A 114,179-nucleotide genomic window follows, 5' to 3' on the forward strand; every position below is an offset into this window, starting at 1 on the left:
AGGACGAGGCGGTCGGTATCGAGGGCCTCGACGGCGGCGTCGATCTGCTCGAGCGTGGACATGCCGGTCGACAGGATGACGGGCTTGCCGGTCGCGGCGACGGCGGCGAGCATGCCGAGGTCGGTGACGGACGCCGAGGCGATCTTGTAGGCGACGACGTTGAGGTCCTCGAGGAAGTCGACGGACGGCTCGTCCCACGGCGACGCGAACCAGTCGAGGCCGCGGAGGGTCGCGTGGTCACCGATCTCGATGTACTGGTCGCGGTCGAACTCGACGCGGTAGCGGTACTCCAGGTAGGTCATGTCGCCCCACGGGGTGCTGCGCGGGGTGTTCTTCATGTGCTCCGGCGTGGAGATCGCGGGGGTGCGCTTCTGGAACTTCACGGCCTGCAGGCCCGCGTCGGCGGCGACGTCGATGAGCTGCTTCGCGATGTCGACGTCGCCGTTGTGGTTGAGGCCGATCTCGCCGATGAGGTACGCGGGGTGGCCCGCGCCGATCGTGGACGTACCGATGGTGACGGTCATGGTGCTCCGTTCGGTGCGGGCGTGGCCCGCGTCGGGGATGGGTCTCGGGTCGTCGTGGGTGCTGGTGCCGGGGCGCCGACGCGTGCGTCGGTCGGCGCGCCGGGCGCTTCGCCGGGCGCTTCGCCGGGCGCTTCGCCGGGCGCTTCGCCGGGCGCTTCGGCGAGGGCTTCGGCGAGGGCCAGGTCTGCCTCGTCGTCGATGTCGATCGCGCCGGCACCGTCGACGACGGCCAACTCGACGCGGCCGTGGAACCGGTGTCGGTTCTCGAGGAACCCCGCCGTCCGCATCACGTAGAAGGCGCCGGTCTCGCGGTACTCGGGCTCGCGGTCCTGCCGACGGGGCCTGGTCGCCGCGTCGTGGTTCACCGCGACCGCCGTGCCGTCCGGGGCGGTCCGCCACAGGAACGCGTGTGACGGAGCGGCCGCGAACACCGCGTCGGCGTGCCCGTCGACCACGCGCGCGACGGCGGCGTCGAGGTCGGCCGGGTCGATGAACGGCGAGGTCGCCTGCAGGAAGACGAGGACCTCGGGCAGCGGGGTGCTCATCGCGTCGAGGACGTGCAGCAGGGCGGACTCCGATGACGCCTCGTCGCCGGCGAGCTCGGGCGGACGGCGGACCACGGCGGCACCGGCAGCGACCGCCTCGGCGGCGATGGCGTCGCCGTCGGTCGTGACGACCACCTGGTCGATGCGCGTGGCACGTCGTGCCGACTCGACCGCCCGACGGACCAGCGAACGACCCGCGACCGTGCGGAGGTTCTTGCCGGGGATCCCCTTCGACCCGGCACGTGCGGGCACGACGGCGAGGACGGAACCGGTGGTGCGCATGCTCCGGACGCTACGAAGCGCGGGTGTCCCGGAGGAGAACGGACGGCAGACGGCGGCCGACCGTTGAGCGACCGCCGAGCCCCGTCACCGCGACGCGGCGGGGCGTGCATCGAGCGTCCGATGGCCGCTCGCCGCTACAATCGACGCTGCTCGCCTCCGTAGCTCAGTGGATAGAGCAGGTGGTTTCTACCCACCGTGCCGCGGGTTCGATTCCTGCCGGGGGCGCCGAAGACGAACGGGGCCGCCATCCTCTCCGGATGGCGGCCCCGTTCTCGTCGTGGGGTGGTTACTCGTCGTCGTCCGCGGCGCGGCGTCGGAGTTCGGCGGCGCTGATCGGCTGCGTGTACGGCGCCTCGGAGGTCTCGTTCGCGTCGGCCGGCTCGGCGGGGGCCTGGTTGAGCCGCGTCGGGACGGACGTGGTGGTCGTCGCGCCGGGGGAGTCGACCCGCGGTGCCGATGCGGGCGGGACGTCGTTCGCGGGCGCCCGGTTGACGTGCGCGTCGGCTGCGGTGGGCGTCGCGACGGGGCGATCGGACGAGGACGGACGGTCGGTCCGCGGTCCGCGGTCGGTGTCACCGAAGGCGCGGGTGGCGCCGGCGTCGCCGGACGCGCGAGTGGCGCTCGCGTCGCCGAAGGCCCGCGTGGCGCTGTCGTCGCCCACGACCTCGGTGTCGTCCGTGCCGCGGCCCTGGACGGAGCGGGCGGGCGAGGTCGGGGTGCCGAGCGCCGGACGGACCGGGGGTGCAGCCTCGTCGTCGCCGTAGACGCGGGTGGTGTTGTCACCGAAGGAGCGCGTGGCGTTCGGGTCGGCGCTGCCGCGGTTCGGGTTCGTGCCCGCGCCACGGTTCACGGAGAACGACGGGGTCGTCCCGCCGGCAGCACCGGCTGACGCAGCACCGGGTGCAGCAGCGGCCGGCGCCGGAGGAGTCGAGGGTGCGGACGCGGGGCGCTGGGCCGGACGCAGCGAGGTCGTCGTCGGGGTGGGACGCTCGGCGGGAGCAGCCGGCGCCGGTGTCGGCGTCTTTGCCTGCGCCTGCGCACGAGTGGGTTCGGCCTGGTCGGCGTTCCAGTCCTGCTGACGCTTGATCAGGTCGGCGTCGGGATCCGGGGACTCGAACTTCCAGCGCTCGAGGTCGGCCTTGAAGAGCTTGCGCGCACGGCTCGGTCGTGCCTGCCAGTCGAGCAGGCGGTCACGGAACTCGGCGAGGGACTGGTCTGCCTGGAAGCTGAACGTCGACGAGTTCTTCTTGATGTCGGCGATCTCGTGCTGGGCCCAGTTGGCGGCCAGCGGCGAACCCTGCACGGGGAGCAGGCGCAGCCGGATGTCGGCATCCTCGGCGAGGTGGTCCGCGTAGGCCCGCTCGTCGTGCCCGAGCGATCCCCACGCCGCTGCCTTGCGCGCAGCCGTCAGGATCGCGGCAACCGCCGCGTTCTTCGATTCCCGCTCCTGCAGCGCCACGACCCGCTTGGTCGCGCTGCGCCCGATGAGCGCTGCGATGACACCCGCCACGACGATGGCGACGAAGGGGATCACAGCGCCCGAGAGCACCCGCCACCCCGTGTCGGACGAAGTCCAGTCGGTCAGGTCGTTCCACCAGTCCATGCGCGCACCATACCCACGGAACGGTCAGGCGTCGGGGAGGCCGGGCGGCGTTCCGTGCATCCCGGTGCAGATGATTGCAATGTGGAACATCAAGACCAGCGCAGGGTGTCCACGGCGTCGTCGGCGGACCACACGCTCGGCAGCTCGACGAACCGGCGCTCGGTCGCGACGTACCGGCGGGCACGGTAGGCGGTGTCACCGGCGACGTCGATGCGGTCGACGTACCCGACGATCTCGCCGTTGGCCCGGGTGACCCTGCTCAGGTCGTCGCGGACGTCGAGGATGCGGTAGTCGCCCCGGGCGCGGGCCAGCGGGACGGTGCGGATCCGCAGGGCGGGTTCGGTCGTGGTCTGCATCGCTGGCCTCCTGGTCGGTGTGGTTCCGACGCTACGGGGGACCACCGACACGCCGAGGGGCGCCGTCCGACCTGGGGAACAGGGTCTCCGCGCACACTGTTGTGGAGGAACGAGGGGCTGCACCAGCGGCCCGCAGGGAGGTTGTGGCCATGACCACGTTCGTGCTCGCAGGTGGATGTTTCTGGTGTCTCGACGCCGTGTACCGCACACTCCAGGGTGTGCAGGACGTGGTGTCCGGCTACGTCGGCGGACAGGTCGAGGACCCCTCCTACGAACTGGTGTGCACCGGGACGACCGGGCACGCCGAGGCAGTCGCGGTGACGTTCGACGAGTCGGTGATCCCGGCCGACGTGATCCTGGACGTCTTCTTCACGCTGCACGACCCCCGGCAGCTGAACCGCCAGGGGGCCGACGTCGGCACGCAGTACCGCTCGGCGATGTTCCCGGCCGACGACGCGCAACGCGAGCTGTTCGAGCGCGCCATCGAGCGGGCGTCGGAGATCTGGGACGGCGGCATCGTCACCACGATCGAGCCGCTCTCGACGTTCTACACGGCCGAGGAGTACCACCAGGACTTCTTCGCGAAGAACCCCGGGCAGGGCTACTGCCTCGCAGTCGCGCTGCCCAAGGTGAACAAGGTCCGGAAGGCCTACAGTCAGTACATCCTGGCGTCCTGACCCCGGGGCGGCAGGGCCACGAGGAGGTGGTTCGAACATGACGGACAACACGGGAACCTGGGTCGCGATCGGTCCGGCCGGGGCGGTGGGCAGCATCCACCGCGCGGCGGACGGGTTCCAGGTCGAGCTCTACGGACGACGACGGGCGGGCGGGCCGTACCCGTCCCTCGAATCGGCGAAGGGCGCGGTCCACGCGGCGCTCGGACCGTTGGCCGCCCGGCCCGAGTTCCGAGCGCACTGACCGGGTCCGGACAGGAGGCCCGGGGGACTCCTCCTCCACAGGTCGCCTGATCGGGTCCACCCGCCACAGATCGAGCCCGGGGCCGCTGACGTGGCCCCGGGCTCCGTGACGATCGACGCATGAACGACATCATCACCGTCTGCGGAATCGTCGCCACTGAGCCCCGGCACCTCGTCACCGAGACCGGCATCGCCATCACGAGTCTCCGACTCGCGTCACCCTCACGCCGCTGGGACCGGGCCAGCGCCGCCTGGGTCAACGGCGCGACCAACTGGTACACCGTCACGGCGTTCCGGTCGCTCGCGTCGAACGTGTACAAGTCCCTGAAGAAGGGCGACCGGATCGTCGTCGCCGGCCGGGTCCGCATCCGCACGTGGGAACGGGACGGTCGCGGCGGGACCTCGGTCGAGATCGACGCCGACGGCATCGGCCACGACCTGGCGTGGGGGATCAGCAACTGGCTGCGGGTGCCGCGGCAGGTCGGTGACGGTGCCTCGGGGCAGGGTGGCCTGCGCGGTGTGGACCCCCGCACCGGCGAGGTCCGCGATCCGGCGGGGCACGGCGCCGGGCACGGGTCCGACCACGGCGCGGTGCCGGACGGTTCGCACGACCACGCACCGGCGACCGAGCACGGTCCGGACGGCGTCGGCGTCGGCGTCGGCGACGGCGACGTCGACGGGCTGCACGGCGCGCCGGCCCTCGGTGACGGCGAGGAGCCGGCGGGGCCGTCCGAGCACGTCCTCGAACAGGACGCCGCCCCCTGGGACCCTTCGCCGCCCCTCGAGGACCACGCACCCGACGCCGAAGCGGCCTGATCCGCACGCCGACCGGAGTCGGGGTGCGGGTCAGGCCGCAGGGTGTGCAGACGGTTCACCGCGTCGCGTCGGTCACCACTTCTGGGCGATCATCGCGATGCCGGAGACCTGGGTGGTGTCCCAGTTGCCGCCGCGGGGCAGACCGGTCACACGGCCGTCGATCTTGAAGCTGGCGCCCTGCACCCGCGGGCTGTTCGTCTGCTTCGCCTTCAGCCCGTGGAACGAGAAACTCGTGTCCCACTTGCCGTTCAGGCCGGTGTTCGACTTGCGGTCGCCCACCGTGATGCGGGTGTTCTGCACCGTGGAGTGCACGACGTCACCGTTCAGGCGTGCGTTGGCCTCGGCGTTGAAGAACAGGCGGCCGTCGAGGTTGAGCTTGAGGGTGCCGATCGTCTTGTGGTTCACGATCATCGTCGCGACGTCGTTCTTGTACCAGCGCATGCCGATGGGCGTGAGCTTGTTGGTGGCCGGACCGAGGTAGCCGTAGGTGAACTTGCCGTTCTGCACGCGCTCCCAGATGTAGCGCGGCTTGCCCTTGCTCTCGGGGGAGCCCTTGTCCGACTGGATCCCGAAGGCGTACGCGTTGTTGTGGGCGTCGTGCACGTTGATGTACGACGAGTAGCCGGTCCCCGTGCCGTTGGCGCTGATGCTCGCCGTGTACAGCAGGTACGGGTTGCCCTTCGGCACGGCACCGGCGGCGGACGCCGGCGACACCGGGGCGATGAGTGCGACGGTGAGTGCGATCGCTCCGACGAAGGGGAGCGCGAGGCGGCGGAGCCGCGACGGGGTCGTGGTCGTGTGCGTGGTCATGGTCCTCGTCCTGTCCGTGGTCCTGATCCTGGTCCTCGTCGTGGTGGGCGACGGGCCCGAGGTAGCGGGATGAGCCAAAGCTACGTCGTCGTTGCCGCGAACAACAGGCCTGTTCGTACAGGTGCGGGAAGCGGCGATCCGGCGTCGGGCGAGCGGTGCTCCGGTGGTGTCACTACACTTGGGCGCGATATGGCTGAGTACATCTACCAGATGGTCCGCGCCCGCAAGGCGGTCGGCGACAAGCTGATCCTCGACGACGTCACGATGTCGTTCCTCCCCGGTGCCAAGATCGGCGTCGTCGGACCGAACGGTGCTGGTAAGTCGACGATCCTGAAGATCATGGCGGGTCTCGACCAGCCGTCCAACGGCGAGGCGAAGCTCACGCCGGGCTTCAGCGTCGGCATCCTCATGCAGGAGCCGGAGCTCGACGAGAGCAAGACCGTGCTCGAGAACGTGCAGGAAGGCGTGGGCGAGATCCACGGCAAGCTCGCACGCTTCAACGAGATCTCGGCGCTCATGGCCGAGCCGGACGCCGACTTCGACGCGCTCCTGGCCGAGATGGGCACGCTGCAGGAGGACATCGACGCCGCCGACGCGTGGGACCTCGACTCCCAGCTCGAGCAGGCCATGGCCGCGCTGCAGTGCCCCCCGGGGGACGAACTCGTCACCCACCTGTCCGGAGGTGAGAAGCGCCGCGTCGCGCTCTGCAAGCTGCTGCTCCAGAAGCCCGACCTGCTCCTCCTCGACGAGCCCACCAACCACCTCGACGCCGAGAGCGTGCTCTGGCTCGAGCAGCACCTGCAGCAGTACCACGGTGCTGTCCTCGCCGTGACCCACGACCGGTACTTCCTGGACCACGTCGCCCAGTGGATCGCCGAGGTCGACCGTGGCCGCCTGTACCCGTACGAGGGCAACTACTCGACCTACCTCGAGAAGAAGCGTGCTCGCCTCGAGGTCCAGGGCAAGAAGGACGCCAAGCTGGCGAAGCGCCTGTCCTCGGAGCTCGACTGGGTCCGGAGCAACACCAAGGGCCGTCAGGCGAAGTCGAAGGCCCGTCTCGCCCGGTACGAGGAGATGGTCACCGAGGCCGAGCGCACGCGCAAGCTCGACTTCGAGGAGATCGTGATCCCGGTCGGCCCGCGTCTGGGCTCGCAGGTCATCGACGCGGAGCACCTGCGCAAGCAGTTCGGTGAGCGCGTCATCATCGGCGACCTGTCGTTCACGCTGCCCCGCAACGGCATCGTCGGTGTCATCGGCCCGAACGGTGTCGGCAAGACCACGCTCTTCAAGACGATCGTCGGCCTCGAGCCCCTCGACGGCGGCACGCTGAAGATCGGCGACACCGTCCAGATCTCCTACGTCGACCAGACCCGTGGCGGCATCGACCCGAACAAGAACCTGTGGGAGGTCGTGTCCGACGGGCTCGACTACATCCAGGTCGGCAAGACCGAGATCCCGTCTCGCGCCTACGTGTCGCAGTTCGGCTTCAAGGGCCCGGACCAGCAGAAGCGCGCCGGCATCCTGTCCGGTGGTGAGCGCAACCGTCTGAACCTGGCGCTGACGCTCAAGCAGGGCGGCAACCTGCTGCTCCTCGACGAGCCGACCAACGACCTGGACGTCGAGACGCTCGGCAGCCTCGAGAACGCCCTGCTCGAGTACCCCGGTTGCGCCGTGGTCATCACCCACGACCGGTGGTTCCTCGACCGCATCGCCACGCACATCCTGGCGTGGGAGGGCCTCAACGAGGACGGCACGCCGAACTGGTACTGGTTCGAGGGCAACTTCGAGGCGTACGAGGAGAACAAGATCGAGCGCCTCGGCGCCGACGCCGCGAAGCCGGGGCGCGCGACGTACCGCAAGCTCACCCGCGACTGACCCGCGTGGCGAGACTGCACGCTCCCATCCGCATGCGGTGGAGCGACATCGACGCCTACGGTCACGTCAACAACTCCGCGATGCTGCGCCTCCTCGAGGAGGCGCGCATCGTGGGGTTCTGGGGTGCCGACCCTGGCGAGGACCCCGACGGCGACCTGCCCGAGCCGATCATCGACGGTCGGCCCGGTTCCGGCACCATGACGGTGATCGCCGGCCAGCGCCTCGAGTACCTGGAATCGATCCCGTACCTCCGTCAGCCGCTGGACATCCAGATGTGGATCGGGCGGCTCGGGGGTGCGAGCATCGACGTCTCGTACGAGGTCTGGTCGCCGGTGGGACAGCACCCCGCCGTGCTGTACACCCGGGCGACGACGGCACTCGTGATGGTCGACGCGGCGACGAACCGTCCTCGTCGGCTGACCGACACCGAGCGTGCCGCGTGCGAGCGCTACCTCGAGGAACCGGTGCAGTTCAGCCGGCCGTAGGCACCCGCATCATGCCCTCCTGGGCGACGGTGGCCAGCAGCGTGCCGTCACGGGAGAACATCCGCCCGAACGCGAGTCCCCGTCCGCCCTGTGCGCTCGGGGACTCCTGCGTGTACAGGATCCACTCGTCCGCGCGACCGTCGCGGTGCCACCACATGGCGTGGTCGAGGCTCGCGCTCTTGACCCCCGGGGTGCCCCAGGCGACGCCGTGCCGCCGCATGATCGGCTCGAGGATCGACAGGTCGCTCGCGTACCCGAGCACGGCTCGGTGGAGCGCCGGGTCCTCGGGCAGGTCGCCCTGCACCCGGAACCAGACCGCCTGGTGCGGCACGTGTTCGCCCTGCACGTCGACGAACACCGGGCCCTCGACGTGTCGCAGGTCGACGGACCGCGCGGCCCAGGCACGTGCGACCGGGTGGTCGATCGCGGACAGGATCGACGCGGCCGACGGCAGGGACTCGGGGTCCGGGGTGTCCACCGGGTACGGGTCCTGGTGCTCGATGCCGGTGTCCGGCACCTGGAACGACGCGATCATCGAGAAGATCGGGACACCGCGCTGGTACGCCTGCACGCGACGGGCCGCGAACGACCGGCCGTCGTGGATGCGCTCCACGCCGAAGGTGATCGGCACGTCGATGTCGCCGGGCCGCAGGAAGTAGCCGTGCATCGAGTGGACGTCGCGTCCCTCGATCGTGCGCTGCGCGGCGACGATGCACTGCGCCAACACCTGGCCGCCGAACACCCGTCCACCGGGTGACCAGTGGCTGGCGCCCGTCAGGATCGTCTCGCCCGTGCTCGCGCCGGTGTCCTCGAGTCGCAGGGTCCGCAGGAAGTCGGGTTCGCCGTTCACGCTGTGCAGTCTACGAACGGCTGCCCGCCGCCGTCGCAGGTCGCCGCGCCCAGGCTGAGCGGTCCCGATGGCCGGTAGGATCGGGCACGACATGGGCAACTCGTTCACGCTTCCCGACGCCGCCTCACTCGGTGACCTCCGCACGTACCTCGGACGTGCCGCTCGGATCGAGGACGGCTCGGTCCGGCTCATCGCCGATTCCGGCGTCCTGGCCGTCTACACGGCGATCCTCTACCCGCTCGGGCTGCTCGACGAACTGCCGACGGTGCTCGGGCTGCGCACGTTCTCGCTCACCGAGCCCGCGTCGATCGACACCGTGGTCCCGCTGCAGTCGCTCCTCGAGCGCCTCCGCCTGCTGGCCGAGGCACAGGACGCCGAACACGCCGAGGGCGCCGACCCGACGCGGGCCACCCCGATCGAGGTCGAGCTGCCGCACGAGGTGCACACCGTGACGTGGGCGGCCATCTCCCCGCCCCGCGGCGGCTGGGTCCCGCTGCCGGACGTCTCACCGGAACTCCTCCGCCGGGCCACCCGTGACGGCATCGCCGAGGTCGCCGACGCCGTGCCGTCCAACGCGGGCGAGGCCATCGTCCGGCGGATCCGTGCCGAGGTCTGGGGCCGACCGGTCCCCGGCGTCGAGCACCTGCCCGCAGGTGCGGGTTTCGCGGGCGAGAGTCTCGGGTTCCTCGGGCACGACCCGGTCCGCCTGTTCGAGACGGGCCCGTGGAGCCGACTCACGACCTCGCGCGGCCACGTGCTCGTGAAGCGCCGCGCCTGGACCCTGAGCTCGTAGCGACGACGACGACGACGGCTGCTGCGACGACGACGGCGACCGCGACGCCGCCCGGTCGCCGTGGTTGGCTGGCGGCATGCACGTCTTCCTCACCGGTGCGTCCGGCTACATCGGCTCCTCCGTCCTCCGCTCCCTCGTGGCCCACGGCGACGAGGTCACCGCGCTCGTCCGCTCCGACGAGAAGGCCAAGCAGGTCCGTGACGCCGGTGGCCGGGCCCTGGTCGGCGACGTCACCGACACCGACGTCGTCGAACGCCTGCTGCACGAGAGCGACGGCGTGGTCCACACGGCATCGGCGCCCGGCGTCGACCCGGACTTCATCCGCACCGCGATCGGTGCCCTGGCCGGCACACCGAAGCCGTTCGTGCACACCGGCGGGATCTTCACCTTCGGCGACTCGACGGACATCTCCGAGCAGTCGCCGATCGACCCGCCGGCCTTGACCGCCTGGCGCGGGCCGAACGAGGCCCTGCTGCGGGGGAGCGACGTGCGGAGCACCATCGTCGCCCCTGGCATCGTCTACGGGCGCGGCGCCGGCATCCCGGCGATGTTCGTCAGCGACGGCGAGCAGCCGGTGCGGCTGGTGGGCGACGGCTCGCAGCGGTGGACGACGGTGCACGTCGACGACCTCGGCGAGCTCTACGTCCTCGCGCTGCACCGCGGCGAGCCCGACGGGTACATCGTCGCCGCGACCGGCGACAACCCGACCGTCCGCCAGATCGCCGAGGCCGGGGCCCACGGTGCACCGGTCGTCGCCGAGAGCGTCGACGCGAGCCGCGAACGGCTCGGGCGGGACTTCGCCGACGCCCTGCTGCTGCACCAGGAGGCGTCCGGTGCACACGCCCGGTCAGCCTTCGGCTGGCGGCCGTCGCGGCCGTCCCTGCTCGAGGACCTCGCCTCCGGCTCGTCCGTGCGCTGACCGCGCTGCCCGAAGACGCGGCGTCCCGCGGGCACGAGAACGCGGACAGGGGGACGGGAGGCCCGTGGCGGCGCCGCCACGGGCCTCCCGTCCGCCGCTCGTGACGATCACTGCACGCCGGCGTCGCGCCGGGCGCGCGTCAGTCGAAGGTGTTCGTCATCGCGTGGGCAGCGCGGTCGAGGTAGCCCCAGAGCTCGGCTTCGTCGAGGGGCGCGAGCTCGAGCGACCCGACCGCCTCGTGCATGTGGTGGAGCCAGCGTTCCCGGGCCTCGGACGTGATGCGGAACGGGTTGTGCCGCATCCGCAGGCGAGGGTGTCCGCGCTGCTCGCTGTAGGTGCCGGGGCCGCCCCAGTACTGCTGCAGGAAGGCGGAGAGGCGCCAGATCGCACCCTCGAGGTCGTCCGCCGGGTACATCGGCCAGATGACCTCGTCCAGCTGCACGCCCTCGTAGAAGCGCCGGACGAGCCGGTCGAAGGTGGGGGCGCCGCCGATCCGCTCGTACAGCGACCCGGTGGCCGAGGCGCCGTGCTCCCCGACGCGCAGGGTGATCGGCTGCGCCGGGACGCCGACCGAGCCGGGCATGCCGGGGGCGCCGGGCATGCCGAGCGAGCCGCGTGCTCCGGGCCCGCCCGTGCCGCTCGGGGGTGTGGGGTCGGTCATCGGGGGTCCTTCCCGCTGTCGGGGTCGTCCGTGCGGATCGGCTGCCCGAGGATGTTGCGCTTGGTGCGCCGGGGCTTCGTGGGTGCCGGCGTCGGCTGGGTCCGGACGGTGCGCAGGCCGTTGATCGAGGTGGCGTTCTCCCAGCCCTCGGGCATGATCATCGCCATCGCCGGCAGGGTGATGCCGAGTTCGTCGACCGCGTGCTTCAGGCGGGTGCGGAGTTCCCGACCGACCACGTCGAGCTCCGACGCGCGGGTCTTCACCACCAGGCGGAAGACCATGCCGGCGTCGGTGATCGACTGCAGGCCCCAGATCTCCGGCTTCTCGACGATCCGCTGCCGCCAGCGGGACTCCTGCGACATCGTGACGGCCGCCGTGAGCAGAGCGTCCTGCACGGCGTCGATGTCGGTGTCGTAGGGGACGGTGATGTCGACGAGCACGCGCGACCAGCCCTGCGACAGGTTGCCGACGCGCAGGATCTGGCCGTTCGGCACGAACCACAGGATCCCGTTCACGTCGCGGATCTGCATGACGCGCAGCCCGACGTTCTCGACGACACCGGTGGCCTGCCCGGTGTCGACGACGTCACCGACGCCGGCCTGGTCCTCGAGGATCATGAAGACGCCGGACAGCAGGTCCTTCACGATGGACTGGGCGCCGACGGCGAGACCGGCGGCGACGAGGGACGCACCGCCGACGATGCCGACCGCGGCACCCTTCCACACGGCAGTGGCGATGATGACGAGAGCGATCGCGACGACGACGACCGTGGCGAGGTTCTCGAGCACGCTGCCGAGCGTCCGGGTGCGCTGGACGACCCGAGCCGTCTGCACCGGCGACGCGATGAGGGCCTGTGTGTCAGCGGCACCCTGGCGCTTCTTGACGCCGTTGACGATCCGGTCGACGACCTGCTTGATCATCCGGCGCAAGATCAACCGGAGGATGATCGCCGCGATGATCGTGATGACGATCGTGATCGGCGCCTGCCAGGTCTCGACGAAGTCCGTGAACGCGTTCGAGAGCAGTTTGGACGTGTCTTCGGTGGTAGCAGCCAAGTTCATATCCGGTCGATGCTAAGCGGCGGGGCCTCGGCGTCCCTGGAGGAACACCAAGACCCCGCCGGATCAGAGCAGGGGTCAGGCGTCGGCGGCCTGGACCCGGAGCGCGCGCTCGGTGCCCGCGAGGCTCTCGGACACGATGCGGCGCAGCGCCGGCGTCTCCGGGTGCTCCTCGAGCCACGCGGCGGCGGCGTCACGGAGCTCGGCCGACGCGAGCGGCGCCGGGTAGAGGCCCGAGACGATGGTGTCCGCCATGTGGTAGCTGCGCTCGGCCCAGATGCGCGTGAGCACCTCGAAGTACTTCGGCACGAGGCCTTCCAGCAGCACCGGGCTGTTCACGTGCTGGAACCCGACCGTGGTCTGGCGCACGATGGCGTTCGGCAGCTCGGACGAGTCGACCAGCGACGAGAACGCTGCCAGCTTGCCCTCGGCCGTGGGGATCGTCGCCCGTGCGCGGGCTGCGGCCTGCTCACCCGACGCGGTCTTGTCCGCGGCGAGCTCGGCGTCGATCTCGGCGTTGTCCGCAGCGCCCGTGAGCACGAGGCCCTCGAGCAGCTCCCAGCGCAGGTCGGTGTCGATCTCGAGGCCCTGCAGCGTGACCGATCCGTCGCGGAGACCCTGCAGGGTCGCGACGTGCTCGGGCGTGGAGGGGATCTGCGCGAAGAACTTCACGAACTGGAACTGCGCGTCGGAACCGGCCTCGGCCGAGGACGCGAGCTGCCAGAGCGTGTCGCCGACGGTGCGGACCGTGGCCTCGACCGAGCCCGGTGCCACGTAGTTGCGTGCGGTGAGCAGCAGCTGCGAGAGCGTCGTGCGGATGGTCGTCGACTCGGTCTCGGTGGCGATGTTGCCGAGCACGAGGCGCACGTAGTCGCTGGCCGGGGACTCGGCGTCGCGCGTGGCGTCCCACACGGAACCCCAGACGATCGAGCGGGCGAGCGGGTTCGCGATCGACGCGAGGTGCTCGATCGCGGTGCGCCGGGAGTGCTCGTCGAGACGGATCTTGGCGTAGGCCAGGTCGTCGTCGTTCAGCAGCACGAGGTCGCCGCGATGGACGCCGACGAGCTCGGGTACCTCGGTGCGGGCGCCGTCGACGTCGATCTCGACGCGGTGGACCCGCTCGAGCTTGCCGCCGGCGGAGGCCGTGTCAGCGCCGAACGGCGCGGACTCGTCGTTCCGGAAGGCGTACACACCGATCGCCAGACGGTGCGGGCGCAGCGTCGGGTGGTCGGCGGGGGCTTCCTGCAGGACGGTGAACGACGTGATGACGCCGGACTCGTCGGTCTCGATCTCGGGCCGCAGGGTGTTGACGCCCGCGGTCTCGAGCCAGAGCTTCGACCACTCGGTCAGCTCACGGCCGCTCGTCGCCTCGAGCTCGACGAGCAGGTCGCGGAGCTCGGTGTTCGAGTGGTGGTGCTTCTTGAAGTAGGCGGAGACACCGGCGAAGAACGCGTCGATGCCCACCCATGCGACGAGCTGCTTGAGGACCGAGCCGCCCTTCGCGTAGGTGATGCCGTCGAAGTTGACCTGGACGTCCTCGAGGTCGTTGATCGTCGCGACGATCGGGTGCGTCGAGGGGAGCTGGTCCTGGCGGTAGGCCCAGGACTTCTCCATCGCCTGGAACGTGGTCCAGGCCTCGGTCCACTCGGTGGCCTCGGCCGTGGCGATCGTGGAGGCCCACTCGGCGAAGGACTCGTTGAGCCACAGGTCGTTCCACCACTTCATGGTGACCAGGTCGCCGAACCACATGTGGGCGAGCTCGTGCAGGATCGTGACGACCCGGCGCTCCTTGATGGCGTCGGTGACCTTCGACCGGAACACGTAGGTCTCGGTGAAGGTGACCGCGCCGGCGTTCTCCATCGCACCGGCGTTGAACTCCGGCACGAACAGCTGGTCGTACTTGTCGAAGGGGTAGGCGACGTCGAACTTCTCCTCGAAGTACGCGAAGCCCTTCTTCGTGATGTCGAACACGTACTCGGGGTCGAGGTAGGAGGCGAGCGACTTGCGCGCGAACACGCCGAGCGGGATCGTCCGGCCGTCGCGGCTGGTCAGCTCGTCGCGCACGACCTCGTACGGGCCGGCGACGAGCGCGGTGATGTAGCTCGAGATGCGCGCGGTGGGCGGGAAGGCCCAGGTCGCGACGTTGCCGTCGACGTGCGGCTCCGGCGTGGGGGAGTTCGAGACGACCTGCCACCGCGACGGCGCCGTCACGGTGAAGGAGAACTCGGCCTTCAGGTCGGGCTGCTCGAACACCGCGAACATCCGGCGGGAGTCCGGGACCTCGAACTGGGAGTACAGGTACACCTCGTCGTCCACCGGGTCGACGAAGCGGTGCAGGCCTTCACCGGTGTTCGTGTACAGCGCGTCACTGACGACCACGAGCTCGTTCTGCTCCTGCAGGTCGTCGAGCCGGATGCGCACGCCGTCGTTCACCGCGGCGACGTCGAGCGGCGTGCCGTTCAGCGTGATCGAGTGCACGGTCTTCGTGATTGCGTCGATGAAGGTCGATGCGCCGGCGGTGGCGGTGAAGCGCACCCGCGTGGTGCTGCCGAAGCTGTCGGCGCCGCGGGTCAGGTCGAGCTCGACGTCGTACGTCTGCACGGCGACGACGGCCGCGCGCTCCTGGGCTTCGATTCGGGTGAGGTTCTCTCCGGGCACGCAACGCTCCATCTTCGCTGGGGACGCGGACGATCGGTGTCCGCGTGCGGGGCCCCGGACGGCGTCGTGCGCCGGCGGGACGATGGGTTCCAGCCTAGCGACGCCGCGTACCCTCGGATCGTGACCGAGACGACTGTGGACAACCCGACCGACCCCACCACCGAGCGCACCGCCGTGGAGTTCTGGTTCGACCCGAACTGCCCCTGGGCCTGGATGACGAGCCGCTGGGTGGGTGAGGTCGCCGAGCACCGCGACCTCGACGTGACCTGGAACGTGATGAGCCTGTTCGTCCTCAACGAGGACCAGGACGTGCCGGAGAGCTACAAGGAGCGCCTGCACGCCGGTCAGGTCTACCCGCGCATCGTCACGGCGGCGCGGCTCCGGCTCGGGCAGGACGTCGTGAAGCCGCTCTACGACGCGCTCGGCGAGCACATCCACCACCGCCAGGAGTCCGACCCGGAGCAGGTCGTCCCCGCCGTGCTCGCGGAGCTCGGCCTCGACGCCGACCTGCTCGAGGACGCCTGGACGGACGAGGTCGACGCCGCCGTGCGCGCCAGCCACCAGGACGGCATCGACCGCGTCGGACAGGACGTCGGGACGCCGGTCATCGCCGTCGAGGGCACCGCGTTCTTCGGACCGGTCATCTCCCCGGCGCCCAAGGGCCAGGAGGCGCTCGACCTGTGGGACGGCGTCGTCGCCGTCGCGAAGTACCCAGGTTTCTTCGAGCTCAAGCGCTCGCGCACCGTCGGCCCGGTCTTCGACACCACCGACTGACGCTCCGGAACCGGGTTCCGTTCGTCGACGGGCGGCCGGGAGGCCCGTGGTGCGCCCGCCCCGCCCGTCGCGTCAGACGAGCGGCAGGCGCATGAGCGTCAGGTCGAGCCAGCGGTCGAACTTGCGTCCGACCTCGGGCACGACCGCGACCGTGGTGAACCCCAGGCGCTCGTGCAGGGCGATCGACCCCGTGTTGGTGCTGCAGATCCCGGCCATCATGACGTGTCGCCCCTCGGCGGTGGCGCGCGCGACCAACTCGGCCATCAGAGTGGTCGCGATGCCCCGGCCGCGGAACGCCTCGACCACGTAGACGCTGTGCTCGACGGTCAGCCGGTACCCCTGGTGCGGCCGCCACTGGGAGTACGTGGCGTAGCCGGCCACGACGCCGTCGACCTCGGCCACGACCACCGGGTACCCGCCGCCCTGCCGCTCGGCGAGCCACCCGTCGAAGTACGCACGCGGGTGCGGGGTGTCCTGCCAGATGGCGGTGGAGTGCAGCACGGCATCGACGTGCAGGGCGTGCACGACGTCGAGGTCGCTCGGGGAGCAGTCGCGGATCACGACCCCGTTCGTCGCATATGCTGTCGTCATGTCTCACATCGTAGACGACGAGCGCACCGATCCCGCAACCGGCGCCGACGACACCTCGGTCGCCGAGCAGCGGGCGCTCGGTGAACGCCTCCAGCGCCTCCGCACCGAGCGCAGGTGGAGCCTCACCGAGCTCGCCGAGGAGTCCGGCGTCTCCCGCGCGATGATCAACCGCGTCGAACGCGGGGTCTCCAGCCCCACCGCGACGATCCTCGGTCGCCTGTCCGGTGCCTTCGGCCTGACGATCTCGCAGCTCCTCGACGATGCCCTGGAGCACGAGGTGCCCAGGGTGACGGACCCCGACGAGGCGCGCGGGGTCCAGCGCGGCGCGACCGCCGATTCCTGGACCGATCCCGACACCGGGTACCGCCGCCGTCCGGTCTCGAGCGCGGCGTTCCCCGCTGACGTCACCGAGGTGCGCCTCCCGGCCGGCCGCGAAGTGGCCTACCCGGCGTCCGCCTACGCGTTCCTGCGGCACTGCATCTGGGTCGTCGACGGCGTGCTCGAGGTCGCCGTCGGCGGCGAGCCGACGCGTCTGGCGGCGGGGGACCGGATCGAGCTCGGCGACCCCGCCGACGTCGTCTACCGCAACCCGGGCGAGGCCCCCACCCGGTACCTCGTCGTGGTGGTCCGAGCGCCGTAGTCCGTGGTGGTCCGGGCCCCGGAGCCGCGGGAATAGGATCGGTTCCATGCGCATCCACCTCGGAACGGACCACGCCGGCCTCGAGTTCAACAAGACCCTCGCAACCCACCTGACCGAAGCCGGGCACGAGGTGGTGGACCACGGTCCGACCGAGTACGACGCGCTCGACGACTACCCCTCGTTCTGCATCAACGCCGCGCACGCCGTGGTGCGGGACCAGCGCGCCGGTGTCCAGGCCCTCGGTGTCGTCTTCGGCGGTTCCGGCAACGGCGAGCAGATCGCCGCCAACAAGGTCGAGGGCATCCGTGCCGCGCTCGTCTGGAACGAGTCGACCGCGCTGCTCGCCCGGCAGCACAACGACGCCAACGTCATCTCCATCGGCGCGCGCCAGCACACCGAGGACGAGGCGATCCGGTTCGTCGACCTGTTCATCGCCGAGCCGTTCTCCGGCGAGGAGCGCCACGCCCGCCGCATCGCGCAGCTCGCCGAGTACGAGACCACCGGGCTGATCGCCGGCCGCCAGATCGACGCGTAGTCCGGCTCGTCAGGGGTACCGGGTAGAACGGTAGTCATGCCCGAGGGTCACTCTGTCCACCGCATCGCCAACCAGTTCACCCGGCACTTCGTCGGCAAGCGCTGCGAGGTGTCGAGCCCCCAGGGTCGCTTCGCCGCCGGGGCCGCGCAGCTCGACGGCAAGCGCATGATCGCCGCGCGTGCCGTCGCGAAGCAGATGTTCCTGGAGTTCGAGGGCGACCTGTTCCTCCGCGTCCACCTCGGGCTGTACGGAGCGTGGGACTTCGCCGGCGTGATCTCCACGGCCGAGGCGCTGTCGGACGACGACGACCGCGAGGAGTCGCTCAGCTCGATCGGCGCACCGCGGCTCGCCCGGTACCGGATGGCCGAGCAGGAGAAGGCGGAGGACCCGATCGAGTCCTTCCCGCCGGACCCGGTGGGCCAGGTCCGGGTGCGGATCCTCACCGAGGACACCGTCGCCGACCTGCGCGGCCCGACCGCGTGCGTCGTGGAGACCCCGGCCGAGGTGCAGCGCGCGCTCGACAAGCTCGGCCCCGACCCGATGAACGACGACGGGCCCGAGGCCGAGAAGACCTTCGTGGACAACGTCCGCCGTCGGAACGTCGCCATCGGGCAGCTGCTCATGGACCAGTCCGTCGTGGCCGGCATCGGCAACATCTACCGCGCCGAGCTGCTGTTCCGGCAGCGCATCGACCCGTACAAGCCGGGCAAGAAGATCACCGTCAAGCAGGCGAAGGCGCTCTGGGCCGACTGGTCGAAGCTGCTGCACGACGGCGTCCGCGACGGCCTGATGATGACGATGGACGACCTGTCCGAGGCCGACCACAAGAAGGCCCTGCGCTCCCGCAAGGACCGCCACTGGGTCTACCACCGCCAGGGCGAGCCGTGCCGGGTGTGCGGCACCGAGATCCGGATGGCCGACATGGCCGGCCGGAAGCTCTACTGGTGCCCGAAGGACCAGAAGTAGCCCACGGGCGCGGGCACACCCGTCCGCTCACAGCTCCCGGTACGTGAAGCGTCCCGCGACGGCCGTCCCGAGCACCCGCATGCCACGGAGTGCGGCGGACGAGGACGCGGCGAGCGGGTCGGACTCGACGAGCACCAGGTCCGCCACGTCGCCGACGGACACGCCGACGCGCCCGTCGGTCGACCCCTGCCACGCGACGAGTGCCGAGAGCCGTTCGGCCGGGTGCCACGGGTCCCGCCCGTCACGGTCCCGCCCGACGGCTGCCGCCATCGACACCCACGGGTCGAGTGGCGCCACCGGGGCGTCCGACCCGAGCAGCAGGCGTGCTCCGGCCCGGGCGAGCGAGGCGAAGGCGAAGGCCCGGTCGGTGTGCCCCGCCCAGTGCCGGTCGGCGATGTCCCGGTCGTCCATGGCGTGCTCGGGTTGCACGGACGCGGCCACCCCGAGCCGGGCGAACCGGTCGACGTCGGTGTCGACGAGCAACTGTGCGTGCTCGATCGTGCCGCGGGCACCGACGGTCTCGAAGACGTCGAGCGCCAGGGTGTTCGCACGGTCGCCGATCGCGTGGATCGCGGGGACGAGCCCGGCGTCGACGGCGCGGCGGGTGATCGCGACGAGCTCCTCGAACGGCCAGGCGAGCACGCCGGAGCCGTCGGTCATGGCGGCGGTCCGGGTGCCGAGCGACCCGTCCGTGACCACCTTGAACGGTCCCATCGTGAGCAGGCCCCGCGTGCCCTCGACCACGTCGCCGGTGCGCAGCCCCCGGGCGATGGCCTGGTCGAGCTCGGCCGGGTACACCCCGGACTCGACGCGGATCGCGTCGGTGCCGGCGTGGATCCGGCGGCGCCAGCGGTCGAGCCCGAAGCGCATCTCGAGGTCGACCACGCCCGTCACCCCGCGGGCCGCCGCGGCCTCGGCGGCATCCGTCACGTAGGCGTCGAGCAGGTCGTCCGGCACCTGCGACAGCGCACCGGTCACGTCGAACGCGTCCTGCTCGCGCAGGACCCCGTCCTCGCCCGCCTCGAGCGGTCGGCCGACCGCAGCCGAGAAGTGCGCGAGTGCGAGCGCGTTGCACCACACCGCGTGCAGGTCCGCGCTGATGACGACGACCGGGAGGCCCGGTGCGGCTCGGTCGAGCAGCTCGCGTCGTGCGGGGCGCGGCCACATCCCGTCGCGGTAGCCGTGTCCGACCACGACGCGGTCCGCCACGCCCGCCCGCGCGACGGCGGCGAGCAGGTCGGCGGTCGCCTCGGCGGAGTCGCAGCCGGTGACGTCGACACGGCGGCGGACGAGTGCCCACTGGTCGAAGTGCGTGTGGTGGTCGCGGAGCCCCGGGCCGAGCCAGGCGCCGGCCGCCTCGACCACGTCGGTGTCGACGCCCGTGGGGTCCAGCGTGCCGGTCGGCGCGATCTCGGTGACCCGGCCGTCGACGACGCGGACGTCGGCAGGGGCCCCGGAGGTGCCCACCCTGCGGACGGTGCGCAGCAGGATCTCGCTCATCGCGCCTCCCGGCTGTCCGTCGTGGACCCTCCGGACCGGACCCGTTCCATCTCGGCGGCGAGCGCCGGCGACGCGTAGGGGCCGCCGCCGCGCAGCCCGGCGACGATGCGGTCGATCACCTCGGGAGCCTTGTTCTGCGACAGCTTCGCGCGGGCGTCGAACCGGGTGACGCGGATCCGGATGCCGACGGTGCCCTTCGCCATCCGGCGTGCGGTCTCCTCGTCGATCTCGAGCGAGACCGGCTCCGGCATGACCTGCTCGAAGTGGTCGACGAGCTCGCCGAGCACCCGGAAGTTCTCGTCGTCGGACAGGAGCTCGGGGGTGCCCCAGACATGGGCGGTGACGTGGTTCCAGGTCGGCACGAACTGCTCCGGCGGGTACCAGGCGGGGGAGACGTAACCGTGCGGGCCCTGGAACACGACGAGGACCTCGTGCCGTCCGAGTTCGTGCGCGAGCTCGTCGGGGCGGCCGACGTGGGACACCAGGACGAGGGCGTCCGGGTCGTCGTCGGGGCCGGGGGCCTCGAGCAGCACCGGGTAGTGCGAGGCGACCAGCCCGGCCGCGGTGTGCGACACGATCGTCGCCCACGGGTTCCCGGTGATGAGGCGTCGGACCTCGTCGACGTCGGTCATCAGGAAGTGCGGTGTGTGGCGCATGCTCCGAGCGTTGCACAACGGGCTCGGTCGCGCGACGGGTGTCGTTTCTTCTGTGTTTCTGCGCGGTAAAACTCTCAGAGCGCATTGAAAGAAGTCTTGTGGTCGGGATTCGAACCGTCCTAGCTTTCCCACCACGACGACCGGGCAGGGATCCGGCCGCACCCGATCGAGGAGAGATCATGCGACGCAGGACGATCGCCGCGCTGGCCGCGGCGGCAACCTTGGCACTGGTGGCGACCGGCTGTTCGGCGGGCGGCGCGGCCGACGACGCTCCCTCGAGCCTGGTCTACGCGACCGGCGAACCCGACCACCTGACCCCGGGCCGGCAGACCGTGGCCTTCGACCAGGTGATGAGCGTCTTCGCGCCGCTCACCCAGACCGACGCCGACGGTGATCTGCAGGACGTCGCCGCGAAGAGCGTCGAGAGCGACGACGCCACCACCTGGACGATCACGCTGCGGGACGGCTGGACGTTCCAGAACGGCGAGGCCGTCACGCCGGAGAGCTACGTGAAGGCCTGGAACCACGTCGCCTACGGCCCGAACGCGTGGGAGAACAGCGGTCAGCTCGCCGGGATCGTCGGGTACACGGACCTCAACCCGGCGAAGGGCACCCCGAAGACCAAGGAGATGTCGGGGCTGGAGGTCACCGGCAAGGACACCTTCACGGTCACGCTCACCCACGCGGACAGCCAGTTCCCCCTGCAGCTCAGCCAGGCCCAGACGGCGTTCTACCCGATGCCCGAGGCCGCCTACGACGACCTGAAGGCGTACGACAGGAAGCCGATCGGCAACGGCCCCTACGAGATGACGAAGGCGTGGAAGGCGGACCAGGAGTTCACCGTCACGGCGTGGAAGGACTACGAGGGCACGAAGCCCGCCACCGACGAGGTGACCTTCCGCAGCTACTCCGACATGAACACCGCCTACACGGACGTCCTGGCCGGCAACGCCGACGTGCTGTTCCTGCCGACCGACAAGATGACGAGCGCGAAGGCCGACTTCGGTGACCGCCTGCACTCCTTCGACGCCCCCGGCATCGACTACCTCGGGTTCCCGCTGTGGGACGACCGGTACTCCGACCCCGACGTGCGCCGCGCGATCTCGATGTCGATCGACCGTGACGAGGTCAACGACGCGATCTACGGCGGCCTGTACGACCCGGCCACCGCGTTGACCCCACCGTCGATGTCCGGCACCGAGGAGGGCATCTGCGGCGACGCCTGCGAGTTCGACCCGGCAGCGGCGAAGAAGCTCCTCGCGAGCGCCGGCGGGTTCGACGGCACCATGACGCTCGTCTACCCGGGCGGCACCGGCCTCGACTCCCTGTACGAGGCGTACGCCAACCAGATCCGGCAGAACCTGGGCGTCGACGCCGAGGCGAAGGCCACCACCGACTGGGCGTCGTACTACTCGGAGCTCACCGACAAGACCGTCGCCGGTCCGCACTTCGGCCACTGGGGCGCGCTGTACATCAGCCAGCAGAACACGCTCCGCGCGCTGTTCACCACGGCCGGCGGCTGCTCCCCGTGCACCGGCTACTACCAGTCCGACGACGTCGACTCGCTGCTCGCGAAGGCCGACTCCGCCGGGTCCCAGGACGAGGCGAACGGGTACTACACGAAGACGCAGGAGGCCGTGCTGGAGGACTTCCCGATCGTCCCGACCTTCTTCGACAAGTACTCGTACGTCACGAGCGACAAGATCGCGAAGCTGCCGGCGGTGGCGGGCAGTCCGGTCATCGCGCAGATCGCCGTGAAGTAGGGCGGGGCATGGAGCAGCACACCGTCCTCGACCTGGTCCGCGACGTCCCCGACCGCGACGGCTTCCCGCTCGTCGACGACCTGCACGCCCGGTTCGCCGCGCTCGCCGCGTCGCACCCGGACCGGGTCACGGTGACCCGGATCGGCACGAGCCGCCTCGGCGAACCCCTGCACAGCTACCGCATAGGCACCGGGTCGCACGCGGCCGTCGTGGTCGGCGGGGTGCACCCGAACGAGCCGATCGGTTCGTGGACGGCGCTGCACCTCGCCGAGACGGCCCTGGGTGACGAGCGTGTGCGAACGCTCGACGTCACCTGGCACATCGTCCCGACGATCGACCCGGACGGCATGCGGCTCAACGAGGCGTGGTTCCACGACCCGCACGACCGCGTCTTCTACGCGCGGAACTTCTACCGGCCCGCCCCGGACAGCCAGGTCGAGTGGACGTTCCCGAACAGCTACAAGTCGGTGTACTTCGACCAGGTGCTGCCCGAGACGCTCGCGTTCATGCGGCTCATCGACGACACCGAGCCGGACCTGCTCGTGAGCCTGCACAACGGCGAGATGGGCGGGGTCTACTACTACCTGTCCGAGGACCTGCCGGACGTCGTCGACACCCTGCACGCGGTGCCGGCCGCACTCGGGCTGCCGCTCGACACCGGGGAGCCGGAGTCACCGTACCTGCGGGAGCTCGCCCCGGCGGTGTTCGCGATGGACGGCATCGAGACGGCGTACACCTACCTCGAGGAGCTCGGTGTCGACCCCGGCGAGCACATCCACGGCGGGTCGAGCGCAGCGTGGGCGATGCGGCACGGGGCCCTCTGCATGGTGGCCGAGCTGCCGTACTGGAGCCACCCCGACGCCGACGACCAGGCCCCGACCGACGAGTCGTACGCCGACCTGCTCCGCCGGTGCGCGGACGAGCTCGGTGCCTCGGGTGCGGAACTGCAGGCGTTCCTCGACGAGGCGTCGCCGATGCTCTCGATCCCGTCCCCGTTCGTCGAGGCCTCCCGGGCGTTCGTGCCGATGCTCGTCGGGATCGCGGACACCGACCGCCGCCGGGCCGAGCGGGAACCGGCCGACCGGATGGCCACCGTCGCGGAGCGCTTCGGCTGCGAGGACCTCGTCCGCTGCTTCCGCCTGCGCTACGGCGGCATGCTCCTGCGTGCCGTCGAGGCGGAGACGACCGCCGGCACGGCGTCCGCGCCGCTCCGGCGGCTCCGCGACCGCCTGGCCGAGCGGTACGCGCACTGGCAGGCGGACGCGTCGACGGGTGCGCAGCCGATCCCGGTGGGCAAGCTGGTGGGGGTGCAGTACGGGGCGATCCTCGCCTGCGCGGCGCACGTGGCGGACCGCACCCGCGCCTCCCGACCGTCACTGGCCACCACGGGACAGGCGGGAGGCGCGTGATGCGTCCGACGCTCGCCGCCGGTCGCCGACTCGGCGGCCTGGTGATCGTGTTCCTCGGGGTGACCTTCCTGATCTACGCGATGACGTTCGCGCTGCCGGGCGACCCGATCAAGGCGCTCGGCGGTGAGCGACCGCTCACCGACACCGTCGTGCGGACGCTGCGGGCGGAGTACCACCTGGACCAACCCCTGTGGCTGCAGTACGTGCAGTACCTGGGCGGCCTGTTCCGGGGCGACTTCGGCACCGACTTCAACGGGCAGTCGGTCGGCGAGCAGATGGCCTCGCGCTGGCCGGTGACGATCACGCTGGCGCTGAGCGCGTGGGCACTCGAGATCGTCCTCGGCATCGGGCTCGGCGTGGTCTCGGCGCTCCGGCGCGGCACCGTGCTCGACAAGACGGTGCTCGTCGGGACCATCGTCGTCGGAGCCGTGCCCGTGTTCGTGCTCGGCGTGGCCATGCAGCTGGTGTTCTCGGTGCGGCTGCACTGGTTCCCGGTCGCGGGCGTCACCGCGGGGTGGCCGACCGCGTACGTGTTGCCGGCGTTCGTGATCGCCCTGTTCGGCCTGGCCGCGGTGTCCCGGCTCACCCGGACCTCGATGATCGAGACGCTCGACGCCGACTACGTGCGGACGGCCCGCGCCAAGGGGCTCGCGCCGGGCCGGATCGTCGGCGTGCACGTGCTGCGGAACTCGCTCATCCCCACCGCCACCTACCTGGCGACCGACCTCGGGTACCTGATGGGCGGCACCGTCATCATCGAGGGCATCTTCAACCTGCCGGGCGTCGGGAACCTGCTGTTCCAGGGCATCCGCTCGCACGAGGGCGCCGTCGTCGTGGGCATCTCGACCGCCCTCATCCTGGTGTTCCTCGTCACGAGCGTGCTCGTCGACCTGCTGCACGCCGCCCTCGACCCGCGCGTCCGGACAGGAGCCTCCCGATGACCACCGAAGCCCTCGGCGCCACCGTCGAACCCTCCGTCGGGGTCCGGCGTCGGCCACTGCTCGCCGCCGCACGGACGCCGGGGTTCTGGGTGCCCGCGTCGGTGCTCGTGGTGGTCCTGTTCATCGCGGCGTTCCCGCAGCTCTTCGCCGGCCTGTTCGGGCACGGCGACCCCCGGGTGTGCGACCTCGGCCGGAGCGGGGCGTCGGCGACCGCCGGGCACCCGTTCGGCTTCGACCTGCAGGGCTGCGACGTGTACGCGAACGTCATCTGGGGCACCCGGTCGTCGATCGCCGTCGCGGTGCTCACGACCCTGCTCGCCGGCATGGTCGCGGTCGTCGTCGGGACCGTTGCGGGCATGGTCGGCGGGTGGGTCGACGCGGTCCTCGCCCGGCTCACCGACGTGTTCCTCGGGTTCCCGTTCCTGCTCGGCGCCGTCGTCGTGCTGAACAGCGTGGGGGAGCGGTCGGTGCTCACCGTGTCGCTCGTGCTCGCCCTGTTCGGGTGGCCGACGATGGCCCGGCTCGTGCGGTCGAGCGTCCGCAGCGTCCGGGGCGCCGAGTTCGTGCTCGCCGCCCGCACGATGGGGTTGTCGACGTGGCGGATCACCACCCGGTACGTGCTGCCGTCGTCGATCTCGCCGCTGCTCGTGCTCGCCACCATCACCGTCGGCGGGGTCATCGTGTCCGAGTCGTCGCTGACCTACCTCGGCATCGGGCTGGAGCGTCCGGCGATCTCGTGGGGGCTGCAGCTGTCCGCGGCGACGTTCGCAGTTCCTCCGGGCCCCGCACATGCTCATCGCGCCGGCGGCGTTCCTCGCCGTGACCGTGCTCGCCGTCATCGCGCTCGGCGACACGCTGCGCGCCGCACTCGACCCACGTCGGCGCTGACCATGATCGACACTGACCACGATCGACACCGACCACGATCGACACTGGCCACGATCGACACCGACCCTGATCGACACCGACGCGTCAGACTCGCTGCAGAACCGCTCTCGAAAGGACCACCGTGACCGACACCCTCTCCGCGTACCGGAAGACCCTGCCCTACATCCGTGAGTGGGTGTCGTACAAGGTGTGGCAGCTGCGGGTGCCCGGCGTGCAGGTCGCCGTCGGGTACGGCGGCGAGGTCCTGTTCGACGAGGCCTGGGGCTACGCCGACGTCGAGGCCGGGCGTCGGCTGACCACCACCGACCTGTTCCGCATCGCCTCGCACTCGAAGACCTTCACCGCGACGGCCCTGCTGCAGCTCGCCGAGCGCGGGTCGCTCCGGCTCGACGACACCGTCGGCACGTACGTCCCCGCACTGGTCGACGGCGGCTCGCCGCTCGCCGACGCCACCCTGCGCGAGCTCATGGAGATGGGGGCCGGCGTCATCCGCGACGGACACGACGGCGACTACTGGTCCCTGCTCCGCCCGTTCCCCGACGAGCAGGAACTCCTGGCGCTCGTGCTCGACCGCGGCCAGAAGGTGCCGACCGGCTCGTCGTTCAACTACTCGAACCTCGGCTACTCGCTGCTCGGCCTGGTCATCGCGGCGGTGTCCGGGCAGTCGTACAACGACTTCGTGCGCGAGTCGATCACCGAACCCCTGGGCTTGCGGAACACCGGCCCCGACTGGGACCCCGCGCGCGCCGACGACTTCGTGGTCGGCTACACCGGCTTCCACACCGCGCGGCACCGGCAGCGCATCGACCACGTCGACACCCGCGCGATGGCCGCCGCCACCGGGTTCCACGGCACCGCGTCCGACCTGGTCCGCTACTTCTCGCAGCACGTGATCGGGCAGGGCACCCTGCTCGACGACCACTCCAAGCGCCTCGCGCAGCGGAAGGCCTGGAGCGCCACCGACGACCCCGCGGCCCGCGGCTACGGCGCGGGGTTCATCGTCGACCGGATCGGCGGACGGGAGATCCGAGGGCACTCGGGCGGGTTCCCGGGACACATCACCCAGTCGATGTTCGACCCCGCGTCCGGGCTCGTCGTCTCCGTGCTGACCAGTGCCGCCGCCGGACCGGCCACGCTCATCGCCACCGCGGTCATCGCCATGCTCGACGCCGCAGCCGACGCCGACGCCCCGGGGACCCCGGTGCCGGACGACGTCGACACCGCCGCCTTCACCGGACGCTTCGCCAACCCGTGGGGTGTCACCGACGTCGCCCGGATCGGTGACCGGCTCGTCGAGGTCGACCCGTCCGGCCCCGAGCCGATGGACACCCCCACCCGACTCGAGGTCGTCGACGCCGACACCCTGCGGATGACCCACGGCAACCGGTTCGGCTCGGTCGACGAGGACATCACCTACACCCGCGACGACGACGGCACCGTGCGGGCGATCCGTGGCGGTGGCGGCATGTCGCAGGAGCCGTGGTCGATCCCGGGCGAACGACCCGAGGTGGCCGCCGGGCTGGCCTCGTGACCGACGACCGGGGTGCCCCCGGCACCGGCACCGGCACCGGCACCGGCATCGCCCCCGACGACGACCGGCTGCTCGGACCGGAGCGCCAGGCGTTCGTCGAGGAGTTCGCCCTGATGCTCAACGACGGCGCGGGCATGCCGCTCACCGACGCCCGGGTGCTCGGTTACCTGATGATGACCCGCGCACCGCACTCGTCGTCGTCCGACCTGCACGCAGCGCTCGGCGCCAGCTCGGGGTCGGTGTCGATGGCCACCCGGCGGCTCGTCGACTCCGGGTTCGTGAAGCGCCACATCGTCCCCGGCGAGCGCAGCCACTACTTCCGGGCCGAGGCCGACGTCTGGGGCTCCTGGCTCGCCAGCGAACGGAAGTACCTCGACCGGCAGCGCGACATCATCGGCCGCGGGCTCGCCGTCGTCGAGGGCGCCGGCCGCACCGGCACGGGCGACGTGGACGCCGAGGTCCGCGAGCGTCTGCTCAACGGCCGCGACTACATGCAGTGGCTGCAGGGCTACCACCGCAAGATGCTCGAGGAGTGGGAGGCCTTCAAGGCTGCCCGCGACGACACCGACCCCCCGGAGACCCCATGAGCGGCACCAGCGACGTCCTGACCGTCGAGCACCTCACCGTCACCTTCGACGTCGACGGCGAGGTGGTCCGCGCCGTCGACGACGCCTCGTTCACCGTGGCCCGGGGCGAGGTCGTCGCGGTCGTGGGGGAGTCCGGCTCCGGCAAGAGCATGACCGCGATGACCGCGATGGGCATCGCTCCCGACGGTGCGCACGCCTCGGGGAGCATCCGGCTCGGCGACCTCGAGGTCATCGGTACCGACGAGCGCACGCTCCGGTCGGTCCGGGGCCGCAGCGTGTCGATGATCTTCCAGGACCCGTCCGCGGCCCTGAACCCGGTGTTCACCATCGGGTTCCAGCTCGCCGAGGCCGTCCGACGCACCGACGGCCCGCACGACCGCGCCGGCGTCCGGGAGCGCTCGCTCGAGCTGCTCCGCGCCGTGGAGGTCCCGGAACCCGAACGCCGCCTGGGCCAGTACCCGCACGAGCTCTCCGGCGGGCAGGCCCAGCGCGTGATGATCGCGATGGCGCTCGCCGCCGACCCGGACCTGCTCATCGCGGACGAGCCGACGACCGCCCTCGACGTCACGGTGCAGGCCGAGGTGCTCGACGTCCTCCGCGCGCTGCGCGAGCGCACCGGCACCGCGATCCTGCTCATCACCCACGACATGGGTGTCGTCGCGGACCTCGCCGACCGCGTGGTCGTGATGCGCCGCGGACGCGTCGTCGAGACCGGCACCGCCGCGGCGGTCTTCGCCGCACCGTCCGCCGAGTACACGCGGGAACTCCTCGCTGCGGTCCCGCGGATGGGCACCGGCTCCGGCCAGGAGGCCCGGCTCGGTTCCGCCACGGAGCCCCCGGCCGCCGTGTTGGACGTCCGGCACCTCGTGGTCGAGTACGGCGGCGCCCTGCGCGGACGCTTCCGCGCCGTCGACGACGTGTCGTTCACCGTCGGCCGTGGCGAGATCGTCGGCCTCGTGGGGGAGTCCGGCAGCGGCAAGACCACCATCGGCCGGGCCGCGGTCGGCCTCGCGCCGATCACCTCGGGCTCGGTGGTCGTCGACGGCACCGACGTCGCCGGCGCACGACGAGCCGCCCGCCGGCAGATGCGCCAGCACGTCGGCGTGGTGTTCCAGAACCCGCTCCGGTCGCTCAATCCCCGGTACACCGTCGGGCAGACCGTCGCCGAGCCGCTCCGCCAGATCCTCCGGCTGCCGGCGGCCCAGGTCGAGGAGCGTGTCGAGCGACTCCTCGCCGACGTCGGCCTCGACGGCGGGTACGCCGAGCGTTACCCGCACGAACTCTCCGGGGGCCAACGGCAACGCGTCGCGATCGCCCGCGCGGTGGCGCTCGACCCCGCGCTCCTGATTGCCGACGAGCCGACGAGTGCGCTCGACGTGTCGGTGCAGGCCCGCGTGCTCGACGTGTTCCGCGAGCTGCAGGAGCGCCTCGGGTTCGCGTGCCTGTTCGTCACGCACGACCTCGCGGTGGTCGACACCCTGTGCGACCGGGTCGTCGTGCTGCACGGCGGCCGGGTCGCCGAACACGGGACGCGCGACGCCATCCTCCGGTCTCCGCAGGACCCGTACACGCGACGGCTCGTCCAGGCCGCCCCCGTGCCGGACCCCGGGGAGCAGGCACGCCGACGCTCCGAGCGCCTGGCCGCTCGCGCGGGCTGAGGCGGGCGGGAGGCCGGCTCAGCGCACCTCGGCCGAGGCCCACAGCACGCCGGCCCCGCGGCCCACCGGGCGCAGCAGCGGCACCGCGACGAGCACGGCCGCGGCCAGGTAGGCGACGGTCTGCAGCAGGCCCGGGACCGCGAAGGCGACGCCGAGCGACTCCTGCGGGAGCGCCGTGAGGAGCACGGTCCCCGACAGCAGTGCGGTGACGAACCACGCCGCAGCCGCCACCGTGACGATCCAGCCGAAGGCCCGCTGCACGCCCGGTTCACTCCGGACGGTGACGAGGCCGAAGGCCACGAGCGCCGCCTGCGCGACGACGAGGAACACGTCGATCAACAGTCCGGGAACCAGCGAAACGAGCGCGAACGCGAGCACGGACACCGCGAACGTGAGCGCCCGGCGGTCTCGAGCACGTACCGCGGCGACGAGCACGACGACGGCAGCGATGCCCCCGAGGACCGTGGCTCCGAGGAGCAGCCCGCGGGGGAGGTCCCAGGGCGCCAACCAGACCGTCCCGACCAGTCCGGCCGCTCCGAACACCAGCGCCGCCACCACCGCGGCCGCCGACACGACCCGTACCCCCGTGCTGCTCTGCATGCCCGCACCCTATGCCCCGGGACCCCGCCAGCGGAACCCGCTCCCCACCGTTCAGCGCCCCGACGACACGCCCGTCCGGCCCCGGGTGCTCGTCCAGACGGCGCGGTCGACTTGACTGCTGTTCGAACACACGTTCGAATACCGTCGTGGGACGGCGTCGCGAGAACCGGTGGCAGCCCCCGGAACACCCGGAGGTCGAGCGTCCGCGCGCGTACTCCCTGTCCGAGGATGCCCGCGGCGGTGACGTCTGCCACGCCGTCACCCCGAAGCCGGTCTGGGCGTGGATCCAGTTCCCGACCTTCCACGTCCGGGTGAAGGCCTTCGCGAAGAGCTGGACCCGCGATGCCGTGCTGGTGGAGTGGGCGCAGTTCGGACAGCAGGCCGAGGCGTGGGTGTGGCGCTCTGCGGTGAAGCACCGCACGCTCCGTGCCGATCGGGACAGCGCGAACCGGAGTCCGCAGAACGCACTGCGTTGACTTCCGTCTTCACCCCGAGGATGGTTTAGCGAACGCGGGTTCAGCAAGTAACTCACTGATCGAGGCATCCGGTCCGGACCCGTGCTCACGAAGGAGGCACCATGAAGAACGCAGCGGTGCCGTCCTGGGTCGCCCACGTGCTCACCCCGCCCGAGGTCATCAGCGCCTACGTCGAGCGTCGGATCAACGATCCGGCCCTCCTGTCGGGTGAGCAGTCGGAACCCACGTACGCAGACTTCCTGCGCGACGAGTAGACGGTCTTCTCAGGAGGCCCGGATCACGCACCGCCGTCGGCGGACGTGATCCGGGCCTCCTCTTCGTTCACCCCACCGGTCCGCCGCGTCGGCGACGGGCCGACAGCGTCACACCGACGCTCGCGGCGGTGACGCACGCCAGGGCGACCGTCTCGAGTACCGACAGCCCCTCGGCCAGCACGACGAGGCCGGCCAGTGCGGCGATCGCCGGGCCGAGGCTCTGCAGCACCCCGAACACCCGTGTCGGCATCCGGCGGAGCGCGAGCATCTCGAGGGCGTACGGCAGCACGCTCGACAGCACGGCGACGGCGCCGAAGACGATCAGGAGCGTCGGTTCCCGCACGACGCCGTCGACCGCGGACCGGAGCCCGAACGGCAACGACACGAGCATCGCGACCACCATCGACACGACGAGCCCGTCGACACCGGGGATCGCGGCGCCGACGCGCCGGTTCATCACGATGTAGCCCGCCCAGCACCCGGCCGCGAGGACCGCCCAGGCAACCCCGCCCACCTCGGTCACCGCGGTCGGGCCGACGCCGAGCAGCACGACCCCGGCGAGCGCCAGCACGGCCCACAGGGCATCACGCCAGCGCCGGGTGTGCACGAGCGACAGGGCGAGTGGCCCGAGGAACTCGATCGTCACGGCGACCCCGATCGGGATGCTCGCGAACGACAGGTAGATGCAGACGTTCATGCCGCCGAGCGCCAGGCCGAGGCCGACCGCACCGAGCCACTGTGCCCGCGTCCAGTGCCGGACGCGGGGACGGACCACCAGGGCGAGCACGACGGCGCCGATGACGAGCCGGAGCGTGGCGGCCCCGACCGCGCCGACGTCGTCGAAGTGGGTCTTCGCGATCGCGGCGCCGAGCTGGACGGACACCATCGCGGTGAGGGCCAGCAGGGGCGCGGGGACCCGGTTCATCCCAGGTACGCGAGGACGGCGAGGACGCGGCGGTGGTCCTCTCCGGTGTCCTCGAGTGCGAGCTTGCCGAAGATGCTCGACACGTGCTTCTCGACGGCACCGGTACCGATCACCAGGGCGCGGGCGATGGCGGCGTTCGTGCGGCCCTCGGCCATCAGCCCGAGCACGTCACGTTCGCGCGGGGTCAGGGCTGCGAGCGGGTCGCGACGGCGGCTCATCAGCTGCGTGACGACCTCGGGGTCGAGCACGGTGCCCCCGGCGGCGATCCGGCGGACGGCGTCGTCGATCTCCTCGAGCCGGGTGACGCGGTCCTTGAGCAGGTACCCGATGCCGGTCGCACCGGCGGCGAGGACGTCCTCGGCGTAGGTGGCCTCGACGTACTGGGAGAGCAGGAGCACGCCCGTCCGTGGAGCGATCCGGCGGGTCTCGACGGCGGCCCGGACACCCTCGTCGGTGAAGGTCGGCGGCATCCGCACGTCCATCACCACGACGTCGGGCGCACCCTCGGGCAGCGTCGCCAGGAAGGCCCGGGCGTCGGAGTACTGCCCGATGACGTCGATGCCGGCCTCGTCGAGCACGCGGGCCAGGCCCTCGCGCAGCAGGACGGCGTCGTCGACGACGACGGCCCGGATGCGTGCTGCATCCGGGCCGTCTGTCATGCCGACCAGCCTAGTGGGAGCGCGGACGCCCCGGTGGGGTCACGACCGCTGGTTCGCCGCCGTCGGGACGCCGTTCAGGGCGCCGAGGGGGATCCGGGCGGTGGCCTCGGTCGGGCCGCCCTCGGGGCTCGAGACGACCAGGTCGCCGTCGAGGGCCCGCATGCGGCCGATCAGGCCCTCGATCCCGTGGCCCTGCTGCGGTCGGGCACCACCCCGGCCGTCATCGGTGACGCTGACGGTGAGGTACCAGAGGCCTGAGGCGTCGACGACCAAGCCGAGGTACACCCCGGCGGTGGTTGCGCCGGCGTGCTTCATGGTGTTCGTCAGGAGCTCGCTCACCGTGAAGTACACGTTGCGCTGGATCTCCGTGGCGAGTTCCAGGCCCTCGGGCAGTCGGACGTCCAGGCCCACCGGGATCGGGGTGCGGGCGACCAGTGCCTCGAGCGCCGCGACGAGTCCGCGGTCGAGCAGGATCGGCGGAGCGAAGCCGCGTGACAGGGCGCGCAGTTCGTCGAGGGCGTCCTGGGCGTGCTCGGATGCCTCACCGATGAGCTGCTTGGCCTTCTCGGGGTCCTTCTCGAAGGCGCGCTCGGCGGCGGACAGGTCCATGCGGAGTCGCACCAGCCGCTGCTGCGGGCCGTCGTGCAGGTCGCGCTCGATCTGGCGGAGCGCCTGCCCCTCGGCGGTGACGGCACCGGCACGGGAGGCCTGCAGGCCGGCGACGCGCTGCTCGAGCTGCTCGGCCCGGAAGCCACCCAGCAGGCCGAAGTCGACCCAGTAGTGCGCGAGGACGGACCCGCGGGCCCAGAGCGGGAAGAGCACGACCGAGGCGGCCATCGACAGCAGCCCGAGGGCGCCGAACCCGACGGCGGCCGTCATGTCCCACCCGAAGTACTGCGCGCTCAACCCGTTGGCGAACGCGACCACCGCGAGCGCGACCGGCCAGAGGAAGCCGACGATCAGCAGGGCTCCGGCGCCCACGGTGAAGACCGCGACGAGCGGGTACACGACCGCGGCGTGCAGCAGGTAGAGCCAGTAGTGCGGGTTGGCGACGGCCGACCCCGTGCGGGTCCACCAGTTCTGCTGCCAGCGGGGCGTCCAGTCCACCGGCCGGATCGGCCTCGGGTCGGCCCAGCTCATGCGGAGCTTCTCGAACTGTCCGAGCCACCGCGCCACGAACAGCGCGATGAAGAACATGAGCAGGACGAAGGGGTTGAACAGGTCCCGGAAGCCGCCACCGAAGATCGCGGTCGGGAAGGCGAAGTACAGCGTGCAGAGCAGCACGGCGGTGAGCGCCATGTAGCCGAAGTCCCGCGGCAGGCGCTTCCACGCGTCGCGGTAGAACTGCCCGGCGGTCATGCCGGACCCGCGACCGGAACCACCGACCGGGCCGGACCCGACCCGCGGGGTGGCGCTCCACGACGCCGGCGGGGACTGCGGGGCGTCCTGGGCATCCTGGGGGTCCTGGTGGTGCTGGCGCGGGTACTGGGGCATCGGCTTGGTGGCTCCAGGGGGCACGGAGTCGCCCAGCGGGACGGTCTGGGCCTGGTCGGGCGAAGGCGTGACGTCGTCCAGCGGGACGGTTCGCGCCTGGTCGAGGCGGTCGGTGTCGGTCATGCATCCAGCCTCGCGATCGCGGAGCCGTTCCCCCATCCTGCCCTCTCCCCACCCCGGGTGGGGTTATCCCCCCTCTTCCACAGTCCGCCCGATCCACGCCCCCGCGTCCTGCCCGTGGATCACGCTCGTCGGATGGGTGATGCGCTCCGAGCACTGATCGACGCCGTCGGGCTCCAGGTGGGGGCGGGCGCCGAGGTCCGGTCCGACGACGAGGCGTGGACGCTCGACGTCGAACCGACGGGCACCCACGCCTGGGTGGCGACGCGATCCCGCTCCGTGTGGGTCCGGCGCGGACACGACCTCGCGCTCGTCGACGCCGGAACCGCTGCCCTGGTCGAAGGGCACGCGACGATCACGATCAGCTCGGGCCCGGAGCGCTCCGGCCCACCCCGGGCCGCGGAGACGTACGCGCTCCCGCACGAGGCACTCTTCGCGCTCACCGGTGTCCTCGTCGGCGCCGCAACGCTCGGACCCCTCGCCGACGAGGTCCTCGCACTCCCGGCCATCGCGACGACCGGTCCGCCCGGTGCGCCCTCGCCCGATGTCGGCCTCGCGCTCCGCCACGTCGGGCACCTCGACGGCGGGAGGTGGCACGGCGCGCAGCAGCAGGCCCTCGCCCGACTCGTCGTCACGACCGTGCTCCGCGACAACCCGCCCCCGATGCTCGGCGACAACGGTCTCGCGCGGGTCCTCGACCGACTGTTCGATCCCGCCGGTCGACCATCCGTGCGGGAGCTCCTCGTCGGCATCGACATGTCGGCGCGCACCCTCGAGCGCCGGTGCGTCGCAGCGACGGGATGCTCGCCCGCGCAGCTCGGCCGCTGGTACCGCAGTCTCGCCGTCCGGAGCGCGCTCAGTCGTGGAGACCGCCCGTCCGACGTCGCGACCCGCTTCGGCTTCAGCACGACGTCGTCCATGCGGCGGGCCCTCGAGCGGGTCCGACCCCCGGCGAACCGCCGGTGACTGTCGACCGCGGGGGAAGGAGGTTCCGCTCCACATCGATGACGGTTCTGGTTCACGATCCTCGGGTTTCGTGAACCAGAACCGTCACGGCGCGGAGAAGACCGCGTCGTCCCGCGTCGGCGCAGTGCAGCGCGGTGCGTGCGCCAGATGCAGGCAGCCGCGCCGCGCTTCGGGAGCGGGAGGGGGAGCGGCGGCAGCGGGAGCGGCGGCGGGAGCGGGAGCGGGTCGTCGGCGCCGACCTCCGGAGCGGGTCAGACGGGGGCGCGGCCGGTGGACTCGCGGACGCTCAGGGTGAGCGAGGGGCCCGGGCGTGACGGGAGCGCGGCGCTGGCGTCGATCTGCGCGCGCAGCAGGGTCGCCGCGCGCTGCCCGAGCTCGACGGTGTCGCGGGTGAGCGAGGTGACCGCGGGGCGGACGAGCCGGATCATCGCCGAGTCGTCGAAGGACACGATCGAGACGTCGCCGGGCACCGCGACGCCCATCTCGCTCGCCACGCCCAGCCCGGCGACGGCGAGCACGTCGTTGTCGTAGACGATCGCGGTCGGTCGGACGCTCCGGGACAACAGGGTGCGGGTGGCGCTCGCGCCGGCCTCGGCCGAGTAGTCCGTCGGCACCGAGACCGCGTCGTCGAGCCCCTCGTCGGCAGCGAACGCCCGGAGCCGGTCCATGCGCATGGCGGTGTGCTCGAACTCGGGCCGCCCGGCGACGTGGGCGATGCGTCGGTGCCCGAGGGCGTGCAGGTACCGCAGAACGGTGTCGGTGGCGTCCGAGTCGTCGATCCAGACCGTGGGAGCGGCACCGTCGGGTGAGGGGTGCGAGCCGACGACGACGGTCGGCATGCCGAGGTCGGCGAGCAGGGCGAGCCGGGCATCGTCGCTACGGGGGTCGATCACGATCACGCCGTCGACACGGTGTCCGCGCCACCAGTCCCGGTAGGTCTCGAGTTCTTCCTCGGCATCGCGCGCGACGAGCAGGTTCATGCCGACGTGGGTGCCGGCGAGCCCGAGCTGGATACCGGAGATCAGGTCGCCGAAGAACGACTCCGTGCCAAGGGTCCGGGCCGGGCGGTTCAGCACGAACCCGATGGAACCGGCCTTCGCGCCGCCGAGCGCCCGGGCCGCGGTGTGCGGTTGCCAGTCGAGCTCGCGGGCGATCTCGCGCACGCGGCGACGGGTCTCGTCGGAGACGCCGGGGCGATCGTTCAACGCGAACGACACCGCGCTGATGGACACACCGGCCCGCGCGGCGATGTCGGCGATCGTCGTTCGACGCTTGGTGGCCACGGGGTTGACTATAGCGCTTTAGTCATCCACAGTGGCTGCCACACCCGGGTTCGGTGATTGCTGCTGAACCGGTTCAGCTATGACGAGGGAGTCAGACGCCATGAGGACCACCACACGCATGACGAGGGGCCGCGCCACCGCGCTGCTCGCGACGGCCGCCGCCACGGCGCTCGTCCTGACCGGCTGCTCGAGCGGCGGGAACGCGGCCGACAACGGCGGCGGCGAGATCAGCGGCACCATCACCCTGCAGACCTGGGCGCTCACGCCGACCTACACGGGGTACCTCAACGGGGTCATCAAGGACTTCGAGCAGGCCCACCCGGACGCGAAGGTCAAGCTGCAGGACCAGCCCGGCGACGGGTACGCCGACAAGGTGCTCAGCCAGGCATCGTCGAACAGCCTGCCCGACGTGATCAACCTGCCGCCGGACATCGCCCTGCCGCTCGCGAAGCGCGGGTTCCTGCAGGACGTCGGGAAGGACGACCCGAAGCTCGCCAGCACGTACGTCGCCGGCGCGGTGGACTCCTACGAGTACAAGGGAGTGGACGGCACGTTCGGGTACCCCTGGTACCTCAACACCGACGTGAACTACTGGAACTCGACGATGTTCGCCAAGTGCGGCCTCGACGCGGAGAACCCGCCGAAGACCACCGACGAGCTGTTCACGCAGGCGAAGACCATGCACGACAACTGCCCGACCGACTACCTGATGAGCCGGAAACCCGGCCTCGGCGACTTCACGCTCGCCGGCGTCAAGGTGCTCAACGCCGACGGCACGAAGTTCACCTTCGCCGACTCGTCGAAGGCCGCCGACCTGATCGAGCGCTACAAGGACGCGTACCAGGACGGCTACATGCCCTCCAACGTGCTGAACAGCGACTACCTCGGCAACTCCACCCTGTTCACGCAGGCCAAGGTCGCCTGGACCACCGGCGGTGCCACCTCGCTCGCCGACTTCGAGAAGAACAACCCGTCGCTCAAGGGGAAGGTCACCGTCAGCCCCGCACTCGACACCCCGCCGCTCTACGTGCAGGGCCTGTCGGTCTCGAGCAAGTCCAAGCACCTCGCCACCGCCGAGGCCTTCGCGAAGTTCATGACGAACGCCGAGAACCAGGAGGCGTTCGCCCACAAGGTGAACATCTTCCCGTCCACCACGTCGTCGCAGTCCGACCCGTACTTCTCGAAGGACGACGGCACCGTGAACGGCGAGGCCCGGGTCCTGGCGAACGAGGCCCTGAAGACGGCGAAGGTCATCAACCCGGTCGAGGCGAACTCCGCGATGACGGACTTCCTCGACCAGCAGATCGCCCTCGCGATGAAGGGCCAGGTGTCGCCCGAGAAGGCGCTGCAGACCGCCCAGACCAAGATGAACAGCCTGCTGGCCAACGGCTGATCCGGTCCCGGAGAAGGAAGAGGGAGGATCGTCATGCGTGCGAACCGCTGGTACACGCCCTGGTTGCTCGTCCTGCCGGCACTGATCTGGCTCGTCGCGTTCAGCCTGTGGCCCTCGATCAACACGGTCCGGTTGTCGTTCACGAACGCCAGCCCGCTCGGCGGCGTCAGCCAGTGGGTCGGGGTCCAGAACTTCCAGACCCTGCTCGCCGACCCCCAGGTGTGGGAGGCGCTGCTCAACAGCGTCATCTACATGGCGGTGTGCCTGCCGCTGCTGACGGTCCTCCCGCTCCTCATCGCGGTGCTCGTGCAGCAGAAGCTGCCCGGGATCGCGTTCTTCCGCACCGCGTTCTACACGCCGGTCATCGCGTCCGCGGTGGTCGTCGGGCTCATCTGGACGTGGATCCTCGACGACCGCGGTGTCATCAACGAGATGGCGCAGGCCCTCGGCGTCGTGCAGGGCAGCGTCCCGTTCCTGACCGACCGCTGGCTGTTGCTCCTCAGCGCCATCAGCCTGACGGTGTGGAAGGGGCTCGGCTACTACATGATCATCTTCCTGGCCGCCCTCGGGAACGTCGGCAAGGACCTGCACGAGGCCGCCGCGCTCGACGGCGCGGGCGCGGTCCGACGCTTCTGGTCGGTCACGATGCCCGGGGTCCGCGGCACCATGACGCTCGTCGGGATCCTGGTGTGCGTCTCTGCCCTCCGGGTGTTCAGCGAGCTCTACATCCTCACGAACGGCACCGGTGGGCCCGGCGGGCAGGACAACTCGCTCGTCATGCTCATCCAGCAGTACGCCCGCGGCTTCACCGGCAACCTCGGCTACGCGTCCGCCCTGAGCCTCCTGCTCTTCGTCGTGACGCTCGTCCCGATGCTGGCCCTCGCCCGGATGAACAGCAAGGCGGACAAGTGACGAACACGACCAGCACGACCGAACCCGTCGTCGGCGGCGCGCAGGGTGCTGCCAGCCCGACGCCGGACGTGACCGGCGCGACCGACGCGAGACGGGCCTCCAGGCAGAACGGACGCGGGCGGCGCCGCGCGGTCTGGGGCGTCATGTCCACGCGCGAGAAGGTCGTCCGCTACGTCCTGCTCATCGTGGTGCTCTTCATCACGATCGGCCCGTTCCTGTGGCAGCTGTCCACGTCGCTCAAGGGCGCCGGTGAGGACATCTACACGGCGAACCCGTCGTTCATCCCGACGGAGCCGACCATCGAGAACTACCTGAAGGTCGCCGCCGCGATCCCGGTGTGGCGGTACATCGGCAACTCGTTGCTCGTCGCCGCGATCGACGTCCTCGGCAACATCGTGTTCGCGACCCTGGCCGGCTTCGCCCTCGCCCGTCTGCAGTGGCGGCACCGGAAGCTCGTGCTCGGCCTGTTCCTCGGCACCCTGGTGCTGCCCGGCGAGGCGACGATCATCTCGCAGTTCGTCACCGTGAAGGACCTCGGCCTGGCCGACAACCTGGTCGGCGTCGCCCTGCCCGGCATGATCGCGGCACTCAACGTCCTGCTGATGTTCAACGCGTTCCGGCAGATCCCCGAGGAGATCGACCAGGCGGCGGTGATGGACGGCGCGAACGCGATGCAACGCCTGCGGTACATCTCGCTGCCCGCCGTGCAGGGGACCATCGCGGTCATCGCGATCTTCTCGTTCATCGGCGCGTGGGACGACTTCCTCTGGCCGCTCATCGTGCTGCAGTCGCCCGAGAACCTCACCCTGACCGTCGGGTTGCAGTACCTGCAGGGCACGTTCGCCACCGACCAGCGGATGATCGCGGCCGGCACCATGATCGCCTTCATCCCGATCGCCGTGATCTTCGCCGTCCTGCAGCGCTTCTTCTTCAAGGGCGTCGAAGAGGGCGGTGTGAAGGGCTGATGCGCTTCGGGGTCAACTACACGCCCTCGGTCGGCTGGTTCCACTCGTGGCTCGACTTCTCGCGGTCGGACACCGCCAGGGACCTCGAGGCGATCGCGTCGATCGGCGCAGACCACGTGCGGATCTTCCCGCTCTGGCCGGTCGTCCAGCCGAACCGGACGCTCATCCGGCAGCAGGCCCTCGACGACGTCGCGACGGTCGTCGACCTCGCCGGGTCGTTCGGGCTCGACGTCAACGTGGACGCGCTGCAGGGGCACCTGTCGAGCTTCGACTTCGTGCCGTCCTGGCTGGACAGCTGGCACCGCCGCAACATGTTCACCGACCCGGACGTGGTCGCCTCGACCGCCGCGTACGTCCGGGCGCTCGCCGGAGCGGTCGCCGACAGGCCGAACCTGCTCGGCATCACCATCGGCAACGAGGTCAACCAGTTCGCGCACGCGCCGCACCCCACACCGCACGCGATCACGGCGGAGCAGGGGCACGCGTGGGCGGCGGCGATGGTCGCGGCGGCGCGAGCGGGGCTGTCGGACGGATCATCGGCGTTGCCTGCGTCGTCCGTGTCGGTCGGCCTGGAGGCGCGGCTCGACCCCGCCTCGTCGGTCCCGCCCGCCACCGGGTCGCGTCCCGGGCCGCTGGTCACCGTCGCGCAGTACGACGCGGCCTGGTACGACGACGCCCAGCCCTTCGGCCCGGAGCACGCGGCGGACCACGGCGACGCGACGGTCACGCACTCGTGGGTGTTCAACGGCTCCGCGGCACTGCACGGCGCACTCGGGGCCGGGTCGGTGCGGCACGGGGAGTACCTGCTCCAGCTCGCCGCCGCCTGGAACCACGACGCCGCCCGGCCGAACTGGCTGCAGGAGGTCGGCGCCCCCACCAACGTCGTCGACCCCGCCGACGCCGCCGCGTTCACCGAGCAGACCATCCGGCACGTGCTCGACGCGCAGCAGGTGCTCGGGGTGACCTGGTGGTGCTCCCACGACGTCGCCCGGTCGCTCGCCGACTTCCCCGAGCTCGAGTACGACCTCGGGCTGTTCACGAACGACGGACGACTGAAGCCCGCGGGCGAGGCGTTCGCCGCCCTCGCCCGCGCCGAGCACGCCCGCGACGCGCGTGCCGCACCGACGACCACCGCGCTCGTCCTCGACGACGTGCTCTCCGACGGCACCGTCCGGCACGGCACCCGCGCCGACTGCGCCCCCGGCGGTCGGTTCGCCGCCGCCTGGCTCGCCCTGGCCGAGGCCGCACCGGACGGCCGCGGCCCGCAGGTCGTGCTGCGCTCCCGACTGTCGGACACCGCGCTGCTGGCCGCCCGAGGCATCGACCGCTGCGTCGACGTGCCGTCCGACCTCGACACCACCACCGTCCGCGTCGCCCACCCGGCGACGACGCCCTGACCCCGGAAGGCCCCATGCACGACGACATCCCCCTCACCACCGGACGCGCCCGACGGGTGCTCGACGAGCGGATCACCCCCGTGGTGCACGCGACCACGACGGCACTCCAGGCCGCCTGGCACGAGCTGCCGGGGGAGCCGGTCCCGCCGGCCGAGGGGCTCGCGCTCACGTTCGCGCCCTACGAGGTCGGCACCCCGTGGGGCGCGGCCTGGGGCACGACGTGGTTCCGGCTGACCGGGACGGTGCCGACCGAGTGGGCCGGACGCCGGGTCGAGGCCGTGATCGACCTCGGCTTCGACAAGAACATGCCCGGGTTCCAGTGCGAGGGGCTCGTGTACCTGGCCGACGGTACCCCCGTGAAGTCGATCAACCCACGCAACCAGTGGGTCCTGGTCACCGAGCGGGCCGAGGGTGGCGAGACCGTCGAGCTCTTCGTCGAGGCCGCGTCGAACCCCGTCCTGCTCGACTACCACCCCTTCCTGCCGACGCAGGAGGGCGACGTGCAGACCTCGTCCTCGAAGCGCCTCTACGCCACCCGCCGGATGGAGCTCGCCGTCTTCGAGTCCGAGGTGCACGAGCTCGCCCTGGACGTCGACGTCCTGCTCGAGCTGCAGGCCGAGCTGCCCGCCGGGCCCCGACGCATGCGGATCCTGCAGGCCCTCGACGACGCCCTCGACGCGCTCGACCTGCAGCACATCCCGGAGACCGCCGGGGACGCCCGCGCGGCGCTCGCCGAGGTGCTCGCCGCTCCCGCCGAGGCCTCGGCGCACACGATCTCGGCCGTCGGGCACGCCCACATCGACTCCGCCTGGCTCTGGCCCGTGCGCGAGACCATCCGCAAGGTCGCCCGCACCACGTCGACCATGACCGAGCTCATCGACCAGACCGACGACTTCCTGTACGGCATGTCGAGCGCGCAGCAGTACGCGTGGATCAAGGAGCACCGCCCCGAGGTCTACGCCCGGGTCAAGGCGGCGGTCGAGGCCGGCCGGTTCCTGCCGATCGGCGGCATGTGGGTCGAGTCCGACACCGTGATGCCCACCGGCGAGAGCATCGTCCGGCAGTTCTCGCAGGGGCAGCGGTTCTTCGAGCGCGAGTTCGGCATCCGACCGAAGGGCGTCTGGCTGCCCGACAGCTTCGGGTACTCGCCGGCGCTGCCGCAGCTCATGCGCCGCGCGGGCTTCGAGTGGTTCTTCACGCAGAAGATCTCGTGGAACCAGGTGAACAAGTTCCCGCACCACACGTTCCTGTGGGAGGGCATCGACGGGTCGCGGGTGTTCTCGCACTTCCCGTCGATGGACACCTACAACTCGCGCTTGTCGGGCAGCGAGGTCGCGAAGGCCTCCCGTCAGTTCCGCGAGAACCGGCTCGCCACCGGATCGATCGCCCCGGTCGGCTGGGGCGACGGCGGTGGCGGTACGACCCGCGAGATGACCGGCACCGCCGCGCGGTTGGCGGACCTCGAGGGCAGCGCGAAGGTCCGGTGGGAGCACCCGGACACGTTCTTCGACCGCGCGAAGGCCGAGCTGACCGACCCGCCCGTGTGGGTGGGGGAGCTGTACCTCGAACTGCACCGGGCCACGCTCACGTCGCAGCACGGCACGAAGCAGGGCAACCGCCGGTGCGAGCAGCTGCTCATCGAGGCCGAGCTCTGGGCCGCGACCGCCGCCGCCCGCACCGACTTCACCTACCCGTACGACGAGCTCGACGCCCTGTGGCAGCAGGTCCTGCTCCAGCAGTTCCACGACATCCTGCCGGGCACCTCGATCGCGTGGGTGCACCGCGAAGCGGTCGAACGCTACGCCGAGACGGCCGCGGCGCTGAGGGCGATCATCGAGCAGGCGCTCTCGGCGCTCGCCGGTGCCGGGGACGCGGCCGTCGTCGTGAACCCGGCCCCGTTCCTCCAGGCCGGTGCACCCGCGCAGGGCGCCGTCGTGGCGACCGAAGTGCCGGCGGCGACCGCCGTGTCCCTGACCGAGCAGGACGGCGGGTACGTGCTGGCGAACGACCTGGTGCGGGTCGTCGTCGACGCGCAGGGGCTCGTGACGAGCGCCGTCGACCTGGCGAGCGGGCGCGAGGCGATCGCGGCCGGCCAGGCGGCGAACCTGCTGCAGCTGCACCAGGACTTCCCGAACATGTGGGACGCGTGGGACGTCGACCGGTACTACCGCAACCGCGTCGAGGACCTCGTGTCGACCACCGGGCTGACCGCGTCGGTCGACGACGCCGGGGTCGCCCGCGTGGTCGTCGAGCGGGCGTTCGGTGACTCGACGGTCCGCCAGGAGATCGCCCTGGCGCCGGAGTCGCGCACCCTGGAGTTCGACCAGGTGACCGACTGGCACGAGACCGAGAAGTTCCTCAAGGTCGCGTTCCCGCTCGACGTCCGCGCCGAGCACACCGTCGCCGAGACGCAGTTCGGCGCGCAGAAGCGGGTGACGCACACGAACACCTCGTGGGAGGCCGCGAAGTTCGAGACCTCGATGCACCGCTACGTGCTGGTGTCCGAGCCGGGCTTCGGCGTCGCGCTCGTGAACGACTCGATCCACGGCTTCGACACCACGCGCGACGCCGTCGACGGGCACGTCACCACCACCGTGCGGCTGTCGCTGCTGCGGGCACCGCGGTTCCCGGACCCCGAGACCGACCAGGGCGTGCAGACGCACCGGTACGGCATCGTCATCGGCACCGACCAGCTCGGAGCCACGTCGGCCGGCGTGCGGATGAACGCGGGCGCGCGAACCATCACCGGGGCGCACGGCTTCGACCCGCTCGTGCAGGTCTCCGGCGACGTCGTGCTGTCGAGCGTCAAGCTCGCCGACGACCGGTCCGGTGACCTGGTCGTGCGCGTGTACGAGCCGACCGGGCAGCGGGGGACCGGGGCCATCGCCCTGTCCGAGGCCGACGGTGCTGCGTTCGGGCCGGCTGCCGAGGTGACCCTGCTCGAAGAGGCGCTGGCCTCGGCCGGCACCGTCGACGCGTCCTCGTTCGCCGTCGACGCCTACGAGGTCCGCACCTTCCGCTTCCCACGCAAGTGATCCATCCATCCACGCAAGGAGGAACGCCATGAAGAAGTCCACGAAGTTCGGCATCGCGACCGCACTGGTCGCCATGCTCGCGGCACCACTGGTACCCGCTGCAGCATCCGCGGCGCCGTCCTCGTCTGGGGCCAGCCACGGGCAGGGCACGTCACACGGCGGACGCCACGGACACGGACACGGGCACCACGCCGTCCCCACGAAGTCGGGGCCGACGAGCATCGCCTACGTCGAGGTCAACAACGACGAGCTCGCCAACGTCGGGCGGTACACGCTGGAGAACGGTGCGAACGCCTTCGATGTGGCGATCATCTTCGCCGCGAACATCAACCGGGACGCGGACGGCAAGGCGGTCCTGTACGCCAACGAGAACGTGCAGCGAACCCTCGACCAGGCCGCCACGCAGATCCGCCCGCTGCAGGCCAAGGGCATCAAGGTGACGCTCTCGGTGCTCGGCAACCACCAGGGCACCGGGCTGGCGAACTTCACCTCGAAGGCAGCCGCACGGGACTTCGCGGAGCAGGTGTCGGCGACCGTCGAGAAGTACGGACTCGACGGCGTCGACCTGGACGACGAGTACTCCGACTACGGCGTGGACGGCACCCCGCAGCCGAACCAGCAGTCGATCGGCTGGCTCATCAGTGCCCTGCGTGCGGACATGCCGGGCAAGATCATCTCGTTCTACGACATCGGCCCGTCGTCCGACGCCCTGAAGACGGCGAACCCGTCGATCGGCGGCAAGCTCGACTACGCCTGGAACCCGTACTACGGCACCTACACGGCGCCGACGATCCCGGGCCTGCCGAAGTCGAAGCTGTCCGCCGCTGCGGTCGACATCCAGAACACCCCCGAGGCCACCGCCGTCTCGCTCGCGCAGCGCACGAAGGCCGACGGGTACGGCGTGTTCATGACGTACAACCTGCCGGGAGGCGACGAGTCCGCCTACGTCTCGTCGTTCACGAAGGTGCTGTACGGACAGGCCGCGTCGTACCGCTGACGCGTCCGTCCTGACAGCGGCGCGCGCCCCGTGCTCCCCGGCTCCGGCCTGGAGGCGCGGGGCGCGTCCGTCGTCCGGGTCCCGCTGGTCGGGCTCCCGCGGCCTGGTGCGAGGGACCCCGCGTTCGGCGCTTGGCGTGGTGCGAGGTTGGGGACCCAGGGTTCGCCCTGGTGCGAGGTTGCGCACTCGGTGCGAGCACGCGGCCATCGCACCGAGTGCGGAACCTCGCACGGAGTTCGGCGGACCTCGCACCGTGCGAGGTGCGCGGCCGTACGATCGCCGCATGGAGCTCGAGTTCCGCGGCGAGGTGATCGAGTGGCGCGGCCCGTCACCGTTCTTCTTCGCCGTCGTGCCGCCGGACGCTGCCGAGGTCATCGCGGACCTCGCGCCGGTGCTCACCTACGGGTGGGGTGTGATCCCTGCGCGGGTGACGATCGGCTCGGTGACGTGGACGACGTCGCTGTTCCCGAAGGACGGTGGGTACCTCGTGCCGTTGCGTGCGGCGGAGCGGAAGCGTGCCCGGGTGGAACTCGGCGACTCCCCGGAGATCACCCTCGAGTTCGCCGGCCCCTGACCACGCACGGTGCGCGCGTGTTCGCTCCGTGCGGGTTTGACCGCTCGGTGCGCCGGAACAACCTCGCACCCAGCGTGCAACCGTGCATCAGCCGACGAAGCGCGGGGCAGGAGGAAGAAGAGAGGGGATGACGGGAATCGAACCCGCGTGGCCAGTTTGGAAGACTGGGGCTCTACCATTGAGCTACATCCCCGCGCCTGCGCACCAGGCGCAGCCCGACCATCGTAGCGGACGAACGAGCACCGACATGCCGACGCGCGTGATCCCGAAGCCGGACGCCGGTGCCGAGCGCACCATCCGCTGGTCCCGGGTGGTCTCGTACGTGCTGGTGGTCCTCGCCGCCGCGGTCCTGTCCCTGCGTCCCGACCTGTTCGGCGATCCGCAGTCGCAGCCCGCGCACGCACTGCTGCACGTCTGGCGGATCGTCGTCGGGCTGCTGCTCGCGGTGGCCGCCCTCGGGGTCCAGGTGGCCGTCGGGATCCGGTGGCGGCGGGGTCTGCGACGCGCCGCGGAGGACGACTGAGCAACCCCCGGGAACAGCGCGCCGTCGGACCGCTAGACTCACCGGGGTCGCATGCGCCCTGCGCGTGCGCGGCCGATCCCTGGCACAGACCAACGGGGCGTAGCTCAGCTTGGTAGAGCGCCCGCTTTGGGAGCGGGAGGTCGCAGGTTCAAATCCTGTCGCCCCGACCAGGTCCTTCGAGCACCACCGACCACACGAACGTCAACCAACAGGAGAACATCCCTTGGCCACCAGCACCGTCGACAAGGTGAGCGACACCCGCGTCAAGCTCACCGTGAACGTGACGCCGGACGATCTCAAGCCGAGCATCGACCACGCCTACAAGCACATCGCCGAGCAGATCAACATCCCCGGCTTCCGCAAGGGCAAGGTCCCGCCGGCGATCGTCGACCAGCGCGTCGGCCGCGGCGAGGTCCTGAACCACGCCGTCGGTGACGCCATCGACAACTTCTACCGCCAGGCGGTCGAAGAGCAGGAGCTGCGCATCCTCGGTCGCGCCGAGGCCGACGTCGCCGAGCTGCCGAACGTCGCGGACTTCACCGGTGACCTCGTCCTCACCTTCGAGGTCGACGTCCGCCCCGAGTTCGACCTGCCGGACTACTCCTCGTACGAGCTCACCGTCGACGCCGTCGAGGTGTCGGACGACGAGATCGAAGAGGAACTGCAGAACCTCCGCACCCGCTTCGGCACGCTCGTGACGGTCGACCGTCCGGCGAAGACCGGCGATTTCGCGCAGATCGACCTCACCGCCACCATCGGTGACGACGAGGTCGACTCGGCCACCGGCGTCTCCTACGAGATCGGCTCCGGCGACCTGCTCGAGGGCATCGACGAGGCGCTCGAGTCCCTGACCGCCGGTGAGTCGACGACCTTCGAGTCGAAGCTCGTCGGCGGCGACCGCGAGGGCGAGACCGCCCAGATCGCCGTCACCGTCACCGCCGTCAAGGAGCGCGAGCTCCCCGAGGCCGACGACGAGTTCGCCCAGATCGCCAGCCAGTTCGACACCATCGACGAGCTCAAGGCGGACCTCAAGGAGCAGATCGCGAAGTCCAAGACCTTCGGTCAGGGTGCCGCGGCTCGCGACAAGCTCGTCGAGAAGCTCACCGAGGACGTCAACATCCCGATCTCGGAGCAGCTCATCGCCGACGAGGTGCACCGTCACCTCGAGCAGGAGAACCGCCTCGAGGACGAGGAGCACCGCAAGGAGGTCTCCGAGTCCAGCGAGACCGCCTTCCGCTCGCAGATCCTCCTCGACGCGATCGCCGAGAAGGAAGAGATCCAGGTCTCGCAGGAGGAACTGACCCAGTACCTCATCCAGGCCGCCGCGCAGTACGGCATGGAGCCGGCCGAGTTCATCAAGGTCATCGACCAGAACGGCCAGATCCCCGGCATGGTCGGCGAGGTCGCCCGTTCGAAGGCGGTCGCGACCGTCCTGTCCAAGGTGACCGTCAAGGACACCAACGGCGACGCCGTCGACCTGTCCGCCTTCACGGCGGGCGTCGCGCAGGAGCCGGCAGGCGACGCCGAGTAACGATCTCGACGCCACCAGCACGAAGGACGGGAGGCACGGTGCCAGCTGGCACCGTGCCTCCCGTCCGTTGTTTCCGCACCTTCGCATTGCCGACAGCGAACAGACGAGAACTGGTGCGTTGCACCCGATAAGTTCGACAACAAGCGACAACTGAACGGGAGCTTTTCCATGGCCGAAGCAACACTGAACCCCAGTGTTTTTGACCGCCTTCTGAGAGACCGGATCGTGTGGCTCGGCTCCGAGGTCCGCGACGACAACTCGAACGAGATCGCAGCCAAGCTGCTGCTGCTCGCCGCCGAGGACCCTGAGAAGGACATCTACCTCTACATCAACTCGCCCGGTGGTTCGATCACCGCCGGCATGGCGATCTACGACACGATGCAGTTCGTCCCGAACGACATCGTCACCGTGGGCATCGGCCTCGCCGCGTCGATGGGACAGTTCCTGCTGTCCTCCGGCACGCCCGGCAAGCGCTACATCACGCCGAACGCGCGCGTGCTGCTCCACCAGCCGTCCGGTGGCTTCGGCGGCACCGCGGCCGACATCCAGACGCAGGCCAAGGTCATCCTCGACATGAAGCAGCGCATGGCGGAGCTCACGGCCGAGCAGACCGGCAAGTCGATCGAGCAGATCCTCAAGGACAACGACCGCGACAACTGGTTCACGGCGCAGGAAGCGCTCGAGTACGGCTTCGTCGACCACCTCCGCGCTTCGAGCGCCGAGGTCATCGGCGGTGGTGGCACCGTCGGCGACGGCGAGACGCCCACCAGCGCAGCCGAGCCCGACGCCCAGTCCTGATCACCACCGAAGAAAAGGAAACGAGAATGCATCTCCCCATGCTCGGTGGCGCGCAGAACGTCCCGGCTCCGTCCAATCGGTACATCCTGCCGAGCTTCGAAGAGCGCACGGCCTACGGCTACAAGCGCCAGGACCCGTACGCCAAGCTGTTCGAGGACCGCATCGTGTTCCTCGGCGTGCAGGTCGACGACGCGTCGGCTGACGACGTCATGGCCCAGCTGCTCGTGCTCGAGTCGATGGACCCCGACCGCGACATCGTGATGTACATCAACTCGCCCGGTGGCTCGTTCACCGCGATGACGGCGATCTACGACACGATGCAGTACATCCGTCCGCAGATCCAGACGGTCTGCCTCGGCCAGGCTGCCTCGGCCGCGTCGGTGCTCCTCGCCGGTGGTACGCCCGGCAAGCGCCTCGCACTGCCGAACGCCCGTGTGCTGATCCACCAGCCCGCGACCCAGCAGGGTGGCGGTCAGGCGTCCGACATCGAGATCCAGGCGGCGGAGATCCTCCGCATGCGCACCTGGCTCGAGGAGACGCTGTCGAAGCACTCCAACAAGACGCCGGATGAGATCAACCACGACATCGAGCGCGACAAGATCATGTCCGCGCAGGAAGCCGTGGAGTACGGCCTGATCGACCAGGTCCTCACCAGCCGCAAGAACCTGCCGGCGCTCGTCAAGTAGCACCAGCAGGAACGACGAAGGCCCCGCACCGAACGGTGCGGGGCCTTCGTCGTTGCGCGGTGGTCAGTCGTCGGTGTCGTCGGTGTCGTCGGACTCGGGGGCCGGCTTGCGGCGCAGGAGCAGCAGCACCGCGACGACGACGCCGACCAGCACGACGCCACCGGCGCCGATCCAGATCGCGTCCGACGCGGCCGAGTCGCTCGACCCCGAGGCCGTGCCGGTGGTGGTGTCCGCACCGGCGTCGTCGTCACCCGTGGCGGCGCAGGTCGGGGGCTTCACCGCGCCCGTGGCCGGCGTGAAGCCCGACGGTGCCTTCCACGTGAAGGGGTACTCGTCGGACACGGTGTGCCCGTCGGCGGAGACGATCTGCCACTCGACGGTGTACTTGCCCGAGTCGCCGAGTGCGGCGGCCGTGGTCATCGACGGGCCCTCGACGTCGACGCAGCCGTCCTCGTAGTACTTGCCGTCGGGGCCGACGATGCGGAACGCGAAACCCGACCCCGAGTCACCGATGTCGAGCAGCTTGTCGTTCGTCGTGATGTCGAACGTCTCCGGTAGCTCGGTCAGGGTGCCGCCGACCTCCGGGTCCGACGAGATCAGGTAGTTGTGCGCGCTGGCGGGGCCTGCGAGCCCGAGGACCGCACCACCGGCGATCGCGACGGCCGCGGCGGTCCCGGCCACGAGCCTCCGGGCAGAGGACCGCGGCCGGGACCGACGCGAACCAGGCTGCGTCACTTGGCGGAGCTGCGACGACGCGTGCCGGCGACGGCGACGACCAGGGCGACGGCGCCGAGCACCAGGCCGCCGAGGCCGAGGAACCGACCGACCAGGTCGGGGTCGCTCGAGGTGGCCGTGCCGGCGGCCTCGGCCGTCGGGGTCGCGGCGATCGGGTCACCGTCGTCGTCCGTCGCCTCGGCGGCGGTCAGCGTGATCGAGGGTGCCGGGTGCTCGGGCTCGGCTTCGCCGGCCTGCTGCTCCTGGTTCCACTCGACGCTGCCCTTCTCGCAGGTCTGGATCGCGGGGAACTCGACGAGGTCACCGGCCTTGCCGTCCGGTAGCGAGAACGAGAGGGCGAAGGTGTCGCGCTCGTCGGCGGGCAGGGGGGTCTTCGCGGTGTACGTGACGCTGGTGACCCGCTCGGCGGCGGCCTCGTGTTCGTCGTCGGCGGCGGACGGGTCGGTGTAGGGCTCGGTCGCCTTCGTGATCTTCCAGTTCGGGTTCACGGTGGGCGTGACCTCGATGACGGACTCCGGCACCTGGAACTCGATCTTCGTCGTGGGGGAGCCGTCGCAGCCGTGCGGGACCGAGAAGGTCGCCGTGGTGTACGAGTTCGCTGCGGTCGACGTGGCCGTGGCGGACACGTGCGCGCTGGCCGCCGTGGCGCTGCCGAGGACGATGACGGCTGCGACACCGAGGGTGACGGCGCCGCCGGCGGCGAGACGCTTCTGCATGGGGTTCCTTCCGGGGTGGTCCTGCACTGCTGTTCTACAAGATGTAGAGAAGTCCGGATCACCGTAGCAGGCTCGCACGCCCTGGGCGAACGCGCGGGCGGATCCCGGAGGGGCATCGCGGTCGGTGTCACCGGTTGCGGTTAGGCTCGTGTCCACGACGAGGTGCCCACCAGCAGCGGTGCACCAGCGGTGGTGCGACAGCGCGGCCGGCATGTCCAATCAGGGAGGCACGGGAATGGCACGCATCGGAGAGAGCGGCGATCTCCTCAAGTGCTCGTTCTGCGGCAAGAGCCAGAAGCAGGTCCAGCAGCTCATCGCCGGACCGGGCGTCTACATCTGCGACGAGTGCGTCGAGCTCTGCAACGAGATCATCGAGGAACGTCTGGCCGAGGCTGGCGAGGACACCGCGAGCGGGGACTTCGAACTGCCCAAGCCGCGGGAGATCTTCGACTTCCTGCAGGAGTACGTCATCGGGCAGGACCCGGCGAAGCGCGCCCTCGCCGTGGCCGTCTACAACCACTACAAGCGCGTCCGCGCCCAGGGCCAGATCACCGCCGCCGAAGACCGCGACGACATCGAGATCGCCAAGTCGAACATCCTGCTCATCGGCCCGACCGGCTGCGGCAAGACGTACCTGGCGCAGACCCTCGCCAAGCGCCTCAACGTGCCGTTCGCTGTCGCAGACGCCACCGCCCTGACCGAGGCCGGCTACGTCGGCGAGGACGTCGAGAACATCCTCCTCAAGCTCATCCAGGCCGCCGACTACGACGTGAAGCGCGCCGAGACCGGCATCATCTACATCGACGAGGTCGACAAGATCGCGCGCAAGGCCGAGAACCCGTCGATCACCCGCGACGTCTCGGGCGAGGGCGTGCAGCAGGCGCTGCTCAAGATCCTCGAGGGCACGGTCGCCTCGGTCCCGCCGCAGGGCGGCCGCAAGCACCCGCACCAGGAGTTCATCCAGATCGACACGACGAACGTGCTGTTCATCGTGGCGGGTGCGTTCGCCGGGCTCGAGGACATCGTGTCCTCACGCGTCGGCAAGCGCGGGATCGGCTTCGGGGCACCCCTGCACAGCGCCACCGACCACCAGGACCTGTACTCCGAGGTGCTGCCGGAAGACCTGCACAAGTTCGGTCTGATCCCCGAGTTCATCGGTCGTCTGCCCGTCGTCACCACGGTGTCGCAGCTCGACCAGGCGGCGCTCATGCAGATCCTGACCGAGCCGAAGAACGCGCTCGTCAAGCAGTACCAGCGGATGTTCCAGATCGACGGCGTCGAGCTCGAGTTCGACCAGGGTGCGCTCGAGGCCATCGCGGACCTCGCGGTGCTGCGCCAGACGGGTGCCCGTGGCCTCCGGGCGATCCTCGAAGAGGTCCTCGGCCCGGTGATGTTCGACGTCCCGTCCGACGACGACGTCGCCCGCGTGGTGATCACCCGCGAGTCCGTGCTCGAGAACGCCGCGCCGACGATCGTGCCGCGACCCCGGGCCAAGCGCGTCGAGAAGTCGGCGTAGCGCGCCGCCCCTTCGCCGTCCACGACGGACACGACCAGAACGACAGAACACCTCGAGATCTCGAGGTGTCCTGTCGTTCTGGTCGTGTCCCGCCGAGGGGCCGGCTACTCCAGCCCGCGGCGCCGCAGCAGCGGACCGACCTCGGCATCACGGCCGCGGAAGTCCCGGTACGCCTCGAGCGGGTCCTTCGCCCCGCCGACCCCGAGCAGACGCTCAGCGAACCGCTTGCCGGCCGCACGGTCCAGCCCGCCGTTGTCGCGGAACCACTCCACCGTGTCGGCGTCGAGCACCTCGGACCAGATGTACCCGTAGTACCCGGCGTCGTACCCGCCCGAGAACGTGTGCGCGAAGTACGTCGACGAGTACCGCGGCGGCACGGCCTCGACGGCGATGCCGGCGGCTGTGAGGGCGTCTCGTTCGAAGTCCTCGACGGACGTCACCGCGGCCGCCTCGGCAGCCGACAGCCGGTGCCACGCCTGGTCGAGCAGCGCTGCGGCGAGGTACTCGGTCGTACCGAAGCCCTCGTTGAACCCCTCGGACTCGCTGAGCCCCAGGACGAGCTCGGGCGGCAGGGGCGCCCCGGTCTCGTGGTGCTTCGCGTAGTTCGCCAGCACGGACGGCCACGACAGCCACATCTCGTTCACCTGGCTCGGGAACTCGACGAAGTCGCGCTCGACGTTCGTGCCCGAGAACCGCGGGTAGGTGGTGCGGGCGATGAGGCCCTGCAGGGCGTGCCCGAACTCGTGGAAGAGCGTCTCGACCTCGTCCTGGATGAGCAGGGTGGGGGAGCCGGCAGCGGGCTTCGCGACGTTGAGGTTGTTGACCACGACGGGCAGGGTGCCGAGCAGCTCGGACTGCTCGACGACCGGGTTCATCCACGCGCCGCCGCGCTTGCCGTCGCGCGTGTAGAGGTCGAGCAGGTACAACCCGACGGGCTCGCCGTCGTCACCGGTGACCTCGAAGACCCGGACCTCGTCGTTGTAGCCGTGCAGGTCCGGGCGCTCGGTGAAGGTCAGGCCGTACAGGGCGCCGGCGGCGTGGAAGACCCCGTCGTGCAGGACCCGGTCGGCCTCGAAGTACGGGCGGAGCGCGGTGCTGTCCGCGGCGAACTGCTCGCCGCGCAGGATCTCGGTGGCGTACGCCCAGTCCCACGACTCGATGTCGAACCCGACCGTGCGCGACCGGACCGCGCGTTCGTCGTCGGCGTTCCGTGCGGCGGCGCCGACGAGCGAGGACAGCAGTCCGTCGACGGCCTCGGGGGTCTTCGCCGTCTCGTCGGCGGTGACCACGGCCGCGTGGTTCGGGAACCCGAGCAGCTCGGCCCGCTCGGCCCGGAGCCGGACGATGCGGAGCAGCACCTCGCGGTTGTCGTGCTCGTTGCCGCGACGACCGCGGGCGAGCGAGGCGCGCATGATCCGCTCGCGCAGGGCACGGTTCGCCAGCGAGGACAGCCACGGGTGTCCGGTGTAGAGCGGCAGCGTGATGAGCCAGCCGTCGAGGCCCCGGTCGGCGGCAGCGGCGGCGGCGGCGGACTTCGCCCCGTCGTCGAGCCCCTCGAGTTCGTCCTCGCTGGTCACGTGCACGGCGGAGTCGTTGGTGTCCTCGAGCAGGTTCCGCTCGAAGGTCGTCGTGCGGGTCGAGAGCTCCTGGTTGATCGCCGTCAGACGCGCCTTGCCCCCGTCGTCGAGACCGGCGCCGGCCAGGGTCATCTCGGCGTGGGTCCGCTCGACCAGCCGCAGCGCCTCACCGGTCAGTCCGGCGGCCTCGGCGCCGTCGAGCACCTCCTGCACGCGGGCGTACAGGCGGGAGTCGAGCGTGATCGCGTCGCGGTGCGCGGCGAGGAGCGGGGAGACCTCGGCCTCGAGGTCCTGCAGCTCCGGGCTGGAGTCGGCCGACGACAGCGTGAAGAACACGTGGCTGACGCGGGTGAGCAGCTGCCCGGACCGCTCGAGTGCGACCAGGGTGTTCTCGACCGTCGGGGCGTGTGGATCGGTGGCGATGGCCTCGACCTCGGCGCGCTGCTCGGCCATGCCGGCCTCGAACGCCGGTCGGTAGTGCTCGAGTCGCACGTCGCCGAAGGGCGGCAGGGCGTAGGGGAGGGTGCTCGGGACGTCGAACGGGGTTGCCATCTGCCCACCCTATGCACGGGTGCTGGAGTCCGTTCCTTCCCATGGCGCCCGGACTGGGAAGCGGGATCGGGCGTCCCTGGTCGGAAGAACCGACCCGGTACGCCCGGAACGACCCGGTACGCCCGGAACGACCCGGTACGCCCGGAACGGCCCGGCGAGCGCACCTGCGCCCGGCGTGACCAGCGAGCGGACTGGAGGCCCGTGGCGGCGCCGCCACCGGCCTCCAGTCCGTCGTCGGTCGCGTGTCAGCGCATCGCTGCGTCGATCAGGGTCACCGCAGCACGGCGCGCGTGCGCGGCAGGCGCCGTGGTGCCGGCGATGGCCGCGGTGGTCTGCGCGCCCTCGGCGAGCAGTGCGAGCTGCGCGGCGAGTTCCTCGGCGTGCTCGGGGTCGGCGACGACCTCGGCGGTGAGCCGCTGCACGAACTGCTGGAACGAGTCCTTGTGCTCGCGCGCGATCTCGGCGACCGCAGGCGAGGTCGCGCCGAGCTCGCCGAACGCGTTGATGAACCCGCAGCCGCGGAACGTGTCGTCGCCGAACCACGACTCGAGGAAGTCGTAGACCGCCAGGAGCTTGTCGCGCGGGCTGGCCGCAGCCTCGACCGCGCCGTGCACACCCTGCTCCCACATGTCGTGGCGACCGGCGAGCACCGCGGCGATGAGCTGCTCCTTGCCCGGGAACGCCGCGTACAGCTTCTTGAGGGAGACCCCCGCGCCCGTGCGGATCTCGTCCATCCCGACGGACTGGATCCCGCGCGTGTAGAACAGCTGGTCCGCGACCTCGACGATGTGTGCTCGGACGTCCGGCTCGACGGTGCTGGTGGCCATGTGTGTACCCCGTTCCCTGAGTGTTCACCGTTCTCGAGTTGCGCTGGGAACGGGCGTTCTCTACTGTAGTCCACATCGACGGAGAACGATCGTTCTCCGCGATACTCAGGGAAGGAACGATCATGGGTGCCATCACCGTCGGAACCGAGAACAGCGTCGACATCGAACTCCACTACGAGGACAAGGGCCAGGGGCAGCCGATCGTGCTGATCCACGGCTTCCCCCTCGACGGCAACTCGTGGGAGGGGCAGATCCCGATGCTCCTCGAAGCCGGCTACCGCGTCATCACGTACGACCGCCGTGGCTTCGGCCAGTCCTCGCAGCCGTCCACCGGCTACGACTACGACACCTTCGCCGACGACCTGCACACGGTCCTCGAGACCCTCGACCTGCGCGACGTGATCCTCGTCGGCTTCTCGATGGGCACCGGCGAGATCGCCCGCTACATCGGCCGCCACGGTGAGGACCGGATCGCGAAGGTCGCGTTCCTGGCCTCGCTCGAGCCCTTCCTCGCCATCACCGACGACAACCCCGACGGCGCCGGCCCGATGTCGTTCTTCGAGGGCATCGCCGCCGACGTGGCGAAGGACCGCTACGCGTACTTCACGAACTTCTACCAGGACTTCTTCAACCTCTCGGAGAACCTCGGCAGCCGCATCTCCGAGGAGCAGGTCCGCAACGCCTGGAACGTCGCGGCCGGCTCCGGCTCGATCGCGTCCGCGGCCGCACCCCTGACCTGGCCGACCGACTTCCGCCAGGACATCCCGAAGGTGACCGTGCCCGCCCTGATCGTGCACGGCACGTCGGACAACATCCTGCCCATCGACGCCACCGGCCGACGTTTCACCCAGGCACTGCCCGCGGCGGAGTACGTCGAGATCGAGGGCGCCCCGCACGGCCTGCTCACCACGCACACCGCAGAGGTGAACGAGGTCCTGCGCACCTGGCTCGCCGAGTCCTGATCCCTCGGCGATCACGCGGACGCTCCCCGGCGGGGACGCCCGCATGGTGAGCAGGAATGGTCGGGTCCCCACCGGGGACCCGACCATTCCTGCACTCCAAGCGCATCGCACCGCGCACCGCTCCGCGCGCGCCGCGCGCAGCGCGCGCTAGTCCTCCTCGCCCGCGTCGTCGGGGTTCGTGACCTGGGCGTGGCCGAGTGCGTCGAGGTGGATCGAGGTGCCGTCGTCGAGTTCGACGATCGGCTTCCCCTCGAGGAACGTCAGGGTCCAACCCCACGTCGCCGTGTCGACGGACTCCGCCGCGAGCTCGTCCTCGACCCCGCGCACGGCGACGACCATCGTCTCCGGCAGTCGCGCAGGCGGTTCCCCACCCACGTTCCAGCGTGTGCCCAACTGCATCCGTGCCTCCTGTCCGTCCTTCGTGAGCAGAAGAGGTCGAGTCCGCCTGACGGACCCGACCTCTTCTGCTCACCATGCGCCTGCGGGCGAGCGCCCGCGGGCGAGCGCCCAGCCCGAGCCTACGACGCGGGCTGCTCCGCGAGCTCGATCTCGGTGACGGCGAGCTCGTCGCCGTCGACGAACGACAGGTTCTCGATGCGGCCGACGGCCGCCAGGTCGACCGCCGCGCGCTCGATGAGCGCACGCGTCTCGGCGGGCGCAGCGACGACCGCACGCGTCACGGGCGTCTTCTGGGACGCCTTCGCCGCCGTCTTCGCACCGCGGATCCCGATCAGCGCCTGCCCGACGGCCGCGAGCAGCCCCGTGGGGGCCGCGTCGGTCGGCAGGTCGGTCGCGGTCGGCCAGGAGGCCCGGTGCACGCTGGTGTCGTGGGTCCAGGCCCAGACCTCTTCCGTCGCGTACGGGAGGAACGGTGCCAGCAGTCGGAGCAGCACGTCGATCGCGCCGCGCAGCGCCAGGACCGCGCTCGCCTGCGTCTCGTGCGTCGCGTCGGAAGCGGTGCCGTAGGCGCGCTCCTTCACGAGCTCGAGGTAGTCGTCGCAGAACGTCCAGAAGAAGCGCTCGGTGATCTCGAGGGCACGGGCGTGGTCGAAGCCGTCGAACGCCGCGGTGGCCTGCTCGACGACCGCGCCGAGCTCCGCGAGCATGTCGACGTCGAGGGCCTCGGTCACGCTCGTGGCACCCTCGGGCAGCGGGAAGCCGTAGACGAACTTCGCCGCGTTGAGCACCTTGATCGCCAGTCGACGGCCGACCTTGATCTGCTTCGGGTTCTGTGGGTCGAACGCCGCGTCGGTGCCGAGCTTGGACGAGGCCGCCCAGTATCGGACCGCGTCGGCGCCGTGCTGCTCGAGGATGGACAGCGGCGTGACGACGTTGCCCTTCGACTTCGACATCTTCTTGCGGTCGGGGTCGACGATGAAGCCGGAGATCGAGGCGTGCTTCCACGGCACCAAGTCCGCCTCGAGCTGGCTGCGGAGCACGGTCGTGAACAGCCACGTGCGGATGATGTCCTGGGCCTGGGGGCGGACGTCGTACGGGTACACCAGGTCGTAGAGCGCCGGGTCGGTCTCCCACTTGCCCGCGAGCTGCGGGGTCAGCGACGAGGTCGCCCAGGTGTCCATGACGTCGAGTTCGCCCTGGAACCCGCCGGGCACGCCGCGCTGGTCCTCGGTGAAGCCGGGGGCCGGCTCGGAGGCCGGGTCGACGGGCAGCTGCGCCTCGGTCGGCACGATCGGCTGGTCGAACACCGGGTTGCCGTCGGCGTCGAGCGGGTACCAGACGGGCAGCGGCACGCCGAAGAAGCGCTGGCGCGAGATGAGCCAGTCACCGGACAGGCCGCCGACCCAGTTGTCGTAGCGGACGCGCATGAAGTCCGGGTGGAACGCGATCTCCTCGCCGCGCTGGCGGAGCGTGCTCTTCAGCTGCTCGTCGCGCGCACCGTTGACGACGTACCACTGGCGGGTCGACACGATCTCGAGGGGCTTGTCGCCCTTCTCGAAGAACTTCACCGGGTGCTGGATGGTCTTGACGTCACCGATCAGCTCGCCGGACTCGGTCAGCGCGTCGACGACGACCTTCTTGGCCGAGAACACGGTCTTGCCGGCCATCTCGGCGTAGAGCTCCTGGCCCGTCGCGGACTCGATCCAGGCGGGCTCCTCCGAACGCACGCGGCCGTCGAAGCCGATGATCGCGCGGTTCGGCAGCTGCAGCTCGCGCCACCACACGACGTCGGTGGTGTCACCGAAGGTGCAGACCATCGCGATGCCGGCGCCCTTGTCCTTCTGCGCCAGGTGGTGTGCGAGCACCGGGACCTCGACGTCGAACAGGGGGGAGCGGACCGTGGTGCCGAAGAGGTCCTGGAACCGCTCGTCGTCCGGGTGGGCCACCAGGGCGACACAGGCGGGCAGGAGTTCCGGGCGGGTGGTCTGGATGACGACGTGGTCGCCGCCGTCGGTGCGGTGGAAGGCGATGCCGTGGTACGCGCCGGGCATCTCCTTGTCCTCGAGCTCGGCCTGCGCGACCGCGGTGCGGAACGTGACGTCCCACAGGGTCGGGGCGTCGGCCTGGTAGGCCTCGCCGCGCTCCAGGTTGCGCAGGAACGCGCGCTGGGCGCTGGCCCGCGAGGTGTCGTCGATGGTGCGGTACGACTGGGTCCAGTCGACCGACAGGCCGAGCGTGCGGAAGAGCTCCTCGAACTGCTGTTCGTCCTGCACGGTCAGGCGCTCGCACAGCTCGATGAAGTTGCGACGCGACACCGGCAGCTGGTCGGCGGCCTTCGAGGACTTGCCGTCGCCGCCCTCGAACGGCGGCGTGAACTCGGGGTCGTACGGCAGGGTCGGGTCGCAGCGGACGCCGTAGTAGTTCTGCACGCGGCGCTCGGTGGGCAGGCCGTTGTCGTCCCAGCCCATCGGGTAGAAGACGTGCTTGCCGCGCATGCGCTCGAACCGGGCCTTGAGGTCGGTGTGCGTGTACGAGAACACGTGGCCGATGTGCAGCGAGCCGGAGGCGGTGGGCGGCGGGGTGTCGATCGACCAGACGGCGTCGCGGTGACCGGCGGCGTCGCGGTCGAAGCGGTACGTGCCGTCCTGCTCCCAGACGGGCCCCCAGACCTGCTCCAGTCCGTCGACGCTCGGCTTCTCGGGCATGGGTTTGGTCATGGTGCGCCTTCCGTCCGTGTGTGCGGCACCGAGTCCGTGATGAGGTGCCTGAGTGTTGCGCGCCTGACGCGCGGTGCCCCAATCGTAGCGGCCGCGTACACGTCGGGAGCCGGCCACGGGGCGTCCGCGGCTGCCGGCCGGGTGCCGGCTACCACACCGACCTGTCGGACACGCCAAGAGCCTGCTAGTCTGTCGGAGTTTGTCCGGCGAACGCAGGGTTCGCAGGAGCTGCAACGTCGCCGTCCGCCGGACGCCCGAAGGAAGCACCGCACCCCGGAGGAACGACTTGGCACCGAACGACGCACCCCACCCGCACGGCGATCGGCCGTTGCGCACGAAGGGCGCTGCGAAGCGCGCTCGTCGCGATCTCACGAAGGACGACGTCACCGTCGTCGAGGAGTCGCTGCTCAAGCGTGCCGTCGCGGCTGCCGCGCTCGGCAACGCCATGGAGTGGTTCGACTTCGGCATCTTCGCGTACCTGACCGTCACCATCTCGCAGGTGTTCCTGCCGCAGGGCGACCCGGCCGCGAACATCGTCGCCACGTTCGGCTTCTTCGCCGCCGCGTTCATCGTGCGTCCGATCGGCGGAGCCGTGTTCGGGCCGATCGGCGACAAGATCGGCCGACAGAAGGTCCTCGCGCTGACGATGATCCTGATGGCCGCGGGCACGCTCATGATCGGCCTGATCCCGTCGTACGACACGATCGGCTTCTGGGCACCGGTCCTGCTGCTGGTCGCCCGCTTCGTGCAGGGCTTCTCGACCGGTGGTGAGTACGGCGGCGCCGCGACCTTCATCGCCGAGTACTCGCCCGACAAGCGCCGTGGCTTCATGGGCTCGTGGCTCGAGTTCGGCACCCTCGCCGGGTACGTGCTCGGCGCCTCGATCGTCACCGGCCTGCAGTTCGGCCTGTCCGAGGACGCCCTGCTCAGCTGGGGCTGGCGCATCCCGTTCATCATCGCGGGCCCCCTCGGCCTGATCGGCCTCTACCTGCGGCTGAAGCTCGAGGAGACCCCGGCGTTCCAGAAGCAGCAGGAGCAGGCAGCCGAGCGCGAGGGCCAGAAGACCCCGTTCCTCAAGCTCTTCGCCGAGAACTGGCGCTCGCTCATCATCTGCATCGGCCTGGTCCTGGTCTTCAACGTGACCGACTACATGCTGCTGTCGTACATGCCGACCTACCTCGAGCAGAACCTCGGCCAGAACGCCACGTTCGGCCTGATCCTCATCGTCATCGTCATGCTGCTCATGATGGTCGTCATCACCTTCGGCGGCCGACTCTCCGACAAGTTCGGGCGCCGCCCGGTGCTCGCCGCCGGCTGCATCGGTTTCATCCTGCTGTCCTGGCCGGCCCTCAAGCTGGTCCAGACCGGTACCGGGGTCGGCGTCTTCGCCGGCCTGCTGATCCTCGGCGTCGTGCTGGTCACGTTCACCTCGACCATGCCGTCGACGCTCCCCGCGCTGTTCCCGACGATCATCCGCTACGGCGCCCTGGCGATCGCGTTCAACGTGTCGGTGTCGCTCTTCGGCGGGACCACCCCGCTCGCGACCTCGGCGCTCATCAACGCCGCGAAGGACGCCGGGTACGGCTGGGCCGAGGACATCCCCGCGTTCTACCTGATGCTCGCAGCCGTGATCGGTCTGGTCGCGGTGTACTTCACCAAGGAGACCGCCGCCAGCCCGCTCATGGGGTCCGGCCCGACGGTCGGCTCCGAGGACGAGGTCGCGGGCGTCATCGAGGACTACAACGACCCGACGTCGGAGCTCGCGCAGTCCGACTGGGCGAAGGAGTTCTCGACGAGCGAGATCCCGATCATCTCGGCCGACGCAGCGTCGGGCGGCGAGAAGAAGGAACCCGCCGGCTCGTGACCACGGGGCCGCCTCGCGGCAACCCGGCCAGGAGGCCCGGTGCACGTCCGTCACGGACGCGCGCCGGGCCTCCTGGCCGTTCCGGGGCCGTCGGTGACGTCACGCGCCCAGCGACAGTCCACGGGCACGCGTGAGCGTGGACTGGTGCTCAGCCCACGAGGTCGGCGGCGGGGCCCGCCGCCAGCCGCTCCGCGGCGTGCAGCAGCCGCGCCGTCACCGGGTGCGCCGGGCGCGCGAAGACCTCGGCGGCCGGGCCCTGCTCGACGACCGCGCCGCGGTGCACCACGAGGACGTCGTCCGCCATCCGCCGGACCGCTCGCAGGTCGTGCGACACGAACACCATCGCCACCCCGGTCTCGTCGCGGAGCCGTTCGAGCAGCCGCAGCACGGCGTCCTGCACCGTCGCGTCGAGGGCGGTCACCGGTTCGTCGAGCACGATCACCTCGGGCTCGGTCGCCAGCGCGCGGGCGATCGCGAGCCGCTGCCGTTGCCCACCGGACAGGGTGCGGGGGGAGCGGGACCGCAGCACGGGGTCGAGGTCGACCTGCCGCAGTGCCGCGTCGACCCGTTCGCCGAGCGCACCGCGCGCCCGCCGTTCCTCACCGCGTGAGAACGCGTCGGCGAGGACCCGCTCCACGTTCCACCGTTCATCGAACGTCGCCCCGGGGTCCTGCACGACGGCCGCGACCCGGTGCCGTCGGGGGCGTCGCTCGCGCTCGGGCAGCGGGACCCAGGGTTCGTCGTCGAGCGTGACCGTGCCGGCGTCGGGTGTCTCGAGCCCGAGGAGCATCCGTGCGAGCGTCGTCTTGCCCGAGCCCGAGGCACCGATCACCCCGAGCACCCGGCCGCGCTCGAGCGCGAACGACACGTCGTCGACCGCGAGCACCCCGCCGTACCCCCGCGAGAGGCCCTGCGCCGAGAGCACGTCCCTCGCACCGTGCGAGGTCGGCTCCGAACCGTGCGAGGTTCCGGATGCCGTGCGAGCCTCGACGCCTCGCACGGCATCCGGAACCTCGCACCGAACCACAGCGGGCGCCGCCGCAGCACCGGCCGCACGCACCAGCGCCCGGGTCGCGGGGTGCACGGGCGCCGCGAAGACCTCGGCGACCGCACCCTGCTCGACGATCCGGCCCTCGTGCACGACGGCGACCCGGTCGGCCCACCCTGCGACGAGCCCCAGGTCGTGCGTGATGACGAGCAGCCCGGCGCCCCGCGTCTGCGCCGCTCGCAGCTGTTCCATCACGGTGACCGCGACCCCGGCGTCGAGCGCCGTCGTCGGTTCGTCGGCGACGAGCAGCGCGGGGGACCCGACGGTGGCCGCGGCGATGAGGGCCCGCTGTCGCATCCCGCCCGACAGGGTCCCGGCGAGCCGGCCGTCGGTCGCGATGTCCGGGTCGAGGCCCACCGCGGCCAGGGCATCGCGCACGGCGTCCACGCGCTCGGCCGCACGCATCTCGGTGTGCAGGCGGAGGCTGTCGGCGACCTCGCGCCCGACGGGGCGCAGCGGGTCCAACGCGCCCAGGGCCTCCTGGCCGACGTAGCCGACCCGCGAGCCCCGCAGCCGTCGCCACCGCCGGTCCGTGTACCCACCGACGTCGACGCCGTCGACCGAGAACACGTCGGCGTGCACGGCGGCGCCGGGCGCGGACAGGCCGAGCACGGCGCGGGCGGTGACGGTCTTGCCGGAGCCGGACGCCCCCACCAGGGCGACGCACTCGCCGGCGTCGACGCGCAGGTCGACACCGTGCACGATCGGGGTGCCGCCGATGGTGACGGTGAGCCCGCGGACGTCGAGGACGCCGCTCACCGCGCGGCCCCGGTCCGTCGGATCGCTCGGCCGAGCACGGTGACGGCGGTAGCGAGCACAACGATCGCGAGCCCGGGGAAGGTGCTCATCCACGGTGCGGTCTGCAGGTAGGTGCGGCCGTCGGCGAGCATCGCGCCCCACTCCGGTGCGGGCGGGGGCGTGCCGACGCCGAGGTAGCTCAGCGCCGAGGCCCACACGACCGCCTGCCCGACCCCGAGCGTGGCGACGGCGACGACGGGCCAGAGCGCCGTCGGCAGCACGTGCCGGACCACGGTGCGGACGGGTGAGCGGCCGAGCAGCACCGCCGTCTCGACCACCTGCGAGCTCCGGGCGGCCCGGACCAGGCCGCGCACGATCCGGGCGTACCCGGGAGCTGTCGCGAACCCGACCGCGAGCACCGCCGGCACCGGACCCGGGCCGGTCACGGCGATGACGACCAGGGCGACGAGCAGCAGCGGCAGGGCGAACGCGACCTCGGTGACGCGGCCGATGACGGCGTCGAGCAGGCGTCCGAGCCGCCCGGCCCCGGCTCCGAGCCCGGCGACGACGCCGAGCAGGACGCCCACGCCGCCGCCGATCAGGGTCGCGGCGACGCCGACGACGAGCGATGCGCGGGTGCCCGCGACCACCCGTGCCAGGACGTCGCGGCCGGACTCGTCGGTGCCGAACGGGTGCGCGCCGCTCGGTGCGGCCAGGGCATCCGCGGGGTGCACCGCGAGCGGGTCACCGCCGCCGAGCAGGGCGGGCCAGGCCGCCGCCACGACGGCGACCAGGACGACCACCCCCGCGGAAATGCCGCCGGCGCCGAGCGTCCCCCCACGGACGCGCTCGGTGCCGGCGGCGGTCTGGTGGCCGGGTGCTCCGGTCTGGAGGCCCGGGTCGGCGATCCCGCTCACCGCGCGCCCGCCGGACGGCTGGTTCCACGGCGTCGTGCACCGCCAGGGCGGGAGGTCGCGTTCCGGGCGGTGCTGCGCGGGTCGACGACCCGCTCGACGAGGTCGGCCACGGCCAGCACGACGACGTACGCGGCCCCCGACACCATCGCGATGCCGGCGACGAGCGGCATGTCCCGTTGGGTGACGGCGGTCACCAGGGCGCGGCCGATGCCGGGCAGGGCGAACACGGACTCGACGACCACGGCCCCGGAGACGAGCGACCCGAAGGCCCACGCGGACAGCGCGATCCCGGGCAGGGCGGCGTGCCGGAGCAGGTGCCGTCCGAACAGTCCGAGGCGGGTCTCGCCCCGGCCCCGGGCGGCGAGGGCGAAGGCGGAGCGCTGCGCGTCGACCACGCCGTCGCGCACGGTCTCAGCCAGGTATCCGGCGACCGGTACGGCCACGGTCAGCACCGGCAGCACCCAGCCGCGCGCGGTGCCGTCACTGACCGCCGGCACCCACCCCAGGGACGTGGCGAACACGACGATGAGCACGCTGCCGAGCCAGAAGTGCGGCATCACGCTCGCGGTGACGCTCAGTGCGCCGGTGAGCCCGGCGGCGATCCGGCCGCGCTGCGTCGAGGCCCACGCGGCGATGATCGCCAGCACCCAGGCGACGACGAGGCCGGCGACCGCGAGCGTCAGGGTGACGGGAAGCTGCTGGGCGAGGAGCGTCGCGACCGGGGTGCGGAACGCGTACGAGTCGCCGAGCTGCCCGGTCGCCAGGCGTCCGAGGAACACCGCGTACTGCACCAGGACGGGCTGGTCGAGGCCGTACTCGTGCCGCACCTGGGCGACGGCCTCGGCCGAGGCCTGCGACCCCGGTCCGCCGAGGATCGCGAGCGCCGGGTCACCGGGGATGAGCCGGATCGCGACGAAGACGATCGTCGCGACGGCCCAGAGCACGCCGATCCCTCCGGCGAGCCGCCGGACGGCCCACCAGACCCACCGCATCCGGGTCAGCGGTCGATCCAGGCGGTGCCGAACCAGGGCGTCGAGACCGGGGTCGTCCGGATGCCGTGCACGGCTGAGCGCACCAGGAAGTGGTTCTGCTGGTCGTACAGGGGGAGCACGGTGTCGCTCGCCAGGATCGCTTTCTGCGCCTGCTCGTACAGGTCGGCGCGCTCGTCGGCGTCCGAGGTGCGGGCGGCCTGTTCGAGCAGCCGGTCGACGGCGGGGTCGTCGAGCTGGGCCAGGTTCGCGAAGTAGCCGGACGGTGCCGGTTCGATGCTCGCGCTGTCGTACAGGATGCGCAGGACGTCGGGGCCCACCTTCGTGTACGGGGCGCTCACGACGTCGTACTCGTTCGCGGCCAGTGCGGCGTACCAGCTGGAGAGGTCGAGTTCGTCGAGCACCACCTTGAACCCGACGGCCTTCTCGGACGCCTGGATCTGCTGGAACAGGCTGCGCTCGGCCGGCACCGACTGGTTCGTCGAGACGGGGAAGGTCACGGTGAGCTGCTTGCCGTCCTTCTCGCGGATGCCGTCGGACCCGACCTTCCACCCGGCGTCGTCCAGGAGCTGCTTCGCCTTGGTGGGGGAGTAGGTGAACCGGCTCTTCTCGGAGTACGCGAGCGGCTCGGCGCTCGACAGCACCGAGTACGAGCGCTCCGCGGTACCCAGGAAGAGCGACTGCAGGCCGGGGTCGATCTCGGCACCGGCGATGAAGGCCTGGCGCACCGCCTCGTCGCGGAACACCCCGTGGCCGGAGTTCAGCTCGAGCCGGTTCGAGGCGCCGGGGCGCGGCGCGTCGAGGTCGCGGATCGCGCCCTTCGCCGACGCGGCCTCGAGCTGGTCGGGCTGGGCGTTGTCGATCACGTCGACCTGGCCGGACTGCAGCGCGGCGTAGCGCGAGGTCGAGTCCGGCAGGAACCGCCACGTGATGCCGGACAGGCGCGGCTTCGTCTTCCCCCAGTACCCGGTGTTCTTCGTCAGCGTGACGCGGTCGCCGTGCTTCCAGCCGGTGACCTCGAAGGGGCCGGTGCCGACGGGGGACTCGCAGTTCGTCGCCTGCTCGCGCTCGAGCGCCTTCGGGGACTCCATGCCCACCCAGGGCTGCGAGAAGGACTCGAGCAGCGCGCTGTCCGGCCGACTCAGTGTCAGCGTGACGGTGTGCTCGTCGGTGGCGGTCGCCTTCGTGATGGACTGCAGCGCCAGGTAGCCGGTGCTCGAAGCGGTGGCCGGGTCCTGCACGTGCTCGATGTTCGCCACGACCGCGGCTGCGTCGAACGGGGTGCCGTCGGTGAAGGAGACGTCGTCACGCAGGGTGAACGTCAGGGTCTTCCCGTCGTCGCTCGTGGTCCACTTCGTCGCGAGTTCCGGCGCGGGCTTGCCGTCCTCGAGGCCGACGAGCTCCTCGATGTACTGCGTCGCCAGGAGCGCCTGCGGGTAGTTGCCGCCGACGTGCGGGTCGAGGCAGGTCGGTTCGGCGTCGCCGGAGGCGTAGGTGAGCGTGCCGCCCGCGACCGGGGTGCTGCTCCCGGTGCTCGTGCCCGGTCCGCTGCAGGCCGCCAGGACGAGCAGGACCGCCGAGGCGCCCGCGGCTGCGGCGAGGGTTTTCTGTACTGAGTCCAAGATCATGGCGGAACGAGTCTAGCGGTTAACTGGGGCCCATGGACGAACCGATCCGCCGCGGTGGCAGACCCCGACGCTCGAGCGCCGAGGTGCTCGCGGACGCCGCCGCCGAGCTCTTCCTCGAGCAGGGGTACGGACGCACCACGGTCGACCAGATCGCTGCCCGCGCCGGGGTCAGCCGCGCGACGTTCTTCAACTACTTCCCGGCGAAGGCCGACGTGATGTGGCTCGAACTCGACGCCGCCGTCGCCGGGCTGCCCGGGTACCTCGCCGCGTCGACCGAGCCGAGCGCAGTCCGGGCGGTCGAGCAGGCGCTCCTCGCCGCCGCTCGTGCGCACGACCCCGAGCGGGTGCCGTGGGCCGTCGCGCAGGCCGAGGTGATGGGCATCGGGCCCGAGCTGGTGGCGGGCGTCGCGGTCCGGGTGACGGCGCAGCACGAGGCCGTCGCCGCCTTCGTCGCGGGCCGCACGGGGGAGCAGCCGCGCGCGCTCTGGCCGCAGACGGTGTCCGGCGCGATGCTCGGTGCCGCCGCCGCGGCGTTCGGGGTGTGGGTCACCGACGGCGTCGGCCGGCGTGCGCTCGTCGAGTACGTCGCGGCGGCGCTCACCCCGGTGGTCGCGGGCCTCGACGCCCGCTGACGCTCACGCGGTGCGCGGGATCCCCGCACGCTCACTCCGTGCGCAGGGTCCCTGCACCGCCGGACGCCACGTCCTCCACGGTGCCGTCCCGGACGACCTCGGGCACGTCGCCGTCGGTCGGCACCAGCGACTCGTCGCCCGGGTAGCTCAGGGTGAGGACGGCCTCCTCGATGTACGGGCTGTCCTCGAGCGACTTCTCCACGTCACGCAACCGCACCGCCACGTGCTCCTCGGTCTCGTTGCCGGTCAGGTCGACGGCAGCGACCAGGTACACCCGCGACGGCCCCACGAACTCCAGGTGCAGGTAGGTGACCCGCTCGACCTGCGACCGGCCGAGCAGCTCGACGAGCACCGCGTTCTCGAGCTCGGGGGACGTGCTCTCGCCGAGCAGGAACCGGCGGTTGCGGTCGATCAGGACGATCGCGACGACCCCGAGCAGCACGCCGATCGCGATGGACCCGAGCGCGTCGAACACCGCCAACCCGGTGACCTGGTGCAGGAACACCCCGAGGAACGCCACGACCAGGCCGATCAGCGCCGCCGCGTCCTCGGCGAACACCGCACGGAGCGTCGGGTTCGACGACTGCAGCACGTGCCGCAGCACCGGGACCTTGCGCTTCGTCGCGGCACCGTGCGCCTGCCGGTAGGCCTGCAGGAAGCTCGTGCCCTCGAGCAGGAACGCGACCCCGAGCACGACGTAGTTGAGCACGACGTCCTCGGCCGGCCCGGTGTCCCCGAACTCCGAGATGCCGTGGGAGATCGAGACGATCGCTCCGGCCGTGAACAGGCCGAACGCGGCGAACATCGACCAGATGTAGGTCTCGCGCCCGTACCCGAGCGGGTGCGCGGTGTCCCGCTCCTTGCCGCCCCGTCGTTCGGCGACGAGCAGGAACACCTCGTTGCCGGTGTCCGCCCAGGAGTGCGCCGCCTCGGCCACCATCGAGGCGGACCCCGAGACGAGCGAGGCGATCGTCTTCGCGATCGCGACGAGCAGGTTCGCCCCGAACGCGATCAGGACGGTGACGAGTGACTCGGGGCGTTCTTCTGCGGGCATCACTCAAGCATGCTCCCGTCCGGTAAAGTCGTGTTCCAAGAGCATCGATCCGGCCATCACCGGGGAGCTTCCGGAAGAACGCGGAGCGCACCAGCGCCTCCGTCAGTAGAACCGGGCGGGTTCGGGACCGTCACCACCCCGACACAGAGTGGTCGCACAGCGCACGTTGGGCGGCAAACGAGGTGGTACCGCGGAACCTGCTTTCGTCCTCGTGGAGATCGAGCGAACCCACAAGGAGTCCCGGTGCCGTACCCGTTGAACGCCGATGCCGATGGCGTCGTCCCCTCGCCGAGCTTCCCCGCCGTCGAGCGGGGCATCCTCGCCTTCTGGAAGCGCGACGACACGTTCCAGGCGTCGATCGACGCGCGGCAGGGCTGCCCGGAGTGGACCTTCTACGACGGTCCGCCCTTCGCCAACGGCCTGCCGCACTACGGGCACCTGCTGACCGGGTACGCCAAGGACGTCTTCCCGCGCTACCAGACCATGCGCGGCAAGCAGGTGCACCGCCGCTTCGGCTGGGACACCCACGGCCTGCCCGCCGAGCTCGAGGCGATGCGCCAGCTCGGCATCACCGAGAAGCACGAGATCGACGCCATGGGCATCGACGTCTTCAACGCCGCTGCGAAGAAGTCCGTGCTGCAGTACACCGACGAGTGGCAGGAGTACGTCACCCGTCAGGCGCGCTGGGTCGACTTCGAGGACGACTACAAGACCCTCGACGTCACCTTCATGGAGAGTGTGCTCTGGGCGTGGAAGCAGCTCTGGGACAAGGGCCTGGCGTACGAGGGCTTCCGGGTCCTGCCGTACTGCTGGAACGACCAGACGCCGCTGTCCAACCACGAGCTCCGCATGGACGACGACGTCTACAAGATGCGCCAGGACCAGTCGGTCACCGTCTCGTTCCCGCTGCACGGCGACCGCGCTTCCGCGCTCGACCTGACCGGTGTGCGTGCGCTCGCCTGGACGACGACCCCCTGGACCCTCCCGACGAACGCCGCCCTCGCGGTCGGCCCGGACATCGCGTACGCGGTCGTCCCGGCAGGGCCTGGAGGCGCGGCCGACGGTGGCGAAGCGGGTTCCGCCTCGTACCTCCTCGCGTCCGACACCGTGGCCGCGCACGCGAAGGAGCTCGGCTACGCCTCGGGTGACGAGGCGCTCGCCGCCGTCGCGCGCACGCTCACGGGCGCCGAGCTCGACGGCGTCGAGTACGAGCGCCTGTTCGACTTCCTGGCCGACCAGGAAGGCTACGAGAACGCGTGGCGCGTCCTGGTCGCCGAGTACGTCGAGACCGGTGAGGGCACCGGCGTCGTGCACCAGGCTCCGGCCTACGGTGCCGACGACCAGGAGGTCTGCGCCGCAGCCGGCATCCCCGTCGTGCTGTCCCTCGACGAGGGTGGCGTCTTCACGTCGCAGTTCGGCGAGGTCGCCGGCATGCTCTGGTCGGACGCGAACAAGCCGCTGACCAAGGCCGTCCGCGACGCCGGGCGGCTGCTCCGCCAGGCGTCCTACGAGCACAGCTACCCGCACTGCTGGCGGTGCCGGAAGCCCCTCATCTACAAGGCCGTGTCGTCGTGGTTCGTCCGGGTCACCGAGCTCCGCGACCGCATGGGCCAGCTCAACCAGGACATCAACTGGGTGCCGGACAACGTCAAGGACGGCCAGTTCGGCAAGTGGGTCGGCAACGCCATCGACTGGTCGGTCTCGCGCAACCGCTACTTCGGCACGCCGATCCCGGTGTGGCAGTCCGACGACCCCGAGTACCCGCGCACCGACGTGTACGGCTCGCTCGCCGACATCGAGCGCGACTTCGGTCGCCTGCCGGTGAACGCCGAGGGCGAAGTGGACCTGCACCGGCCGTTCATCGACGACCTGACGCGGCCGAACCCCGACGATCCCACGGGCGGGTCGACGATGCGCCGGATCACCGACGTGTTCGACGTGTGGTTCGACTCCGGCTCGATGCCCTACGCCCAGGTGCACTACCCGTTCGAGAACGCTGCGTGGTTCGAGTCGCACAGCCCGGCCGACTTCATCGTCGAGTACATCGGGCAGACACGCGGCTGGTTCTACGTCATGCACGTGCTCTCCACCGCGCTGTTCGACCGGCCGGCGTTCCAGAACGTCATCAGCCACGGCATCGTCCTCGGCTCGGACGGCCAGAAGATGTCGAAGTCGCTCCGGAACTACCCGGACGTCTCCGAGGTCTTCGACCGCGACGGTGCCGACGCCATGCGCTGGTTCCTGATGTCCTCGTCGGTGATCCGCGGCGGCAACCTCGTCGTCACCGAAGAGGGCATCCGCCAGGGCGTCCGCGAGTTCATGCTGCCGCTGTGGTCGACGTACTACTTCTTCACCCTGTACGCGAACGCCTCGGGTCCCGACGGGTACCGGGCCCAGCGCCGGACCGACTCGACCGACGTGCTCGACCGGTACCTGCTCGCGAAGACCCGGGTCCTCGTCACCGACGTCCGGACGCACCTCGACGCGCTCGACACCCCGCTCGCGGCCCAGGCCGTCCGCGACTTCGCCGACGTGCTCACGAACTGGTACGTCCGCCGCTCGCGTGACAAGTTCTGGACCGGGGCCGACGCGGACGCCGGAGCCGAGACCCGTGCGGCGTTCGACACGCTGTACACCGTGCTCGAGACCCTGACCCGGGTCGCCGCACCGCTCGCGCCGCTCGTCACCGAGGAGATCTGGAAGGGCCTGACCGGCGGGCGCAGCGTCCACCTGACGGACTTCCCGGACCCCGACGAGTTCCCCGCCGACGACGCTCTCGTCGACGCGATGGACCGCGTGCGCGACGTCGCCTCGAAGGGGCTGGCGCTCCGCAAGGCCACCGGCAAGCGCGTCCGCCTGCCCCTCGCCACGCTGACCCTGGTGGTACCGGACCCGGCCGCGGTCGAACCGTTCGCCGACATCCTGCGCGACGAGCTCAACGTCAAGCGCGTGGTGCTCGAGGCCCAGGCCGAGGAATCGCTGGCGCAGTACGGCATCGAGCGGAAGCTCACCGTGAACGCCCGCGTCGCCGGCCCCCGCATCGGCAAGCAGGTGCAGCAGGTGATCCCGGCCGCCAAGAAGGGCGACTGGACCGCGACCGAGTCCGGCGTGACCGTCGGTGGCGTCGACCTGATCGAGGGCGAGTACTCGCTCGACCTCACCGTGGCCGACGCCTCGGTGGCCGTGGCGTTCCTCGATGAGGGCGGTTTCGTGGTCCTCGACACCGTGACCACGCCCGAGCTCGAGGCCGAGGGGCTCGCCCGTGACGTCGTCCGCGCCGTCCAGCAGGCGCGCCGCGACGCCGACCTCGACGTCAGCGACCGCATCGCCCTGACCCTCCGGGTGGACGACACGGCCGAAGGCGCGGTCCGCGCGCACCAGGAACTCATCGCCGGGGAGACCCTGGCGACGAGCGTCGAGATCGTGCCCCTCGGGGCGGACGACACCACCACCGACGTCGGTGACGGTGCGAAGGTATCCGTGGAGGTAGCACGCGCATGAGTGACGACGGCCAGTACGACGACCACGAGGCGAACGAGGAGTTCGTCGGACACGACGAGTTCGATGGACGCGACGAGGACGGCATCCGGATCCCGGTCGGCCCCTCCGGCGACGCTCCGACCGACGCCGTGCCCTACGGTGGCGACGACGACGAGGTCCGCCGCGTCGAGGCCGCCCTGTACGCCCGCATCGGCGAACAGGCCCCGGAGCGCCGACTGACCGCCACCCGCCGTGCCGTCGAGCTGCTCGGCGACCCGCACCTGGCGTACCCGGTGATCCACATCACGGGGACGAACGGCAAGACGTCGACCGCGCGCACCATCGAGAGCATCGTCCGGGCCCACGGTCTGCGCACCGGGCTGATGACGAGCCCGCACCTGGTGTCGATCCGGGAGCGCATCGTGGTCGACGGCCAGCCGATCGCGGCGGACCGGTTCGTCGAGAACTGGGACGACATCGCCCCGGTGCTCGAGATCACCGACCGCGAGCTCGCCGACAAGGGCGAACTCCCGCTGACCTTCTTCGAGGCGCTCACGGTGCTCGCCCTGGCGTGCTTCGCCGAGGCGCCGGTGGACGTCGCCGTGATCGAGGTCGGCATGGGCGGCGAGTGGGACTCCACCAACGTCGTGCAGAGCCAGGTGTCGGTGTTCACGCCGATCGCCATCGACCACGCGAAGCAGCTCGGTGCCACGGTGGCCGAGATCGCCCGCACCAAGTCGGGCATCGTCAAGCCGTCGTCCGCCGTGGTGTCGAGCCGCCAGGTCCCCGAGGCCCTCGCCGAACTCGAGCGTGCCGCCGAGCTCACCGAGTCCACCCTGGCCGTCGAGGGCACGGGCTTCAGCGTCGTCGACGTCACCCCGGCCGTGGGCGGACAGCTCGTCACCGTGCAGGGCATCGCCGGCCGCTACGACGACCTGTTCCTGCCGCTGTTCGGCCGGCACCAGGCCGACAACGCCGCCGTGGCGATCGCGGCGGTCGAGTCGTTCCTCGGTCGCGGGGCCCAGGCCCTCGACGAGGACGTCCTGTCCGAGGGCATCGCCGGCACGACCAGCCCCGGTCGCCTGCAGCCCATCGCGACCGACCCGACCGTCGTCGTCGACGCCGCGCACAACCCGCACGGGGCGAAGGCCCTGGCCGAGGCCCTTCCGGTGGCGTTCCCGTCCGAGCACGTCGTCGGCGTCGTCGGGATCCTCGGTGACAAGGACGCCCGAGGGTTCGTCCGCGCGCTCAAGGACACCGTCGCCACGTTCGTCGTGACGCAGCCGCCGGGGGAGCGTGCGCTCGACGCGGACGAGTTCGCCCGGGTCGTCGTCGACGAGGTCGGCGAGGACCGCGTCGTCGTCGAGCCGTCCCTGGCGTCCGCACTGCAGGAAGCGCGCAGCCTGGCCGACGAGGCGGACGCCGAGGACGCCCTCGTGCTCGTCGCGGGCTCCATCGTGATGGTGGGTGCGGTCATGGACCTCGTGCACCGCGAAGGCGAGGCGAAGTGACGGACGCACCAGGTGCCTCCCGTCCGGGCCGTGCACCGCGCACCCGCAAGCCGCGCCGCGAACGCGGGGCGCAGGAGAGCCTGCTCTCGATCACGCTGGTGCTCGAGGCGATCATGTTCTTCTTCCCCATGCTCGTCGTCTTCGGCAAGGGCACGCTGCCGCCCGCCGCGGCCTTCGGCGGCGGCATCGGCGCGATCATCGTCCTCGCAGCTGCCTCACGTCTGACGGGCAACCGAGCCGGTGTATGGTTCGGGTGGCTGCTGCAGGCGGCCATCCTCGCCACCGGGTTCATCGAACCGTTCATGTTCGCGGTCGCCGTGGTGTTCCTGGCGCTGTGGGTGTTCTGCTTCGTCAAGGGCGGTCAACTGGACCGTCAGAACGCCGCGCGCCGAGCGGCCATGGGCGAGGACTGACCACCACATTCGACCCCGAACACAGGGAGTACTGCGTGTCCGACTTCGAAGAGACCCTCGTCCTCGTCAAGCCCGACGGCGTCGCCCGCCAGCTGACCGGTGAGATCCTCCGCCGGATCGAGGCGAAGGGCTACGAGCTCGTCGACCTGAAGATGCTCACCGCGCCGCGCGACCTGCTCGACGCGCACTACGAGGAGCACCAGGGCAAGCCGTTCTTCGAGCCGCTCGTCGAGTTCATGCAGTCCGGTCCCGTCGTCGCCGTGCGCGTCGCGGGCAACGGTGCGATCGCGGGCTTCCGCTCGCTCGCCGGCACCACCGACCCGACCTCGGCCGCACCCGGCACCATCCGTGGTGACCTCGGTCGCGACTGGGGCCTCAAGGTGCAGCAGAACCTGGTCCACGGTTCGGACAGCCCCGAGTCGGCCGCGCGCGAGCTCGCGCTCTGGTTCGCCTGAACGACGGGGACGACGTGACGAACAACGACCGACCCACCAAGAACGAGCGTCGTCAGCACGCTCGAGAGGTCGCACGGCAGCGCGCCGACGCCGAGAAGCGTCGCAAGCGCCGCAACAAGTGGTTCCTGCAGGGCGGCATCGGCCTGGGGATCGTGGCGATCGCCGCGATCATCGCGATCGTCGTGGTGAACGTGAACAACGCGCCCGTGGTGTCCGCAGCGGGGCCGAAGAACATGGCCACCGGTGCGATCCAGTTCACCGGCCAGGACGGCGAGGTCACCCCGGTGACGACGCCGGCCGTCTCCGCGACGGGCTCGGCCTCGCCGGTCCCGACGGCGAACAGCGACGGCGCCGTGACGGTCACCGAGTACGTCGACTGGGCCTGCCCGGTCTGCAAGCAGTTCGAGGCGGCCTACTCCGACCAGATCCTCGACAAGGTGAAGTCGGGCGACGCGACCCTGGCGATCCAGCCGGTGTCGATCCTCGACCGCAGCTACGCGGGCTCCCGCTACGCCAGCCGTGCCGCGAACGCCGCCATGTGCGTGGCGAACTACGCGCCGGACAAGTTCCTCGACGTGCAGACGCAGTTCTTCGAGAACCAGCCGGCGGAGGGCACCAAGGGCCTGACCAACTCCGAGATCGCGAAGCTCGTCAAGGCAGGCGGCGCGACCGGTTCGGACCTGTCCGAGTGCCTGTCCACCGAGCAGTTCAAGGGCTGGGTGACGAAGTCCACGCAGGCCGTCACCACGAACGAGGCGCTCGCGGGCGCGCAGGGCTTCGGCACGCCGACGATCGTCGTCGACGGCAAGCGCCTGGACGACCTGAGCACCGTCATCACCGCGATCGACGCCGCGGTGAAGTAGCACTCTCCGAACGACCGACGGCCCTCGCTCCCATCCGGGAGCGGGGGCCGTTCGTCGTGAGCGGAGAAGGCTAGGACGCCCGGCTGTGCTCCCGGACGAACGCCGCGAACGCGTCGACGTCGGCGAGCAACGTCGCGCCGTCCGCGTTGTACTGCTCGCCGTCGACGATGATCGTCGGCGTGCTCGTGATCCCGTCGAGCGACGAGTTCGGCACCGGGTCGTTCATCGCCCGGTTCGTGGCGTCGGCGACCCACCCGGCGAAGTCCTGCCCGGTGATGCACGGTGGCACGGCCGGGTCCGTCGCTCCGGCTTCGCGCGCCAGGGACGCCAGCTCGTCGTTCGTGAGTCCGCGCGTGCTCTCCGACGGCTGGTGATCGTAGAGCGAGGTGTTGAACGCCAGGAACGCGTCCGGGTCGTGGTCCGCGACGCACGCGGCAGCCGCGGCGGAGCGGGTCGAGTACCGCGATCCGAGCGACACGCGGTCGAGCAGCCCGAGCGGGTGCAGCTCGAGGGTCGCGGTGCCGTCCTCGACCCACTGCCGGATCCGGGGCATCTGGGCCGTCTCGAACTGGTTGCAGTACGGGCACATGTAGTCCGCGTAGATCGTGATCGCGGTCTTCGAGCCGTCCTGCTCGGTGGGCGTCGGCGTCCCGCCGTCGGGCACCGCCCTCGTCTCGACGGGCACGATCCTGCCGTGCACCCCGGTGAGCAGGACGCCGTCGCTCGCCGCGTTCCGCGGACCCGGCCCAGCGGGCTGCACGGAGTTCGCGATCACCAGGACGACCACCGCGACCACCGCGAGGCCGCCGACGATGATCCCGCTGATGCCGAGTGTGCGACGGCGGCGTCGGCGCGACTGCTCCGCCGCCCGTGCCGCTCTTGCGCGTTCCCGCGCGGCCAGCCGGCGCGCGCTGCTGCTCTCGATCTCGCTCATCGATCCCGAGCGTAGGGGCAGCGGGGACGGCTCAGAAGCTGGTGAGGACCGCGGGGAACTTGATGATGATCGTGACGATGATGACCAGGTAGTTCGCCAGGGCGAACGCCCAGCTGAAGGGCAGGAGCGATCGCCCGACGCGCTGCGCCCCGGCGCCGAAGCGACCCTGCGCCATGTTCCAGATCGTGAACACCCAGAACATCGGGATGGTCATCGACCACACGAGCATGCACCACGGGCACAGGGCGCCGATGACGAAGACGGTCTGCGTGAACAGCCAGGTCACGAACACCCACGCCAGGAAGACACCGGTGTTGAACGTGATCCAGAACCAGCGCGAACCGTTCCGGAACCCGGCGAGCAGCAGCACCGCGACGGCGATCGGGGCGACGAACCCCATGACGCCGAGCAGCGGGTTCGGGAAGCCGAACAGGTGCCCCTGCCAGCTGGCCATCACGTCGGAGCAGTTGATGAACGGGTTCACGTCACAGCTGAGGACGGCCTTCGGGTTCTCGTACTTCGTGAACTCGTCGAGGACGAGCCGGAACGAGCCGAACAGGCCGACGATCCCGGTGACGAGCAGGAAGACCGCCATCGCGATCGGACGACGGGGGGCAGGTGCGGACGCGGTCACGCGGTCATCATCGCATGCGGGTTCCGGTGCTTTCCGGGTGCGGCATGCGATAATGCCTGGAGGTCGTGCGGCCAACCGCACACCGAAGAGAGCTTTCCGAGTGACGCCCCACCGGGCCGAACCCGGACGATCCGGTGCGGTGAGAGCGCACTGTGGTCGGGCAGCGTCACTCCGACGCCGAGCCGGACCGGGCCGGGTGCCCGGACCGGAACGGGCGCGGACGCAACGAGAAGTTGACGCGGACCGATCACGAGACAGCGAGCGCGGGGGCGTCGACGCCGCCCGCCACGACACAGAATTCCCGCCACCCGAAGGGGTGCGAGTGGGGCCGAGGAGTGCACCAGTCCATGGTGGAGCAGAACAACGACAACACGACCAACGACGAGAACGCGCCGAAGCGCCGGAGCCGCCTGTTCGGCGGCCGCCGCGCTCGGTCCTCCGGCCAGGAGGCCCGTGGGGGCGCCGAGCAGGCACCCCACGCCGACGAGACCCTCGCGCTGACGGGCGGCGCTGACGCCCGTCCCGCGGCCAGCGTCGCGTCGGCCGGTTCGCCGGACTCTCCCGGATCGCCGGACTCGCCCGACTCCCCGGCCTCGCCGGCGTCGCCCGTCGAGCCGACCGACACCGAGGCGGTCTCCGTCGCGGTCGAAGCCGTCGCCGACAGCGGTGCCGAGCCGCATGACGTGAGCACGCTGACCGGTGACCTGCCGGTCGTGACGGGCGACCGGTCGGGCAGCGCGACCGACGGGGCGGACGCGGGCCGCGCCTCCCGTCCGGCCGACGCCGCACCGACGGCCGAGGCGAGCGACGACGCCGCGCCCGCCGACGAGCCGTTCGTGCCGAAGGCCACGAGCACGCTCAGCCTGATCTTCCACGCGCCGGTGCTGCCGGAGCTGCCGCAGCGCGCGCCCCGGTTCGACCGTGACCGTGACCGTGACCGTGACGAGGACGACCGCTACGACCGCGAGGACCGTTTCGATCGCGACGACCGCGACGACCAGGGCGGCTCGCGCCGTCGCTCGCGTCGCCGTGGTTCGAGCGCCGACCGCGAGGCCCGCGAGCCGCGCGACCACCAGGAGCCGCGCCGCCGCGAGCCGGAGCTCATCACCGAGCCGCAGCGCATCAAGGGCTCGACCCGGCTCGAGGCGAAGAAGCAGCGCCGCCGTGACGGCCGCGACGCCGGACGCCGCCGCCAGGTCGTCAGCGAGGACGAGTTCCTCGCCCGCCGCGAGAGCGTCGACCGCCAGATGATCGTCCGCTCCAGCTCGTCGACGATCGAGATCGGCGTGCTCGAGGACGGCATCCTCGCCGAGCACTACATCACCAAGTCCGAGAACGTGTCGCTCATCGGCAACGTCTACCTCGGCAAGGTGCAGAACGTCCTGCCCTCGATGGAGGCCGCGTTCGTCGACATCGGTCGTGGCCGGAACGCCGTGCTCTACGCCGGTGAGGTCGACTGGAACTCCGTCGAGACCGGCAACCACGGTCGCCGCATCGAAGCAGCGCTCAAGCCGGGCGACAAGGTTCTCGTGCAGGTCACGAAGGATCCGGTCGGCCACAAGGGCGCCCGCCTCACCAGCCAGATCTCCCTGCCGGGCCGCTACCTGGTCTACGTGCCGAACGGCTCGATGAACGGGATCTCGCGCAAGCTGCCGGACACCGAGCGTGCCCGACTGAAGAAGATCCTGAAGGAGGTCCTGCCGGAGCACGCGGGCGTCATCGTGCGCACGGCTGCCGAGGGCGCGACCGAGGAGCAGCTCACCCGCGACGTGCAGCGCCTGACCAGCCAGTGGGAGGCCATCCAGAAGAAGGTCGCCGGTGGTCACGCCCCGGTGATGCTGCACTCCGAGCCCGACCTGCTCATCAAGATCGTCCGCGACGTCTTCAACGAGGACTTCACGAAGCTGATCATCGACGGCGAGGCCGCCGGCGGCACCATCGACGAGTACCTGTCGGCCGTCGCCCCGGACCTCAAGGACCGCGTCGTCCGGTACGAGGGCCCCGACTCCTTCGAGGAGTTCCGCCTCAACGAGCAGATCGACAAGGCGCTCGACCGCAAGGTCTGGCTGCCCTCCGGTGGTTCGCTCGTCATCGACCGGACCGAGGCCATGACGGTCGTCGACGTCAACACGGGCAAGTTCGTCGGCTCCGGCGGCAACCTCGAGGAGACCGTCACGAAGAACAACCTCGAGGCCGCCGAGGAGATCGTCCGGCAGCTCCGCCTGCGGGACATCGGCGGCATCATCGTCGTCGACTTCATCGACATGGTGCTCGAGGAGAACCGCGACCTCGTGCTCCGCCGTCTGGTGGAGTGCCTGAGCCGTGACCGCACGAAGCACCAGGTCGCCGAGATCACCTCGCTCGGCCTCGTGCAGATGACCCGCAAGAAGATCGGTGTCGGTCTGCGCGAGTCCCTCGACGAGGTCAACGCCAAGATCAACGACAACAACGCCGACCCGGGCCCGAGCAAGGGTCGTCGCAAGGGCCGTGGCGGGAACGGCAACGAGAACGGCCGGTCCGGCGGCAACGGCAACGGCAACTCGGGGTCGTCGGGGTCGTCGAACGGCGCGACCAGCCAGGCGCACCAGATCACCGACGACGTGAAGAACGCGCTGTCGCGGATCGCCGCCTCGACCCTGTCGCACGACGAGCAGGAGGCGGCAGCCGCCGCGACGACCGCGACGGAGGCCACGGCGCCGTCGTCGGCCGACGCGTCGACCGGAACGGACGGCACGGGTGGCGAGCAGCCGACCGGTTCGAAGCGCCGTCGCCGTGGCCGTGGCGGCCGCGGGGCTGACCAGCAGAGCGGAGACCAGCAGAGCGGCGACCAGCAGGCCGCTGCCGACGCCCGAGTCACCGATGCGGCGCAGACACCTGCCGCCGAGCAGTCCGATGCGCCGGAGTCGCCGGTCACCGCCGAGCCCGCCGTGATCGTCGAGCCCGAGGTGCGCGCGCCGAAGGGTGCTGCTCCGGCCGTCACCGAGCCCGCGGCCGCACCGAAGGCGAAGGCCCCGGCCCGCCGTCGCGTGAGCTCGAGCGCCACCGTGACGCCGACCGACAACACCGTGGCGATCCTGGACATCCCGATCGCCGCGGCGCCCAAGCGCGAGCCCCGCGCGGTCGCCCCGGATGCCGAGTCCCTGCTCGACTCGGTCCTCCAGGCGCTCCCGGAGCCGAAGCAGCCCGGACAGGGGCGCTCGCGCTCCCGCCGGGTCTCGTCGCCGAGCATCAGCGCTCCCGCCACGCCGACGGAGGAGCCGACCGACGACGCCGACGGCTCCGACGGCGCAGTGATCCTGGGGAACTGACGTGACGAACCCGGGCGACCCGCAGCAGCAGCGTGGGTACTACGGTGCGGGCTGGTCCCAGCCCGCACCGCCCGGCCCGGGTGCCCAGCAGCCCGGCGGCCCGGTGCCGCCGCAGCAGGGCGGTGTGCCGCAGTACGGCCGTCAGCCCGGTGCCGGTGCGCCGTACGCCCCGCCGCGGCCGCCCCGTGCCCCGGCCGACCCGCGCCGGGCCTTCGCGCCCGGCGCCTCGGTGACCAACACGGCCGGTGCGCTCATCGCCGTGGTGGCCCTGGTGCTCGTCGAGTTCGTGTCCGGGCTCTTCGGTCTGCTCGGCACCTCGCTCGTGGTCAGTCCGTTCCGGCACTACGGTGCCGGCACGAGTCTGCTCGGCAGCTTCACGACCGGGGTCTTCGTGGCACCGTTCCCGTACTACGTGGGCGCGTTCCTGGCCATGGCGTTCCTGACGCCGATCGACCGCCGCAGCCCGCTGCCGAGGCTCCTGCTCCGCGTGGTCCTCGCCGGCGCCGCGGGCACGGTGGCCCTGATGCTCGTCGGGGTCTTCACCGGCTCGTTCGGAGCGGCCACCGCCGGCGGTTCCCAGCTCGTCATCGACGTGCTCACGCGGCCGCTGCAGAACGGTCTGCCGTTCACCGTGATGCTCCTGGCGACCGCGACGGCGGCCTGGCTCTGGCTCGGTCGGCCGCGCCGCGGACGTGGCTCGTCGACGACTCCGGGGATGCCGGGCACCGTCCGACCCGCGGACGCGGTCCCGCCCTCGACGATCCAGCAGCCGCAGCCGCAGCAGCAGCCGCCGGCACCGTACGGGCAGGGGCGTGTGCAGCCCGACCCCCACGGCCAGTACGGCGGGCAGTACGGCGCCGGGCCGCGCCCAGACCAGCAGCAGCCTCCGGCGAACCCCTGGGGCGGTCCAGCGCCCCGCTGAGCCCGTTCGCGGCCCCTCGCACGGTGCGACGCCCCGCCGCGTCACCGCCGCCCCCTTCGAGCCGTGCGGGGTTCCGTACTCGGTGCGCCGGTCTCCGCGTCGCACCGAACCCGGAACCTCGCACCGTTCGCGCGGCCCTGCGAGCCGGCGGTGCACCGTGTGCGGCGCCGGGCGGGGCGGACGCACGCCGCGCCTCCCGGGCGCCCGGACGCGCGGTCAGATGCTGCGCTTGTCCCGCTGCGCCACGCGCAGCCCACTGCGGATCAACCGCAGCACGAGCTCGCGACCGGTCACGGCCGAGGCACCGGCGGCCACGAGTTCGTCGTACCGCGCGAGCGGGACGTCGTAGTGGTCGTGGTCGAACGCACGCCGCGGCACACCGGCCCGCGCGGCGAACGCGTGGAGTTCCGCGTAGGATTCATCACTGACGAGGTGCGACCACAGTGTGTCGTGGGCGGGCCACGTCGGTGGGTCGATCAACACGGTCACCGTGCAATCGTACGGGTGTCGCCGTTTGACCGGACCCAGGGTGATCGAGTATTCTCGGTCCCTGGTGTCAGCGGGCCGTTCTGCCTGCGTCGCCGATCGGGCCCGGCCTTCCGGGAGCCGCTCGTGCAGAAGTGGGCACCCGAGACTTCCCTCAAGCAGAGTTACGTAAGGATTTCCACGTGGTTTACGCAGTAGTGCGCGCCGGCGGCCGTCAGGAGAAGGTCGAGGTCGGCACCATCCTGACCATCGACCGTGCCAAGGCGGACGACAAGGGCAACATCGACCTCGCCCCCGTGCTCCTCGTGGACGGTGACAAGATCACGTCGGCGGCTTCCGAGCTCGCGAACGTGACCGTCACCGCCGAGGTGCTCGACGACCTCCGTGGTCCCAAGGTCATCATCCAGAAGTTCAAGAACAAGACCGGGTACAAGAAGCGCCAGGGTTTCCGCGCTGAGCTGACCCGCGTCAAGATCACCAAGATCGCGTAAGGGAGTCAACTCATGGCACACAAGAAGGGTGCGAGTTCCACTCGCAACGGTCGTGACTCGAACGCACAGCGCCTCGGCGTGAAGCGCTTCGGTGGCGAGGTCGTCAACGCCGGCGAGATCATCGTGCGCCAGCGCGGCACGCACTTCCACCCGGGCGCCAACGTCGGCCGCGGTGGCGACGACACGCTGTTCGCCCTCTCGTCCGGTTCGGTCGAGTTCGGCACCAAGGGTGGCCGCAAGGTCATCAACATCGTCAACGCGTAGTCGTTCGAACGACTGCAGCTGGAGGGGCGGGCCGAGTGCCCGCCCCTCCTTCGCTTTTCCCGCCGACGATCCCGTCGGCACAACGAAACACCTGGAGTGGACCCATGGCGACCTTCGTCGACCGCGTGACCCTGCACCTCAGCGCGGGGCACGGCGGCAACGGCTGCGTGTCGGTCCGCCGTGAGAAGTTCAAGCCCCTCGCCGGGCCCGACGGCGGCAACGGCGGTGACGGCGGCGACATCGTGCTCGTGGCCGACCCGCAGGTGACGACACTCCTCGGCTACCACCGTTCCCCGCACCGCTCGTCGAAGAACGGGCAGCCCGGCATGGGTGACCACCGCAGCGGTGTCAGCGGCGAGGTCCTCGAGCTCCCGATGCCCGTCGGCACCGTGGTGTACGACGAGTCCGGCGAGGTCATCGCCGACCTCACCGAGCCCGGCATGCGCGTCGTCGTGGCCCCCGGTGGACAGGGCGGCCTCGGCAACGCGGCGCTCTCGACCACGAAGCGCAAGGCCCCCGGCTTCGCGCTGCTCGGCACCGAGGGCTGGGCGGGGGACATCAGCCTCGAGCTGAAGACCATCGCCGACGTGGCCCTCGTCGGGTTCCCGAGCGCCGGCAAGTCCTCGCTGATCGCGGCCGTCTCCGCCGCGAAGCCGAAGATCGCGGACTACCCGTTCACGACCCTCACTCCGAACCTCGGCGTGGTCGAGTCCGGTGACACCCGGTTCACCGTCGCCGACGTCCCCGGTCTGATCGAGGGTGCGTCCGAGGGCAAGGGTCTGGGCCTCGAGTTCCTGCGCCACGTCGAGAGGTGCGAAGCGCTGCTGCACGTCATCGACTGCGCCACGCTCGATCCGGGCCGCGACCCGATCAGCGACCTCGACGTGATCCTCGGCGAACTCGAGCGCTACCCGGTCCCCGAGGGCCAGGTGCCGCTGCTCGAGCGCCCGCAGCTCATCGCCCTGAACAAGATCGACGTGCCCGAGGCGCAGGAGCTCGCCGAGTTCGTCACCGCGGAGCTCGAGGGCCGCGGCTACCGCGTCTTCCCGATCTCCACGGCGTCCCGCAAGGGGCTCCGTGAGCTGACGTTCGCCCTGGCCGACATCGTCGAGCAGGCCCGCGCCGCCCGTGCGGCCGAGCCCGTGCCGGAGCGCATCGTGCTCCGCCCCCGATCGGTCAACGAGAAGCCGTTCACCGTGCGCGCCGAGGGCGGCGAGGAGCACCGCTTCTACCGCGTCCGCGGCGCCAAGCCGGAGCGTTGGGTCCAGCAGACCGACTTCACCAACGAAGAGGCGATCGGCTACCTGGCCGACCGGCTCGCGAAGCTCGGCGTCGAGGACGGCCTGTTCAAGGCCGGAGCCGTCGCCGGCTCGACCGTCGTCATCGGTGGCGACGGCGGCATGGTGTTCGACTGGGAGCCCACGCTCACGTCGACCGCGGAGCTCATCACGAGCGCCCGTGGGACCGACGCCCGTATCGGTGCGACCTCGCGCCCGACCCGCAACGAGCGGCGCGAGGAGTACTTCGAGCGGATGGACGCCAAGGCGGCCGCCCGTGCCGAGCTCGAGCAGGAGCGCGTCTCCGGGCTCTGGGTGGACGACGACGTGGTGACCAGCGACCAGCTCGGCACGAGCGACCAGGTCGAGACCAGCGACCAGAAGGACTGACCGCGGCATGACCGACACGACCGCCCGCACCGACCTCGGACCCGTCACCCGGCGCGAGGACATCCCGCGTGCGCGGCGGATCGTGGTCAAGGTCGGCTCGTCCTCGGTCAGCGGTGACGCCGCCGGCCAGATCGGCCCCCTGGTGGACGCCCTGGCCGCTGCCTACGGCCGCGGGACCGAGGTCGTGCTCGTGTCGTCCGGTGCGATCGCGACCGGGTTCCCGTTCCTCGGGCTCGAGGGCCGGCCGGACGACCTCGCCACGCAGCAGGCGGCGGCTGCGACCGGGCAGAACGTCCTGATGTTCCGCTACCAGAAGGAACTCGACCGGCACGGTGTCGTCGCGGCGCAGATCCTGCTCACCGCCGGCGACCTGCAGAACCCCACGCACCGGGTGAACGCCCAGCGCGCCATCGACCGGTTGCTCGCCCTGCGCGTGCTCCCGATCGTGAACGAGAACGACACGGTCGCCACGCACGAGATCCGTTTCGGCGACAACGACCGGCTCGCGGCCCTGGTGGCCCGGTTGCTCGAGGCCGATGCCCTGGTGCTGCTCTCCGACGTCGAGGCGCTCTACACGGCACCCCCGGAGCAGCCCGGCGCGACCCGCATCGACGAGGTGCCGTTCGGCGACGAGCTGGCCGGGGTCACGTTCGGCTCGATCGGTACCGCCGGCGTCGGCACCGGGGGGGCGGGGACCAAGGTCGCCGCCGCGCGGCTCGCGGCCGAGGCGGGCACCGCGGTGCTCGTGACCGACACGGCGCTGGTCGACCGCGCGCTGGCGGGCGAACACCTCGGCACCTGGTTCCACGCCGCACCGCGTCGCTGACGCAGCCCGGACCACGCCCGGAGCGGTCAGGACTCGCCGTCGGGACGGCGCCGAGTGGTCGGCGACCGTCGGCACGGGCGTCGCGGAGCGACGGTCTGCGACCGCTCGCGTGGCGCGGGACGACGTGTCGCGACCGGTCGGCGGTGTGGACGCGACCGCCTGGAGGCCCGGTGCATGTCCCGGGACCGGTGGCGGGCCTCCAGGCGGTCACGACTCCCCGTCGGGACGCGGTCGTGTGGTCGGGAACCGTCGGTGCGGTCGGCGCGGAGCGACGGTCTGTGACCGCTCGGCGGAGGGGCACGACGTGTCGTGACCGGTCGGTGGGGCGGACCGGGCCCGGAGGCACGGTGCGTGTCCGGAACGCCCGTCACGAACCGATGGGCGGACCTACAATCGGTCCATGTCGTCGATCGCGCCCGCCCCGACCCTGACCGACAAGCTCGTGGCGGCACGGGCCGCCTCGTCGGCGCTCGCCACGGCGACGACCGCCGTCAAGGACGCGGCCCTCGGGGCGATCGCCTCGGCGGTGCGTGCCGCGACCGACGAGATCGTCGCCGCGAACCACGACGACCTCGTCGCCAGCGAGGACGGCGGGCTCTCCTCCGGGCTGCTCGACCGGTTGCGACTCGACCCCGTCCGGATCGAGGCCCTCGCCGCCGCGGTCGAGCACGTCGTCGGGCTCACCGACCCCGTGGGCGAGCACGTGCGCGGGTCGCAGCTGCCGAACGGACTCCAGCTCACCCAGGTGCGCGTACCGTTCGGTGTCGTCGGGGCCATCTACGAGGCACGCCCGAACGTCACCGTCGACATCGCTTCGCTCGCGCTCAAGTCGGGCAACGCCGTCGTGCTCCGCGGCGGGTCGGCGGCCCAGCACACGAACGCCGTGCTCGTCGCCCGGATCCAGGACGCGGTCGAGTCGGTCGGGCTGCCCCGCGACCTGGTGCAGACCATCGACGAGTTCGGCCGCGCCGGTGCCACCGAGCTCATGCGCGCACGCGGCCTGGTCGACGTGCTCATCCCGCGGGGGAGCGCCGCGCTCATCCAGACCGTCGTCACCGAGTCGCAGGTGCCCGTCATCGAGACCGGTGCGGGCGTCGTGCACGTGTTCCTCGACGCGTCCGCGCCCGAGCAGCGTGCGGTCGACATCGTCCTGAACAGCAAGGTGCAGCGGCCGAGCGTGTGCAACGCCCTCGAGACCCTCCTGGTGCACGAGGCCGCGGCCGAACGGCTCCTGCCGCTGCTGGCCGACCGGCTGCGGGCGTCCGGCGTCACGCTGCGCGGCGACGACGCCACGCGGGCGATCGTGCCCGGGGTGCTCCGCGCCACCGACGACGACTGGGCCACCGAGTCGATGGACCTCGACCTGTCGATCCGCGTCGTGCCCGACGTCGACGCGGCCATGGCGCACATCGCCCGGTGGTCGACCCACCACACGGAGTCGATCGTCACGAACGACGTCGACACCGCCGAGCGGTTCCTGGCGACCGTCGACTCCGCGGTCGTGATGGTGAACGCCTCGACCCGGTTCACGGACGGCGGCGAGTTCGGGTTCGGGGCCGAGGTCGGCATCTCCACGCAGAAGCTGCACGCGCGCGGTCCGATGGGCCTGCCGGAGCTCACGAGCACGAAGTGGATCGTGCGCGGGTCCGGGCAGATCCGCGGCTAGACTGAACGGCGTCTTTCCCCGACCGAACGGAGCACGAACGATGACCCTCCTCGCAGAAGCTGCTGAGCACGCCTCCGGGGCGCCCGCGTTCGTGTTCCCGATGGTCGGTGCCCTCTTCTTCATCTTCCTCGGCTTCGTGACCTGGAGCTTCCGCGACGTGGCCTACCGCCACTCCCAGAAGTTCGAGGCCACCCGCCACCACGAGACGGGTGTCGACGAGTTCGGTCACACCAAGATCTGACCGACCACTCGATGCTCGAGACCACCGGACGGCCACGCATCGGCGTGATGGGTGGCACGTTCGACCCCATCCACCACGGGCACCTGGTCGCGGCGTCCGAGGTGGCGCGGGCGTTCGACCTCGACGAGGTCGTCTTCGTCCCCACCGGACAGCCGTACATGAAGTCCGACGTCACCGACGCCGAGCACCGGTACCTGATGACCGTGATCGCCACCGCGTCGAACCCGATGTTCACCGTCAGCCGCGTGGACATCGACCGCCCGGGGCCGACGTACACCGTCGACACCCTGCGCGACCTGCACGAACAGCGGCCGGATGCCCAGCTCGTCTTCATCTCGGGCGCAGACGCCGTTCAGCAGATCGTCGACTGGAAAGACCATGATGGTCTCTGGGACCTCGCGCACTTCGTGGCCGTGACGCGTCCGGGACACGCCTTGAGCATCACCGGATTGCCCGAGCGGGACGTAAGCTTGCTCGAAGTCCCTGCACTGGCCATATCCTCGACGGATTGCCGTGACCGGGTTCGACGGGGGTTCCCCGTCTGGTACTTGGTTCCCGACGGCGTCGTCCAGTACATCTCCAAGCACCATCTGTATCGGAGCGTTGCATGAGTTCGTCCGACGCGCAGCCGCCCCTGTCGCGGCGCCAGGCGCGCGAGCGGGAGCGTGCCGCCGCGGCCGGTTCGCAGCCCGCGACGCCGCCCCCGACCGTCGCCGCACCCGCCGCCGAGACCCCCGAGTCCCGTCGCCGCCCCGGGTCGCACGTCGCCCCGGCCCCCGGTGGCCCCGCCCAGTCGTCCGTGTCGGCATCTGCCCAGGTCGCGCCGGGGTCCGCCCCGGCGTCGGCGCCCGCGGCCGGTGTGTCACCGTTCCCGCCGGCCTCCGCGACCGAGATCGTCCCCGGCAGCGGTGGACTCACCCGTCGACAGATCCGGCAGCTCCGTGCCGCCGAGCGCCAGGCGGTCCTGCCGGTCCCGCTGCAGGACCCCACGCCCCAGTCGTCCGACCGCACCGTCGAGGACGTCCTCGGGTCGGTGGACACGATCGACCCCGCCGCGGCGCCGCAGAGCGCTCCGGACGCCGAGGCCGAGCACGACGAGCAGCCGGCTGCCCCGACGGTCCTCGACCAGGCCGCGGTCGCCCAGGCCACCGAGGCCGACGGGTCCCCGGACGCGCTCGAGCCCCTCGACGAGGCCGCCGCGCACGCCGAGGAGCCCCGCCGCCACCGGTCGACGTGGTCGCCGCCCGCCGACGTCCCCGAGTCCGACGCGTCGGCGACCGACGTCCCCGAGTCCGATGTGCCGGTGACCGACACGCCTGCGGACGAGACGACCGACGTCGCCACGGCGGACGAGTCGTCCGAGAACGCTCCGGCCCGCTCGGCCGACGACGTCCCCGCTCCCGCTGCCGGGTCACAGCCCCCCGTCACGTCGGTACCGATCCCGACCGACGCCGCCGCAGCGACCCCCGCGGTGTTCCCGCTCTCGCTCGACGCCGAGGACGACGACACCAACGAGGTGCCGCTGCCCGAGCCCGCGACCGAGGCCCCGAAGGTCCCCGCCGCGTTCCAGCGTCCGACCGAGCCGAAGCCGGTGACCACGGCCTTCGCGCCGCCCGCCGGCCACTGGTCGCAGCAGGCGCACGACTCGAACGACTCCGAGGTGCACGACGCCGAGACCGGCACCCGCCGCGTCGCGGTGACGAACACGAACGCGATCATCCTGCCGAACTCGGCCCTGGCCGACCCCACCGGCGCCCTCAACGCGACGGGCGAGGTGATCCTGACCGGGTCGATCGACCTGCCGGCATCGTTGTCGTCGACCGGATCGCACCGGCCGATCGACGGCGCCGAGGTCGACCGCCTGCTCGAGCAGCAGGACGAGCAACCCGAGACGGATGCCAGCCCGGTCCGGGCCAGCCGTGCGGTGTCCAGTCACACCTCGACTCGTCAGGTCGTGCTCGCGGCCGCCAAGCCGAAGGAGTCGCGCACGCCGCTGATCCTCGGTGTGACGGTCGGCGCGGTCGGGCTGGCTGCGGCCGGTGTCATCATCACCGCACTGCTCACCACCCACGCGTTCGGCGGCTGACCGCTGCCGTCCTCGACGTCCGTTCTCCACCACCCCGCCGACCCTGGCCTGGCCGCTGTCGGCGGGGTGGCTTATGATCGTGACCCATCAAGCGAACCGGCTGTCCGTCGGTTCGACGACCGGAAGGAATCCGTGACCGCCTCCACTCGCGCACTGGAACTCGTGCAGGCCGCAGCACTCGCGGCCGACGCCAAGCAGGCCGAGGACCTCGTCGCTCTCGACGTGACCGGGCCGTTGCAGCTCACGGACGTGTTCCTGCTCGCAACCGGTCGGAACGAGCGCAACGTGCAGTCCATCGCCGATGCCGTCGAGGAACGCCTCCTCGAGCTCGGTGCCAAGACGCTCCGTCGCGAAGGCCGTACCGAGGGCCGCTGGGTCCTCATCGACTTCGGCGAGATCATCGTGCACGTCTTCCACGACGAAGACCGCCAGTACTACTCGCTCGAGCGTCTCTGGGCCGACTGCCCGACGATCCCACTCGAGCTCCCGGTGGACCACACCGCCTGATCAGCGACGCGCCCGGGTGACGGCTTCGATTTCGTTGCCCGGCGTTCGCATGGTGTACGCTTCTATGGTGCCTCCGGGGAACCGGTTGGTGCGAGAGCAACACGATCTGGGTCTGTGGCGCAGCTGGTAGCGCACCTGCATGGCATGCAGGGGGTCAGGGGTTCGAGTCCCCTCAGATCCACCCTCAACCCCCGTCGTTCTTCGGAACGGCGGGGGTCTTCTCGTGCGTCCGACAGTGCCTCTCGTGCGTCCGACAGCGCTCGGTGGCCCGATACGCTGAGCGCATGAGCAACGACGCGCCGCTGTCCGGGTCCCCGCTGACGATCGCCTCCGCCGGGTACTCGGCCGACATCGCCACCGTCGGAGCGACGCTGCGGACCCTGCGGTACGAGGGCCGAGACCTGGTCGTCCCGTTCGACGCCGACGTGGTCCGCCCGGTCTTCCGCGGTGCCGTCCTGGCCCCGTGGCCGAACCGGATCGTCGACGGCGAGTACTCGTTCGGCGGCGTCGACCACGAGCTGGCGCTCACCGAGCCCGCCCGGCACCACGCCCTGCACGGACTCGTCGCGTGGACGGACTTCCGCGTGCAGGAGCAGGCGGACGACCGCGTCGTGCTCGTCACGACCGTCCAGGCGCAGCAGGGCTACCCGTACCGCGTCGAGGTCACCGTGGAGTACCGGCTCGACGCCGAGGGGCTGCACACCACGATCACCGGGACGAACACCGGGGCCGAGGACGCACCGTGGGGGACCGGCCCGCACCCGTACCTCGTCGCGGGTGCCGGCACCGTCGACGACTGGACCCTGACGCTCCCCGCCGCCCAGGTGCTCGAGGTGACGTCGGACCGGCTCGTCCCGACCGACCTGGTCCCCGTCCACGACGAGTTCGACCTGCGCACGCCCACGCTGATCGGCGACCGGTTCATCGACCACGCCTTCACCGGCTTCGAGCGCGACGCCGCCGGCCTCGCCACCATCGCGGTCACGGCGGCGGACGGTCACGGGGTCCGTGCGACCTTCGGGACGGAGTGCGGCTGGGTCCAGGTGCACACCGCCGACCACGTCGTCCCCGAGTACCACCGCGCCGGTCTCGCCGTCGAGCCGATGACGTGCGCCCCGGACGCCTTCAACGACGGCGAGGAGCGCGGCCTCGTGGTGCTCGCGTCCGGTGCCTCGCACGCCGCCGCATGGACGATCGCCGCGATCTGAGCACCCCCGACCCCGGCGTCCGCGTCGAGGCCCGCCGGCTCGACCCGGTCCCCGACCTCGCGGCCCTGGCGGCGCAGGTCGCCGGGGACCTGGTCTGGCTCGACTCCGGCCTGCCGGACGGTGCTCCCGCCACGGCTCGGCCCCGGGCGCGCTGGTCCGTGCTGGCGTGGACGGACGGACCGTTCGCCGCCCGGTTCCGGCACCAGGACCGTCGTGCGCACCTGACGGTCGCCGCGCCCGCCGAGGAGTGGTTCGGGCCTGCCCGATCCGAGGAGCGTCCGGCCTTCACGGTGCTGGCGGACCTGCTCCGACGCACGCCCCGCCTGCCCGAGCCGGTCGTCGGGTGCGGGTTCGCGCTGGGCTGGGTCGGGTTCCTCGGCTACGAGCTCGGCCGCGAATCCGGCGGCCCGGACCGCACCGCCGACGGGCACGCCGACGCCGACCTGCGGTTCGTCGACCGAGCCGTCGTCGTCGACCACACCGGTGGCGCCTGGGCGCTCGCGCTCGTCGCCGACGCGGAACCGGCGGCCAGTGCGCACAACCGCGCGTGGCTCGAGGAGGCGACCACCCCCGCGACGTCGGTCGGTGTCGCCGACGCGGCCACGGGCCTCCCGGCCGGGGTGTCCGCGGCGACCGGACGCGTGACGCGCGCCGCCTACGAGCGCGCGGTCGACGTGTGCCGCGCGGAGATCCGCGAGGGGAACGCGTTCCAGGTCTGCCTCACCACCGCCTTCGCGGTCGGCCTGGAGGCCCGTGGCGGCCCCGGTACGGACCCGCACCTGGGCGAGTACCTGCGGATGCGGGCGTCCGACCCGGTGCCGTTCGGCGCGTTCCTGCGGCTCGGCCCGCTGCGCGTGGCGAGCCGGTCACCGGAGCGGTTCCTGCGGATCGACGCGGCCGGAGCGGTGCTCGCGGAGCCGATCAAGGGCACGCGGCGGCGGCTCGCCGACGCTTCGGCGGACGCGGCCGCGCGGGACGACCTGGCGGCGAGTCCGAAGGACCGTGCCGAGAACGTGATGATCGTCGACCTGCTGCGGAACGACCTGCTGCGGACCGCGGTGCCCGGGTCGGTGCACGTCGAGCGGCTGTGCGCCGTCGAGACGTACGCCAGCGTGCACCAGCTGGTCTCGACGATCGGGGCGGTGCTGCCGCCGGGGACGTCGCGGGCCGACGTGGTGCACGCGGCGTTCCCGCCGGGATCGATGACCGGGGCGCCGAAGAGCAGTGCCACGGCGATCGCGGACCGGCTCGAGGGGGCGCCGCGCGGGGTGTACTCGGGGGCGATCGGGTACTTCTCGGCGAGCGGGGCGGTCGACCTGTCGGTGGCGATCCGTAGCCTCGTGACCGTGCTCGACGAATCGGGGACGGTGCGCTCCCGGACCCTCGGAGCCGGGGGAGCGGTGACCTGGTCGTCGGTGCCCGCGGACGAGGCGGACGAGGTCGAGACCAAGACGCGGTCGGTGCTCGACGGGGTCGGGGCGGTCGCCAGCTGGTGAGCTGAAGCCCGATCCGAACACGTGTTCGATCATGACTGTCCACGGATGTCGGACGCGATTGACATCATCGAACACATGTTCGAATATGAGGGCATGCAGACGGCGGCGGCACTCCGGTCGCCCACCCCGGACCGGGGCGGGCGGAGCGGTGCCGCACGCGGCGGCAGCGGTGCGGGCAGTGGTGGTGCGCGCCGGGGGACGGACCACCTGAGCGATGCCCGGGCCGCGCTCGACCGCATCACGTCCCTGCGGTCCCGGGTGGCCGACATGGAGTCCACCCGGGTCGACACCGCCGGGCTCCCCACGGCCCCGGCGCTCGAGCCCCTGCTGCCCGGCGGCGCGATCCGGGTCGGTGGCACGTACGCGGTCCCCGAGTCGGTGCTGCTCGCGATCACGATGCTGCAGGCGGCCTCGGCGGCCGGAGCGTGGTGTGCGGTCGTCGGGGTGCCGTCCTTCGGGATCGAAGCCGCCGCCGCCGCCGGGATCGACCTCGAACGGCTCGTGCTCGTCCCCGATCCCGGTGACCAGTGGCTCGCCGTGACGGCGGCGATGGCCGACGTCGCCCAGATCGTCCTCACCCGACCGCTCGGCCGGGTCGTGCCGGGCGACGTGGCACGGCTGTCGGCCCGGCTGCGACAGCGTGGTGGCGCACTCGTCGCGCTCGGCTCCTGGCCCGGGGCGGACGTCACGCTGCGGGTCACGTCCTCGACGTGGAGCGGCATCGGTCAGGGCCACGGCCACCTGACGGAGCGCCGGGCCACCGTGACCGCGACCGGGCGTGCCGGCGCGGTGCGTCCGGCGACCGCCGAGCTGCTCCTGCCAGCGGCCGACGGAGCGGTCCGGGCCGCCACACCGGTGCCGACGGTGGGCTCCGGGGACACCCGCGTGCTGCGGCCCGTGGCGGTGGCGTCGTGATCGCCTCCGGGCGCGTCCGGACCGACGCGATCACGCGGGGAGCGGCGCTGCCCGAACCACCCCCGACCCGGACGATCGTGCTCTGGTGCCCGGACTGGCCGGTCATCGCGGCGGCTCGGGCCGGTGGCACCCCGCCGGAGCAGCCCCTCGCCCTGACCGCCAAGGGACTCGTGTTCGCGAGCTCCGCGTCCGCGCGTGAGCAGGGTGTCGTGCGGGGGCTCCGCGTGCGTGAGGCGCAGGCGCGGTGCCCCGACCTCCTCGTGCAGCCCTACGACGACGCCCTCGACCACCGCGCGTTCGAGCCCGTCATCCGTGCGGTCGAGGCGGCGGTCCCCGGGGTCGAGGTCCTGCGGCCGGGCACCCTCGCGCTCCGCGCCCGCGGGCCGGCCCGGTACTACGGCGGGGAGCGCGCGGCGGCGGCGACCCTTGCCGGCATCGCGGCCGACCACGGCGCCCCCGCGGTGCGGGCCGGGGTGGCCGACACCCCGTTCGCGGCGGACCAGGCCGCCCGGGCCCGTCCGGTGCGTCCCGGCGAGCGGGTGCGGCTCGTGCCCGTCGGGGGATCGGCGGACTTCCTCGCACACCTGCCGCTCGGCGTGCTCGGCGACCCCGACCTCACGACGGTGCTCGACCGGCTCGGCATCACCACGCTCGGCGACTTCGCGGCACTCGGCGACGAACAGGTGCGAGACCGCTTCGGCGTGGCCGGGGCGTTCCTGCACCGGTTGGCCGGGGGCCGTGACCCCCGCGAGATCGCGGCGCGGGAGATCCCGCCGGAACTCCGGGTCGAGGCGTCGTTCGAACCCCCGCTGGACCGTGCCGACCAGATCGCGTTCGCGTTCCGGCGATCCGCCGACGACTTCGCCGAGCGACTCCGGGCCGCGGGGCTCGTGGCGACGACCATCCGAGTGGGGATCGTCGACGAGCGCGACATCCTGCTCGAACGGACCTGGGCGCACCCGCGCTGGTTCGACGCCGCCGACGTGGTCGACCGGGTGCGGTGGCAGCTCGCCGGTGGGGTGGACCCCAGCGGGCTCGAGGCGCCGGTCACCTCGGTCGTGCTCGAGCCGGTCGCCGTCGACGACATGGCGAACCACGAACGCGGGCTGTGGGGCTCCGGCCCGGACGAGCGCGTGCACCACGGCCTCGCGCGGATCCAGGGCATGGTCGGCCACGACGGTGTGGTGAGTCCGCGCATCGGTGGGGGCCGCACCCTGTCCGAGCGCGTGGTGCTCGTGCCGTGGGGCGACGCACCCGCCGGTGGTGAGCGAGCCCTGGCGACCGTCCGCGACCGCCCGTGGCCCGGCAAGCTGCCCGGCCCGCCCCCGCCACCGTGCTCGAGCGCCCCCGACCGGTCGACGTCGTCGCCGTCGGTGGTGCGATCGTCGACGTCGACGAGCGTGGCGTGCTGTCCGGAGCACCCGAACGGTTCCGTGCCGAGGGCGACCGGGGCGGCGGCTTCTCGGCCGTGACGGCCTGGGCGGGTCCGTGGCCGCTCGTCGTCCGGTGGTGGGAGTCCGGCGGCCGACGTCTGCACCGGCTGCAGCTCGTCGACGCCGAGGGGCGTGCCTGGTACCTGGTGCTGGCGGACCACCGCTGGTGGGCCGAGGCGATCGCGACGTGACCCCGACCACCGACAGGAGCGTGACCTGATGGGCTACAGCAACCCACCCATCCCGTGGTCGCAGTTCGAGCGCGCGCTGTCCGACAAGCGGAGCCCGGGCACGGCGCACGACGGCGACGGCGGCGACAGCCCGGCGTGGTCGCGGAAGCGCGAGCCGTACGTCCCGTCACCGCTCGACACCGACGGCGGGCCCGTGGTGGCGTACGCCGAACTGCACGCGCACTCGGCCTTCAGCTTCCTCGACGGCGCCAGTCAGCCCGAGCACCTGTTCGAAGAAGCTGCTCGGCTCCGACTGCACGCCCTCGCGCTCACCGACCACGACGGCTTCTACGGGGCCGCCCGGATGGCCGAGGTCGCCGAGTCGTACCCGCAGGTCGGCACCGTCTTCGGCACCGAACTGTCCCTGGGGCTGACCGAACCGCAGAACGGTGTGCCCGACCCCGAGGGTTCGCACCTGCTCCTGCTCGCCGACGGCCAGGACGGCTACCACCGGCTCGCCGGCGCGGTGACGAGCGCGCACCTGGCCGCCGGGTCCGAGAAGGGCAGCCCGCAGTACGACCTCGACGACCTCGCCGCGCGGGCGGACGGGCACTGGCGGGTCCTGACCGGGTGCCGGAAGGGCTCCGTACGGCAAGCCCTCGAGCAGGGTGGCGAGTCCGCCGCCGAGACCGCGCTCCGGGTGCTGCTCGACCGGTTCGGCAGCCGCAACGTCGTCGTGGAGCTGCTCGACCACGGCGACCCGCTCGACAGCGCCCGCAACGACGCCCTGGCCGCCCTCGCCGCGAAGCACGCGCTGCCCCTGGTCGCCACCGGCAACGTGCACTACGCCACCCCCGACCGGTTCCCGGTGGCGACCGCGCTGGCGGCGGTGCGCGCCCGCCGCAGCCTCGACGAGATCGACGGCTGGCTGCCGGCCGCGGACACCGCCCACCTGCGCTCCGGTGCCGAGATGGCCAGACGGTTCGGGCGCTACCCCGGCGCGATCGAGCGGACCGTGGAGCTCGCCGACGAGCTCGGGTTCCGGCTGAAGACCGTGCAGCCCGGGCTGCCCGACCTCGACGTCCCGGACGGACACACCGCGATGTCGTGGCTCCGCGAGCTGACGTGGACGGGTGCCCGGCGGTTCTACCCCGGCAGTGCCGACGGCGTCGACCCCCGCAAGCGGGAGCGCATCGAGCGTGAGCTGTCCGTGATCGAGGAGAAGAACTTCCCGGGGTACTTCCTGATCGTGCGCGACATGGTGCAGTACGCCCGCGGTCGGGGCATCCTCTGCCAGGGGCGGGGCTCGGCGGCGAACTCGGCGGTCTGCTACCTGCTCGAGATCACCGCGGTGGACTCGATCCGGTACGGGCTGCCGTTCGAGCGGTTCCTGTCGGCGATGCGCGACGAGGAACCCGACATCGACGTCGACTTCGACTCGGACCGCCGCGAAGAGGTGATCCAGTACGTGTACGCCAAGTACGGCCGGCACAACGCCGCCCAGGTCGCGAACGTCATCACCTACCGCCCCAAGGGTGCGGTGCGTGACATGGCGAAGGCGCTCGGCCACAGCCCCGGGCAACAGGACGCCTGGTCGAAGCAGGTCGAGCGGTGGGGCTCGGTGACCGAGAGCCAGGACCACGACATCCCACCGGCGGTCGTCGGACTCGCGAGCGACGTCCTCGGGTTCCCGCGGCACCTCGGCATCCACTCCGGCGGCATGGTGCTGACCGACCGCCCGGTGGGCGAGGTCGTGCCGATCGAGCACGCCCGGATGGACGGCCGCACCGTGCTGCAGTGGGACAAGGACGACTGCGCCTACATGGGGCTCGTGAAGTTCGACATGCTCGGCCTCGGCATGCTCGCTGCCCTGCAGTACTCGTTCGACCTGGCGGCAGAGCACTGTGGGGAGCGCTGGGAGATGCACTCCATCCCGAAGGAGGAACAGGGGGTCTACGACCAGCTCTGCCGCGCGGACACGATCGGGGTGTTCCAGGTGGAGTCCCGCGCGCAGATGGGCACCCTGCCCCGACTGCTCCCGCGGCGGTTCTACGACCTGGTGATCGAGGTCGCACTCGTCCGACCCGGGCCCATCCAGGGCGGCGCGGTGCACCCGTACATCCGCCGGCGCACGGGTGAGGAACCGATCACGTACATGCACCCGGCGCTCGAACCCGTGCTCGAACGCACCCTCGGGGTCCCGCTGTTCCAGGAACAGCTCATGCAGATGGCGATCGCGGTCGGCAACTGCTCCGGTGACGACGCCGACCTGCTGCGACGGGCGATGGGGTCCAAGCGCGGGCACGAGAAGATCGACCGGCTGCGCGACAAGCTCTACACGGGGATGGCGGACAACGGCATCCACGGCGCGGACGCCGACGCGATCTACGCGAAGATCCAGGCCTTCGCGAACTTCGGCTTCGCGGAGAGCCACTCGATCAGCTTCGCCCTCATCGTCTACGCGAGCGCGTGGATGCGGCTGCACTACCCCGGGGCGTTCCTGGCGGCGCTGCTCCGGGCGCAGCCGATGGGGTTCTACTCACCGCAGACCCTGGTCGCCGACGCCCGACGGCACGGCGTCCGCGTGCTGCGACCGGACATCCTGCGGTCCGGTGTCGACGCCACACTCGAACCGCTGCCGGACGGGGACGCTCCGGCCGGTGACGACGCGTGCCTGGCCACCGAGCAGCCCCCGGTGCTGCCCTTCGACAAGGCGCTCCCCGACGACACCGCGAGCCACCGGCGCGACGGTGCCTTCGCCGTGCGGCTCGGGCTCGCCGAGGTCGCGTCGCTCAGCCGGAAGAGCGCCGAGAAGATCGTCGCGGAGCGGGACGCGAACGGCCCCTTCCACGACATGTCGGACCTGGCCCGGCGGGTCGGACTCACCACGCCGCAGCTCGAGGCCCTCGCCGCGGCCGACGCCTTCGCCCCCTTCGACATCGACCGCCGCGGTGCGATGTGGTCGGCTGCCCAGGCGGCCGCCGAGCGTCCGGACCAGTTGCCGGACACGCAGGTGTTCGTGCAGCCGCCGCTGTTCGGGCAGATGACGAGCGGGGACGTGCTCATCGCCGACATGTGGTCGACGGGCATGACGACCGACGACCACCCCGTCCGGCACGTGCGCGACCGCCTCGCCGCCCGCCGGGTGCTCAGCGTGCAGGACACCGCGACCGCCGAGACCGGACGACGGGTCGAGGTCGGCGGGATCGTGACGCACCGGCAGCGTCCGGCGACGGCCTCCGGCATCACGTTCCTGAACGTCGAGGACGAGACCGGGCTGGTCAACGTCATCTGCAGCGTCGGGGTCTGGGGACGCTTCCGCCGGGTGGCGCGGGAGTCCCCGGCGGTGATCGTCCGGGGCATCCTCGAGCGCTCGCCCGACGGGGTGGTCAACCTGGTGGCGGACCGCATCGAGCACCTGTCGCTGTCCGTCCGCACCCGCTCGCGGGACTTCCAGTGAGCGGTCGTGCGCGGGCGAGCGGTCGTGCGTGTGGGCGGTCGTGCTCAGCGCACCTCGGGCAGGCTGATCGTGACCTCGAGTCCACCGGCGGGCACGTTGCGGAGCGACGCCGTGCCTCCCGCCCGTTCCGCCACCGCACGCACGATCGCGAGTCCCAGCCCCGAGCCGCCGGGCAGGGCGCCGGCACCGGTCGACGGGTCCGGGTTCGGGCGGGACGTCCGGGCCTCGTCCGGACGGGTGAAGCGGTCGAACGCCACCGGGATGAAGGACTCGGGCACGCCGGGGCCGTCGTCGGTGATCTGCAGCACGCCCTCGCCGCCGGTGCTCCGCCAGGACACGAAGATGCCGCCGCCGCGGGGGAGCGCGGCCACGGCGTTGCCCGCGATGTTCGTGACGAGCTGGGCCATCCCGCCCGTGTCGATCCGGTACCGCGGTTCGACGGTGCCGCCACCGATGCCCGGGCCGGAACCGCCGACGGCGACGGGCGGCTCGAGGTCGAAGTCGACGGTGACGTCCTTCGCCGACGCGATGAGCCGGACGCGGTCGACCGCGGCCATCACCTCGTCGCCGAGGTCCGACCACGCGGTCTCGGGGCGCCGGTCGCCGTCCTGTTCGCGGCGCTCCGACTCCTCGATCCGTGACAGGGCGAGCAGGTCGTTCGCCAGCCGAGACAACCGCGCGACGCTGTGCTTCGCGCGTTCGATGTGGGCGGCGAGGGCGGCGGCGTCGTTGCCGTCGAGCGAGGCGAGGTCGAGCTGGGTCGTCAGGATCGCCAGGGGCGTCCGGAGCTCGTGGCTGGCGTCCGACACCATCTGGCGTTCACGCTCGGTCGCCTGCCGGGTCCGCGCGAGGAAGGCGTTGAGCGTGGTCGCCAGGGACGCCAGCTCGTCCTGGGCGGGGCCCACCGGCAGTTCGGCACGCTCCGGGGCGACGGAGAGCCGTTCAGCCTCGCGGCGCATCCGGTTCACCGGGCGCAGCGCGGTGGTCGCGAGCACCCAGGACGCGACACCGAAGGCGAGCAGGATGGCCAGGCCGGTCAGCGACAGGGTCGTCGTGAGGTCGTCGACGACGATGGCCTCGGCCTGCGAGTTGCGGGCGGCGACGACGGTCCAGCGGCCGGCCTCGTTGACGGGGTGCTCCACCACGACGCGGTACGCCGAGCCGGATGCCGTGATGATCGAGGTGCCGGCCGGGGTAGACCGCAGACTGCCGAGCGCCTGCTCGACACGATCGGGCATCGTCGACAGCACGATCTCGCCGGACGGGGACACGACGGCGACGAGCTGCGCGTTGCCCGGCGGCGAGAGGTCGGGGTCGCTGTCGACCTCGAGCGTGGCGACGTACGGGTCGGCATCGGCGTCGAGCAGGGTGCGGGTCGCGCTCGCGACGACGCTCACCACCTGGAAGCGCATCACCAGGACGAGCAGCAGGATGACGATCGCGGCGATCGCCGTCGAGCCGATCGTGATCCGGGCGCGCAGCGACAGCCGACGCAGCGGCCGGATCGGACCGCCGCGTCGGCGGTCCGATCGTGGGGCATCGGCCCCGTTCACGCCCCGAGCAGATCCAGGCGGTACCCGCGACCGCGGACCGTGGCGATGGCGACGGTTGCCTCGTGCGCGGTGAGCTTCTTGCGGAGGTACGAGATGTACTGCTCGACCACGTTCGGGTCGACGTGCTGCGAACCGTCCCAGACCTCTTCGAGTATCTTCGGGCGGTCGACGACACTGCCGGCGGAGCGGGCGAGCAGGCGGAGCAGGGCGAACTCGGTGGGGCTCACGGCGACGCGCTGTCCCTTGATCGAGATCCGGCGGGCCTCGGAGTCGATGGAGACGTCCCCGACCTCGATCGTGCGGGGCGCCCCGGCGGACTCGCGACGGCCGAGCGCACGCAGCCGGGCGGTGAGCTCGGCGAAGGCGAAGGGCTTGGTGAGGTAGTCGTCCGCGCCCGCGTCGAGCCCGAACACGCGGTCGTCGACGGCATCACGCGCGGTCACGAGCAGGATCCGCACGGGGTCCTCGCGCTCACGGATCCGCCGGGCGAGCTCGAAGCCGGACATCCCGGGCATCATCACGTCCACGACCGCCAGGTCGAACGCCTGCTCGCCGAGGGCGATGAGCGCCTCGACACCGTTCTCGACCGCCGTGACCCGGTACCCCTCAGCCGCGAGTCCGCGTTCCATCAGGGCACGCATCTCGTCGTCGTCCTCGACCACCAACAGCCGCATAGTGGACCTCCTCGGACCCATCGTGGCATCGAACCGCCGCGGAGGGCCGTTCTCCGGGCCCGACTCGCTGAATCTCGTCACAGGACGAGGCAGAACGGTCTGTCCCACGTTCTAGGGACGTGAGTGCCGCTTGCTTCGTTGCTAGGCTCCGGCAGCGGACAGCGCGACCCGATGCGCCGCCCGCACTGGGGGATCATGAACGACTCGATCGACCACCCGGCCATCGTGCGCCTCCGCGCCGAACTGGACGCCGCGTGGAAGGGCATCGGCGCGCTCGCGCAGCTGGAGGACGCACCGCGCGACCGCGTGGTCGCGGAACTGCGGACGGCCGTGCCGGACGTGGCGAGCCGTGCTGCACGCGAGGTCGGCACCGAGGCCGTCGTCGCCGAGATCAGCCGGTACGCCGACGCCGGCATCCCGGGTGCGACCGCGACCGACGTCGTGCCGACCGCGGTGATCTGGTCGGACGTCGTCCGGACAGCGTCGGAAGCGGCCTGCGCAGCGCGCTGAAGCGGACCGAGCGGCCTGCGCAGCGCGCTGAAGCGGACCGAGCGGCCTGCGCAGCGCGCTGACGTGGACCGAGCGGCCTGCGCAGCGCGCTGGAGCGGACCGAGCGGCCTGCGCAGCGCGCTGGAGCGGACCGAGCGGCCTGCGCAGCGCGCTGACGCGGACCGAGCGGCCTGCGCAGCGCGCTGGAGCGGCCTGACTAGTCGTCCTCGCCGAGCAGCTCGCCACGCACCCGTCGGATGTCCTCGAGCAGCGCGCCGATGAGCACCCAGTGCCGGGAGTTCGGCCGCACCACCTCGAGCGGCGCGGTGAGCGCCGGCTCCGAGGCCTCCGCCCACGGCTCGGCGTCCGATCCGAAGGCGACGGCGTCCACCCGGCCGACCCCGGCCACCGGGTCGAGCCGAGTCGACTCGACCCGCGCACCGAGGGTCCGGACGTCCGCACCGATCCGTGCCACCTCGGTCGCGATGCCGTGCACCACCGGGTCGTCGCGCAGGTCCGGTGCGGTGTTGTCGCGGATCGCCCGGGTCATCCCGGTGACACGGGTCACCAGGACGCGCAGGTGGTCGGTGGTCACCACGTCGCGGTCGAGGATCGTCCGGTGCCGGCCGCCGCGCGGGTTCATGGTCAGGGACTCGCGCGCCGACCCCAGGGACGCCTCGGCCTTGGCGTGCTGCTGCCGCAGTGCACGGGCGGCGACGAGCGCCTCGTCCCATCGCTCGCGGTCCCACCCTTCGGTCAGGCCGATCGCGATCCGCTCGAACGCCACCGCGGTGTCGCGGGCGAGCCGGGCGACGGCGAGGTGCGCCGGTTCGAGCAGCACGGGCGGCACGATGAGCGCGTTCACGACCAGGGCGACGACCGCACCGATCACGGTCTCGAGGATCCGGTCGGCGGAGTAGTTCGGCGTCACGACCCCGGCGGTGAGCACGAGCATCCCGCTGATCCCCACCTGGGTGGCCGAGGTCGGGGTGAGCCGGAGCGCCCAGGCGATGAGGATCGCGAGCACGATGACGAGCAGCACGACGAACACGCCGTCGCCGAGCAGCAGGTGGAACCCGGTGGCCAGCACGACGCCGATCACGACGCCGGCGCTCCGCTCGAGCCCCTTCACGAACGACTGGTTGATGCTCGGCTGCACCACGAGCAGGGCAGCGATCGCCGCGAAGGTGGGGAACGGCCCCTGGATGACCAGGCGGCAGAGGAGCACGGCGGCGACCACCGCGACGGCGGTCTTCACGACCTGCAGGAACGGCGTGCGACTGGAGCTGCGGAGGCGCGCGACCGGGTTCACACCGACCACGGTAGCCACCGGCCCCGCGCCGAGCCGTGCACGAACGCGACGAAACCCGCGCGACACGGTTGACTGATGTCGTGTGGCCCAACCATGAGCGCGTCATCCCGCAGGCCTTCGCCGGCTCCGGGACCTCGGTGGTGGCCGCGCGGGCGCACTCCGTCGAGCCCTCGGGCAACGGGTATCTGTACGGCTACGAGGTCGACACGGTGGACCGCAACGGCCAGCGCGCCACGGTGCTGACCTACGTCGACACCGGCGGCACCCACGACCAGAACAGCGCGATCGTCACCGACCCGGCGACGGGCGAGCCGGTGTCGGTGTGGGCGTACCCGAACGACCCCGGCCTGCCGGTGCTGCCGCAGGTCACCTACCGCGATGCCGTCGCCGAGCTGCTGACCACGCTCGGCATGCCCGTCACCGACCCCGTGCTCACCGTGGCGGCGTACCGGCCCGGCAAGCGCGCGGTCGTGCGCGTCGACGCCCCGGAGCGCACGCTGTTCCTGAAGATCGTCCGTCCGCACCGCGTCGCACCGATCGTGCAGTCGCACGAGCAGTTCGTCGCGGCCGGTCTGCCGGTGCCGCGTGTGCTGTCCAGTCGAGGCGACGGCCTGCTCGTGCTCGAGCGCATCCGCGGCGTGCCCGCCGGCAGCCGCATCCTCGACATCGCCGACGACCCCCGCTTCGTGGCGTCGCTCGCCGCGCTGAGCGGCCGGGTCGCCAGCGTCCCGATGACCCAGCAGGCCCGCGCCGACGCGATGGACCACGCGGACTGGCACCGTCGCACGCTCATCGCCGCCCTGCCGCGCGACGCCGAGGAGATCGACCGCCTGTACGACGCCATCGGTCGCCGCTCCATCGGCTGGTCGAGCTCGACCAAGCAGGTCGTGCACGGCGACCTGCACCTGGAGCAGGTCTTCGTCGACGAGGACGAGCCGTGGCGCATCTCCGGGCTGCTCGACATCGACACCGCGGGTTGGGGCTTCCCGGTCCGTGACGTCGGCGCCGTCGTCGCCCACCTCGTCGTCACTGGGCTCTGGCACCGGTCCCGCGGGGATGCCGAGCGCGGTGCCGCCGCCGAGCGCCTCGCCGACGCGATCGCCCGCGACTGGGTCGCGCGCAACCCGCGCGAGGCCGACCGCATCGGACCCGCCATCGGCGCCCAGCTGCTCGCCCACGCCGGCGGCCAGGCGACCACCGGCTCCGCCAACGGGATCCAGACCGCCCAGCAGCTCCTCGCCGCGACGCAGGCCGCCCTGGCGGACGCGGCCCCGAGCCTCCCGACCGGTGGTTCGACCCGCCCGCGGTCCGCACCGCAGGTCTGAGACGCGACCGAAGGACGGACTGGAGGCGCGGGTCCGGCCCGCCACGGGCCTCCCGTCCGCCGTCGCGACGCGCGCGGGCAACGCGCCGGTCGCCTCTGTCGGTGGTCCGGGAGTAAACTGAGCGCGCACGCACCGCGTTCCCGCGTGCCGCGTCGATTCCGGACGCGGCCGTCGATCACTTGATCGACGCGGGGATCGGGCCGTGACCGCCCCGAGGGGGCATCACGTGCGTGTGACGACGCCGGATCCCGGCGCGGACCGTCCGAACCTGCTCCCGGCAGGTGCCCGTGTGGAACGGCTCGCGGGAGTCCACCGGACGTCCCGAAGCGGGGACCGGCGATGCGGTGGGCCACGGTGGCCCGCAGCCGAACCGGAGCCGCGCCAGGCGCCGGTGCAGGACTTCCCGCCCCACGGGCGGATCGCCCCGACGTGTGGGCGGAACAGGAGGAGCGTTGGCTCGATCAGGCACCCGGCGTGCTGCTGGCGGGACGCGGACCGCGTCACGTCGCACCAGGCCGCTGGACAACGACGGCGTCATCCCCGTCCTCGCCCGCGCTGTGCGCGAGGTCGAGGCCGCGGCACAGCGCGGACCGCTCAAGGCATCGAACCGGTCGAAGTTCCAGGCCGTCGCCCTGCTCATGCGCGAAGAGCGCGCGCGGGTGAAGGCCGACACGGAGCTCACCGACGCGCAGCGCGCCGAGCAGCTCAAGCGGCTCGACGGCGTGGCCACGATCCTGGCGAAGACGGCGGCGCGCGACACCAGCGTCATCCAGCTCCTCGCCGAAGAGGTGCAGGTGTCCGAGGCGACTCGTGCGGTCAAGCGCGACATGATGATCGCCGGCGGCATGGAACTGCAGCCGGAGGACCTCGTCATCGCCTCCGAGCCGGCCGCGGTGGTCGAGACCCCGGTGCGGGCCGTCGTGCCGCAGGCGGTCGTGCAGCGCCAGCTGGCGAACCCGTTCATGCCGCCGGACTTCGCCCTCGCCGACCAGCCCGTCGCCCACCCGCGTCGCCTGGCGAACTGGGAACTGTTCGGGCCGCTGTTCAAGTCGTTCGAGTACGGCGCGGGCGGGGGAGCGGCGACGATGCCGCTGCCGGAGCCCACGACGCTGCACTCGCGCTCGGGCACCACGCTCATGAAGCACCAGGCGGAGCTCGTCGCCGCCGCGGCGCAGGGGCACCGCACGTTCCTGCTCGCCGACGAGCCCGGTCTCGGCAAGACCGCACAGTCGCTGCTCGCCGCCGATGCCGCGAACGCGTTCCCGTTGCTCGTCGTCGTGCCGAACGTCGTCAAGACGAACTGGGCGCGTGAGGCCGAACGCTGGGTGCCGAACCACCGCGCCACGGTGATCCACGGTGACGGCAACGACCTCGACGGGTTCGCCGACATCGTCATCGTGAACTACGAGATCCTCGACCGGCACGCCGGGTGGCTCGGCAACTTCGGGTTCAAGGGGATGGTCGTCGACGAGGCGCACTTCATCAAGAACAAGGACTCCCAGCGCGCCCGGTTCGTGCTGCAGATCGCCGAGCGCATCCGGCAGCGCACCGCCGCACCGCTGCTCATGGCGCTGACCGGTACCCCGCTGATCAACTCGGTCGAGGACTTCCGCACCATCTGGGAGTACCTCGGCTGGATCGACGACAAGAAGCCGCGCGCGAAGCTCATGAACGAGCTCGAGGAGATCGGCCTGACGCCGGCCGACCCCGGGTTCTTCGTCGAGGCCCGCCGTGCCGTCATCGACCAGGGCATCGTCCGACGCCGCAAGGTCGACGTCGCCGCCGACATCCCCGCCCGCCGGATCGCCGACATCCCCGTCGAGCTCGACGGTGACGAGGGTCGCTCCATCCGCGACGCCGAGCGCGAGCTCACGGCGAAGCTCGTCCGTCGCTACCACCAGGCGCTCGACGCCCGCACCGGGCAGGACCCGGTCGTCGGCATCGACCACAAGCTGGTCCGCCAGGTCGCGCGCTGGGAGCTCGAGGACCAGGACGCCTCGTCGACCGGCGAGAACGTGTTCTCGATGGTCCGCCGCATCGGCCGGGCCAAGGCCCAGCTCGCGGCCGACTACGCGGCACAGCTCGCCTCGAACGTCGGCAAGGTCGTGTTCTTCGCGAAGCACCTCGACGTGATGGACCAGGCGGAAGAGGTGTTCGCCCGTCGTGGCCTGCGCACCGCCACGATCCGCGGCGACCAGACCCCGACGCAGCGCACGGCCGAGATCGACTCGTTCGTGAACGATCCCGACGTCGCGGTCATCGTCTGCTCGCTGACCGCGGCCGGTGTCGGTCTGAACCTGCAGGTGTCGTCGAACGTCGTGCTCGCCGAGCTGTCGTGGACGAGCGCCGAGCAGACCCAGGCGATCGACCGCGTGCACCGCATCGGGCAGGAGGAGCCCGTCACCGCGTGGCGCATCATCGCCGCGCAGACGATCGACACCAAGATCGCCGAGCTCATCGACTCGAAGGCGTCCCTGGCCGCCCGCGCGCTCGACGGCTCGGACGAAGAGGTCGTCGACTCCGGTGACATCCAGCTCGACGCGATGGCCGCGCTGCTGACCGAGGCGCTCGGCGGCTAGCGCGGGCGCGTCCGGCGCTGCCCGGACAGCAAAGCACCGGTGTTCGCACTCTGAACCGCGTCATGCGTGTGTTCGGAGCGTGAACACCGGTGTCTTGCGAGGAGCACCTGCTCAGATGCGGGACTGCACCTCGGCCAGAGACGGGTTGGTCGCCGTCGAGCCGTCGGGGAACACCAGCGTCGGCACGGTCTGGTTGCCGCCGTTGACCTCGGCGACGAGCTCGGCCGTGCCAGGGGTCTGCTCGATGTCGACCTCGGTGAAGGGCACCCCGGCCTTCGCCATCTGGTTCTTCAGCCGAGCGCAGTAGCCGCACCACGTGGTGGTGAACATCGGACGCCGCCGGCTTCGGGCGTGAACTGCTCGCGGGTGATCGTGTCGCTCATCCCTGCAGGCTAACCCCGGGTGCGGGGAAACCCCGCAGTGCCTGGTAGACAAGAGCGTGTGAGCCACACGCACCTCGAGATCGAGCGCACCTACGACCTGCCAGAGGGCGGTGCCCTCCCCGACCTCGTCGGCGCGGGCGGCATCCTCCGCACCGAGCACCAGGAGCCGTTCGGACTGGACGCGACCTACTGGGACACCGAGCGGTACGACCTGGTGGCCGCGCGGGTGACCGTGCGTCGCCGCACGGGTGGCCCCGACGCAGGCTGGCACATCAAGCGCTCCGAGTCGGACACGGTCCGCCACGAGCAGCAGTTCCCCCTGACCGACGACGCCGACACGGTGCCCGACGAGGTCCTCGCCGCGCTCTTCACGGAGCGTCGCGGCCGCGGGCTGCGCCCCGTCGTCCGGATCACCACCACCCGCACCGTCACCCGACTGCTCGACGAGGACGGCGACCAGATCGCCGAGCTCGCCGACGACCAGGTCACCGCCCAGCGCCTCGACGACGATGCTCCGGAGACCCCGCGGACCTGGCGCGAGGTCGAGGTCGAGACCGTCGACGGCGTCGACCCGCAGATCGCCCACGAGCTGTTCGCGGCCCTTGACGGGCGCTTCGCGGCCGTCGGCGCCGGCCCCGCCGCCGTCGCGTCCAAGCTGGCACGTGGGCTGGCAGGAGCACCGGCACCGCGCCTCCAGACCGAGGAGAAGCCGGCCAAGGGCACGACCGCACGCATCCTGGCGAAGCGGGTGCGCAAGCTGCGCGTCGCGCTGCTCGGCCAGGAGGCCCGGCTCCGCTCCGGTGACACGGCCGACCTCCGGCAGACGGCCGACACCACCCTCGAGATCGCCGCGATCCTGGGTGCCTACCGCCCGGCGTTCCCCGACGGCGATGCCGTCGACCGTGCCGCCGAGGCGGCGGACGGCCTGGCGGGCGTCACCGCGCGTGCGGCGCTGGCCGAGTACCTGATCGACCGGCTGCCGCGGGCGTCGTCGCCGGCGCAGGACGACCTGGTCGACGCGATGACCCGTGAGCGCATCCTCGCGTCGACCCGGGAACGTCGCGACCAGGCGGTGCGGGACGTCGTCGCGTTCCTGCACGGCGAGCCGTTCCTCGAACTGCTCGACGCCCTCGACGACGCGGCCGAGCGCCCGGCGCCGACGGCGTGGTCGCTCCGCGCACCGAAACAGGTCGCGCAGGACGTCGGCGCCGACGTGAAGCCGCGCGTGCGCGAGCTCGTCCGGGCCGCCGTCGCCGACGACACCTCGGACACCGCCGCCGAGCGCGAGGCCGCCGACCGCACCACCACCGAAGCCGCGTGGCAGGAGACGATGCGCGCCCGGATGGCGATGGACGTGCTCGGCGACGACGCGTTCCCGCACGCGCTGTGGAAGCGGATCGGTACCGCAGCCGACGTACTGACCGAGCGGGTGCGGTCCCTGCACGCCCTCGACATCCTCCGGGCGAACGCGGCGATCGCGGAGCGCGGGGGTGAGGGCACGTTCGGGTACGGGGTGCTCGCGGGGGACCGGGTGCGCCTGGCCGAGGAGTCCTACGACGAGGCGGTGCACGCGCTCAACCGCGTGTGAGCGCGCTGCGTGCGCTTGGTGCGCTTGGTTCGCTTGGTGAGCAGAAGAGGTCGGGTCCGACGTTCGGACCCGACCTCTTCTGCTCACCAACTGCGCGGTGCGGCTCAGCCCGCGGCGATCGGGTCGGCGGTCGCGGCGGCGGGCGACTCGTCGGCGAGCCCGAGCACGTCGAGCAGCCAGGCGAGTTCGAACGCCCGCTCCTTCCAGGACGCGTAGCGGCCGCTGACACCACCGTGGCCGGCGGACATCTCGGTCTTCAGCAGTACCGGAGCGCCGACTTCGCGGAGCTTCGCGGTCCACTTCGCGGGCTCGACGTAGAGCACGCGGGTGTCGTTGATCGACGTCACGGCGAGGATCTGCGGGTACTGCACGTCGTTGCGGACGTTCTCGTACGGGGTGTACTCGCTCATGTAGCGGTAGACCTCGGCATCGTGCAGCGGGTCGCCCCACTCGTCCCACTCGATGACGGTGAGGGGCAGGTCCGGGTCGAGGATGCTCGTCAGCGCGTCGACGAACGGCACGGCGGCCAGGATGCCGGCGAACCGCTCGGGTGCGAGGTTCGCGACCGCACCCATCAGGAGCCCGCCTGCGCTGCCACCCTCGGCCACGAGCCGGTCGGCACTCGTCCGGCCGGACTCGATCAGGTGCTCGGCGACCGCGACGAAGTCGGTGAAGGTGTTCTTCTTCGTCAGCGTCTTGCCGTTCTCGTACCAGTGCCGGCCGAGCTCACCGCCACCACGGACGTGCGCGACGGCGAAGACGACACCGCGGTCGAGCATCGACAGGCGCATGACGCTGAAGCCGGGGTCGATCGAGTGCTCGTACGAGCCGTAGCCGTACAGGTGCAGCGGTGCCGGGGAGCCGTCCTCGACGGCGTCACGACGCCAGACGAGCGAGATCGGCACGCGGGTGCCGTCCGACGCGGTCGCCCAGTCGCGTTCCTGCACGTAGTCGGCCGGGTCGTAGCCGCCGAGTACGGGCTGGCGCTTCAGGACGGTGACCTCGCCGGTGGCCAGGTCGAGGTCGCTGACCTCGGAGGGGGTCACGAACGACGTGTACCCGATGCGGAGCGTCGGCTGCTCCCACTCCGGGTTGCCGCCGAGACCCGCCGAGAACAGTGCTTCGTCGAAGGGGACCTCGTGTGCATCGCCGTAGCCGTCGCCGTCGATCGGGATGATCGCGACGCGGGGGAGCGCTTCGGAGCGGTACTCCAGTGCGAGGTGTCCGGCGAAGGCGTCGACCGACTCGATGCGGCGCTCGGTGTGGTGCGCCACGACGACGCGGCGGTCACGCTCGGACGTCGGGTCGTCGGCGGGGACGTCGACGAGCTCGAAGTTCTCGGCGCCGTCGTTGTGCAGCACCAGGAACCGGTCGCTGCCGCCGACGATGGCGTGCTCGATCTCGTACTCGACGCCCTCGCGGCGGGGCCAGACGACCTGGAACTCACCGGTCGGGTCGGCGGCGTCGAGGACGTGCGCCTCGGACGTGATCTTGGAGCCGAGCTCGATGACGATGTACTGCGAGGAGCGGGTGACACCGACACCGACCCAGTAGCGGTCGTCGGGCTCCTCGAACACCAGGACGTCGTCCGATGCCGCGGTGCCGACCGCGTGCCGCCAGATCTTGTCCGGACGCCAGGACTCGTCGACCGTGGGGTAGAACACGTAGCGTCCGGCCGGGTCGAAGGTGGCGCCGGCCCCGGTGTTCGGGATGGCGTCGCCGAGGTCGGTGCCCGTGGCCAGGTCGCGCACGTGCAGGGTGTACCGCTCGTCACCCTCGACGTCGATGCCGTAGACCAGGCGGGTGCCGTCGTCGCTGATGTCGTAGGTGCCGAGGGAGAAGAACTCGTGGCCGTCGGCCAGGGCGTTGCCGTCGAGGACCACCTGCTCGCCGGGGAGCGTCGACTCGCCCTCGACGACGGCGGGCGGTGTCCAGTCGTCGGGGCCGGCGACGGGCACGCGGCAGTGCACACCGTACTGGCTGCCCTCGGCGGTGCGGGTGAAGTACCACCAGTCGCCCATGCGGACCGGCACCGAGAGGTCGGTCTCCTGCACGCGGCTCTTCACCTCGGCGAAGATGCGGTCCCGCAGCGGCGCGAGGTGCGCGGTGGCGGCTTCGGTGTGGGCGTTCTCGGCTTCGAGGTACGCCAGGGTGTCGGGGGATTCCTTGTCCCGCAGCCACTCGTAGTCGTCGACGAAGTCGATGCCGTGGTGGGTCCGTGTCACGGGCCGCTTGGCGGCGCTGGGCGGGGTGGATGCGGTGTGCTCGTTGCTCACCGTCCCACCCTATTCGCCCGCACCCCCGGTCAGGCCGCCGTGTGCTCGAACGCCTCGAGCTCGTCGACCACGGCGGGTGCCACCCACGCGCGGTCACGGCGACGACCGGTGACCGGACGGAGCACTCCCGCCGACACCAGGTCGTGGGTCACGCGCTCGACCTCGTCAGCGGTGAGCAGGGTGTCCAGGTGCGTTTCGGTCAGGACGGGGTCGTCGGCGAGCGCACGGCCGACGACGGCGTGCGGGCCCGAGGCGCAGGGGCCTCCGGACCGGTCGGCGTCGTGCTCGGCGAGCAGCAGGGCGCTCAGCGTCGCCTCGTCGCACACCGTCCCGATCGCGAGGGCCAGGTCGACCACGAACCCGGTGACCCTGCCGTCGCGGTACTGCTCCAGGTGTCGGAAGTACCGCCGCCGGCCCGCAGCGAGCGCGGTGGCCACCGGTGCCGTGACCCTGGTCGTCACCCCACGTCGCCGCAGCACGGCACCGATCAGCGCCCGCCCGATCCGACCGTTGCCGTCGGTGAACGGGTGGATCGACTCGAACTGCGCGTGGGCGATCGCGGCCTGTGCGATCGGGTGCAGGTCCACGCGGTGCACGAACGCGATCAGGTCGGCCATCAGCGGTGCCACGAGCTCGGGCGGCGGTGGCACGTACACTGCGTCGCGGGGTGTGGCGCCGCCGCCGATCCAGTTCTGCACGGCGCGGTACCTGCCGGCGTACCGTCCGTCCACCGGGTCGTCGCGCATCAGCAGGCGGTGTGCCTCGAGCAGGGACGCCTCGGTGACGGTGCCCGAGTCGGCTCCGGACACCAGGTGCTCGACGGCGCCGCCGGCCCGGACGACCGCGGTGGCGCCCACGTTCGCCCGGATGCCGACGAGGGCCCGTGCCAGGTCGTCGATCGTCGCTGACTCGTCCTCGATCCGCGACGACGCCACGGCTTCGGTCCGGCCGAGCACCGACCCGAGCGGCGCGAGCCGGGAGCCGTGGTGGACGTCGAGGGCGCGCAGGGCCGTGGCGCTCCGGTCGAGCAGTGCGACGGTGTCGTCGTCGGGTGTCCACCGAGCCCTCGCGATGGACGGGGGCAGCGACACCTGCACGGTGGTCACGAGCCGGTCGTCTCGGCACCCGCGGACGGCACTCCGCCACGGTCGCTCGCTGCGCTCGTGCGTGGGCCAGGTGTCGCTCCGGTGTGCCATCCCGCGACGGTAGGGCCGCCCCGACGCTCGACGCCAGGAATCGGTATTTCGCCCGCTCGCCCGCTCGCCCGCTCGCCGTGCCCCGCTCCGCCCCCGCGCCCGCGCCCGCGCCCGCGCCCGCGCGTACCGTTGGTGCCATGAGCAACTCCTTCGCGATCACCGGTGCCCACGTCGTCCCCGTCTCCGCTCCCGCCTTCGACGGCGGCGCGGTCGTCGTCGAGGACGGCCGGATCACCGCGATCGGTCCGGACGTCACCCCGCCCGACGGCATGGCGGTCATCGACGCCACCGGTTCGTGGCTCGTGCCCGGGTTCGTCGAGGCGCACGGCCACGTCGGCATCCACGAGGAGGCCAACGGTGAGGCCGGCAACGACACGAACGAGATGACCGCGCCGAACATGGCCGGCGTCCGGGCGATCGACGCGATCGACATCGACGACGAGGGCTTCCGGGACGCACTCTCCGGCGGGATCACGAGCATCGTCGTCAAGCCCGGCTCCGGCAACCCCATCGGCGGTCAGAGCGTCGCCATCAAGACGTGGGGCGGCCGCACGATCGACGAGCAGCTCATCTCCGACTCGGTGAGCGTGAAGAGCGCCCTCGGCGAGAACCCGAAGCGCGTCTACGGGGGCAAGGGCCAGACGCCCTCGACCCGGCTCGGTGTCGCGAAGATCATCCGCGACGCCTTCGTCGAGGCGCAGAACTACCGGGCCGCCCGTGACGCCGCCGCGGCGAAGGACGAGCCGTTCGCCCGTGACCTGACGAAGGAGACGCTCGTCCGGGTGCTCGACGGCGAACTCGTCTGGGACCAGCACACCCACCGCCACGACGACATCGCCACCGCGATCCGACTGTCCGAGGAGTTCGGCTACCGGCTCGTCGTGAACCACGGCACCGAGGCGCACAAGATCGCCGACGTGCTGGCCGCGAAGGACATCCCGGTCATCTACGGCCCGCTCTTCACCAGCCGCTCGAAGGTCGAGCTCCGCGACCGCGGCATCCCGAACCTCGCGACCATCGCGGCGGCAGGGGTCCGGGTCGCCATCACGACGGACGCGCCGGTCGTGCCGATCAACATGCTCGTCGACCAGGCGACCGCCGCGGTGAAGGAGGGTCTGCCCGCCCAGACCGCACTCGAGGCGCTGACGGTCAACCCGGCCGATTTCCTCGGGTTCGGGGACCGCGTCGGTCGCCTGGCCGAGGGGTACGACGCCGACCTCGTGCTCTGGGACGGCGACCCGCTCGATGCGGCCAGCCGCGCGACGCGCGTCTGGATCGACGGCGAGCCCGTCTTCACGTGGTCCGACGGAACCGGCGTCACCACCCCGCGCTGGTAGCGGGTGCAGAGCCGGGAGGCCCGGATCGCGACGTGCCTGCGGGTCGCGATCCGGGCCTCCAGGCCGTTGCGCCGGGGGTGCCGCGTGCTCAGACCTCGCGCGCCAGCAGGAAGTCGTTGATGCGCGTCGTGAGCTCGGCGTCGATCGGCCGCACGTCGCCGTTCACCGAACGGATCGGGGCCGCCTGCCGCACGCTCGACACGAGCCAGAGCGCGTCCGCCGCCGCCAGGTCGGCGAGGGTGACGAGTTCGTAGGCGGTCTCGATGCCCTCCTGCTCAGCGAAGCGGAACACGTCGGCCTGCGTCGTGCCGGCCAGGATCCCGATGTCGGTGCGGGGCGTGACGAGCCGGTCGCCGACCTTCATGATCAGGTTGGCGCGCGTGCCCTCGAGCACGTAGCCGTCGCTCGAGACGAACAGGGCGTCGTCGGCGCCGCGGCGGACGGCCTCGCGCAGGGCGGCCATGTTGACGCCGTACGACAGCGTCTTCGCGCCCTGCAGCAGCCACGGCGAGGTGCGCTCGACGTCGTGCCGGTACCCGCGGTCCAGGACGACGACGGAGATGCCCTCGGTACGTGCGGCCGTGGAGTCGCCCGACGGCGCGGCGTAGACCCACCCGGTCGGGCGCTCGGTGCCCTCGACGCCGCGGGTCAGGACGGTCTTGGCGAAGGCCTCGCGCACCGGGTCGAGGCGGGCACAGACGGCCTCGATGGCCCGGCGCCAGGCCTCCGGGTCGGGGGCGGGCAGGTCGAGCATCGCGGCGGAGCGGCCGAAGCGGGCGAGGTGCGCCTCGAGGGCCTGTGGTCGGCCGTCGATCACCGTGATCGTCTCGAACACGCCGTCGCCGCGCGTGACGCCGAGGTCCTGCACCTGCACGTGCTCCTCGAGCGGCTTCGCCCAGGTGAAGGCCTCGGCCGCGGGGTCGTGCGGCGCGGCGTCGCGGGAGGGCTGGTTGAGGACGGCGAGCACGGTTTCGGTCATGCCTCCATCCAACCGCAGCTCAGCCCGCTTCGGGCAGCGCGCCCAGCAGCTTCCACACGGCGGGCGTCAGCTCGGGGTGCTGCAGCGCGATCCGGCGCAGCCGGTGGTACTCCTCGCCCAGCCGGGTGCCCTGCCCCGACGCCGGGTGGCTCGACCACTGCGCGTGCCGCTTGCCGATCGCCTCGTCCAGGTCGACGGCGTCCGCGCGCAGGATCAGCACGACCTGTTCGTCGACGGTGGGGAGCGTCGGCATGAACTCCCACGGGTCCTCACCCTGGCGGCTCCGGTGCTCGACGAGCATCGAGATCTCTTCGGCAGCCTCGGCGCGCAGCACTTCGAGGCTGCGCCCGGTCCTGCGGGGCTCAGCCATGGTGCCCCCGCAGCACGCCTGCCATGGGAAGAGCGTACGACACTCCATCGGTCACACTGGACGCGTGACCCTTCGCGACGAGAGCAAGTCCCAGCATCCCCGGGTGGTCGTCGTGTACCTGCTGCGCGACGGTTCGGCCGGCACGGAAGTGCTGCTGGGGGAGAAGCGCCGCGGCCTCGGCGCGGGCCGTCTGGTCGGCCCCGGCGGTAAGCGCGAGCCCGGCGAGTCCGCGGTCGAGACCGCCGTGCGCGAGGTGCGTGAAGAGGTCGGCCTGCGGCTCGACGCGGTCGACCTGGAGGCCCGTGGCACGTTGGACTACCGGTTCCCGTACCGACCGTCCTGGTCCCAGGTCTCGGACGTCTTCGTCTGCCGCCGCTGGCATGGGGACCCGTCGGGCTCGGACGAACTGGAGCCGCGGTGGATCCCCGTCGACGCCGTGCCCTACGACGCGATGTGGGACGACGCGCGCTACTGGCTGCCGGGGGTGCTCGCCGGCGGCAGCGTCCGCGCGCGGTTCACGTTCGCCGAGGACGACGCGACGGTCGCCGGGTTCACCGGGACGGGCGTCGGAGTGGGCGACTAGCTGCTAGCGCGGCTGCTGGGTGCGGGTGCTGCCGGTGCGGGCTTCCTCG

The 114,179-nt window shown here is 71.5% G+C and carries 103 protein-coding genes, 4 tRNA genes and 1 pseudogene (2 of these 108 cut by a window edge); 67 read left to right on the forward strand and 41 right to left on the reverse strand.

The genetic code is table 11. The annotated features are described in order from the left end of the window. Both OE229_RS07770 and OE229_RS07775 read right to left on the reverse strand, forming a co-directional pair. A protein-coding gene (locus OE229_RS07770) for an N-acetylneuraminate synthase family protein (protein WP_262137299.1) crosses the window boundary here: on the reverse strand, positions 1-524 show its 5' portion. It extends 349 nt beyond the left edge of the window; only the first 524 of its 873 coding nucleotides appear in the window; the start codon lies at positions 522-524; its stop codon lies off the left edge, out of view. Continuing rightward, the gene (locus tag OE229_RS07775; protein ID WP_262137301.1) at positions 521-1,351 is read right to left on the reverse strand and encodes an acylneuraminate cytidylyltransferase family protein; all 831 of its coding nucleotides are present in this window, start codon (positions 1,349-1,351) and stop codon (positions 521-523) included. Before OE229_RS07775 ends, OE229_RS07770 begins: the two co-directional genes overlap by 4 nt. 152 nt (positions 1,352-1,503) lie before the next feature. Here OE229_RS07775 and OE229_RS07780 point away from each other — a divergent pair. Next, positions 1,504-1,576: transfer RNA gene (locus tag OE229_RS07780), tRNA-Arg, on the forward strand. A 61-nt stretch (positions 1,577-1,637) separates the two neighbouring features. Here the strand turns inward: OE229_RS07780 and OE229_RS07785 are convergent. Both OE229_RS07785 and OE229_RS07790 read right to left on the reverse strand, forming a co-directional pair. Beyond that, positions 1,638-2,954, reverse strand: coding sequence for a hypothetical protein (locus OE229_RS07785; protein WP_262137303.1), 1,317 nt, complete (start codon positions 2,952-2,954; stop codon positions 1,638-1,640). Positions 2,955-3,043: 89 nt separating this feature from the next. Continuing rightward, a complete protein-coding gene (locus OE229_RS07790; RefSeq protein WP_182064872.1) occupies positions 3,044-3,310 on the reverse strand; it encodes a hypothetical protein in 267 nt (88 codons plus the stop codon). Positions 3,311-3,459: 149 nt separating this feature from the next. Here OE229_RS07790 and msrA point away from each other — a divergent pair, with 149 nt between their 5' ends. The 3 genes from msrA to OE229_RS07805 all read left to right on the forward strand — a co-directional run bounded on the left by msrA (position 3,460) and on the right by OE229_RS07805 (position 5,043). Further along, positions 3,460-3,987, forward strand: coding sequence for a peptide-methionine (S)-S-oxide reductase MsrA (gene msrA / locus OE229_RS07795; RefSeq protein WP_209133472.1), 528 nt, complete (start codon positions 3,460-3,462; stop codon positions 3,985-3,987). Positions 3,988-4,024: 37 nt separating this feature from the next. Beyond that, positions 4,025-4,228, forward strand: coding sequence for a hypothetical protein (locus OE229_RS07800; RefSeq protein WP_027464651.1), 204 nt, complete (start codon positions 4,025-4,027; stop codon positions 4,226-4,228). Between the two features lie 119 nt (positions 4,229-4,347). Beyond that, a complete protein-coding gene (locus tag OE229_RS07805; RefSeq protein ID WP_262137305.1) occupies positions 4,348-5,043 on the forward strand; it encodes a single-stranded DNA-binding protein in 696 nt (231 codons plus the stop codon). Between the two features lie 72 nt (positions 5,044-5,115). Here the strand turns inward: OE229_RS07805 and OE229_RS07810 are convergent, their stop codons facing one another. Next, positions 5,116-5,853 carry a hypothetical protein gene (locus OE229_RS07810; protein WP_262137307.1) on the reverse strand — a complete coding sequence of 246 codons (738 nt, stop codon included), beginning with the start codon at positions 5,851-5,853 and terminating at the stop codon, positions 5,116-5,118. 189 nt (positions 5,854-6,042) lie between these two features. On the opposite strand from OE229_RS07810, the gene ettA reads away from it, so the two are divergent. After that, on the forward strand, positions 6,043-7,728 hold the full coding sequence (ettA, locus tag OE229_RS07815) for an energy-dependent translational throttle protein EttA (RefSeq protein ID WP_071405516.1): 1,686 nt from the start codon (positions 6,043-6,045) through the stop codon (positions 7,726-7,728). Positions 7,729-7,760: 32 nt separating this feature from the next. After that, positions 7,761-8,213 (forward strand): acyl-CoA thioesterase, encoded by a 453-nt coding sequence (locus OE229_RS07820; RefSeq protein WP_259580936.1) that lies wholly within the window; start codon positions 7,761-7,763, stop codon positions 8,211-8,213. Here the strand turns inward: OE229_RS07820 and OE229_RS07825 are convergent. Continuing rightward, positions 8,200-9,063 carry an acyl-CoA thioesterase gene (locus OE229_RS07825; protein WP_262137309.1) on the reverse strand — a complete coding sequence of 288 codons (864 nt, stop codon included), beginning with the start codon at positions 9,061-9,063 and terminating at the stop codon, positions 8,200-8,202. The genes OE229_RS07820 and OE229_RS07825 overlap by 14 nt on opposite strands. 91 nt (positions 9,064-9,154) lie before the next feature. Between OE229_RS07825 and OE229_RS07830 the strand changes: the two genes are divergently transcribed. Together OE229_RS07830 and OE229_RS07835 are read left to right on the forward strand one after the other, a co-directional pair. After that, complete coding sequence (locus OE229_RS07830) at positions 9,155-9,856, forward strand: hypothetical protein (RefSeq protein WP_071405518.1); 702 nt, start codon at positions 9,155-9,157, stop codon at positions 9,854-9,856. Positions 9,857-9,932: 76 nt separating this feature from the next. Then, positions 9,933-10,775: an NAD-dependent epimerase/dehydratase family protein gene (locus OE229_RS07835; protein WP_262137310.1), complete on the forward strand. Its 843-nt coding sequence runs from the start codon at positions 9,933-9,935 to the stop codon at positions 10,773-10,775. Between the two features lie 139 nt (positions 10,776-10,914). On the opposite strand, the gene OE229_RS07840 is transcribed toward OE229_RS07835, so the two are convergent. The 3 genes from OE229_RS07840 to pepN all read right to left on the reverse strand — a co-directional run bounded on the left by OE229_RS07840 (position 10,915) and on the right by pepN (position 15,152). Beyond that, positions 10,915-11,376 carry a globin gene (locus tag OE229_RS07840; protein WP_262140116.1) on the reverse strand — a complete coding sequence of 154 codons (462 nt, stop codon included), beginning with the start codon at positions 11,374-11,376 and terminating at the stop codon, positions 10,915-10,917. A gap of 56 nt (positions 11,377-11,432) precedes the next feature. Continuing rightward, positions 11,433-12,497 (reverse strand): mechanosensitive ion channel family protein, encoded by a 1,065-nt coding sequence (locus tag OE229_RS07845; RefSeq protein ID WP_262137311.1) that lies wholly within the window; start codon positions 12,495-12,497, stop codon positions 11,433-11,435. Between the two features lie 75 nt (positions 12,498-12,572). Beyond that, positions 12,573-15,152 (reverse strand): aminopeptidase N, encoded by a 2,580-nt coding sequence (gene pepN, locus OE229_RS07850; protein WP_262137313.1) that lies wholly within the window; start codon positions 15,150-15,152, stop codon positions 12,573-12,575. 213 nt (positions 15,153-15,365) lie between these two features. Between pepN and OE229_RS07855 the strand changes: the two genes are divergently transcribed. Next, positions 15,366-15,926 (forward strand): mycothiol-dependent nitroreductase Rv2466c family protein, encoded by a 561-nt coding sequence (locus OE229_RS07855; protein WP_247737562.1) that lies wholly within the window; start codon positions 15,366-15,368, stop codon positions 15,924-15,926. A 72-nt stretch (positions 15,927-15,998) separates the two neighbouring features. Here OE229_RS07855 and OE229_RS07860 read toward each other — a convergent pair whose 3' ends face one another. After that, positions 15,999-16,517, reverse strand: coding sequence for a GNAT family N-acetyltransferase (locus OE229_RS07860; RefSeq protein ID WP_259580945.1), 519 nt, complete (start codon positions 16,515-16,517; stop codon positions 15,999-16,001). On the opposite strand from OE229_RS07860, the gene OE229_RS07865 reads away from it, so the two are divergent. From OE229_RS07865 to OE229_RS07875, 3 genes are read left to right on the forward strand one after another with little or no spacing between them, the layout of a single operon-like run. Further along, entirely contained in the window at positions 16,516-17,157 is a 642-nt protein-coding gene (locus OE229_RS07865; RefSeq protein WP_262137316.1) for a helix-turn-helix domain-containing protein, read from the forward strand. The two genes, OE229_RS07860 and OE229_RS07865, sit on opposite strands and share 2 nt — an antisense overlap. A 46-nt stretch (positions 17,158-17,203) precedes the next feature. Beyond that, positions 17,204-17,692 carry a ribose-5-phosphate isomerase gene (locus OE229_RS07870; RefSeq protein ID WP_182064862.1) on the forward strand — a complete coding sequence of 163 codons (489 nt, stop codon included), beginning with the start codon at positions 17,204-17,206 and terminating at the stop codon, positions 17,690-17,692. 36 nt (positions 17,693-17,728) lie between these two features. Then, positions 17,729-18,658: an Fpg/Nei family DNA glycosylase gene (locus tag OE229_RS07875; RefSeq protein ID WP_071246661.1), complete on the forward strand. Its 930-nt coding sequence runs from the start codon at positions 17,729-17,731 to the stop codon at positions 18,656-18,658. Positions 18,659-18,685: 27 nt separating this feature from the next. On the opposite strand, the gene OE229_RS07880 is transcribed toward OE229_RS07875, so the two are convergent. Then, positions 18,686-20,158 (reverse strand): amidohydrolase, encoded by a 1,473-nt coding sequence (locus tag OE229_RS07880; RefSeq protein ID WP_263345202.1) that lies wholly within the window; start codon positions 20,156-20,158, stop codon positions 18,686-18,688. Continuing rightward, complete coding sequence (locus OE229_RS07885; protein ID WP_262137320.1) at positions 20,155-20,814, reverse strand: FMN-binding negative transcriptional regulator; 660 nt, start codon at positions 20,812-20,814, stop codon at positions 20,155-20,157. The genes OE229_RS07880 and OE229_RS07885 overlap by 4 nt, the downstream gene beginning before the upstream one ends. 179 nt (positions 20,815-20,993) lie before the next feature. Here OE229_RS07885 and OE229_RS07890 point away from each other — a divergent pair, with 179 nt between their 5' ends. From OE229_RS07890 to OE229_RS07920, 7 genes are read left to right on the forward strand one after another with little or no spacing between them, the layout of a single operon-like run. Further along, positions 20,994-22,577, forward strand: coding sequence for a peptide ABC transporter substrate-binding protein (locus tag OE229_RS07890; protein WP_247737503.1), 1,584 nt, complete (start codon positions 20,994-20,996; stop codon positions 22,575-22,577). An 8-nt stretch (positions 22,578-22,585) separates the two neighbouring features. Then, complete coding sequence (locus tag OE229_RS07895) at positions 22,586-23,986, forward strand: M14 family zinc carboxypeptidase (protein WP_262137323.1); 1,401 nt, start codon at positions 22,586-22,588, stop codon at positions 23,984-23,986. Further along, positions 23,986-24,927, forward strand: a complete 942-nt coding sequence (locus tag OE229_RS07900; protein WP_209133765.1) for an ABC transporter permease — start codon at positions 23,986-23,988, stop codon at positions 24,925-24,927. Before OE229_RS07895 ends, OE229_RS07900 begins: the two co-directional genes overlap by 1 nt. Then, a complete protein-coding gene (locus tag OE229_RS07905; RefSeq protein ID WP_263345203.1) occupies positions 24,924-25,940 on the forward strand; it encodes an ABC transporter permease in 1,017 nt (338 codons plus the stop codon). The genes OE229_RS07900 and OE229_RS07905 overlap by 4 nt, the downstream gene beginning before the upstream one ends. After that, complete coding sequence (locus OE229_RS07910) at positions 25,937-27,346, forward strand: serine hydrolase (RefSeq protein WP_262137326.1); 1,410 nt, start codon at positions 25,937-25,939, stop codon at positions 27,344-27,346. Before OE229_RS07905 ends, OE229_RS07910 begins: the two co-directional genes overlap by 4 nt. Continuing rightward, positions 27,343-27,933 carry a GbsR/MarR family transcriptional regulator gene (locus OE229_RS07915; RefSeq protein ID WP_262137327.1) on the forward strand — a complete coding sequence of 197 codons (591 nt, stop codon included), beginning with the start codon at positions 27,343-27,345 and terminating at the stop codon, positions 27,931-27,933. Before OE229_RS07910 ends, OE229_RS07915 begins: the two co-directional genes overlap by 4 nt. After that, on the forward strand, positions 27,930-29,591 hold the full coding sequence (locus OE229_RS07920) for a dipeptide ABC transporter ATP-binding protein (RefSeq protein ID WP_262137329.1): 1,662 nt from the start codon (positions 27,930-27,932) through the stop codon (positions 29,589-29,591). The genes OE229_RS07915 and OE229_RS07920 overlap by 4 nt, the downstream gene beginning before the upstream one ends. An 18-nt stretch (positions 29,592-29,609) precedes the next feature. Here OE229_RS07920 and OE229_RS07925 read toward each other — a convergent pair whose 3' ends face one another. After that, a complete protein-coding gene (locus tag OE229_RS07925) occupies positions 29,610-30,191 on the reverse strand; it encodes a hypothetical protein (RefSeq protein ID WP_262137331.1) in 582 nt (193 codons plus the stop codon). A gap of 146 nt (positions 30,192-30,337) precedes the next feature. Here OE229_RS07925 and OE229_RS07930 point away from each other — a divergent pair, with 146 nt between their 5' ends. Next, complete coding sequence (locus tag OE229_RS07930; RefSeq protein ID WP_035807629.1) at positions 30,338-30,667, forward strand: hypothetical protein; 330 nt, start codon at positions 30,338-30,340, stop codon at positions 30,665-30,667. Positions 30,668-30,768: 101 nt separating this feature from the next. Continuing rightward, a complete protein-coding gene (locus tag OE229_RS07935; RefSeq protein WP_017886018.1) occupies positions 30,769-30,921 on the forward strand; it encodes a hypothetical protein in 153 nt (50 codons plus the stop codon). 67 nt (positions 30,922-30,988) lie between these two features. On the opposite strand, the gene OE229_RS07940 is transcribed toward OE229_RS07935, so the two are convergent. The 3 genes from OE229_RS07940 to OE229_RS07950 are packed head-to-tail and all read right to left on the reverse strand — an operon-like array spanning position 30,989 to position 34,122. Continuing rightward, complete coding sequence (locus tag OE229_RS07940; RefSeq protein WP_262137332.1) at positions 30,989-31,846, reverse strand: EamA family transporter; 858 nt, start codon at positions 31,844-31,846, stop codon at positions 30,989-30,991. Beyond that, a complete protein-coding gene (locus tag OE229_RS07945; protein ID WP_027464682.1) occupies positions 31,843-32,505 on the reverse strand; it encodes a response regulator transcription factor in 663 nt (220 codons plus the stop codon). Before OE229_RS07945 ends, OE229_RS07940 begins: the two co-directional genes overlap by 4 nt. 39 nt (positions 32,506-32,544) lie before the next feature. Continuing rightward, on the reverse strand, positions 32,545-34,122 hold the full coding sequence (locus OE229_RS07950) for a sensor histidine kinase (protein ID WP_209133458.1): 1,578 nt from the start codon (positions 34,120-34,122) through the stop codon (positions 32,545-32,547). Positions 34,123-34,254: 132 nt separating this feature from the next. Here OE229_RS07950 and OE229_RS07955 point away from each other — a divergent pair, with 132 nt between their 5' ends. Then, a complete protein-coding gene (locus tag OE229_RS07955; protein WP_262137333.1) occupies positions 34,255-35,085 on the forward strand; it encodes a helix-turn-helix domain-containing protein in 831 nt (276 codons plus the stop codon). A gap of 251 nt (positions 35,086-35,336) precedes the next feature. Here OE229_RS07955 and OE229_RS07960 read toward each other — a convergent pair whose 3' ends face one another. Next, a complete protein-coding gene (locus OE229_RS07960) occupies positions 35,337-36,368 on the reverse strand; it encodes a LacI family DNA-binding transcriptional regulator (protein WP_262137334.1) in 1,032 nt (343 codons plus the stop codon). Between the two features lie 118 nt (positions 36,369-36,486). Here OE229_RS07960 and OE229_RS07965 point away from each other — a divergent pair, with 118 nt between their 5' ends. From OE229_RS07965 to OE229_RS07995, 7 genes are all read left to right on the forward strand, one after another. Continuing rightward, positions 36,487-37,761, forward strand: a complete 1,275-nt coding sequence (locus OE229_RS07965; protein WP_263345208.1) for an ABC transporter substrate-binding protein — start codon at positions 36,487-36,489, stop codon at positions 37,759-37,761. Between the two features lie 33 nt (positions 37,762-37,794). Further along, the gene (locus OE229_RS07970; RefSeq protein ID WP_182064847.1) at positions 37,795-38,673 is read left to right on the forward strand and encodes a carbohydrate ABC transporter permease; all 879 of its coding nucleotides are present in this window, start codon (positions 37,795-37,797) and stop codon (positions 38,671-38,673) included. Continuing rightward, entirely contained in the window at positions 38,670-39,638 is a 969-nt protein-coding gene (locus OE229_RS07975; protein ID WP_262140118.1) for a carbohydrate ABC transporter permease, read from the forward strand. The genes OE229_RS07970 and OE229_RS07975 overlap by 4 nt, the downstream gene beginning before the upstream one ends. Further along, positions 39,638-41,035, forward strand: a complete 1,398-nt coding sequence (locus OE229_RS07980) for a glycoside hydrolase 5 family protein (protein ID WP_262137336.1) — start codon at positions 39,638-39,640, stop codon at positions 41,033-41,035. Before OE229_RS07975 ends, OE229_RS07980 begins: the two co-directional genes overlap by 1 nt. Before the next feature lie 14 nt (positions 41,036-41,049). Beyond that, positions 41,050-44,070: an alpha-mannosidase gene (locus OE229_RS07985; protein ID WP_262137338.1), complete on the forward strand. Its 3,021-nt coding sequence runs from the start codon at positions 41,050-41,052 to the stop codon at positions 44,068-44,070. A gap of 28 nt (positions 44,071-44,098) precedes the next feature. Further along, a complete protein-coding gene (locus tag OE229_RS07990) occupies positions 44,099-45,067 on the forward strand; it encodes an endo-beta-N-acetylglucosaminidase H (protein ID WP_262137340.1) in 969 nt (322 codons plus the stop codon). 283 nt (positions 45,068-45,350) lie between these two features. Further along, positions 45,351-45,641, forward strand: coding sequence for a DUF1905 domain-containing protein (locus OE229_RS07995; protein ID WP_182064843.1), 291 nt, complete (start codon positions 45,351-45,353; stop codon positions 45,639-45,641). A gap of 122 nt (positions 45,642-45,763) precedes the next feature. On the opposite strand, the gene OE229_RS08000 is transcribed toward OE229_RS07995, so the two are convergent. Beyond that, a tRNA-Gly gene (locus tag OE229_RS08000) sits at positions 45,764-45,834 on the reverse strand. 54 nt (positions 45,835-45,888) lie between these two features. Here OE229_RS08000 and OE229_RS08005 point away from each other — a divergent pair. The 5 genes from OE229_RS08005 (at position 45,889) to OE229_RS08025 (ending at position 49,179) form a co-directional block, all read left to right on the forward strand. Further along, the gene (locus OE229_RS08005; RefSeq protein ID WP_111054863.1) at positions 45,889-46,164 is read left to right on the forward strand and encodes a hypothetical protein; all 276 of its coding nucleotides are present in this window, start codon (positions 45,889-45,891) and stop codon (positions 46,162-46,164) included. A gap of 93 nt (positions 46,165-46,257) precedes the next feature. Then, positions 46,258-46,334, forward strand: a tRNA-Pro gene (locus OE229_RS08010). 53 nt (positions 46,335-46,387) lie between these two features. Further along, positions 46,388-47,695, forward strand: coding sequence for a trigger factor (tig, locus tag OE229_RS08015; protein WP_182064840.1), 1,308 nt, complete (start codon positions 46,388-46,390; stop codon positions 47,693-47,695). A 168-nt stretch (positions 47,696-47,863) separates the two neighbouring features. Further along, entirely contained in the window at positions 47,864-48,493 is a 630-nt protein-coding gene (locus OE229_RS08020) for an ATP-dependent Clp protease proteolytic subunit (protein WP_182064839.1), read from the forward strand. A 26-nt stretch (positions 48,494-48,519) separates the two neighbouring features. Next, on the forward strand, positions 48,520-49,179 hold the full coding sequence (locus tag OE229_RS08025; RefSeq protein WP_262137342.1) for an ATP-dependent Clp protease proteolytic subunit: 660 nt from the start codon (positions 48,520-48,522) through the stop codon (positions 49,177-49,179). Between the two features lie 63 nt (positions 49,180-49,242). On the opposite strand, the gene OE229_RS08030 is transcribed toward OE229_RS08025, so the two are convergent. Together OE229_RS08030 and OE229_RS08035 are read right to left on the reverse strand one after the other, a co-directional pair. Further along, positions 49,243-49,860 carry a copper resistance CopC family protein gene (locus OE229_RS08030; RefSeq protein ID WP_262137344.1) on the reverse strand — a complete coding sequence of 206 codons (618 nt, stop codon included), beginning with the start codon at positions 49,858-49,860 and terminating at the stop codon, positions 49,243-49,245. A 50-nt stretch (positions 49,861-49,910) separates the two neighbouring features. Next, positions 49,911-50,630: a YcnI family copper-binding membrane protein gene (locus OE229_RS08035; protein ID WP_259581007.1), complete on the reverse strand. Its 720-nt coding sequence runs from the start codon at positions 50,628-50,630 to the stop codon at positions 49,911-49,913. Between the two features lie 235 nt (positions 50,631-50,865). Here OE229_RS08035 and clpX point away from each other — a divergent pair, with 235 nt between their 5' ends. Continuing rightward, a complete protein-coding gene (clpX, locus tag OE229_RS08040) occupies positions 50,866-52,146 on the forward strand; it encodes an ATP-dependent Clp protease ATP-binding subunit ClpX (protein WP_182064836.1) in 1,281 nt (426 codons plus the stop codon). A 104-nt stretch (positions 52,147-52,250) separates the two neighbouring features. Here the strand turns inward: clpX and OE229_RS08045 are convergent, their stop codons facing one another. Beyond that, positions 52,251-54,275 (reverse strand): M3 family metallopeptidase, encoded by a 2,025-nt coding sequence (locus OE229_RS08045; protein WP_262137346.1) that lies wholly within the window; start codon positions 54,273-54,275, stop codon positions 52,251-52,253. 245 nt (positions 54,276-54,520) lie between these two features. Then, positions 54,521-55,102, reverse strand: coding sequence for a TetR/AcrR family transcriptional regulator (locus OE229_RS08050; protein WP_027464700.1), 582 nt, complete (start codon positions 55,100-55,102; stop codon positions 54,521-54,523). A 122-nt stretch (positions 55,103-55,224) separates the two neighbouring features. Here OE229_RS08050 and OE229_RS08055 point away from each other — a divergent pair, with 122 nt between their 5' ends. Further along, complete coding sequence (locus OE229_RS08055; RefSeq protein ID WP_262137349.1) at positions 55,225-56,064, forward strand: alpha/beta fold hydrolase; 840 nt, start codon at positions 55,225-55,227, stop codon at positions 56,062-56,064. A 147-nt stretch (positions 56,065-56,211) separates the two neighbouring features. Here the strand turns inward: OE229_RS08055 and OE229_RS08060 are convergent, their stop codons facing one another. Continuing rightward, positions 56,212-56,463 carry a hypothetical protein gene (locus OE229_RS08060; protein WP_027464702.1) on the reverse strand — a complete coding sequence of 84 codons (252 nt, stop codon included), beginning with the start codon at positions 56,461-56,463 and terminating at the stop codon, positions 56,212-56,214. Positions 56,464-56,582: 119 nt separating this feature from the next. Further along, positions 56,583-59,180: a valine--tRNA ligase gene (valS, locus tag OE229_RS08065; protein ID WP_263345215.1), complete on the reverse strand. Its 2,598-nt coding sequence runs from the start codon at positions 59,178-59,180 to the stop codon at positions 56,583-56,585. A gap of 286 nt (positions 59,181-59,466) precedes the next feature. Here valS and proP point away from each other — a divergent pair, with 286 nt between their 5' ends. Then, positions 59,467-61,044, forward strand: a complete 1,578-nt coding sequence (gene proP, locus OE229_RS08070) for a glycine betaine/L-proline transporter ProP (RefSeq protein ID WP_247737501.1) — start codon at positions 59,467-59,469, stop codon at positions 61,042-61,044. A gap of 148 nt (positions 61,045-61,192) precedes the next feature. On the opposite strand, the gene OE229_RS08075 is transcribed toward proP, so the two are convergent. Genes OE229_RS08075 through OE229_RS08090 form a run of 4 tightly spaced genes read right to left on the reverse strand, consistent with a single transcriptional unit; the run spans position 61,193 to position 66,364 of the window. Beyond that, entirely contained in the window at positions 61,193-62,851 is a 1,659-nt protein-coding gene (locus tag OE229_RS08075) for an ABC transporter ATP-binding protein (protein WP_263345218.1), read from the reverse strand. Then, positions 62,848-63,747, reverse strand: coding sequence for an ABC transporter permease (locus OE229_RS08080; protein WP_263345220.1), 900 nt, complete (start codon positions 63,745-63,747; stop codon positions 62,848-62,850). The genes OE229_RS08075 and OE229_RS08080 overlap by 4 nt, the downstream gene beginning before the upstream one ends. Then, entirely contained in the window at positions 63,744-64,739 is a 996-nt protein-coding gene (locus OE229_RS08085) for an ABC transporter permease (RefSeq protein ID WP_262137353.1), read from the reverse strand. The genes OE229_RS08080 and OE229_RS08085 overlap by 4 nt, the downstream gene beginning before the upstream one ends. Positions 64,740-64,744: 5 nt before the next feature. Beyond that, on the reverse strand, positions 64,745-66,364 hold the full coding sequence (locus tag OE229_RS08090; protein ID WP_262137354.1) for an ABC transporter substrate-binding protein: 1,620 nt from the start codon (positions 66,362-66,364) through the stop codon (positions 64,745-64,747). A gap of 32 nt (positions 66,365-66,396) precedes the next feature. Between OE229_RS08090 and OE229_RS08095 the strand changes: the two genes are divergently transcribed. Then, positions 66,397-66,996, forward strand: coding sequence for a TetR/AcrR family transcriptional regulator (locus OE229_RS08095; protein WP_262137355.1), 600 nt, complete (start codon positions 66,397-66,399; stop codon positions 66,994-66,996). Between the two features lie 31 nt (positions 66,997-67,027). Here the strand turns inward: OE229_RS08095 and OE229_RS08100 are convergent, their stop codons facing one another. After that, on the reverse strand, positions 67,028-68,050 hold the full coding sequence (locus OE229_RS08100; RefSeq protein WP_182064828.1) for a cation diffusion facilitator family transporter: 1,023 nt from the start codon (positions 68,048-68,050) through the stop codon (positions 67,028-67,030). A gap of 243 nt (positions 68,051-68,293) precedes the next feature. On the opposite strand from OE229_RS08100, the gene ileS reads away from it, so the two are divergent. Genes ileS through OE229_RS08125 form a run of 5 tightly spaced genes read left to right on the forward strand, consistent with a single transcriptional unit; the run spans position 68,294 to position 74,772 of the window. Further along, positions 68,294-71,551: an isoleucine--tRNA ligase gene (gene ileS, locus OE229_RS08105; RefSeq protein ID WP_262137356.1), complete on the forward strand. Its 3,258-nt coding sequence runs from the start codon at positions 68,294-68,296 to the stop codon at positions 71,549-71,551. Continuing rightward, positions 71,548-73,041: a bifunctional folylpolyglutamate synthase/dihydrofolate synthase gene (locus tag OE229_RS08110; RefSeq protein ID WP_182064826.1), complete on the forward strand. Its 1,494-nt coding sequence runs from the start codon at positions 71,548-71,550 to the stop codon at positions 73,039-73,041. The genes ileS and OE229_RS08110 overlap by 4 nt, the downstream gene beginning before the upstream one ends. Further along, positions 73,038-73,454 carry a DUF4233 domain-containing protein gene (locus tag OE229_RS08115; protein ID WP_111234005.1) on the forward strand — a complete coding sequence of 139 codons (417 nt, stop codon included), beginning with the start codon at positions 73,038-73,040 and terminating at the stop codon, positions 73,452-73,454. The genes OE229_RS08110 and OE229_RS08115 overlap by 4 nt, the downstream gene beginning before the upstream one ends. 35 nt (positions 73,455-73,489) lie before the next feature. Further along, positions 73,490-73,909: a nucleoside-diphosphate kinase gene (ndk, locus tag OE229_RS08120; protein WP_017885984.1), complete on the forward strand. Its 420-nt coding sequence runs from the start codon at positions 73,490-73,492 to the stop codon at positions 73,907-73,909. A 14-nt stretch (positions 73,910-73,923) separates the two neighbouring features. Next, positions 73,924-74,772, forward strand: coding sequence for a DsbA family protein (locus OE229_RS08125; RefSeq protein WP_262137359.1), 849 nt, complete (start codon positions 73,924-73,926; stop codon positions 74,770-74,772). Positions 74,773-74,842: 70 nt separating this feature from the next. On the opposite strand, the gene OE229_RS08130 is transcribed toward OE229_RS08125, so the two are convergent. Both OE229_RS08130 and OE229_RS08135 read right to left on the reverse strand, forming a co-directional pair. Further along, positions 74,843-75,706, reverse strand: coding sequence for a DsbA family protein (locus OE229_RS08130; protein ID WP_263345224.1), 864 nt, complete (start codon positions 75,704-75,706; stop codon positions 74,843-74,845). 31 nt (positions 75,707-75,737) lie between these two features. Then, positions 75,738-76,340, reverse strand: coding sequence for a vitamin K epoxide reductase family protein (locus tag OE229_RS08135; protein ID WP_259362699.1), 603 nt, complete (start codon positions 76,338-76,340; stop codon positions 75,738-75,740). Between the two features lie 347 nt (positions 76,341-76,687). On the opposite strand from OE229_RS08135, the gene OE229_RS08140 reads away from it, so the two are divergent. Both OE229_RS08140 and OE229_RS08145 read left to right on the forward strand, forming a co-directional pair. After that, positions 76,688-79,648, forward strand: a complete 2,961-nt coding sequence (locus OE229_RS08140) for an Rne/Rng family ribonuclease (protein WP_262137362.1) — start codon at positions 76,688-76,690, stop codon at positions 79,646-79,648. 1 nt (position 79,649) lies between these two features. Next, on the forward strand, positions 79,650-80,570 hold the full coding sequence (locus tag OE229_RS08145) for a hypothetical protein (protein ID WP_262137363.1): 921 nt from the start codon (positions 79,650-79,652) through the stop codon (positions 80,568-80,570). Positions 80,571-80,786: 216 nt separating this feature from the next. Here the strand turns inward: OE229_RS08145 and OE229_RS08150 are convergent, their stop codons facing one another. Further along, entirely contained in the window at positions 80,787-81,059 is a 273-nt protein-coding gene (locus OE229_RS08150; protein WP_262137365.1) for a DUF4031 domain-containing protein, read from the reverse strand. A 179-nt stretch (positions 81,060-81,238) separates the two neighbouring features. Between OE229_RS08150 and rplU the strand changes: the two genes are divergently transcribed. The 16 genes from rplU (at position 81,239) to OE229_RS08225 (ending at position 97,486) form a co-directional block, all read left to right on the forward strand. Beyond that, positions 81,239-81,547 carry a 50S ribosomal protein L21 gene (rplU, locus tag OE229_RS08155; RefSeq protein WP_027464715.1) on the forward strand — a complete coding sequence of 103 codons (309 nt, stop codon included), beginning with the start codon at positions 81,239-81,241 and terminating at the stop codon, positions 81,545-81,547. Positions 81,548-81,559: 12 nt separating this feature from the next. Beyond that, positions 81,560-81,811, forward strand: coding sequence for a 50S ribosomal protein L27 (gene rpmA / locus OE229_RS08160; RefSeq protein ID WP_017885976.1), 252 nt, complete (start codon positions 81,560-81,562; stop codon positions 81,809-81,811). Between the two features lie 104 nt (positions 81,812-81,915). Continuing rightward, complete coding sequence (obgE, locus tag OE229_RS08165; RefSeq protein WP_182064819.1) at positions 81,916-83,478, forward strand: GTPase ObgE; 1,563 nt, start codon at positions 81,916-81,918, stop codon at positions 83,476-83,478. Between the two features lie 7 nt (positions 83,479-83,485). Continuing rightward, positions 83,486-84,304, forward strand: coding sequence for a glutamate 5-kinase (proB, locus tag OE229_RS08170; RefSeq protein ID WP_259581043.1), 819 nt, complete (start codon positions 83,486-83,488; stop codon positions 84,302-84,304). 400 nt (positions 84,305-84,704) lie between these two features. After that, positions 84,705-85,970, forward strand: a complete 1,266-nt coding sequence (locus tag OE229_RS08175) for a glutamate-5-semialdehyde dehydrogenase (protein WP_262137367.1) — start codon at positions 84,705-84,707, stop codon at positions 85,968-85,970. Between the two features lie 40 nt (positions 85,971-86,010). Then, positions 86,011-86,211 (forward strand): hypothetical protein, encoded by a 201-nt coding sequence (locus tag OE229_RS08180; RefSeq protein ID WP_035807661.1) that lies wholly within the window; start codon positions 86,011-86,013, stop codon positions 86,209-86,211. An 11-nt stretch (positions 86,212-86,222) separates the two neighbouring features. Next, complete coding sequence (gene nadD / locus OE229_RS08185; protein WP_110859233.1) at positions 86,223-86,822, forward strand: nicotinate-nucleotide adenylyltransferase; 600 nt, start codon at positions 86,223-86,225, stop codon at positions 86,820-86,822. Further along, entirely contained in the window at positions 86,819-88,297 is a 1,479-nt protein-coding gene (locus OE229_RS08190; RefSeq protein WP_262137369.1) for a hypothetical protein, read from the forward strand. The genes nadD and OE229_RS08190 overlap by 4 nt, the downstream gene beginning before the upstream one ends. A 132-nt stretch (positions 88,298-88,429) precedes the next feature. Then, the gene (gene rsfS, locus OE229_RS08195; RefSeq protein WP_027464721.1) at positions 88,430-88,804 is read left to right on the forward strand and encodes a ribosome silencing factor; all 375 of its coding nucleotides are present in this window, start codon (positions 88,430-88,432) and stop codon (positions 88,802-88,804) included. Between the two features lie 108 nt (positions 88,805-88,912). Next, positions 88,913-88,985 (forward strand) — tRNA-Ala (locus tag OE229_RS08200). A gap of 103 nt (positions 88,986-89,088) precedes the next feature. Continuing rightward, complete coding sequence (locus OE229_RS08205; RefSeq protein WP_262137371.1) at positions 89,089-90,012, forward strand: aldose 1-epimerase family protein; 924 nt, start codon at positions 89,089-89,091, stop codon at positions 90,010-90,012. After that, entirely contained in the window at positions 89,991-91,508 is a 1,518-nt protein-coding gene (locus tag OE229_RS08210) for an anthranilate synthase component I family protein (protein WP_262137373.1), read from the forward strand. The genes OE229_RS08205 and OE229_RS08210 overlap by 22 nt, the downstream gene beginning before the upstream one ends. Positions 91,509-91,553: 45 nt before the next feature. Next, positions 91,554-92,423 (forward strand): hypothetical protein, encoded by an 870-nt coding sequence (locus tag OE229_RS08215; RefSeq protein WP_262137376.1) that lies wholly within the window; start codon positions 91,554-91,556, stop codon positions 92,421-92,423. After that, positions 92,420-93,895 (forward strand): DNA polymerase Y family protein, encoded by a 1,476-nt coding sequence (locus OE229_RS08220; protein WP_317853267.1) that lies wholly within the window; start codon positions 92,420-92,422, stop codon positions 93,893-93,895. Before OE229_RS08215 ends, OE229_RS08220 begins: the two co-directional genes overlap by 4 nt. After that, positions 93,892-94,047 (forward strand): hypothetical protein, encoded by a 156-nt coding sequence (locus tag OE229_RS18065; protein ID WP_317853268.1) that lies wholly within the window; start codon positions 93,892-93,894, stop codon positions 94,045-94,047. The genes OE229_RS08220 and OE229_RS18065 overlap by 4 nt, the downstream gene beginning before the upstream one ends. A gap of 28 nt (positions 94,048-94,075) precedes the next feature. Then, positions 94,076-97,486 (forward strand): error-prone DNA polymerase, encoded by a 3,411-nt coding sequence (locus OE229_RS08225; RefSeq protein WP_262137380.1) that lies wholly within the window; start codon positions 94,076-94,078, stop codon positions 97,484-97,486. A 44-nt stretch (positions 97,487-97,530) separates the two neighbouring features. Here the strand turns inward: OE229_RS08225 and OE229_RS08230 are convergent, their stop codons facing one another. Together OE229_RS08230 and OE229_RS08235 are read right to left on the reverse strand one after the other, a co-directional pair. Continuing rightward, positions 97,531-99,039 carry a sensor histidine kinase gene (locus tag OE229_RS08230; protein WP_182064810.1) on the reverse strand — a complete coding sequence of 503 codons (1,509 nt, stop codon included), beginning with the start codon at positions 99,037-99,039 and terminating at the stop codon, positions 97,531-97,533. Then, positions 99,036-99,713, reverse strand: a complete 678-nt coding sequence (locus OE229_RS08235) for a response regulator transcription factor (RefSeq protein ID WP_017885962.1) — start codon at positions 99,711-99,713, stop codon at positions 99,036-99,038. The genes OE229_RS08230 and OE229_RS08235 overlap by 4 nt, the downstream gene beginning before the upstream one ends. A gap of 171 nt (positions 99,714-99,884) precedes the next feature. On the opposite strand from OE229_RS08235, the gene OE229_RS08240 reads away from it, so the two are divergent. Further along, a complete protein-coding gene (locus tag OE229_RS08240) occupies positions 99,885-100,223 on the forward strand; it encodes a hypothetical protein (RefSeq protein ID WP_027464726.1) in 339 nt (112 codons plus the stop codon). 196 nt (positions 100,224-100,419) lie between these two features. On the opposite strand, the gene OE229_RS08245 is transcribed toward OE229_RS08240, so the two are convergent. After that, positions 100,420-101,514 (reverse strand): FUSC family protein, encoded by a 1,095-nt coding sequence (locus OE229_RS08245; RefSeq protein ID WP_259581054.1) that lies wholly within the window; start codon positions 101,512-101,514, stop codon positions 100,420-100,422. An 80-nt stretch (positions 101,515-101,594) separates the two neighbouring features. Between OE229_RS08245 and OE229_RS08250 the strand changes: the two genes are divergently transcribed. Together OE229_RS08250 and OE229_RS08255 are read left to right on the forward strand one after the other, a co-directional pair. Then, positions 101,595-102,839, forward strand: a complete 1,245-nt coding sequence (locus tag OE229_RS08250; protein ID WP_262137382.1) for an aminoglycoside phosphotransferase family protein — start codon at positions 101,595-101,597, stop codon at positions 102,837-102,839. Positions 102,840-103,291: 452 nt separating this feature from the next. Further along, a complete protein-coding gene (locus tag OE229_RS08255) occupies positions 103,292-105,418 on the forward strand; it encodes a DEAD/DEAH box helicase (RefSeq protein WP_209133412.1) in 2,127 nt (708 codons plus the stop codon). Between the two features lie 111 nt (positions 105,419-105,529). Here OE229_RS08255 and OE229_RS08260 read toward each other — a convergent pair. Further along, positions 105,530-105,801: pseudogene (locus tag OE229_RS08260) on the reverse strand (mycoredoxin). Positions 105,802-105,859: 58 nt separating this feature from the next. On the opposite strand from OE229_RS08260, the gene OE229_RS08265 reads away from it, so the two are divergent. Further along, positions 105,860-107,389 (forward strand): CYTH domain-containing protein, encoded by a 1,530-nt coding sequence (locus tag OE229_RS08265; protein WP_209133410.1) that lies wholly within the window; start codon positions 105,860-105,862, stop codon positions 107,387-107,389. A 104-nt stretch (positions 107,390-107,493) separates the two neighbouring features. On the opposite strand, the gene OE229_RS08270 is transcribed toward OE229_RS08265, so the two are convergent. Further along, on the reverse strand, positions 107,494-109,665 hold the full coding sequence (locus OE229_RS08270) for a S9 family peptidase (RefSeq protein ID WP_262137384.1): 2,172 nt from the start codon (positions 109,663-109,665) through the stop codon (positions 107,494-107,496). A gap of 29 nt (positions 109,666-109,694) precedes the next feature. Further along, entirely contained in the window at positions 109,695-110,861 is a 1,167-nt protein-coding gene (locus OE229_RS08275) for a Fic family protein (RefSeq protein ID WP_262137386.1), read from the reverse strand. 137 nt (positions 110,862-110,998) lie between these two features. On the opposite strand from OE229_RS08275, the gene OE229_RS08280 reads away from it, so the two are divergent. After that, the gene (locus OE229_RS08280; protein WP_209133406.1) at positions 110,999-112,198 is read left to right on the forward strand and encodes an amidohydrolase; all 1,200 of its coding nucleotides are present in this window, start codon (positions 110,999-111,001) and stop codon (positions 112,196-112,198) included. 88 nt (positions 112,199-112,286) lie between these two features. On the opposite strand, the gene OE229_RS08285 is transcribed toward OE229_RS08280, so the two are convergent. Both OE229_RS08285 and OE229_RS08290 read right to left on the reverse strand, forming a co-directional pair. Beyond that, positions 112,287-113,177, reverse strand: coding sequence for an aminodeoxychorismate lyase (locus OE229_RS08285; protein ID WP_182066725.1), 891 nt, complete (start codon positions 113,175-113,177; stop codon positions 112,287-112,289). 19 nt (positions 113,178-113,196) lie between these two features. Continuing rightward, a complete protein-coding gene (locus OE229_RS08290; protein WP_027464736.1) occupies positions 113,197-113,547 on the reverse strand; it encodes a tryptophan synthase subunit alpha in 351 nt (116 codons plus the stop codon). Between the two features lie 64 nt (positions 113,548-113,611). Here OE229_RS08290 and OE229_RS08295 point away from each other — a divergent pair, with 64 nt between their 5' ends. Further along, a complete protein-coding gene (locus OE229_RS08295) occupies positions 113,612-114,130 on the forward strand; it encodes an 8-oxo-dGTP diphosphatase (RefSeq protein ID WP_262137388.1) in 519 nt (172 codons plus the stop codon). Between the two features lie 3 nt (positions 114,131-114,133). Here the strand turns inward: OE229_RS08295 and OE229_RS08300 are convergent, their stop codons facing one another. After that, a protein-coding gene (locus OE229_RS08300) for a hypothetical protein (RefSeq protein ID WP_111023185.1) crosses the window boundary here: on the reverse strand, positions 114,134-114,179 show its final stretch. Its footprint extends 242 nt past the window's final position; the window shows 46 of its 288 coding nt (coding positions 243-288); its start codon lies off the right edge, out of view — the gene reads right to left on this strand; it ends in the stop codon at positions 114,134-114,136.

The organism is Curtobacterium poinsettiae, assembly GCF_025677645.1.
GTDB classification, from domain to species: Bacteria; Actinomycetota; Actinomycetes; order Actinomycetales; family Microbacteriaceae; genus Curtobacterium; species Curtobacterium poinsettiae_A.

Excerpts from the sequence above, each read along its gene's own strand:
- OE229_RS08020 (WP_182064839.1), top strand. The coding sequence starts at position 47,864 with ATGGCCGAAGCAACACTGAACCCCAGTGTTTTTGACCGCCTTCTGAGA.
- OE229_RS08285 (WP_182066725.1), bottom strand. The coding sequence starts at position 113,177 with ATGACCGAAACCGTGCTCGCCGTCCTCAACCAGCCCTCCCGCGACGCC.
- OE229_RS07885 (WP_262137320.1), bottom strand. The coding sequence starts at position 20,814 with ATGCGCCACACACCGCACTTCCTGATGACCGACGTCGACGAGGTCCGA.
- OE229_RS08175 (WP_262137367.1), top strand. The coding sequence starts at position 84,705 with ATGTCGTCGATCGCGCCCGCCCCGACCCTGACCGACAAGCTCGTGGCG.
- OE229_RS08240 (WP_027464726.1), top strand. The coding sequence starts at position 99,885 with ATGCGCCGCCCGCACTGGGGGATCATGAACGACTCGATCGACCACCCG.
- OE229_RS07980 (WP_262137336.1), top strand. The coding sequence starts at position 39,638 with ATGCGCTTCGGGGTCAACTACACGCCCTCGGTCGGCTGGTTCCACTCG.
- OE229_RS07955 (WP_262137333.1), top strand. The coding sequence starts at position 34,255 with ATGGGTGATGCGCTCCGAGCACTGATCGACGCCGTCGGGCTCCAGGTG.
- OE229_RS07820 (WP_259580936.1), top strand. The coding sequence starts at position 7,761 with ATGCGGTGGAGCGACATCGACGCCTACGGTCACGTCAACAACTCCGCG.
- OE229_RS07985 (WP_262137338.1), top strand. The coding sequence starts at position 41,050 with ATGCACGACGACATCCCCCTCACCACCGGACGCGCCCGACGGGTGCTC.
- OE229_RS07905 (WP_263345203.1), top strand. The coding sequence starts at position 24,924 with ATGACCACCGAAGCCCTCGGCGCCACCGTCGAACCCTCCGTCGGGGTC.
- msrA (WP_209133472.1), top strand. The coding sequence starts at position 3,460 with ATGACCACGTTCGTGCTCGCAGGTGGATGTTTCTGGTGTCTCGACGCC.
- clpX (WP_182064836.1), top strand. The coding sequence starts at position 50,866 with ATGGCACGCATCGGAGAGAGCGGCGATCTCCTCAAGTGCTCGTTCTGC.
- OE229_RS07925 (WP_262137331.1), bottom strand. The coding sequence starts at position 30,191 with ATGCAGAGCAGCACGGGGGTACGGGTCGTGTCGGCGGCCGCGGTGGTG.
- OE229_RS07995 (WP_182064843.1), top strand. The coding sequence starts at position 45,351 with ATGGAGCTCGAGTTCCGCGGCGAGGTGATCGAGTGGCGCGGCCCGTCA.
- OE229_RS07880 (WP_263345202.1), bottom strand. The coding sequence starts at position 20,158 with ATGAGCGAGATCCTGCTGCGCACCGTCCGCAGGGTGGGCACCTCCGGG.
- OE229_RS07810 (WP_262137307.1), bottom strand. The coding sequence starts at position 5,853 with ATGACCACGCACACGACCACGACCCCGTCGCGGCTCCGCCGCCTCGCG.
- OE229_RS07990 (WP_262137340.1), top strand. The coding sequence starts at position 44,099 with ATGAAGAAGTCCACGAAGTTCGGCATCGCGACCGCACTGGTCGCCATG.
- OE229_RS07920 (WP_262137329.1), top strand. The coding sequence starts at position 27,930 with ATGAGCGGCACCAGCGACGTCCTGACCGTCGAGCACCTCACCGTCACC.
- nadD (WP_110859233.1), top strand. The coding sequence starts at position 86,223 with ATGCTCGAGACCACCGGACGGCCACGCATCGGCGTGATGGGTGGCACG.
- OE229_RS07790 (WP_182064872.1), bottom strand. The coding sequence starts at position 3,310 with ATGCAGACCACGACCGAACCCGCCCTGCGGATCCGCACCGTCCCGCTG.
- ettA (WP_071405516.1), top strand. The coding sequence starts at position 6,043 with ATGGCTGAGTACATCTACCAGATGGTCCGCGCCCGCAAGGCGGTCGGC.
- OE229_RS07870 (WP_182064862.1), top strand. The coding sequence starts at position 17,204 with ATGCGCATCCACCTCGGAACGGACCACGCCGGCCTCGAGTTCAACAAG.
- OE229_RS08085 (WP_262137353.1), bottom strand. The coding sequence starts at position 64,739 with ATGCGGTGGGTCTGGTGGGCCGTCCGGCGGCTCGCCGGAGGGATCGGC.
- OE229_RS08090 (WP_262137354.1), bottom strand. The coding sequence starts at position 66,364 with ATGATCTTGGACTCAGTACAGAAAACCCTCGCCGCAGCCGCGGGCGCC.
- OE229_RS08180 (WP_035807661.1), top strand. The coding sequence starts at position 86,011 with ATGACCCTCCTCGCAGAAGCTGCTGAGCACGCCTCCGGGGCGCCCGCG.
- OE229_RS08205 (WP_262137371.1), top strand. The coding sequence starts at position 89,089 with ATGAGCAACGACGCGCCGCTGTCCGGGTCCCCGCTGACGATCGCCTCC.
- OE229_RS08235 (WP_017885962.1), bottom strand. The coding sequence starts at position 99,713 with ATGCGGCTGTTGGTGGTCGAGGACGACGACGAGATGCGTGCCCTGATG.
- OE229_RS07875 (WP_071246661.1), top strand. The coding sequence starts at position 17,729 with ATGCCCGAGGGTCACTCTGTCCACCGCATCGCCAACCAGTTCACCCGG.
- OE229_RS07785 (WP_262137303.1), bottom strand. The coding sequence starts at position 2,954 with ATGGACTGGTGGAACGACCTGACCGACTGGACTTCGTCCGACACGGGG.
- valS (WP_263345215.1), bottom strand. The coding sequence starts at position 59,180 with ATGACCAAACCCATGCCCGAGAAGCCGAGCGTCGACGGACTGGAGCAG.
- OE229_RS08045 (WP_262137346.1), bottom strand. The coding sequence starts at position 54,275 with ATGGCAACCCCGTTCGACGTCCCGAGCACCCTCCCCTACGCCCTGCCG.
- OE229_RS08210 (WP_262137373.1), top strand. The coding sequence starts at position 89,991 with ATGGACGATCGCCGCGATCTGAGCACCCCCGACCCCGGCGTCCGCGTC.
- OE229_RS07830 (WP_071405518.1), top strand. The coding sequence starts at position 9,155 with ATGGGCAACTCGTTCACGCTTCCCGACGCCGCCTCACTCGGTGACCTC.
- OE229_RS07865 (WP_262137316.1), top strand. The coding sequence starts at position 16,516 with ATGTCTCACATCGTAGACGACGAGCGCACCGATCCCGCAACCGGCGCC.
- OE229_RS08190 (WP_262137369.1), top strand. The coding sequence starts at position 86,819 with ATGAGTTCGTCCGACGCGCAGCCGCCCCTGTCGCGGCGCCAGGCGCGC.
- OE229_RS08025 (WP_262137342.1), top strand. The coding sequence starts at position 48,520 with ATGCATCTCCCCATGCTCGGTGGCGCGCAGAACGTCCCGGCTCCGTCC.
- OE229_RS07805 (WP_262137305.1), top strand. The coding sequence starts at position 4,348 with ATGAACGACATCATCACCGTCTGCGGAATCGTCGCCACTGAGCCCCGG.
- OE229_RS07940 (WP_262137332.1), bottom strand. The coding sequence starts at position 31,846 with ATGAACCGGGTCCCCGCGCCCCTGCTGGCCCTCACCGCGATGGTGTCC.
- OE229_RS07845 (WP_262137311.1), bottom strand. The coding sequence starts at position 12,497 with ATGAACTTGGCTGCTACCACCGAAGACACGTCCAAACTGCTCTCGAAC.
- OE229_RS08225 (WP_262137380.1), top strand. The coding sequence starts at position 94,076 with ATGGGCTACAGCAACCCACCCATCCCGTGGTCGCAGTTCGAGCGCGCG.
- OE229_RS08280 (WP_209133406.1), top strand. The coding sequence starts at position 110,999 with ATGAGCAACTCCTTCGCGATCACCGGTGCCCACGTCGTCCCCGTCTCC.
- OE229_RS07835 (WP_262137310.1), top strand. The coding sequence starts at position 9,933 with ATGCACGTCTTCCTCACCGGTGCGTCCGGCTACATCGGCTCCTCCGTC.
- OE229_RS08140 (WP_262137362.1), top strand. The coding sequence starts at position 76,688 with ATGGTGGAGCAGAACAACGACAACACGACCAACGACGAGAACGCGCCG.
- OE229_RS07860 (WP_259580945.1), bottom strand. The coding sequence starts at position 16,517 with ATGACGACAGCATATGCGACGAACGGGGTCGTGATCCGCGACTGCTCC.
- OE229_RS08055 (WP_262137349.1), top strand. The coding sequence starts at position 55,225 with ATGGGTGCCATCACCGTCGGAACCGAGAACAGCGTCGACATCGAACTC.
- OE229_RS07800 (WP_027464651.1), top strand. The coding sequence starts at position 4,025 with ATGACGGACAACACGGGAACCTGGGTCGCGATCGGTCCGGCCGGGGCG.
- OE229_RS08100 (WP_182064828.1), bottom strand. The coding sequence starts at position 68,050 with ATGCCCGCAGAAGAACGCCCCGAGTCACTCGTCACCGTCCTGATCGCG.
- obgE (WP_182064819.1), top strand. The coding sequence starts at position 81,916 with ATGGCGACCTTCGTCGACCGCGTGACCCTGCACCTCAGCGCGGGGCAC.
- rpmA (WP_017885976.1), top strand. The coding sequence starts at position 81,560 with ATGGCACACAAGAAGGGTGCGAGTTCCACTCGCAACGGTCGTGACTCG.
- OE229_RS07890 (WP_247737503.1), top strand. The coding sequence starts at position 20,994 with ATGCGACGCAGGACGATCGCCGCGCTGGCCGCGGCGGCAACCTTGGCA.
- OE229_RS08095 (WP_262137355.1), top strand. The coding sequence starts at position 66,397 with ATGGACGAACCGATCCGCCGCGGTGGCAGACCCCGACGCTCGAGCGCC.
- OE229_RS08130 (WP_263345224.1), bottom strand. The coding sequence starts at position 75,706 with ATGAGCGAGATCGAGAGCAGCAGCGCGCGCCGGCTGGCCGCGCGGGAA.
- OE229_RS07840 (WP_262140116.1), bottom strand. The coding sequence starts at position 11,376 with ATGCCCGGCGCCCCCGGCATGCCCGGCTCGGTCGGCGTCCCGGCGCAG.
- OE229_RS07970 (WP_182064847.1), top strand. The coding sequence starts at position 37,795 with ATGCGTGCGAACCGCTGGTACACGCCCTGGTTGCTCGTCCTGCCGGCA.
- OE229_RS07895 (WP_262137323.1), top strand. The coding sequence starts at position 22,586 with ATGGAGCAGCACACCGTCCTCGACCTGGTCCGCGACGTCCCCGACCGC.
- OE229_RS07945 (WP_027464682.1), bottom strand. The coding sequence starts at position 32,505 with ATGACAGACGGCCCGGATGCAGCACGCATCCGGGCCGTCGTCGTCGAC.
- OE229_RS08035 (WP_259581007.1), bottom strand. The coding sequence starts at position 50,630 with ATGCAGAAGCGTCTCGCCGCCGGCGGCGCCGTCACCCTCGGTGTCGCA.
- OE229_RS08215 (WP_262137376.1), top strand. The coding sequence starts at position 91,554 with ATGTCGGACGCGATTGACATCATCGAACACATGTTCGAATATGAGGGC.
- OE229_RS07965 (WP_263345208.1), top strand. The coding sequence starts at position 36,487 with ATGACGAGGGGCCGCGCCACCGCGCTGCTCGCGACGGCCGCCGCCACG.
- OE229_RS07775 (WP_262137301.1), bottom strand. The coding sequence starts at position 1,351 with ATGCGCACCACCGGTTCCGTCCTCGCCGTCGTGCCCGCACGTGCCGGG.
- OE229_RS08275 (WP_262137386.1), bottom strand. The coding sequence starts at position 110,861 with ATGGCACACCGGAGCGACACCTGGCCCACGCACGAGCGCAGCGAGCGA.
- OE229_RS08050 (WP_027464700.1), bottom strand. The coding sequence starts at position 55,102 with ATGGCCACCAGCACCGTCGAGCCGGACGTCCGAGCACACATCGTCGAG.
- OE229_RS07900 (WP_209133765.1), top strand. The coding sequence starts at position 23,986 with ATGCGTCCGACGCTCGCCGCCGGTCGCCGACTCGGCGGCCTGGTGATC.
- OE229_RS08060 (WP_027464702.1), bottom strand. The coding sequence starts at position 56,463 with ATGCAGTTGGGCACACGCTGGAACGTGGGTGGGGAACCGCCTGCGCGA.
- proB (WP_259581043.1), top strand. The coding sequence starts at position 83,486 with ATGACCGACACGACCGCCCGCACCGACCTCGGACCCGTCACCCGGCGC.
- OE229_RS07855 (WP_247737562.1), top strand. The coding sequence starts at position 15,366 with ATGACGAGCCGCTGGGTGGGTGAGGTCGCCGAGCACCGCGACCTCGAC.
- OE229_RS08110 (WP_182064826.1), top strand. The coding sequence starts at position 71,548 with ATGAGTGACGACGGCCAGTACGACGACCACGAGGCGAACGAGGAGTTC.
- OE229_RS08005 (WP_111054863.1), top strand. The coding sequence starts at position 45,889 with ATGCCGACGCGCGTGATCCCGAAGCCGGACGCCGGTGCCGAGCGCACC.
- OE229_RS08290 (WP_027464736.1), bottom strand. The coding sequence starts at position 113,547 with ATGGCTGAGCCCCGCAGGACCGGGCGCAGCCTCGAAGTGCTGCGCGCC.
- OE229_RS07950 (WP_209133458.1), bottom strand. The coding sequence starts at position 34,122 with ATGACCGACACCGACCGCCTCGACCAGGCGCGAACCGTCCCGCTGGAC.
- OE229_RS07935 (WP_017886018.1), top strand. The coding sequence starts at position 30,769 with ATGAAGAACGCAGCGGTGCCGTCCTGGGTCGCCCACGTGCTCACCCCG.